This window comes from Actinomadura physcomitrii (assembly GCF_008923205.2).
Taxonomy (GTDB): Bacteria; Actinomycetota; Actinomycetes; order Streptosporangiales; family Streptosporangiaceae; genus Spirillospora; species Spirillospora physcomitrii.
Genome location: NZ_WBMS02000010.1, coordinates 56895 through 170001 on the forward strand (window position 1 = coordinate 56895; position 113107 = coordinate 170001).

The 113107-nt window shown below is 72.4% G+C and carries 100 protein-coding genes, 4 tRNA genes and 2 pseudogenes (2 of these 106 only partly in view); 45 read left to right on the forward strand and 61 right to left on the reverse strand.

Features of this window, described 5'->3' with window-relative positions; all coding sequences use genetic code 11:
* From F8568_RS14745 to F8568_RS14795, 11 genes are all read right to left on the reverse strand, one after another.
* Window positions 1-138, reverse strand: the 5' portion of a protein-coding gene (locus F8568_RS14745; RefSeq protein ID WP_151594114.1) for an SDR family NAD(P)-dependent oxidoreductase. Its footprint begins 627 nt before the window's first position; 138 of the gene's 765 nt are visible here — the first part of the coding sequence; the start codon lies at window positions 136-138; its stop codon lies off the left edge, out of view.
* Between the two features lie 13 nt (window positions 139-151).
* A complete protein-coding gene (locus F8568_RS14750; protein WP_151594115.1) occupies window positions 152-949 on the reverse strand; it encodes an MBL fold metallo-hydrolase in 798 nt (265 codons plus the stop codon).
* Window positions 946-1458 (reverse strand): (2Fe-2S)-binding protein, encoded by a 513-nt coding sequence (locus F8568_RS14755; RefSeq protein ID WP_151594116.1) that lies wholly within the window; start codon window positions 1456-1458, stop codon window positions 946-948. Before F8568_RS14755 ends, F8568_RS14750 begins: the two co-directional genes overlap by 4 nt.
* The gene (locus F8568_RS14760) at window positions 1455-2354 is read right to left on the reverse strand and encodes an FAD binding domain-containing protein (protein WP_328600880.1); all 900 of its coding nucleotides are present in this window, start codon (window positions 2352-2354) and stop codon (window positions 1455-1457) included. The genes F8568_RS14755 and F8568_RS14760 overlap by 4 nt, the downstream gene beginning before the upstream one ends.
* The gene (locus tag F8568_RS14765; RefSeq protein ID WP_328600881.1) at window positions 2291-2971 is read right to left on the reverse strand and encodes an enoyl-CoA hydratase; all 681 of its coding nucleotides are present in this window, start codon (window positions 2969-2971) and stop codon (window positions 2291-2293) included. Before F8568_RS14765 ends, F8568_RS14760 begins: the two co-directional genes overlap by 64 nt.
* A complete protein-coding gene (locus tag F8568_RS14770; protein ID WP_151594118.1) occupies window positions 2968-5322 on the reverse strand; it encodes a xanthine dehydrogenase family protein molybdopterin-binding subunit in 2355 nt (784 codons plus the stop codon). Before F8568_RS14770 ends, F8568_RS14765 begins: the two co-directional genes overlap by 4 nt.
* Complete coding sequence (locus tag F8568_RS14775) at window positions 5319-6368, reverse strand: zinc-binding dehydrogenase (protein WP_151594260.1); 1050 nt, start codon at window positions 6366-6368, stop codon at window positions 5319-5321. Before F8568_RS14775 ends, F8568_RS14770 begins: the two co-directional genes overlap by 4 nt.
* Window positions 6369-6409: 41 nt before the next feature.
* Window positions 6410-7810: an aldehyde dehydrogenase family protein gene (locus F8568_RS14780; RefSeq protein WP_151594119.1), complete on the reverse strand. Its 1401-nt coding sequence runs from the start codon at window positions 7808-7810 to the stop codon at window positions 6410-6412.
* Window positions 7810-8601 carry an SRPBCC family protein gene (locus tag F8568_RS14785; RefSeq protein ID WP_151594120.1) on the reverse strand — a complete coding sequence of 264 codons (792 nt, stop codon included), beginning with the start codon at window positions 8599-8601 and terminating at the stop codon, window positions 7810-7812. Before F8568_RS14785 ends, F8568_RS14780 begins: the two co-directional genes overlap by 1 nt.
* A gap of 77 nt (window positions 8602-8678) precedes the next feature.
* On the reverse strand, window positions 8679-10250 hold the full coding sequence (locus tag F8568_RS14790; RefSeq protein ID WP_151594121.1) for a class I adenylate-forming enzyme family protein: 1572 nt from the start codon (window positions 10248-10250) through the stop codon (window positions 8679-8681).
* A gap of 266 nt (window positions 10251-10516) precedes the next feature.
* Window positions 10517-11170: a TetR family transcriptional regulator gene (locus F8568_RS14795; protein ID WP_151594122.1), complete on the reverse strand. Its 654-nt coding sequence runs from the start codon at window positions 11168-11170 to the stop codon at window positions 10517-10519.
* Window positions 11171-11273: 103 nt separating this feature from the next.
* On the opposite strand from F8568_RS14795, the gene F8568_RS14800 reads away from it, so the two are divergent.
* Genes F8568_RS14800 through F8568_RS14810 form a run of 3 tightly spaced genes read left to right on the forward strand, consistent with a single transcriptional unit; the run spans window position 11274 to window position 14955 of the window.
* Window positions 11274-11753, forward strand: a complete 480-nt coding sequence (locus F8568_RS14800) for a (2Fe-2S)-binding protein (protein WP_151594123.1) — start codon at window positions 11274-11276, stop codon at window positions 11751-11753.
* Entirely contained in the window at window positions 11750-12757 is a 1008-nt protein-coding gene (locus F8568_RS14805) for an FAD binding domain-containing protein (protein ID WP_151594124.1), read from the forward strand. Before F8568_RS14800 ends, F8568_RS14805 begins: the two co-directional genes overlap by 4 nt.
* Complete coding sequence (locus F8568_RS14810; RefSeq protein ID WP_151594125.1) at window positions 12754-14955, forward strand: xanthine dehydrogenase family protein molybdopterin-binding subunit; 2202 nt, start codon at window positions 12754-12756, stop codon at window positions 14953-14955. Before F8568_RS14805 ends, F8568_RS14810 begins: the two co-directional genes overlap by 4 nt.
* A gap of 34 nt (window positions 14956-14989) precedes the next feature.
* Here F8568_RS14810 and F8568_RS14815 read toward each other — a convergent pair whose 3' ends face one another.
* Together F8568_RS14815 and F8568_RS14820 are read right to left on the reverse strand one after the other, a co-directional pair.
* The gene (locus tag F8568_RS14815) at window positions 14990-16687 is read right to left on the reverse strand and encodes a feruloyl-CoA synthase (RefSeq protein WP_202124962.1); all 1698 of its coding nucleotides are present in this window, start codon (window positions 16685-16687) and stop codon (window positions 14990-14992) included.
* Window positions 16688-17165: 478 nt separating this feature from the next.
* Window positions 17166-17846: a TetR/AcrR family transcriptional regulator gene (locus tag F8568_RS14820; RefSeq protein ID WP_151594127.1), complete on the reverse strand. Its 681-nt coding sequence runs from the start codon at window positions 17844-17846 to the stop codon at window positions 17166-17168.
* Window positions 17847-18199: 353 nt separating this feature from the next.
* On the opposite strand from F8568_RS14820, the gene F8568_RS14825 reads away from it, so the two are divergent.
* Complete coding sequence (locus tag F8568_RS14825; RefSeq protein WP_151594128.1) at window positions 18200-19288, forward strand: NAD(P)-dependent alcohol dehydrogenase; 1089 nt, start codon at window positions 18200-18202, stop codon at window positions 19286-19288.
* Window positions 19289-19429: 141 nt separating this feature from the next.
* Here F8568_RS14825 and F8568_RS14830 read toward each other — a convergent pair whose 3' ends face one another.
* From F8568_RS14830 to F8568_RS14870, 10 genes and pseudogenes are all read right to left on the reverse strand, one after another.
* The gene (locus tag F8568_RS14830) at window positions 19430-20068 is read right to left on the reverse strand and encodes a TetR family transcriptional regulator (RefSeq protein WP_151594129.1); all 639 of its coding nucleotides are present in this window, start codon (window positions 20066-20068) and stop codon (window positions 19430-19432) included.
* Between the two features lie 114 nt (window positions 20069-20182).
* Window positions 20183-20333 (reverse strand): annotated as a pseudogene (locus F8568_RS48110) (IS5/IS1182 family transposase); the annotation flags it as partial.
* 76 nt (window positions 20334-20409) lie between these two features.
* Window positions 20410-20988: a cysteine hydrolase family protein gene (locus tag F8568_RS14835; protein WP_151594130.1), complete on the reverse strand. Its 579-nt coding sequence runs from the start codon at window positions 20986-20988 to the stop codon at window positions 20410-20412.
* A 314-nt stretch (window positions 20989-21302) separates the two neighbouring features.
* Complete coding sequence (locus tag F8568_RS14840) at window positions 21303-22511, reverse strand: ABC transporter substrate-binding protein (RefSeq protein WP_160573623.1); 1209 nt, start codon at window positions 22509-22511, stop codon at window positions 21303-21305.
* An 89-nt stretch (window positions 22512-22600) separates the two neighbouring features.
* A complete protein-coding gene (locus F8568_RS14845) occupies window positions 22601-23314 on the reverse strand; it encodes an ABC transporter ATP-binding protein (RefSeq protein WP_151594132.1) in 714 nt (237 codons plus the stop codon).
* Window positions 23311-24066, reverse strand: coding sequence for an ABC transporter ATP-binding protein (locus tag F8568_RS14850; protein WP_160573624.1), 756 nt, complete (start codon window positions 24064-24066; stop codon window positions 23311-23313). Before F8568_RS14850 ends, F8568_RS14845 begins: the two co-directional genes overlap by 4 nt.
* A complete protein-coding gene (locus tag F8568_RS14855) occupies window positions 24063-25106 on the reverse strand; it encodes a branched-chain amino acid ABC transporter permease (RefSeq protein WP_160573625.1) in 1044 nt (347 codons plus the stop codon). The genes F8568_RS14850 and F8568_RS14855 overlap by 4 nt, the downstream gene beginning before the upstream one ends.
* Window positions 25103-25990, reverse strand: a complete 888-nt coding sequence (locus F8568_RS14860; RefSeq protein ID WP_328600897.1) for a branched-chain amino acid ABC transporter permease — start codon at window positions 25988-25990, stop codon at window positions 25103-25105. The genes F8568_RS14855 and F8568_RS14860 overlap by 4 nt, the downstream gene beginning before the upstream one ends.
* A gap of 768 nt (window positions 25991-26758) precedes the next feature.
* Window positions 26759-28261, reverse strand: a complete 1503-nt coding sequence (locus tag F8568_RS14865) for an aldehyde dehydrogenase (protein WP_151594136.1) — start codon at window positions 28259-28261, stop codon at window positions 26759-26761.
* A 35-nt stretch (window positions 28262-28296) separates the two neighbouring features.
* Complete coding sequence (locus F8568_RS14870; protein WP_151594137.1) at window positions 28297-29697, reverse strand: FAD-binding protein; 1401 nt, start codon at window positions 29695-29697, stop codon at window positions 28297-28299.
* Window positions 29698-29846: 149 nt separating this feature from the next.
* Between F8568_RS14870 and F8568_RS14875 the strand changes: the two genes are divergently transcribed.
* Genes F8568_RS14875 through acnA form a run of 4 tightly spaced genes read left to right on the forward strand, consistent with a single transcriptional unit; the run spans window position 29847 to window position 35276 of the window.
* A complete protein-coding gene (locus F8568_RS14875) occupies window positions 29847-30644 on the forward strand; it encodes an IclR family transcriptional regulator (protein ID WP_151594138.1) in 798 nt (265 codons plus the stop codon).
* Window positions 30641-31870 (forward strand): CaiB/BaiF CoA transferase family protein, encoded by a 1230-nt coding sequence (locus F8568_RS14880; RefSeq protein WP_328600882.1) that lies wholly within the window; start codon window positions 30641-30643, stop codon window positions 31868-31870. The genes F8568_RS14875 and F8568_RS14880 overlap by 4 nt, the downstream gene beginning before the upstream one ends.
* A complete protein-coding gene (locus tag F8568_RS14885; protein ID WP_151594140.1) occupies window positions 31867-32691 on the forward strand; it encodes a citryl-CoA lyase in 825 nt (274 codons plus the stop codon). The genes F8568_RS14880 and F8568_RS14885 overlap by 4 nt, the downstream gene beginning before the upstream one ends.
* Before the next feature lie 17 nt (window positions 32692-32708).
* On the forward strand, window positions 32709-35276 hold the full coding sequence (gene acnA, locus F8568_RS14890; protein WP_202124963.1) for an aconitate hydratase AcnA: 2568 nt from the start codon (window positions 32709-32711) through the stop codon (window positions 35274-35276).
* Window positions 35277-35539: 263 nt separating this feature from the next.
* On the opposite strand, the gene F8568_RS14895 is transcribed toward acnA, so the two are convergent.
* The 3 genes from F8568_RS14895 to F8568_RS14905 form a co-directional block, all read right to left on the reverse strand.
* Window positions 35540-35611, reverse strand: a tRNA-Val gene (locus F8568_RS14895).
* Window positions 35612-35675: 64 nt separating this feature from the next.
* Window positions 35676-36683, reverse strand: coding sequence for an ABC-2 transporter permease (locus F8568_RS14900; protein ID WP_151594142.1), 1008 nt, complete (start codon window positions 36681-36683; stop codon window positions 35676-35678).
* A gap of 24 nt (window positions 36684-36707) precedes the next feature.
* On the reverse strand, window positions 36708-37085 hold the full coding sequence (locus F8568_RS14905; protein WP_328600883.1) for a PGPGW domain-containing protein: 378 nt from the start codon (window positions 37083-37085) through the stop codon (window positions 36708-36710).
* A gap of 316 nt (window positions 37086-37401) precedes the next feature.
* Between F8568_RS14905 and F8568_RS14910 the strand changes: the two genes are divergently transcribed.
* Window positions 37402-37815, forward strand: a complete 414-nt coding sequence (locus tag F8568_RS14910; protein WP_151594144.1) for an SsgA family sporulation/cell division regulator — start codon at window positions 37402-37404, stop codon at window positions 37813-37815.
* Here the strand turns inward: F8568_RS14910 and sthA are convergent, their stop codons facing one another.
* Window positions 37816-39228: a Si-specific NAD(P)(+) transhydrogenase gene (gene sthA / locus F8568_RS14915; RefSeq protein WP_151594145.1), complete on the reverse strand. Its 1413-nt coding sequence runs from the start codon at window positions 39226-39228 to the stop codon at window positions 37816-37818.
* A 108-nt stretch (window positions 39229-39336) separates the two neighbouring features.
* Between sthA and ppgK the strand changes: the two genes are divergently transcribed.
* Window positions 39337-40164, forward strand: coding sequence for a polyphosphate--glucose phosphotransferase (ppgK, locus tag F8568_RS14920; protein WP_151594261.1), 828 nt, complete (start codon window positions 39337-39339; stop codon window positions 40162-40164).
* Between the two features lie 17 nt (window positions 40165-40181).
* Here ppgK and F8568_RS50360 read toward each other — a convergent pair whose 3' ends face one another.
* The 8 genes from F8568_RS50360 to F8568_RS14960 form a co-directional block, all read right to left on the reverse strand.
* The gene (locus tag F8568_RS50360; RefSeq protein WP_328600884.1) at window positions 40182-42896 is read right to left on the reverse strand and encodes a glycoside hydrolase family 38 N-terminal domain-containing protein; all 2715 of its coding nucleotides are present in this window, start codon (window positions 42894-42896) and stop codon (window positions 40182-40184) included.
* A complete protein-coding gene (locus tag F8568_RS14930; protein WP_151594146.1) occupies window positions 42887-44086 on the reverse strand; it encodes a CehA/McbA family metallohydrolase in 1200 nt (399 codons plus the stop codon). The genes F8568_RS50360 and F8568_RS14930 overlap by 10 nt, the downstream gene beginning before the upstream one ends.
* Window positions 44083-45207 carry an ABC transporter ATP-binding protein gene (locus F8568_RS14935; protein ID WP_151594147.1) on the reverse strand — a complete coding sequence of 375 codons (1125 nt, stop codon included), beginning with the start codon at window positions 45205-45207 and terminating at the stop codon, window positions 44083-44085. The genes F8568_RS14930 and F8568_RS14935 overlap by 4 nt, the downstream gene beginning before the upstream one ends.
* Complete coding sequence (locus F8568_RS14940; RefSeq protein ID WP_151594148.1) at window positions 45207-46034, reverse strand: carbohydrate ABC transporter permease; 828 nt, start codon at window positions 46032-46034, stop codon at window positions 45207-45209. Before F8568_RS14940 ends, F8568_RS14935 begins: the two co-directional genes overlap by 1 nt.
* The gene (locus F8568_RS14945) at window positions 46031-46996 is read right to left on the reverse strand and encodes a carbohydrate ABC transporter permease (RefSeq protein ID WP_151594149.1); all 966 of its coding nucleotides are present in this window, start codon (window positions 46994-46996) and stop codon (window positions 46031-46033) included. The genes F8568_RS14940 and F8568_RS14945 overlap by 4 nt, the downstream gene beginning before the upstream one ends.
* Window positions 46968-48395 carry an extracellular solute-binding protein gene (locus F8568_RS14950; RefSeq protein WP_151594150.1) on the reverse strand — a complete coding sequence of 476 codons (1428 nt, stop codon included), beginning with the start codon at window positions 48393-48395 and terminating at the stop codon, window positions 46968-46970. Before F8568_RS14950 ends, F8568_RS14945 begins: the two co-directional genes overlap by 29 nt.
* Window positions 48396-48475: 80 nt before the next feature.
* Entirely contained in the window at window positions 48476-49276 is an 801-nt protein-coding gene (locus F8568_RS14955; protein ID WP_236008779.1) for an aminotransferase class IV, read from the reverse strand.
* A 282-nt stretch (window positions 49277-49558) separates the two neighbouring features.
* Entirely contained in the window at window positions 49559-50260 is a 702-nt protein-coding gene (locus tag F8568_RS14960) for an ArsR/SmtB family transcription factor (RefSeq protein WP_151594152.1), read from the reverse strand.
* A 146-nt stretch (window positions 50261-50406) separates the two neighbouring features.
* Between F8568_RS14960 and F8568_RS14965 the strand changes: the two genes are divergently transcribed.
* The 3 genes from F8568_RS14965 (at window position 50407) to F8568_RS14975 (ending at window position 50698) form a co-directional block, all read left to right on the forward strand.
* A tRNA-Gly gene (locus F8568_RS14965) sits at window positions 50407-50478 on the forward strand.
* A 39-nt stretch (window positions 50479-50517) separates the two neighbouring features.
* A tRNA-Cys gene (locus F8568_RS14970) sits at window positions 50518-50588 on the forward strand.
* A 35-nt stretch (window positions 50589-50623) separates the two neighbouring features.
* Window positions 50624-50698 (forward strand) — tRNA-Val (locus tag F8568_RS14975).
* A gap of 85 nt (window positions 50699-50783) precedes the next feature.
* Here the strand turns inward: F8568_RS14975 and F8568_RS14980 are convergent.
* From F8568_RS14980 to F8568_RS14995, 4 genes are read right to left on the reverse strand one after another with little or no spacing between them, the layout of a single operon-like run.
* A complete protein-coding gene (locus F8568_RS14980) occupies window positions 50784-51449 on the reverse strand; it encodes a hypothetical protein (protein WP_202124965.1) in 666 nt (221 codons plus the stop codon).
* On the reverse strand, window positions 51436-53022 hold the full coding sequence (locus tag F8568_RS14985; RefSeq protein ID WP_328600885.1) for a vWA domain-containing protein: 1587 nt from the start codon (window positions 53020-53022) through the stop codon (window positions 51436-51438). Before F8568_RS14985 ends, F8568_RS14980 begins: the two co-directional genes overlap by 14 nt.
* Complete coding sequence (locus tag F8568_RS14990) at window positions 53019-54188, reverse strand: toxic anion resistance protein (protein WP_151594153.1); 1170 nt, start codon at window positions 54186-54188, stop codon at window positions 53019-53021. The genes F8568_RS14985 and F8568_RS14990 overlap by 4 nt, the downstream gene beginning before the upstream one ends.
* Before the next feature lie 22 nt (window positions 54189-54210).
* A complete protein-coding gene (locus tag F8568_RS14995; RefSeq protein ID WP_151594154.1) occupies window positions 54211-55269 on the reverse strand; it encodes a hypothetical protein in 1059 nt (352 codons plus the stop codon).
* Between the two features lie 177 nt (window positions 55270-55446).
* Between F8568_RS14995 and F8568_RS15000 the strand changes: the two genes are divergently transcribed.
* Window positions 55447-55587, forward strand: coding sequence for a hypothetical protein (locus tag F8568_RS15000; protein WP_160573626.1), 141 nt, complete (start codon window positions 55447-55449; stop codon window positions 55585-55587).
* A 304-nt stretch (window positions 55588-55891) separates the two neighbouring features.
* Here F8568_RS15000 and hpnH read toward each other — a convergent pair whose 3' ends face one another.
* From hpnH to hpnC, 7 genes are all read right to left on the reverse strand, one after another.
* Window positions 55892-56890: an adenosyl-hopene transferase HpnH gene (gene hpnH / locus F8568_RS15005; RefSeq protein ID WP_236008759.1), complete on the reverse strand. Its 999-nt coding sequence runs from the start codon at window positions 56888-56890 to the stop codon at window positions 55892-55894.
* Window positions 56891-56895: 5 nt separating this feature from the next.
* Window positions 56896-58377 carry a 4-hydroxy-3-methylbut-2-enyl diphosphate reductase gene (gene ispH / locus F8568_RS15010; protein WP_151594156.1) on the reverse strand — a complete coding sequence of 494 codons (1482 nt, stop codon included), beginning with the start codon at window positions 58375-58377 and terminating at the stop codon, window positions 56896-56898.
* Window positions 58374-60239, reverse strand: a complete 1866-nt coding sequence (shc, locus tag F8568_RS15015; protein ID WP_151594157.1) for a squalene--hopene cyclase — start codon at window positions 60237-60239, stop codon at window positions 58374-58376. The genes ispH and shc overlap by 4 nt, the downstream gene beginning before the upstream one ends.
* A gap of 85 nt (window positions 60240-60324) precedes the next feature.
* Complete coding sequence (locus tag F8568_RS15020; protein ID WP_151594158.1) at window positions 60325-61335, reverse strand: polyprenyl synthetase family protein; 1011 nt, start codon at window positions 61333-61335, stop codon at window positions 60325-60327.
* Entirely contained in the window at window positions 61332-62663 is a 1332-nt protein-coding gene (hpnE, locus tag F8568_RS15025) for a hydroxysqualene dehydroxylase HpnE (RefSeq protein WP_151594159.1), read from the reverse strand. Before hpnE ends, F8568_RS15020 begins: the two co-directional genes overlap by 4 nt.
* A complete protein-coding gene (hpnD, locus tag F8568_RS15030) occupies window positions 62660-63520 on the reverse strand; it encodes a presqualene diphosphate synthase HpnD (protein ID WP_151594160.1) in 861 nt (286 codons plus the stop codon). The genes hpnE and hpnD overlap by 4 nt, the downstream gene beginning before the upstream one ends.
* Window position 63521: 1 nt before the next feature.
* Window positions 63522-64379 (reverse strand): squalene synthase HpnC, encoded by an 858-nt coding sequence (gene hpnC / locus F8568_RS15035; RefSeq protein WP_151594161.1) that lies wholly within the window; start codon window positions 64377-64379, stop codon window positions 63522-63524.
* Window positions 64380-64519: 140 nt separating this feature from the next.
* On the opposite strand from hpnC, the gene F8568_RS15040 reads away from it, so the two are divergent.
* The 3 genes from F8568_RS15040 to F8568_RS15050 all read left to right on the forward strand — a co-directional run bounded on the left by F8568_RS15040 (window position 64520) and on the right by F8568_RS15050 (window position 67396).
* Window positions 64520-66574: a bifunctional phosphatase PAP2/O-acyltransferase family protein gene (locus tag F8568_RS15040; RefSeq protein WP_160573627.1), complete on the forward strand. Its 2055-nt coding sequence runs from the start codon at window positions 64520-64522 to the stop codon at window positions 66572-66574.
* A gap of 108 nt (window positions 66575-66682) precedes the next feature.
* Window positions 66683-67003 (forward strand): SDR family NAD(P)-dependent oxidoreductase, encoded by a 321-nt coding sequence (locus tag F8568_RS15045; RefSeq protein WP_151594163.1) that lies wholly within the window; start codon window positions 66683-66685, stop codon window positions 67001-67003.
* A gap of 33 nt (window positions 67004-67036) precedes the next feature.
* Entirely contained in the window at window positions 67037-67396 is a 360-nt protein-coding gene (locus F8568_RS15050) for an STAS domain-containing protein (protein WP_151594164.1), read from the forward strand.
* Window positions 67397-67441: 45 nt separating this feature from the next.
* On the opposite strand, the gene F8568_RS15055 is transcribed toward F8568_RS15050, so the two are convergent.
* From F8568_RS15055 to F8568_RS15065, 3 genes are read right to left on the reverse strand one after another with little or no spacing between them, the layout of a single operon-like run.
* The gene (locus F8568_RS15055) at window positions 67442-68752 is read right to left on the reverse strand and encodes a cytochrome P450 (RefSeq protein WP_236008760.1); all 1311 of its coding nucleotides are present in this window, start codon (window positions 68750-68752) and stop codon (window positions 67442-67444) included.
* Window positions 68749-68955 (reverse strand): ferredoxin, encoded by a 207-nt coding sequence (locus F8568_RS15060; protein WP_151594165.1) that lies wholly within the window; start codon window positions 68953-68955, stop codon window positions 68749-68751. The genes F8568_RS15055 and F8568_RS15060 overlap by 4 nt, the downstream gene beginning before the upstream one ends.
* Entirely contained in the window at window positions 68952-69578 is a 627-nt protein-coding gene (locus tag F8568_RS15065; RefSeq protein ID WP_151594166.1) for a TetR/AcrR family transcriptional regulator, read from the reverse strand. The genes F8568_RS15060 and F8568_RS15065 overlap by 4 nt, the downstream gene beginning before the upstream one ends.
* 136 nt (window positions 69579-69714) lie before the next feature.
* Here F8568_RS15065 and F8568_RS15070 point away from each other — a divergent pair, with 136 nt between their 5' ends.
* Window positions 69715-71184 (forward strand): MFS transporter, encoded by a 1470-nt coding sequence (locus F8568_RS15070; RefSeq protein ID WP_328600886.1) that lies wholly within the window; start codon window positions 69715-69717, stop codon window positions 71182-71184.
* On the opposite strand, the gene F8568_RS15075 is transcribed toward F8568_RS15070, so the two are convergent.
* Window positions 71181-72185, reverse strand: coding sequence for an oxygenase MpaB family protein (locus tag F8568_RS15075; protein ID WP_151594167.1), 1005 nt, complete (start codon window positions 72183-72185; stop codon window positions 71181-71183). The genes F8568_RS15070 and F8568_RS15075 overlap by 4 nt on opposite strands.
* A gap of 95 nt (window positions 72186-72280) precedes the next feature.
* Between F8568_RS15075 and F8568_RS15080 the strand changes: the two genes are divergently transcribed.
* The 6 genes from F8568_RS15080 (at window position 72281) to F8568_RS15105 (ending at window position 78566) form a co-directional block, all read left to right on the forward strand.
* Entirely contained in the window at window positions 72281-72898 is a 618-nt protein-coding gene (locus F8568_RS15080) for a TetR/AcrR family transcriptional regulator (protein WP_151594168.1), read from the forward strand.
* A gap of 339 nt (window positions 72899-73237) precedes the next feature.
* A complete protein-coding gene (locus F8568_RS15085; protein ID WP_328600887.1) occupies window positions 73238-75019 on the forward strand; it encodes an ABC transporter ATP-binding protein in 1782 nt (593 codons plus the stop codon).
* Between the two features lie 127 nt (window positions 75020-75146).
* Window positions 75147-75884 (forward strand): PIG-L deacetylase family protein, encoded by a 738-nt coding sequence (locus tag F8568_RS15090; RefSeq protein WP_151594170.1) that lies wholly within the window; start codon window positions 75147-75149, stop codon window positions 75882-75884.
* Window positions 75881-76579: a 4-carboxy-4-hydroxy-2-oxoadipate aldolase/oxaloacetate decarboxylase gene (locus F8568_RS15095; protein WP_151594171.1), complete on the forward strand. Its 699-nt coding sequence runs from the start codon at window positions 75881-75883 to the stop codon at window positions 76577-76579. Before F8568_RS15090 ends, F8568_RS15095 begins: the two co-directional genes overlap by 4 nt.
* Window positions 76576-77628, forward strand: a complete 1053-nt coding sequence (locus tag F8568_RS15100) for a 4-oxalomesaconate tautomerase (RefSeq protein WP_202124966.1) — start codon at window positions 76576-76578, stop codon at window positions 77626-77628. The genes F8568_RS15095 and F8568_RS15100 overlap by 4 nt, the downstream gene beginning before the upstream one ends.
* A complete protein-coding gene (locus tag F8568_RS15105; protein WP_151594172.1) occupies window positions 77625-78566 on the forward strand; it encodes a catechol 2,3-dioxygenase in 942 nt (313 codons plus the stop codon). The genes F8568_RS15100 and F8568_RS15105 overlap by 4 nt, the downstream gene beginning before the upstream one ends.
* A 59-nt stretch (window positions 78567-78625) precedes the next feature.
* Here the strand turns inward: F8568_RS15105 and F8568_RS15110 are convergent, their stop codons facing one another.
* Entirely contained in the window at window positions 78626-79405 is a 780-nt protein-coding gene (locus F8568_RS15110; protein WP_151594173.1) for an NAD(P)-dependent oxidoreductase, read from the reverse strand.
* A 103-nt stretch (window positions 79406-79508) separates the two neighbouring features.
* Between F8568_RS15110 and F8568_RS50365 the strand changes: the two genes are divergently transcribed.
* Entirely contained in the window at window positions 79509-80186 is a 678-nt protein-coding gene (locus F8568_RS50365; protein ID WP_328600888.1) for a GntR family transcriptional regulator, read from the forward strand.
* A 108-nt stretch (window positions 80187-80294) separates the two neighbouring features.
* Complete coding sequence (locus F8568_RS15120; protein WP_151594174.1) at window positions 80295-81431, forward strand: 5-methyltetrahydropteroyltriglutamate--homocysteine S-methyltransferase; 1137 nt, start codon at window positions 80295-80297, stop codon at window positions 81429-81431.
* Window positions 81432-81474: 43 nt separating this feature from the next.
* Here the strand turns inward: F8568_RS15120 and polA are convergent, their stop codons facing one another.
* Window positions 81475-84105 carry a DNA polymerase I gene (gene polA / locus F8568_RS15125; protein ID WP_151594175.1) on the reverse strand — a complete coding sequence of 877 codons (2631 nt, stop codon included), beginning with the start codon at window positions 84103-84105 and terminating at the stop codon, window positions 81475-81477.
* 175 nt (window positions 84106-84280) lie between these two features.
* On the opposite strand from polA, the gene F8568_RS49575 reads away from it, so the two are divergent.
* Entirely contained in the window at window positions 84281-85567 is a 1287-nt protein-coding gene (locus tag F8568_RS49575) for a PP2C family protein-serine/threonine phosphatase (protein ID WP_151594176.1), read from the forward strand.
* Between the two features lie 40 nt (window positions 85568-85607).
* Window positions 85608-86414, forward strand: coding sequence for an SAM-dependent methyltransferase (locus F8568_RS15135; RefSeq protein WP_151594177.1), 807 nt, complete (start codon window positions 85608-85610; stop codon window positions 86412-86414).
* A gap of 78 nt (window positions 86415-86492) precedes the next feature.
* Here F8568_RS15135 and F8568_RS15140 read toward each other — a convergent pair whose 3' ends face one another.
* Window positions 86493-88004: a M20/M25/M40 family metallo-hydrolase gene (locus tag F8568_RS15140; RefSeq protein ID WP_151594178.1), complete on the reverse strand. Its 1512-nt coding sequence runs from the start codon at window positions 88002-88004 to the stop codon at window positions 86493-86495.
* Between the two features lie 278 nt (window positions 88005-88282).
* Between F8568_RS15140 and F8568_RS15145 the strand changes: the two genes are divergently transcribed.
* The 4 genes from F8568_RS15145 to F8568_RS15160 are packed head-to-tail and all read left to right on the forward strand — an operon-like array spanning window position 88283 to window position 92261.
* Window positions 88283-90862 carry a sensor histidine kinase gene (locus F8568_RS15145; protein WP_151594179.1) on the forward strand — a complete coding sequence of 860 codons (2580 nt, stop codon included), beginning with the start codon at window positions 88283-88285 and terminating at the stop codon, window positions 90860-90862.
* Window positions 90859-91296, forward strand: a complete 438-nt coding sequence (locus tag F8568_RS15150; protein WP_151594180.1) for a roadblock/LC7 domain-containing protein — start codon at window positions 90859-90861, stop codon at window positions 91294-91296. Before F8568_RS15145 ends, F8568_RS15150 begins: the two co-directional genes overlap by 4 nt.
* Window positions 91297-91303: 7 nt before the next feature.
* Complete coding sequence (locus tag F8568_RS15155) at window positions 91304-91690, forward strand: DUF742 domain-containing protein (RefSeq protein WP_151594181.1); 387 nt, start codon at window positions 91304-91306, stop codon at window positions 91688-91690.
* On the forward strand, window positions 91671-92261 hold the full coding sequence (locus F8568_RS15160) for a GTP-binding protein (RefSeq protein WP_151594182.1): 591 nt from the start codon (window positions 91671-91673) through the stop codon (window positions 92259-92261). The genes F8568_RS15155 and F8568_RS15160 overlap by 20 nt, the downstream gene beginning before the upstream one ends.
* A gap of 166 nt (window positions 92262-92427) precedes the next feature.
* On the opposite strand, the gene F8568_RS15165 is transcribed toward F8568_RS15160, so the two are convergent.
* Window positions 92428-92994 carry a TetR/AcrR family transcriptional regulator gene (locus F8568_RS15165; RefSeq protein ID WP_151594183.1) on the reverse strand — a complete coding sequence of 189 codons (567 nt, stop codon included), beginning with the start codon at window positions 92992-92994 and terminating at the stop codon, window positions 92428-92430.
* A 71-nt stretch (window positions 92995-93065) separates the two neighbouring features.
* Between F8568_RS15165 and F8568_RS15170 the strand changes: the two genes are divergently transcribed.
* From F8568_RS15170 to F8568_RS15195, 6 genes are all read left to right on the forward strand, one after another.
* Window positions 93066-94208 carry an acyl-CoA dehydrogenase family protein gene (locus F8568_RS15170; RefSeq protein ID WP_151594184.1) on the forward strand — a complete coding sequence of 381 codons (1143 nt, stop codon included), beginning with the start codon at window positions 93066-93068 and terminating at the stop codon, window positions 94206-94208.
* A 97-nt stretch (window positions 94209-94305) separates the two neighbouring features.
* A complete protein-coding gene (locus tag F8568_RS15175) occupies window positions 94306-94704 on the forward strand; it encodes a hypothetical protein (protein WP_151594185.1) in 399 nt (132 codons plus the stop codon).
* Window positions 94691-96358 (forward strand): cyclic nucleotide-binding domain-containing protein, encoded by a 1668-nt coding sequence (locus tag F8568_RS15180; RefSeq protein WP_151594186.1) that lies wholly within the window; start codon window positions 94691-94693, stop codon window positions 96356-96358. The genes F8568_RS15175 and F8568_RS15180 overlap by 14 nt, the downstream gene beginning before the upstream one ends.
* 27 nt (window positions 96359-96385) lie before the next feature.
* Window positions 96386-97129 (forward strand): IclR family transcriptional regulator, encoded by a 744-nt coding sequence (locus tag F8568_RS15185; RefSeq protein WP_151594187.1) that lies wholly within the window; start codon window positions 96386-96388, stop codon window positions 97127-97129.
* A gap of 99 nt (window positions 97130-97228) precedes the next feature.
* The gene (locus F8568_RS15190) at window positions 97229-98173 is read left to right on the forward strand and encodes a PDR/VanB family oxidoreductase (RefSeq protein WP_151594188.1); all 945 of its coding nucleotides are present in this window, start codon (window positions 97229-97231) and stop codon (window positions 98171-98173) included.
* Between the two features lie 11 nt (window positions 98174-98184).
* A complete protein-coding gene (locus tag F8568_RS15195; RefSeq protein ID WP_151594189.1) occupies window positions 98185-99381 on the forward strand; it encodes a cytochrome P450 in 1197 nt (398 codons plus the stop codon).
* On the opposite strand, the gene boxB is transcribed toward F8568_RS15195, so the two are convergent.
* The 3 genes from boxB to F8568_RS15210 all read right to left on the reverse strand — a co-directional run bounded on the left by boxB (window position 99378) and on the right by F8568_RS15210 (window position 104191).
* Entirely contained in the window at window positions 99378-100796 is a 1419-nt protein-coding gene (boxB, locus tag F8568_RS15200) for a benzoyl-CoA 2,3-epoxidase subunit BoxB (RefSeq protein ID WP_151594190.1), read from the reverse strand. The two genes, F8568_RS15195 and boxB, sit on opposite strands and share 4 nt — an antisense overlap.
* A 2-nt stretch (window positions 100797-100798) precedes the next feature.
* The gene (gene boxC, locus F8568_RS15205) at window positions 100799-102457 is read right to left on the reverse strand and encodes a 2,3-epoxybenzoyl-CoA dihydrolase (RefSeq protein ID WP_151594191.1); all 1659 of its coding nucleotides are present in this window, start codon (window positions 102455-102457) and stop codon (window positions 100799-100801) included.
* Window positions 102458-102586: 129 nt separating this feature from the next.
* Window positions 102587-104191, reverse strand: a complete 1605-nt coding sequence (locus F8568_RS15210) for a benzoate-CoA ligase family protein (RefSeq protein ID WP_151594192.1) — start codon at window positions 104189-104191, stop codon at window positions 102587-102589.
* A gap of 116 nt (window positions 104192-104307) precedes the next feature.
* Between F8568_RS15210 and F8568_RS15215 the strand changes: the two genes are divergently transcribed.
* Window positions 104308-105171 (forward strand): PaaX family transcriptional regulator, encoded by an 864-nt coding sequence (locus F8568_RS15215; RefSeq protein WP_151594193.1) that lies wholly within the window; start codon window positions 104308-104310, stop codon window positions 105169-105171.
* Between the two features lie 41 nt (window positions 105172-105212).
* Here the strand turns inward: F8568_RS15215 and F8568_RS15220 are convergent, their stop codons facing one another.
* Window positions 105213-105659: a PaaI family thioesterase gene (locus F8568_RS15220; protein ID WP_151594194.1), complete on the reverse strand. Its 447-nt coding sequence runs from the start codon at window positions 105657-105659 to the stop codon at window positions 105213-105215.
* Window positions 105660-105897: 238 nt separating this feature from the next.
* On the opposite strand from F8568_RS15220, the gene F8568_RS15225 reads away from it, so the two are divergent.
* On the forward strand, window positions 105898-106677 hold the full coding sequence (locus tag F8568_RS15225) for a 4Fe-4S dicluster domain-containing protein (protein WP_236008785.1): 780 nt from the start codon (window positions 105898-105900) through the stop codon (window positions 106675-106677).
* Entirely contained in the window at window positions 106674-107708 is a 1035-nt protein-coding gene (gene nrfD / locus F8568_RS15230) for an NrfD/PsrC family molybdoenzyme membrane anchor subunit (RefSeq protein WP_151594196.1), read from the forward strand. The genes F8568_RS15225 and nrfD overlap by 4 nt, the downstream gene beginning before the upstream one ends.
* Window positions 107709-107736: 28 nt before the next feature.
* Here the strand turns inward: nrfD and F8568_RS15235 are convergent, their stop codons facing one another.
* Both F8568_RS15235 and F8568_RS15240 read right to left on the reverse strand, forming a co-directional pair.
* Window positions 107737-108567, reverse strand: coding sequence for an acyl-CoA thioesterase (locus F8568_RS15235; protein WP_328600889.1), 831 nt, complete (start codon window positions 108565-108567; stop codon window positions 107737-107739).
* 45 nt (window positions 108568-108612) lie between these two features.
* Entirely contained in the window at window positions 108613-109632 is a 1020-nt protein-coding gene (locus F8568_RS15240; RefSeq protein WP_202124968.1) for an enoyl-CoA hydratase/isomerase family protein, read from the reverse strand.
* Window positions 109633-109904: 272 nt separating this feature from the next.
* On the opposite strand from F8568_RS15240, the gene F8568_RS15245 reads away from it, so the two are divergent.
* The 4 genes and pseudogenes from F8568_RS15245 to F8568_RS15260 all read left to right on the forward strand — a co-directional run bounded on the left by F8568_RS15245 (window position 109905) and on the right by F8568_RS15260 (window position 111437).
* Complete coding sequence (locus tag F8568_RS15245; RefSeq protein ID WP_151594197.1) at window positions 109905-110537, forward strand: TetR/AcrR family transcriptional regulator; 633 nt, start codon at window positions 109905-109907, stop codon at window positions 110535-110537.
* 50 nt (window positions 110538-110587) lie between these two features.
* A complete protein-coding gene (locus F8568_RS15250) occupies window positions 110588-110863 on the forward strand; it encodes a hypothetical protein (RefSeq protein ID WP_151594198.1) in 276 nt (91 codons plus the stop codon).
* A gap of 33 nt (window positions 110864-110896) precedes the next feature.
* Window positions 110897-111013: pseudogene (locus tag F8568_RS51005) on the forward strand (MBL fold metallo-hydrolase); the annotation flags it as partial.
* 67 nt (window positions 111014-111080) lie between these two features.
* Entirely contained in the window at window positions 111081-111437 is a 357-nt protein-coding gene (locus F8568_RS15260; RefSeq protein WP_151594199.1) for an MBL fold metallo-hydrolase, read from the forward strand.
* Window positions 111438-111496: 59 nt separating this feature from the next.
* Here the strand turns inward: F8568_RS15260 and F8568_RS50370 are convergent, their stop codons facing one another.
* On the reverse strand, window positions 111497-113107 hold the 3' portion of the coding sequence (locus tag F8568_RS50370; RefSeq protein ID WP_151594200.1) for an nSTAND1 domain-containing NTPase. It continues 1302 nt past the right edge of the window; only the last 1611 of its 2913 coding nucleotides appear in the window; its start codon lies off the right edge, out of view; the stop codon is at window positions 111497-111499.

Here is a 113107-nt window from a genome sequence, read left to right on the forward strand (position 1 = left end):
CTCCGCGCCCGCGGAGGAGGAGTGGTAGTGGAACGCGACGTTGGCGCCCTCGGTCGCGAAAGCGTGCCCGATGGCGCGCCCGAGGCCCTGGCCGGCGCCGGTGACGAGGACGGTCTTGCCTGTGAGTTGAAGATCCATGGGAGGTGATTCCTTAGACGATGGTCCAGTGGCGGGTCTCGGCCACGGTGATGACCCGGCCGAACCGCATGCCGGGCAGGTGCGGGGCCGCGATCACTTGCGAGGTGTCCGCGGCGCTCTCCAGCACCGACCGTCGGACGGACTCGGCGGCGTCGGGGTCGACGTCGTGGATCCAGCGCAGATCCGGGTCGCTGATCTGCGCCGCCGAGTGCACGACATCGCCGAGGAACAGGGCGCGCTCACCTCCGCTGGAAGCCACGTAGATGCTGGAGCCGGGGGTGTGGCCGGGCGAGTGCCGGGCGTCCAGGCCCGGAAGGAGCGTGACGTCCCCCTCGAACGGCTCGAGACGGTCGCGTAGCGGCGCGAGTTTGCGCACGGCGCCGGGAACCGCATCGGGCCCGTCGACGAAGTGCTCCCAATCGGCGGCGTGTACGCGATGAGTCGCGTTGGGGAACACGATCTCACCCTTCCGCGTCGCCCAGCCGACATGGTCGAAGTGCAGATGGGTGAACAGGACGTCGGTGACGTCCTCCGGGGCCGTGCCCAGCGAGCGCAGGCTGTCGATGAAGGCGCCGCCCGTGTATCTGTCGCTTTCGATTCCACCGATCCCGACGTCGATGAGGACCGTCCGGCTCTGGCTCCGCACCAGAAAGCCGCCAAGCGGGAACTCGAGATTGCCTCGTGCATCGAGGAGGTTCTCGTGGCAGGCCCAGGCATCGGTGTCGCCACCCGTCCGGGTCAGCACTTCGCGGGCGACTTCGCGACCGGTCCCGTCGTACACGGGGAGTATCTCAATCGACCCGATCTTCATGTGGTCCCTCCCGTTACCTCTGTCGGGGCCGCGTCGTCCATGCCCGCCGCCATTTCCTCCGCGGCCGCCTGCACGGCGTCGACGATCGACGCGTAGCCGGTGCAGCGGCAGATATTGCCGGACAGTTCTTCGCGGATGCGCCGCCGTGTCGGGGAAGTCTCCCGGTGCAGCAAGTGCAGCGCCGACATGAGCATTCCCGGAGTGCAGAAACCGCATTGCAGTCCGTGCTGGTCACAGAAAGCGCGCTGGAGCGGGTGCAGCGTGCCGTCCTCTGCGGCCATGCCCTCCACGGTGGTCACCGAGCACCCGGAGGCCTGGACGGCGAACATAAGGCAGGCCCTGATCGGCCTCCCGTCGAGGAGGATCGTGCACGCCCCGCAGACTCCCTGCTCGCAGCCGAGGTGCGTTCCGGTGAGGCCGAGGCCTTCCCGGAGGGCGTCGGCCAGGGTGGTGCGGGGCTCGACCTCCATGCTCACCGCTTCGCCGTTGACCGTGAAGCCGACCTTCACGCTGGTACTCCCTCGGGTCGCTCTCGGAGCCGGAGCAGTGCCCGGCGCGTGTGCTCGGCGGTCATGGCGCGGCGGTAGGCCGCGGTGGCGTGCAGGTCGTCGGCCGGATCGATCCCCGAGGCGGTCAGCCGCGCCGCCTCGTCGAAGGCCGCGGGTGTCAGTTCCACGTCCGCGAGCCGGGCCTCGGCGTCCACCGCCCGGTACGGGACGCCGCCGACGCCGCCAACGGCGATCCGCACCCGGCCGTCGATCTCCGCCGCCGCGACGGTGACGAGACCGAAGTCGCCATGGCGACGCGACAGTTCGGCGAATCCCCACCGCCGCGGAACCGGAAAGTCCAGGGCAATGATCATCTCGTCATGGCCCAGTGTCGTCTCGAAGGGGCCGGCGAACAGGTCCGCGGCTGGGATCCGCCGGCGTCCAGCCGGGTTCGCGACCAGAGCGACGGCGTCGAGCGCCGTGGCGACGACGGGCAGCTCCGCGGACGGGTCGGCGTGAGCGATGCTGCCGCCGACGGTGCCGCGCGAACGGATCGCCTGGTGTCCGATCCAGCGTGCGGCCTCCGCAAGAAGCGGATGCGCGCGCTGCTCGGACAGGGCGGAGTGCCGTGTGAGGGCTCCGATGCGGACGACGCCGTCGGCGATCGCCATCCCGCCCAATCCGGGGATCCGGTTGACGTCGACCACCAGCGAAGGCCGGCCCATGCGCAGCGCCATCAGCGGAACGAGGCTCTGCCCGCCTGCCAGGATCTTCGCTTCGCCTTCGGCCGCCGCCAACGCGCCTACCGCCTCCGTGACGCTCGTGGCCTGCAGGTAGTCGAAACGGGCGGGCTTCACGACGTCGCTCCCGTATCGGGCCAGCAGCGCTCGAAGGCCGCGTCCAGTTCGGCGTCCCACAGGCGCGGCTCGAACATCGACTCCAGCGCCTTCTTGGAGTACGCCAGCGACTGAGACGCGAACGCGGCGACTTCCCTGGCCCATGCGAGCGCGTCGGGCAGGTCACCGAGGCGATCCACCAGCCCACGCGCGAACGCGACCTCCGCGCCGATCGTTTCGCCGCCGATCAACAACGCCCTTGCCGAGCCGCCTCCCGCCAGCAGCGCGAGCCTCCGCACGGTCCAGGGATCGACGGCGAGCCCCTTGCGCGCGGTAGGCACCGCGAACCTGGCCGTCTGTGCGGCGACGCGCAGGTCGCACGCGATGGCCAGCTGAGTGCCGGCCCCGATGGCGGGGCCGTTGACCGCGGCGATGACCGGGACCGAAGCGGCGGTGATCGTACGCAGCATCCCGTAGAGCGCCGTGCGGAACCCCTGGTCGTACACCCCCGATAGATCCGCTCCCGCGCAGAAGCATGAGCCCTGGCCCGTGACCACGATGGCGCGGGCGCCTTTGGCGAGCGCGGTCTCGAACGCCTCTCGCAGCGCGTCGCAGGCCGTGATGTCGAGGGCGTTGCGCCGCTCGTGCATGTCCAGGACCAGCATCGCGACGCCGTCGTCGAAGTCGGAGGTGATCACTGGACCGCCTCCCAGACCACGGCCGGCGTGATCGGCAGGCGGGAGATCCGGACGCCGAGGGCGTCGGCGACCGCGCCTGCGAGCACGGCGTTCGGACCGAGGGTGCCGCCTTCGCCCACGCCACGCACGCCCAGCGGGTTGTCCGCCGGCACCTCGATGTGGCCGATGTCGAGTTCGGGTATCTCGGCGCTGGTAGGCATCAGGTAGTCCATCAACGTTCCAGTGGTGAGGTTGCCCGCCTCGTCGTAGACCAGGTGCTCGTACAGCGCCCCACCGATGCCCTGGACGATGGCACCGGCCACCTGGCCGTGGACGATCTGCGGGTTGATCACCCGTCCGGTGTCCTCGACGCACGCCCATCGCAAGATCGCCATCTCGCCGGTGGCTCGGTCGACCTCCACGATGGCGGCCTGGACTCCGGCGGCGAACGCCCCGCGGATCGGGTCGTAGAAGCGGGTCGCCTCAAGACCGGGTTCGAAGCCGTCCGGCAGCCGGTTGGATTCGAGATACGCGACCCGGGCCAGTTCGGCGAGCGTGGCGAGCTCGTCCCGGACGCCTATGATGTGGACCCGCCCGGCCTCCAGCTTGAGTTTGGCCTCCTCGACCTCGAAGAGCGCCGCGGCCAGCGCGAGCACCCTGCCGCGCACCGCCTCCCCGGCACGGTGCGCGGCCCCGCCGCCGATGACCGCCTGCCGGGAGGAGAAGGCACCGAATCCCCAGAGAGACTCGGTGGTGTCCCCGATGCGGACATCGACGTCGTCATAGGCGACGCCGACCGCATCCGCGACGACCTGCGCGATCGTCGTCTCCAAGCCCTGTCCTTGGGACGTCACCCCGGACAGTACGGTGACCCTGCCGTCGGGGTTGATCCGTACGGTGCAGGCGTCGTGCCCGGTGCGGAAGGCCATACGCGGTCCCGCAGCCGCTGCCCGCCCGAGTCCGGTCAGCTCGTTGTAGCAGGCGAACCCGACGCCGATCGGGTTCTCCCCCGCTTCCCGGCGCCGCGCCTGCTCGGCGCGGAATCCGTCGTACCCGATGCTGTCGAGCACCTTGTCGAGGCACTCGCCGTAGCGGCCGGATTCGTCGATCAACCGCGTCGGCATCCGGTACGGGACGTCCCCGACGGTGATGAGGTTGCGCCGGCGGATGTCCACGGCGTCCATGCCGAGCTCGTGGGCGGCCTCATCCAGGACCGTCTCCATGGCGAAGACGCTGGCCGGTCTCGCCACGCCCCGGTACGGACCCGAGGGCGAGGTGTTGGTGGCGACGCCGCGAACCGTGCACCGGTAGTGGCCCAGCCTGTACGGCCCGGTCAGCAGTCCTCCGGCCATCAGCGGTTCGATGCCGGCCGTCCACGGATACACCGAATAGGCTCCGACGTTGCAGGTGACGTCGGCTTCGAGCGCCAGCAGCCGCCCGTCCTCGGCAAAGCCCGCACGCATCAGATAACGGTGGTCGCGGGCGTGCGTGGCCGCCAGTAGGTGCTCCGAACGATCCTCCACCCACTTCAATGGCACGCCTCGCATCGCGCGCGCCATGAGGCACAACGCGACGTCCTCCGGATACAGGACGGCCTTGGTGCCGAAGCCTCCGCCGACGTCCGGGGCTATGACTCGTACGTTCCCCTCGGGAAGCCCCACCAGTTCGGCCAGCATGTTGCGGGCAAGGTGCGGAACCTGGGTCCCGGACCAGAACGTGAGCCTGTTGTCGGCGTAGTCCCAGAGCGCGACGCCGGCGCGGCACTCCATCGGGTTGCCCGCGTGCCGGTTGGTCACCAGTTCCCGCTCCAGGACCAGATAGGCGCCGGCCATGGTCTCGGGCACGTCGCCCGCTTCGAACGTCCGCTGCAGCAGCACGTTGTCAGGCGCCTCGTCATGCACCGGCACCTCAGGCTCGGCCCACGCGCACACCGTCGCGGGCAACGGCTCGTAGTCGACATCGATCAACTCGATCGCGTCCTCAGCCTGGTATCGATCGCCTGCCACGACAGCGGCGACCGCCTCACCCGCGAACCGGACCTTTGCCCGGGCGAGCACCGGCTGCTCGGTCTCGATGTACGACGGCAGCGCCGACAGTGCCCGCAGCCCGACCGCGGCGATCTCCGCGGAGTCCCCGGTGAACACGCCGTCCACGCCATCGGCCGTCCGGGCGGCCGAGGCGTCGATCCGGCGAAGGCGCGCGTGCCCGTACGGGCTGCGCAGGAAGGCCACCTGCCGCATTCCGGGGAGCCGCAGGTCCGAGACGTAGCGGCCGTGGCCGGTGACGAGCCGGCCGTCCTCTTTGCGGCGGACGGTCGTCCCGACCGCGCCGCCCTCCTCGGGGGTATCCCCCGGCAGGGTGCTGATGGTCATGAGCGCCCCGGTTCGATGAGGGTGCGGATGCCCCGGCCCCGGGCCATGTCGGCGAACGCGTCCTCGACGTCGTCGAGGTTCCCATGGCCGGTGACGAGCTGGGCGAGGTTCAGCCGTCCGGAACGGACCAGGTCGAAGTAGCGAGGAAGATCCGCGCGGGCGTCCAGGGATCCGCTCACCGAGCCGACCAGCGTGCGGGCGAAATGGAACAGTTCGAGAGCGCTGAAGAGAACCTGGTCGTCCTTGCCTCCGATGCCGACCACACACACGGTGCCGCCACGCCGGGTCATGCTCCACGCGTCACGGATCGTGCGTCCCGACCCGACACAGTCGAACGCATAGTCCACGCCCTGCTTGCCGGTCAGCCCGCGGACCGCCTTACGCGTCTCGTCATCGGCGGGGAGGAAATGGTCGGCGCCCAGATCCAGAGCCAGCTTCGCCTTGTCCGGGTTGCGGTCGGACGCGATCACAGTCGCCGCGCCGGCGAGCTTGGCTCCCTGGATGGCCGACAGTCCCACGCCGCCCAGTCCGAGCACGAGCACCGACGAACCGGGAGCGACCTCGGCGGTCTTGTTCACGGCACCGACGCCGGTCGTGACGGCGCAGCCCAGCAGGGCGGCGTCTCGGCTGTCGATGTCGTCCGGAACCTTCACCACCGCAGCGGCCGGGACCACGGTCTGCTCGGCGAACGATCCCACGGTCAATCCTGGATACACGGGCTCTCCAGCGGCATCGACCGCATACGGCTCGAACGAACGCTCCGATCCGTTCACGCACAGATGCGCCTCACCGCGCGAGCAGTGGACGCAGCGGCCGCATGGCGTGATCCACAGGAGGATCACCCGGTCGCCTTCGGCGACCTCAGTCACGCCGGCGCCCGCCTCGACGACCGTGCCGCACGCCTCGTGGCCGAGGACGGCCGGCATCAGCTGCGCCAGTACACCGCGAGCGAGAGACAGATCCGAGTGGCACACTCCCGTCACGTCGATCCGGACCCGCACGTCACCAGGGCCGACATCGCGGAGCCGGATTCGCTCGACGCGCATCGGGGCGTCCTGAGAACGCACCACCAGGGCTGCGACCTCGGTCACAGTTGCACCGCCTTCACCTCGAGGACGTCGTCGATTCCGTAGTCGCCGATCTCCCTGCCGAGCCCGGACTGCTTGTATCCGCCGAACGGCGCCCGCGGATTGAAGGGGGCGGCGTTGACGTCGATCTGGCCGGTGCGGATGCGCGCCGCGTAGTCGAGCGCCCGGTCGGTGTCCTGGATCCACAGGGCGCCGCCGAGCCCGTAGATCGAGTTGTTGGCGATCTCGATGGCGTGGTCGTCGGAGTCGGCGGCCAGGATCGACAGCACTGGACCGAAGATCTCGTCCTGCGCCAGTGCAGAGTCCGGATCGACATCGCTGTAGACAGTGGGAGTCACGTAGTAGCCGCGCTCAGGCAGTTGCCCGCCGATTCCACCGGCCACCAACTCGGCGTCGGCGGCCAGATACCGCTGCACCTCCTTGCGCTGGCCGGCGGAGATGAGCGGGCCGAGCCGGCCGCCGGGGATGTACTTGGCGGCCTCCTGTTCCGCGAGCTCCTCGACTCTGCCGATCCTGCCGCGCGGGACGATGAGCCTTGACAGGGCGGTGCAGGTCTGCCCGCCGTTGAGGTAGCAGTTGGCCACGGTGACCTTCACGGCCTTGGCGAGCAGGTCGTCGGAGACGTTGGACAGCACCACGCTCGCCGACTTGCCGCCGAGCTCCAGGGTCACGCCCTTGACCGTCTCGGCGGCGGTCGCGGCGACCTGCCGACCGACCAGAGTGGAGCCGGTGAACGAGACGTGGTCGACGTCCCTACTGCGGGTGAGCCGGTCGCCGATCTCCCGGCCGCCACCGGGAACGAGGTTGAAGACCCCCGAGGGGAATCCGGCCGCATCGAACGCGCGGGCCAGCTCGAACGCGGCCAGCGGGGTCAGCGTCGCCGGTTTGAGCACAACGGTGCAGCCCGCCGCGATCGCCGGGACCACCTTCACCACCACCTGGTGCAGTGGCAGGTTCCAGGGGGTGATCGCGGCCACCACACCGACCGGCTCGCGCAGGATGATCGAATGGTCACGGCGAGTCTGGAACGGGAACTCGGCCAGTGCCTCTGCCGTCTTCTCGATCACGCCCAAGGGCACCTGCACGTGCAGCCCGCGCGCGAGCTTGGCCGGCGCGCCCAGCTCACGCTGGATCAGTGATGCGAAGACGTCCGCTCGCTCCGAGAGCACATGATGGAGGCGGCGCAGCAGGCGAACACGGTCGGGAACCGGCGTCGCGGCCCATGCCGGGAACGCCGCCCTCGCGGCGGCGATCGCGGCGTCGGCCTCCGCACCGTCCGCCTGGGCCACCACACCGCAGATCTCTTCGGTGGCGGGGTTCTCCACCTCGATTTCGCCTCCGGCCCCGGGTATCCAGGCGCCGTCGATGTAGAGCGCCGGTTCCCTGATCAAGTCGGTCATCAGCGATCACCCTTCCGGTGGTGTGCGATGGCGGGAGCGACCGGTGCGGCCGGCAGGTTGATCACCAGCGTGGCGGCGGGGACCGCAGGCCTCCGTCTGAAGGCCGCCACCAGCACCGTGATCAGTGCCGCCACCGCCGCTACCGCTCCGGCCGCCGGCAGGGCGCGGCGCAGCAGCACTCCGCCCAGCCCGGCCGTGAGATCCAGCGGCTCGACGTCCGAAGCCGCGGGATCGGCGACCGCCGCCACTGCGAGGTCGCCCGTCCCACGCACTCCGGCGAGCCCGTTGCCGTTCGCTACGGCAGGACCTGGCCGCTCGGGCGGGGTGCCGGCTTCCTGCGCGACGCCGGAGCGGGCAACAGCGACTTCCAGCCGCTCGACGAACTGCCCCAGCAACTTGTTGCTGATGTCGGCGATCACACCGCGTCCGAACTGCGCCGCCCTTCCCGACAGTGCGAGCTGCGTCCGCACCGAAACGAGGGTCGCCGTTCCCTGCTCGGCGAGGGTCGCGGTGACGGTGGCCGCCGCGTTGCCCTGTCCCCCGACGTCCCGTCCCTCGGCGCGGATCACCGCACGGTGCACCTTGTCGTCACGCTCGACGAACCGGGCGGTCCCGGTGTAGCTGACCGAGACGGGGCCGACTTTGACCTTGACCAGGCCGCGGTACTCGTCCCCGTCGACATCGACCACGGAGGCCCCGGGCAGGCAGGGCGCCACGCGCTCCAGATCGGTGAGGAAATGCCAAGCGTCGGCCACCGGGAGGTTCACCGTGAAGGTGTTCGTCAGTTCCACATCTCCGCCTACTAATTATCGTTAGTTAGTACGATAGGGGCAGGCTACAGCAAGGGTCAACCGTGGTCTGGTCTGGGTCAGCCCTGCTCGCCGCCGGCCGGCGGCTGGAGTCCTTCCGCCAGCCGGTGGCGCTGGATCTTGCCGGAGCCCGTGCGCGGGATGTGGTCCACCTCGACGAACCTCTCAGGCACCTTGAAGGACGACAGCCGGCGGCGGCATTCGGCGACCGCGGCGGACACGTCCAGGGCACCGGGCCTTTCCGGCACGACGAAGGCGACCGGCACCTCACCGAGCTCGGGATGGAGCCGACCGACCACCGCCGCGTCCGCGACGCCCGGAGCGTCGAGCAGAACCAGCTCGATCTCCGCCGGGTAGATGTTCTCGCCGCCGCGAATGATCAGTTCCTTGATACGGCCGCTGATGGTGATGAAGCCATTGGCGTCGCAGCGCGCCAGGTCACCGGTGCGGTACCAGCCGTGGCGCAGCGCCTCCGCGGTGGCCTCCGGCCGGCCGTGGTAACCCGCCATGACGAGCGGGCCTTTGACCCACAGCTCCCCTTCTCCGCCGGCTTCGACGTCATCGCCGGTCATCGGGTCCACCAGGCGCACCGCCACCCCGGGGAGGGGCAGCCCGCACGACCCCATCACCCTCCCGCCGGTCGGCCAGTTCATCGTGACCATGGTGGAGGTTTCGGTGATCCCGTAGCCCTCCAGCAGCCGCACGCCGAAGACCTGCTCGAACGCCTCGTTCAACGGGCCCGGCATGATCGCTCCTGCCGAGACGCAGAGCCGCAGCCGCCCGGTCCGCACCGGGCCGTCCCCGGCTGCGTTCAGGAGGTACTGGAACATGGTGGGAACCCCCGGCAGCACCGTGTACGGCCCATCGTCCAACTCCTCCAGAACCCTCGTCGGCGAAAAGCCGCCCAGTATCCGCTCGCTGGCCCCAACGGCGAAGACGCCGAGAACGCAGAGCACCAGTGCGTAGGAATGAAACAGCGGCAGCGGACACAGAACGCGATCATCAGCCGAAAGACCCACGATGGGCGCCCAGCATGCCGCCACCACCCACAGGCAGCCGCGTTGGGTCAGCAGCACTCCCTTGGGCCGACCGGTGGTGCCCGAGGTGTAGAGCATCCAGGCCACGTCGTCCAGACCGAGGTCGTCCGAAGCGGGCAGGGCCGGAGCACTGCACATGAGCCTCTCGTAGGAGACCGTTCCGGCGGGAGGCGTGTCGTCGGTGACGACCAGGATCGGGATGGCGCCCGTCGCAGTCCGCTGCGCGAGCAGGGCCCGCACCGCCTCGACGTGCTCCCCGTCGGTTATCACCGCCCGCGCACCGCTGTTGTCGAGCATGTATCCGATCTCGGGAAGCGCGGCGCCCGGGTTGACGCACACACCGACCGCGCCGCAGCGGGGGGTCGCCAGGTAGCTCTCCGCCGTCTCCACCCGGTCGTCCATGTAGATCAGCACCCGGTCACCACGTGCGACCCCGAGGCTTCGCAGATGGCCGGCCAGCCGGGCGGTGCGGCGCTCCAGATCGGCGTATCCGACGGAGCGCCGGTCATCGCGGAAAGCGACCTTGTCGCCGAACCGCTCCGCCTGTTCGGCCAGCAGGTGGGGGACGGGCTGAATCAGTTCCAGTCTGAGCACGGAACCTCCCACTAACGAACGATCGTTAGTATGGGAAGGTAGCAAGTGGTGTACCTCACTTCCACGGACAGGACGGACATTCGTGCGACAGACGCCGCCCGCTGGAAGCTCAATGCGGAAGCGTCCGCGACACTCCCGTCAGGCGCGGGCAGATGCCGATGGCGCGACTTCGCGCTCTGGGAGGCACCGGTTCCGGACCGGCCGACGGCTGTCCTTCACCGGAGTGCCGGGGGAAAGACGTCGCGACGCGCCGATCCGGCGATCGCTCAACGGAGGGTCGGGAGGCCGGCGGCGATGGCGGTGAGCATGCGCTTCATCGCGGGTTCGAACGGGACGCCGGCCGCGGCGGCCAGGGCGGGCTCGCGGTCGTAGAGTTCGGCGATCACGGGGGGCGGGTTCGCCGCGGGATAGAGCAGCGAGGCCAGCGCCGCGGCCGCCGCGACAAGTTCGCGTGCCTCGTTTCCGGTGAACTCAGGGCAGGCCTGCGCGACGGCCTTGGCGAGCGTGAACTGGACGTCCAGGGTGACGAGTTTGAACCGGCGGGCGGCTTCAATGGTGACGTTGTGCTCAAGGGTCGTCACGGTGTGGCTGAGCAGCTCGCAGAACAGCGGGCGCTCGGCCAGTGTGCCCGTGAGCGTGTCGATCAACGTGTCCGGGGCGGGCGAACCGGCCAGCCGGTCGAGGACGGCCCGCTCCCAGTCCTTCCACTCCTGCGCCGCGAGTTCCAGGTAGATCTCCTCGCGCGTTGCGAAATACCGCGCGAGGTTGGATTTGGCCATGCCGGCGGCTTCCGCGACGCCGCCGAGACTCACCTCGCGCACGCCCGATCGGATCGCGAGCTCGCGTGCGGCGTCGAGAATCGCCGCGCGGCGCTGTTGCTTGTGCTCGGGACGCCTGGCCCGCAGAAACGCCTTGGTCATGTCCTCGACATCATACGTCCCCACGGTTTAGAGGACGCCGTCCGCTTGTTAAGTGAACGGCGTCCTGTTAACTTCGAGCCCACGGGCGGGCGAAGGAGGCAGGGTGGAGATATCGCTGCGGATCAACGGGTCCGCCGAGACGCTGGAAGTCCAACCGCAGGTGAGCCTGCTCGACGCGCTGCGTGACCAACTCGGCCTGACCGGCACGAAGAAGGGCTGCGACCAGGGCGCGTGCGGCGCCTGCACAGTCCTCTCCGACGGTGCGCGGATCACCTCGTGCCTGGCGCTGGCGGTGCAGTACGAGGGGCACGAGATCACGACCATCGAAGGCGTGGACCACCCGCTGCAGGAGGCGCTCGTCCGCGCGGACGGCCTCCAGTGCGGCTACTGCACACCGGGCCAGATCTGCTCGGCGATCGGCATGCTGGCCGAGCACAAGGAAGGCATGGCAAGCGCGGTGACCGAGGACGACGAGGTCGATGAGCTGGACGAGGAGGAGATCCGCGAGCGGATGAGCGGCAACCTGTGCCGCTGCGGCGCCTACAACGGCATCGTCGAGGCGATCAAGGAGGTCGCCGGATGATGCCCTTCTCCTACCTCAGCGCACCCGATGTCGAGACGGCGCTGCGCGCGGTCGCCGACGACGAGGACACCAAACTCCTCGGCGGCGGGACGAACCTCGTCGACCTGATGCGCGAGGGGATCGAAAGGCCCGCGAAGGTCGTCGACATCACTCGCCTGCCGCTGGGCGAGATCAAGAACCTGCCGGACGGCGGAGTCCGGGTCGGCGCGCTCGTCCGCAACAGCCGGCTTGCGGCCGACCATCTCGTCAGGACCCGCTATCCGGTTCTGACGCAGGCGGTCCTGCACGGTGCGTCCGCGCAGTTGCGGAACATGGCGACCGTCGGCGGGAACCTGCTGCAGCGCACCCGCTGCCTGTACTTCTACGACGGCGCCGCCGCGTGCGGCAAGCGTGAGCCCGGCAGCGGCTGCGACGCGATCGGCGGCTTCTCCCGCAACAGCGCGATCCTCGGCACGAGCGAGCACTGCATCGCGGCGCACCCCTCGGACATGGCGGTGGCGCTGGCGATGCTGGACGCGGTCGTCGAGGTGCGCAGTGTCCGCGGTACTCGGCGCGTCCCGATCGCCGAGTTGCACCGGCTGCCCGGCGACACGCCCCATGTCGAGACCACGCTGGCCACCGACGAGCTGATCACGGCCGTCGAACTGCCGGCGGTACCGGTCGCGGCGAACTCGCGCTACCGCAAGGTGCGCGACCGCGCGTCCTACGCGTTCGCGCTCGTCTCGGTCGCCGCCGCTCTGGGAGTCGAGGACGGGACGGTCACTGCGGCCAGGCTCGCGCTGGGCGGTGTCGGGACGAAACCGTGGCGCGCCACCGAAGCCGAACGGGTGCTTCTCGGCGAACCGGCGACCGACGAGGGCTTCCTGCGGGCCGCCGACGCCGAACTGGCCGCCGCGGCGACCACACCGCACAACCATTTCAAGGTCGAACTCGCGCGGCGCACGATAGTGGCGACGCTGCGGCGGTTGGTCCCCGACGGCCGAGACGAGGAGAGCACGATATGACCACGGCCCAGAAGCCGACCGGCGCCGTCGGAAAGCCGCTCGATCGCGTCGACGGGAAGACCAAGACGACCGGCGCGGCCGAATTCGCCGCGGAGCACACCTACCCGGGCCTCGCGCACGCCGCGCTCGTCCACGCCACGATCAGCCGCGGCCGGATCACCGCCCTGCACACCGACGACGCGAGCGCGGTGCCCGGCGTGATCACCGTGCTCACCCACCGCAACGCCCCGCCCCTCGAACCGGTCCCCAAGACAAGTCCGCTGGACCTCAGCTCGATGGTCTCCGGCACCTCGGTCGACTACCTGCAGACCGACGAGGTGTACTGGGACGGGCAGCCGATCGCGGTCGTCGTCGCCGAGAACGCCGCCGCGGCGAACCAGGCCGCCGCGCTCGTCCGCGCCGAGTACGCCCCGTCCGAGGCCGCGGTCGACTTCACCGGCGCCGAAGCGAACGCCCGCCCGCAGCCGAGCAGCCCCATCATGCCCGCCGGTGCGAAGAAGGGCGACGCGGAGGAGGCGCTCGCCGCCGCACCGGTCGCCCTCGACCTGCGCTTCACCACTCCGCCGCACAACCACAACGCTCTCGAGCCCCACGCGACCGTGGCGGTCTGGGACGGCGACCGGCTCACCGTTCACGAACCGACTCAGGCCATCGACTGGTTCCGTGCGCACCTCGCGGCACGCTTCGGGCTGCCCGCGGACGACGTGCGCGTGCTCTCCCCCTTCGTCGGTGGCGGCTTCGGCGGCAAAGGGGCGGTCTGGCCCGGCACGATCCTCACCGCGCTCGCGGCCCGGGCCACGGGCCGGCCGGTCCGCCTGGCGCTCTCTCGTGAAGGCGTCTACCGCACCGTGGGCGGACGCACCCCCTCGATCCAGCGGGTGGCTGTGGGCGCATCCCACGACGGCAAGCTGACCGCGCTGGTGCACACCAGTGTCACCCGTACCGGGCGAGTGGGCGGTTTTCCCGAGCCGGTCACCACTCAGTCCCAGCACCTTTACGCCGCCGAGAACATCCTCCTGGAGCAAAAGCTCGTGCGGCTCGACCTGCTGCCGAACATCCCGATGCGGGCACCGGGCGAGGCGATCGGCACCTTCGCGCTGGAGTGCGCGATCGACGAACTCGCCTACGAACTCGACATCGATCCCATCGAACTGCGCCTGCGGAACGAACCCGAGGCGAACCCACTGGACGGCAAGGAGTTCTCGCTCCGGACCTTGGCCGAGTCCTACCGGCAGGGAGCCGCGCGGTTCGGCTGGCACGAGCGGACCCCCGAGCCTCGCTCAATGCGAGACGGCCGCTGGCTGGTCGGGATGGGTGCGGCGTCGGCGTACCACCCGGCGGGCTACTTCACCGCCGACATCACGGTCCGGCTCTCAGCGGACGGGACCGTCCTGGTGCGGTGCGGTTTCCAGGAGATCGGCACCGGCGGCGCGACGGCGCAGGCGCAGATCGCGGCGGACGCGCTCAGCGTGCCGTTCCAGGCCGTCCACGTCGAGTACGGCGACTCGGCACTGCCGAAGGGACCATTCGCCGGCGGCTCCATGCAGACCGCCACCGTCGCGGCCAGCCTGCTGGAGGCATGCAAGAAACTGAAGCGATCCCTGCGGACCATGGCGCGGCGCACAGGGGGCGACAGCCACGAGGAGGTCCTGCGCCGGGCGAACGTCCCGCATATCGAAGCCAAGGTCGGATCCAGCACGCAGCTGGGGCGCAAGTCCGACCAGGCGCGATTCATGCTGCGTCTCGCGCGCGACCGGCGGCGCTGGGTAAGGGCGTCGACGGGTGCGCATTTCTGCCAGGTCCGCGTCGACCCCGACACCGGCGAGGTCCGCGTCACCAGGTGGACCGGCGTCTTCAGCATCGGCACGGTGGTCAACCCCAAGAGCGCGGTCAGCCAGCTGCGCGGCGGCATCGTGATGGGCCTCGGCATGGCCCTGTCCGAAGAGACCCTCGTCGACCCCCGTACCGGCCGCATCATGAACCCGAGCCTGTCGGAGTACCACATCCCCGTCCACGCCGACGTCCCGCCGATCGACGTGTCCTTCCTCGGCACCCCGGACCCGACGATGCCGGGCGGTATCCTCGGCGCCGGCGAACTCGGGATCACAGGCGTTGCCGCGGCCGTCGCCAACGCCGTTCACCATGCGACCGGCAAACGCGTCCGCGACCTACCGATCAGCGTGGACAAGCTGCTCTGAGGCAGGAACGGAGCGCTCCCGACGCCGCACGGTCTCAGCGGGCGGCCCCAGGGTGATCCAGCGGCGCGGCCGGCAGGATGACCGCCTCGGCCACCGGCTCGCTGTGCAGCAGGCGGACCAGATCGGCACGACGGTCCAGGACCGCACGCTGGTTGATGTACCCCTTGTCGGTGATCTCCCCGTCGGCCAGCGAGGCAGGCTCTTCCAGGACGAGGGCCCGAGCGACCTTGCGCGAGGTTCCCGCATCGGCGGCGTTCAGGCGGGCCAGAGTGGCCGCCAGGGCGGCGCGGATCTCGGCGGATCGGGCGGAGGGTTCCCCGGAGCCGGCCAGCGCCTCCGTCCTGGCCGGGTTCAGCCAGACGAGGGCGCCGATATAGGGCCTGTCCTGCCCGGTGAGGACGGCATCGGCGAGAAGGCCCTCGGACGCGTTCAGCAGTTCCGAACGCAGCGTACCGGCGCTCACCCACGTCCCGGTGTCCAGCTTGAAGTCCTCACTGATCCGCCCGTCGAACACCAGCCCCTTCCCCGGATCGGCATCGTCGACCATGCGGACGGCGTCACCCGTCCGGTAGTAGCCGTCTTCGTCGAACGCCTCGCGGGTCCGGGCGGGGTCGTTGAAGTATCCGGGCGTGACGGACGGCCCCTTCACACGGATCTCCATCTTCGGGCCGACCGGCGCCAGTTTGATGGAGACGCCTGGGAGCGGGAGGCCGATGCAGTCGCTGCGACCCGAGGCGAAGTACGCCGACGTCGCGGCAGGAGCGGTCTCGGTGCATCCCCACGACGTCGTCATCGTGGCGTCCGCGCCGACCGATGCGGCGACCGCGGTGATGCCGTCCCAGATCTGCTGGGGCAGGGCCGCCGCCGCGAAGAAGACAAAGCGCATGCGGGAGAAGAACGCCTCGGCGAATTCACGGTCCCTTTCCAGATGCGGTAGCAGCGACGCGTACCCGGCGGGCACGTTGAAGTACACGGTCGGCCGGACCTCCGAAAGGTTGCGCACCGTCCGCTGGACGAGGTCGGGAGCCGGCCGGCCGTCGTCGACGTACAGGCTGCCGCCGTTGGCGAGGGCGAGACCGACATTGTGGTTCCCGCCGAAGGTATGGCTCCAAGGCAGCCACTCGAGCATGACCGGAGGCTCGTCGGCGACGAACGGCCAGATCTGCCGCAGCATTTGCTGGTTGGCGCACAGCATTCGATGAGTGTTGACGACTCCCTTGGGCAATCCGGTCGAGCCCGAGGTGAAGAGAATCTTCGCGACGGTGTCGGCGTCCACCGCGGCGCACCTGTTCTCCACCTCGGGAGTCGGCGTGGTGGCGGCCCATTTCCGGAACTCCTCACGTCCGGCGAGGATCTGTCCCCCGCTCACCGCGAGGGCGCCGGCGTACGCCTCGGCGTCGTCGGCGAAGACGACGGCCGGTTCGACCAGGCCGGCCATGGCCCTCAGTTTGGCGTGCGCCTGGTCGAGCAATGAGTAGGCGGTGCTGACCGGCACGACGGGCGAGCCGACGGTGAAGCACGCCAGCGTCAGCAGCAGGTGCTCGATGCCGTTGCCGGAGAGGATCATGACGGGTCGGCCGGCCGCCCCGCGGTCGAGGAGCGCCTGCGCGAGGCCATCCACCGTCCGCAGCGCCGCCCCGTAGGCGATTCGGCGCCACTCCTGCCCGGCGCGGTCGGCGACCAGCAGGCGGTCGGGGTGCTTTCGCGCCGTCTCCCGGAAGGGCGTCGCCATGTTCTGCGCGTACGGCCCGAGCGGCAAGGCCGACCTCAGGACCGTCGAGCCGTCCGTGAGACGCTCTGCAACCGTCCTCGGCATCGCGAACAGTTCCATCACTTACCTCCGGGCCGTGCCTGACGATCGAAGTGTCGTCAGAAAGCGTGACATTCGTGGGACCTGGCGTGGGACTGCATGATCGTCAGCCGGTGACTCGCACGGCCGGCGCACACGCGTCGGCACCGGCCGCCGTCAATTCCATGGCCCTAATACTAATTAACGTTAGTTAACATCGTAGGAACGAGGCGCCACCAGGTCAAGGGTCAGTGAAAGGGGCCCGAGAGCAACGATGCCGTCGGCGAGGGAGGGAGGGGTACCGGTCGTCGAGCCACAGAACGGCCGGATCGCGCCAAGCAGGGACCAGGGCACAGGTGAGGGCGGGTCCTCCGCACCGTCACACCGGCTGCCTCGCTCGGGGCGGCACCGCGATCGGCTGCTATCCCTCGCTCGCCGTTCGAGGTTCCCCCGAGCCGCTCTCCGTGCGACGCGTCGACACCGTCCCCTGCCAGCCGACCCCTCGCAGCACCAAGTCCACGACCTGAGCCACCAGGGGTTCGGGGTTAGCGGCGAGTTGCGCCCGCCGGGTGTCGGGGATGAGCAGGATCCGGTGCACCAGCGTGCCCGCCAGCGCATCCATGATCAGTGACGGCGAGACATCGGGCGGCAGTTCGCCGCTGTCGACCGCGGCGAGCACGATCTTGCGTCCGCCGATGATGGTGGACTGCCTGACATAATCCAGAGCCTCGCCCAACTCATCCGGGTAGATCTTGGCGTCGACCAGCGCCCGGATGCTCGCCATACCGTGCGGGCCGAGGAAGCGGTTGATGAGCCGGTTGGCCGTCTGAGTCAGGTCCCGGTACAGCGACCCGGTGATCTCGACCGGGCCGGAAGTGCGCAGCGAATTGATCGCCGCGGCGAACAGATCCTGCCTGGTGGGCCAGCGGCGGTAGAGGGCCGCCTTACCGACCCCGCCCCGCCGGGCCACCGCGTTCATGGTGAAACCCGCCCAACCGACCTCGCTGTAGACCTCCAGCGCCGCGCTGAGCACCCGGGAGTCGATCTCCGGGTCGACGGGGCGGCCCGGCCGCCCGCGAGGAGGGGTGCTCATGCGCGCCATCCTGCCACGACCGCGACTTCACTCGATCAGCGGCCAAATACGGACCAGTATCGTCCGATACTGGACTCGGGGGCCACCGGCGGCACCGCAACCCGCCATGACACACCACCACAGAAGCCCCTAGATCGCCCATTTCGGACCGATGTACACAAGATCCGTTGACGCCATCCGAGCCGTCCATTATCGTGTGGCGAATTACAGACACTATCTGTCTGAATCATGATGGAACCCATCATCAGCCGACCCCTCCGGGAGGTAGGGCGCATGAAGGTGACCATGGAAGAAGGACGTTGCGCGGCGTCTGCCGAGGCCGTCCCTGTCTGCCCGACCAGGGTCCTCGCCAAGGCCCTGACGTGAAGACCCGCGCAGCCGTACTACGCGACCCCGCGAAGCCCTTCTCCGTCGAAGAGATCGATCTGGCCGATCCGGGACCTGGAGAGCTGCTGGTCGAGATCGCCGGAGCCGGGGTATGCCACACCGACCTGACGGCCCGTGAGCCCGGTACCGCCAGAAACGCGCTGCCGGCCGTGTTCGGGCACGAGGGCTCCGGAGTGATCCGGGAGATCGGCCCCGGCGTGACCGGTTTCGCCCCCGGCGATCCGGTCGTGTTGAGCTATGACAGCTGCGGCAGGTGCAGGCAATGCCTTTCCGCTGCGCCCTCTTACTGTGTCGAGGCCGCGCTCCGCAATCTCACTGGGCGTCGCTCCGACGGAGGGCATGCCGGAACGGATGCGGCCGGGCTGCCCCTGGGCACCCGCTGGTTCGGTCAGTCCAGTTTCGCCGAGTACGCCGTCGCGACCGCACGGAACGCCGTCAAAGTCCGTGACGACGTGCCGCTGGAGCTCCTCGGCCCGTTGGGTTGCGGAGTGCAGACCGGCGCCGGGACGGTGCTGCTCGGGCTGGGCGTGAAGGCCGGGCAGAACGTGGTGATCTTCGGGGCGGGCGGGGTGGGGCTGTCCGCGGTGATGGCCGCCGTCCTCACCGGGGCCCGAACGGTGGTCGCCGTCGACCTGCACCCCAAGCGCCGCGAACTCGCCCTCGAACTGGGGGCCACGCACGTCGTCGACGGCGCCGACCCCGAGGTGACCGCCCTTGTCCGAGCCGCCACCGGTGGGGCCGAGGCCGCGATGGACACCACCGGGGTACCGGCCGTCGTAAAGGCCGCCGTCGAAAGCCTCGCCACGGGCGGCACCTGCGCCCTGGTGGGGGCTTCTCCCGCCCCGGTGACCCTGAGTCCGCACGAGCTCAGGGGAAAGAAACTCACCTACCTGCTGGAGGGCAACGCCGTCCCGCAGCTCTTCATACCGCAGCTGATCGGGCACTGGCAGGCCGGCCGTTTTCCCTTCGACAAGCTCATCCGGCGCTATCCGCTCGACGAGATCAACCAGGCTGAACGAGACTGCCACACCGGCGAGACCGTCAAACCCATCCTCATCCCGTGACCACGAGCGCCACCCCTGGAGCCTCCCCAGGGGACGAAGGCCCGCTGGCGGCACAGGGCTGATCCGCTGTCAGCGGCCTGCCCAGTGGGTCGATCTGCCCTTTGGCGCAGCCTCACCGATCACCGCGTTCGTCCGGTTGCGCTACTCCCCCGGCCGGTCCTCGGCCTCGACCAACCCGGAAATGCGCAAGGCGTACTCGCTGTACCTGTCGGCCACGGTCTCGGCAGACAGCACGCCGTCCTCGCTGAACCAGCGCGCGATGCTGACGCACATCTCCAGGATCCCGAAGGACGCCAACGACGGGGTGGCCTCCTTGAACCGGCCGATCGCGATCCCCTCTTCGATCAGCCCACGAACGGCCCGCTCATGGGACCGGCGCAGCTCGAACACCCGGGAGCGGGCCGGCTCCTCGACATGGCCCGCGTCCTGGTTGACGATCAGAGCCTCGCGCCGGTGCGTGGCATGCCGCAGGGCATAGGTCCGAATCGCCTGCCGAAGCCGTTCAGCGACGTCCTCCACACCGTCCACGGCCGCCTGGTAGTCGAGCCAGACCTGCTCGGTCGTCTCGAGCACGATCTCACTGAGCAGATCCTGCTTGGCGCGCATGTGGTTGTACAGGCTCGGGGTACGGATCCCGAGCTCAGCAGCGATCTGGCTGAGTGCGGTGCCGTGATACCCGCGCTCGGCGAACAAGGTCAGCGCCACATCGCGCACGGCGCCGCGACTCACCGTCGCACGCCCCCCTGTCGATCGTGCGTCCTGCGCCGCATGTGAAGCCATATCCTCATGATGGCAGGCCACCGCCGCCCTGCGCGCCCGCGGTCGGCGCGACACATCACAGCCGGCCCAGGCGAGACTCCGCAACCGCACCGGCATAGGATGAACATCGACGCCCCGTAGATCGACCAGAACCAGCAGAGCCTGCTGCCCAGGGATTGAGCAGTCGCCAGGACGTCCGAAGAGTGCTGCGGCATCGGCGGATCAGTCCGGCCAGGTAGTTCAGCGTTGAACACGACAAATCGACGGCGGCACGATAGAACAGCACGCAGAGCCCCTGGTTCGGACGCCGACATTGGTTAGCGGCGTCATCTGCCTGCTTACGCCGTCGCGATAGGACGGCGTCATAGAACGTTCTTGAGCAAAGCACGCCACTGGCCGACTTCGGCGAAGACTTCCGCCATGACTTCCAGTGCCGGCGCGTGGAACCTTTCGGGCGCCGAACAGCAGTCAGCCGCGACCAGCATGTCGAAGTCGCGCTGCTGACCAGAGCGAACGGTCGACTCTACACAGACGCTGGTGAGTATGCCGCTGACGAGCAGCCTGCGCACCTGCATCCCGCGCAGGACGGTCTCGAGTTCAGTGTAGAGAAATGCGTCGAAGCGGCTCTTGTCGATGACATGATCCGCAGGCCGGGGGGCAAGCTCGTCGATGATTTCGGCGTCCCAACTGCCGCGCACAAGCGGGCGCGCGTCCATGGGGAGGCGAGCCCGGACGCGGGGCTGCGCTTCCACATAGTCGGGTCGGAATACGTGACGTGTGTAGACGATCGGCAAGCCGACCGAACGCGCCTCTTCCAGAAGTGCGACGTTCTGTGCCACGACCTCATTGATTCGCGGCAGCACAATATGATGACTCGGCAACGAGCCTTTCGGATGGCAAAAGCCATTCTGCATGTCGATGACGAGTACCGCTGTCGTCACGGGACCTCCTTCTCGGCGACCAGGTGCTCAATTCGCGGGGAAGCGCCACACCGGACTTCCTCGTTCGTCTTCCGATGCAATGACGCCGGTTACGCGAGGATCCCACCACCGGGAAGCCGCGATCCACTTCGGCCAGGCTGCAGTTCGGAGAACGAGAAGCATTACCGATAGGCGCCGCCGGAAGGCCGCACGTAGCCTTCGAGCGTTCCGCTATTTCTGGGGGGTCGGCCCAAGCATCACCCGGCCGACCCCCCGTCTGTCACACATCCGGCCGCACACCACTGGTCATCGTCCCCCGGGAACGCCGTGGCCTCCTACGAGGCCGTGGTCCACACGCCGTTCTTGACCTGCAGGATCTCTTCGACGTTGGTCGCAGTGCGGTTTCCGGGTCCGAAAGTGAGCGGAGCACTCGCTCCGACCTTCTGGTTCTTCCAAGTCTCGAGTGCCTTGATCAGGCCCTGCCGAGTCAGGTCATCACCCGCCTGCTCGGCGGCCTTTGCGAAGGCATGCACGGAGGTCCACGCCAGCAAGCTGTAGTACGAGAACGCTGCGCCCGGCTGGTACTTCTTCATGTCGGCCTGATACTGAGCCACCGCAGGGTTGCCGGCGTCGGTGGCCACCGGCAGCTTGCCCGCGCCCAGCACGCCTTCCGAGGACTTGCCGGTCAGGTCCAGGAACTTCTGAGAGGTAGCGCCGGCGCTGACGATCATCTGGGCGCCCAGGCCCTGCCGCTGCGCCTCCCGGAGGAACGACGCCGCGTCCCCGTCGGTGAGCATCACCAAGATGCCTTTGGCCCCGCTGGACTTGAGTTTGCTGACCTCGGCGGAGACACTCGAGGCACCGGCCTGGACGCCGACGACGGCCTTGGGGGTCGTCGAGTGCTTGCTCTTAAGGTACGCGGTCGCGTTATCGAGCAGTCCTTGACCGAAGTCATTCTGGACATACACGATGCCGATCTCGGACGCCGGGACCTGGCGGTCCACCAGAGTGTCGACCATCTGGTGGGTCTCCGCGGTGTCATTGGCGACAACCGGGAAGATGTACGTCTGAGGCGGGTCGTTGACCTTCGTGCCGGTCGCCACCGGGCCGATCACGGGCACCTTCGCCCGGTCGATCTGTTGCTTCACCGCTAGCAATTGCGAGTAGCCGGCGAAGCCCACGAACGCGAAGATGCGGTCGTTGTTGATCAGCTTCTGGACCTTGCCGTTGGTGACCGCGGGGTTGTACTGGTCGTCCTCCCAGTAGCCCTTGAGCTTGCGTCCATTGATACCGCCATGAGCGTTCACCGAGGCGACGGAAGCGTCGAGCCCCTGCCGGACCGCCACGCCGACCGCCGCCGCCGGCCCCGTCAGTGGCAGCGTCGCACCGATCTTGATCTCCTTGCCCGACACTCCGGTCGACGAACTGACGCTGCCGTTTCCGCAGGCCGCCGCCATCAGGAGAGTCGTCGCGAAACCGGCCGCGAGAACGGCCCGCCGGGGTGCCCCGGGGAGCATCACCCGTGTCGCAGCAAGATGCTTCATCCACCCCATCATTTTTCCTTTTCGTTCGGTCCATTCCAGACGTGATCTGCCTGAGCATCATCGCGCCAGGCTTTCGAGCTCCTCCGCGATCAGGTTGAGGTGCCCAGCATCGTCTTCCGCAGGCTCGCGTCGTTCAGCATCTGGTCGGCGCGGCCGGAGGCGACGATCCGGCCACTGCTGAGCAGATAGGCGGAGTCGGCGGTGGCGAGGGCGGCCTGCACGCTCTGCTCGACGAGAAGCACGCTCGTGCCGCGTTCGCGAATGTCGGCGATGACGTTCCGCACCTCGACGATCACCCCGGGAGCGAGTCCGAGGAACGGCTCGTCCATGAGCAGCAGGCGCGGGTTCGCGAGCAGAGCCCTTGCGATGGCGAGCATCTGCTGCTGTCCTCCCGACAGCGAGCCGCCAGGGTGGTGACGGCGCTCACCGAGAATGGGGAAAAGTTCGTACATCTCGGCGCGGCGCGCTTCGGCGGCTGGGCCTCGCACACTCACGAAACAACCCATCCGAAGGTTTTCCTCGACCGTCAGTTTCGCGAAGATCTGACGTCCCTCCGGCACCAGTACCACTCCCGACCGGACCACGGCGGCAGGCCGGCGCGCGGTCAGCCGCCTGCCTTCCAGGGTCACCTCGCCGGAACGGGGCTTCATCAAGCCGGCGACAGTGCGCATCAGCGTTGACTTGCCCGCGCCGTTGCGACCCACGAGCGCGACGATCGAGCCACTCGGCACCTCCAGGTCGACGTCATGCAGCACGTCGACCGCGCCGTAACCGACCGAGAGCTTGTCGATGGTCAGACTCATTCGGCTTCCCCCAGGTATTCCCGGCGCACTTCCGGAAGATCCATGACGCGGGACGGATCGGTCTCGGCGATCTTCCGGCCGAAGCTCAGGACCAGGACCCGGTCGGACACAGCCAGCACCGTCTCGATGTCGTGCTCGACGAGCACGACGGACATCGGCCGTTCCTCCTGGACGCCTCGAATCACGTCGACGAACTCTCGCTTCTCCTCGGCGTTGAGTCCGGCACACGGCTCGTCGAGCAAGAGCACCGATGGTCGCTGGCACAGTGCGCGACCGAGGTCGGCCAGCTTCTGCTCCGCGTAGGCGAGACTCGAGCATCCCTCGTCGCGGAGTTCCAGCAGGCCCAGCCCGGCCAGCACCTCATCGATGAGCCGGTCGTCGGACCCGCGGCGCAGGCGATGGCGACCCCGCCGGCTGTTCTGGCCGGCGACGTAGCCGATCTGCAGGAGCTCACGCACCGACAATTCACTCAGAGCCGGCGGCGACTGGAACGTTCTTGCCAGGCCGCGAGTCGTGAGGTGATGCGGTGACAGTCGTGCGATGGACTCGCCGTGCAGTCGAATATCGCCTTTGGCGTCACGGTGGATCCTACTGATGACGTTGAGCAGAGTCGTCTTCCCGGCACCGTTGGGCCCGATAAGCCCGAGCGTGGTTCCCGCTTCGAGTTCGAAGCCGACCTCCTGGAGAGCCCATACGCCACCGAATTGCACTGAGACGCCGTCGATGCTGAGGGCCACGTCATCGGATTTCATCGGACCGCCTTCTTTTCCGTGATCGACAGCGAGGACGAAGCCTCGGCGTCCTCCTCTGGAGAAGGCGGCGCGTGACTCGCTCGCCATCGTCCTAGGGCGCCCCCTAGCTGGGCGCCGAGCCCGGCTATACCGCCCGGCATGAGGAGGATGACCACGATGATCAAAGCTCCGTATACGGCGGGTATCCACGTCTGGAAAGCGCTCAGCACACTCGGCACGATGACCACGAACATGCTTCCGATGAGCGGCCCTGCCGGCCGGGCAAGGCCACCGATCACTGCCATCGCGAGGAACTGGATGGTGAGGAGGATGTCGAAGTTCGACGGGCTTACAAAGCCGACGACGTACCCGTAGAGCACACCGCCTACCGCGCAGTAGACCGAAGCGAGGACAAAGGCTACGGCTTTCAGACGGCGCGCGTTGACTCCCGCGACCGCAGCGCCGGCCTCATCACTGCGCACCATGAACATCGCGCGCCCGGAGGCCGACGAGCGCAGGAGGAACGAGAACACCAGGCCGATCGCAAGGACGACCACGACGGTGAAGTAGAGGCTGGTGGGATTCGGCACCACCCAGCCGACGACCTTCAGGGTGCCGATGGACTTTCCGACGTTCCCCCCGGTGATGTCGTCCAGGGCGACGATGATCCGTTGGACCACGAGCGCGAAGGCGAAGGTCGCGATGGCCAGGTAGATGCCTTTGAGCCGCAGCACCGGCAGTGCCAGTACGAGTGCCAGTACCGCCGAGATCACGATCGCTGCCCCGGACACGACGATCAGGTCGTCGCCGGCATGCGGTCCCACCACTGCCGCCGAGTACGCGCCGACGGCATAGAAGCCTGCAGGAGCGAGCGACAGAATGCCGATGTAGCCGGTCGCGAGATTCACTGCGATGGCACCGAAGGCGTAGACCGCGGCAAGCGTCGCGAGATAGAGCGTGTAAGGCGAGAAGATCCAAGGTGCCGCAACGGCAAGCACCGCCACCGCCGATGTCAGAAAACCGCTGAGGCCGAAGCGCCTGCACACGGACAAGGCGCTCACAGCTCTCGCGCCCGTCGCTCGGCGACGATGCCCGTAGGTCGCAACAGCAGCATTACGAATATGATCAAGAAGGTCACGATCGTCGCTGTGTTGGCGCCCAGACCGTAGGCCGCATAACTCTGCACGACGCCGAGAAGGACTGCACCGGCGACGGCGCCGGTCAAGCTCGACAAGCCGCCGACCGTGGCCGCTGCGAGAGCCGCGATCAGCGTCGAGTCCATCATGTTGACCTGGACGAACGAAACCGGCGCGATAAGGATGCCGGCCAGAGCCGCGATGGCGGAGCCGATACCCCAGATGGCCGGATACAAGATCCGTGTTTCGACGCCCATCAGAACGGCCGCCTCGGGCTTCTCATTGGCGGCACGCATCGCAAGCCCCCAGCGGGCGCGCCGAATGAAGATCAGCGTCGGAACGAGGAGGCAGGCAGTGCAGATCATCGCTCCAACATGGCTGGATGGGACGTTCGCGTCCCCGATGTGCCACTCCGTAGAGCCGAAGAGGTCGGGGAACCGGTACACCTCCGAGCCGAAGATGTTCAACGTCCCGCTCTGGAGGATGTAGAGCAGCCCCAAGGTCACGAGCATCGCCGCCAGGTGCGCGTGGAGGGACCTCGAACCGGTGCGCCGAGCCAGCGGCCCCAGAACGAATACGTACGAGGCCGCCCCCAGCGCGCCGGACACGAGGACGCCCGCCACGCAAGCGAGAACCACGTTCCAGCCCGCTTTGGTCACCAGGTTCAGCCCGACGAAGACACCGACCACGGCCATGGCGCCATGGGCGAAGTTCAGCGTTTGAGTCGCCTGGTGGATCAAGATCAGGCCGATCGCGAAGAGCGCGTAGCCAGCGCCCGTCGCCAGGCCCTGGACAGCCAGTTGCAGCACCAACGTCTACTCCTGCGCAGGGGGCACAGCGTCCCGGTTTTTGGTCTGGCCAATGACGATAGCAGTCCATTTGCAAGGAGTAAACCAAAAAATGTGAGCGTGGTCATAGCTGCTCACGCTCGACATGACTGTTGCCACCCGTGACATCCCGACGACTCACCGGTGCCAGGAGCGACCGGGCGGCGTGGGTTGACCACGCGCCGGCCGCCCCACGATGAGCCGCTTGGTCTCCGAGGCCGACCGCGCCGTGCCAGACGGCCTTCCGGTCGGGACAGGCCGTGTGCCGGAGAAGGCGCATGCTCCGGGTTCCCACCAGGCGTCGGACAGGTAGGCGAGCACCGCGTCGGCAAGGAGGGCCTGTGAGAGGGCGTTGCGGTGGCCCATGCGACGGGCGTCTATGGCGGCGGGCGGCCAAGGACGTCTGGCACCGGTTGATCGTGCCGGCGGCTGCTGAAGGCGGTACGCGATTCGGTCGCCAGGGACCGGGCGGCGGTCCTGCTGGTGGAACAGCGCGTTCGCGTCACTCTCGATTAGGTGGACCGCGCCTACGTGCTGGGAGGGGCTCTATCCGTCGGATCGAAGAGCTGGACGGAGCCCGGACCGCATTCTCCGCGGGGCCTGCCCGCGGGCGGGCCGCGCGGAGTGCGTCCGGCATGCCCATGCGACGAAGGCTCTCAACCCGAGAGGCCTGCGTTGGCGAGTCCACCCTGTAGCGCGGCCGGTGGCGGGCTGGGGGCGCGCAGGCGGTGAGGCGCGGGCCGTCGCGGGTCAGGCGCGCGGATTGAAGGGATCCGCGATCGTGTTGCCCATGTCGATCCAGGCCGTCTTGACCTCGGTGTACTCGTTGATCGCCTCGATGCCGTTCTCGCGGCCGAGACCGCTCTCCTTGAAGCCGCCGAAGGGCGCGATGTAATTGGTCTTGCGGTAGTTGTTGACCCAGACCGTGCCGGCGCGGAGGCGACGCACCAGGCGATGTGCTCGGGCGACGTCGGTGGTCCAGACGCCGGCGGCCAGGCCGAACGGGGTGTCGTTGGCGATCTCGATCGCGTGGTCCTCGTCCCGGAACGGGATCAGCACGACGACAGGGCCGAAGACCTCCTCCCGGGCGATGCGCATGTCGTTGGTGACGCCGCCGAAGACCGTCGGCTCGACGAAGAGGCCGTCGGATAGTGCGGGATCGGCCGGCCGCTTGCCGCCGGTCAGCAGAGCCGCGCCCTCCTTCTTGGCGATGTCGATGTAGTCGAGCACCTTGCGGTGCTGGGACTCGCAGGCGACGGTGCCCATTTCGGTGTCAGGGTCGAGCGGGTCACCGATCTTGATGGTCTCGGTCCGCTCCACCAGAGCCTGGGCGAAGGCGTCGTAGACGTCTTGATGCACGAGCACGCGCGACCCTGCCATGCACGTCTGCCCGGTGGCGGCGAAGACGCCGGCCAGGACGCCGTTGACGGCATTGGGCAGGTCGGCGTCAGGGAAGATGATGTTGGGGGACTTGCCGCCGAGCTCGAGGGATACGCGCGCCAGCCGCTCCGCGGCCGTCATCGCGATCGTCTTGCCGACCGCGGTGGAGCCGGTGAAGGCGATCTTGTCCACGCCGGGATGGCGTGCCAGGGCCGCCCCGGTGCCGCCTTCACCGGTCACGATGTTGACGACGCCGTCGGGAAAGCCCGCCTCGGTGATGAGGCTTCCCAGGATGAGCGTCGACACGGGAGTGACCTCGGACGGCTTGACGACCACGGTGTTCCCGGCGGCCAGCGCCGGGGCCAGCTTCCACAGCAGCAGCGCGAGCGGGCTGTTCCAGGGCGTGATGGCGGCGACGACGCCGACCGGTTCCCGGACGGTGAACACGTGCATGTTGGGCACGCTGCTCGCCAGTGTCTGCCCGTGCACGGTCTCTGCGATCCCGGCATAGAAGTAGCAGTGCCCGGCGAGTGCCTTGGTCTGCCCGGCGACCTCGCGGATCAGCTTGCCGTTCTCCAGCACCTGGACGCGGGCGAGCTCGTCGGCACGCTCGGTGATGAGGTCACCGAGCCTCCGGAGCAGGGCGGCCCGCCCCGCCGGAGTGGTCGCGGGCCATGGCCCCCTCTCGAAGGCGGCGCGGGCGGCACGGACGGCGGCGTCCACGTCCGCCGAACCGGCCAGCGGGACGTCCGCCCAGTGCCGGCCGTCGAACGGGTTGATCGAGTCGAACCGGGCGCCGTCCGCGGCATCGGTCCAGGAGCCGCCGATCAGCATCTGGTAGTGCTCGCGGTCCGGGTTCTCGGTGGCCGTCATGTCTCTGCCTTTCAGGGTCGTGTTCGTGGACGAGGTCAGCCGGAGGTGCGCATCACGGCCCGGGCCGCGGCCTGTTCACCCGCGATTCGGCCGAAGGCGAGCGCGCGCAGGACGGATGTCGCGCCGGGGTAGCTGCGGTGGTAGATCCCGGCGACCTCTCCGACGGCGTACAGCCCTTCGATCGGGTCTCCGGCGGCCGTCAGGACGCGGGCCCCCGCGTCCGTGCGCAGACCACCGAAGGTGAAGGTGATCGCGCAGGTCACAGGCCACGCCACGTACGGCGGCTCGTCGATGGGCCGGGCCCAGTTGGACTTCGGCGGCTCCAGCCCCTGGGTGGAGACCCCATCGAGGCCGGTCACGTCCAGGTCGCCGGGTGTCGCGGCGGCGTTGTACGCCTCCAGCGTCGTGCGCAGTGTCCCCGGGTCGACGTCCAGCCGTCGGGCGAGCTCATCGAGCGTCTGCGCCGTCACCGGCGGCACGTCGGTCAGCAGGGCGCGGCCGACGTCCTGCCGCATGAGCCTCTGGTCGGCGATGAGGAAGGCGAACTGGTCGGCATCGCGCCAGATCCGGTACGCCACCGCTTCGAAGGTGTTGTCGGGCGTGTCGGCGCCCTCGTCCACGAATCGCCTTCCGCGGTGGTCGACCAGCACCCCGTAGGGATAGACCATGACCAGCGCCTCGGCGGAGCGCGACCGCGGGTCGACCGGCTCGCCGTGGAAGCGGTCGAACTGGCCGTCGAGCGCGGCGCCGACGCGGGTTCCCATGACGATGCCCTCGCCTCGGTTGGCCCGCCCGCCGGGCGTGATGGTGGGCAGGTCGGGACCGGCCTCGCCGAGGTGCTCGCGAAGCAGTTCCTTGCTGCCCTCGAAGCCCCCACAGGCCAGGACGACGGTGGGCGCACGCCATGCGCATGGCTCTCCGGCCGGCCCGGTGGTACCTGTGACTCCTGTGACGGCGCCGGACGCGCCGTCCTGAAGAAGGGCGGTGGCGGTCGCCTCGTACTCGATGTCGCCGCCGAGGTCGGTGACGCGCGCGCAGAGCCGGTCGACGATCGCGCCACCGCCACCTGCGGGCATGAGCCGCGGTCCCTTGGACGTCAGGAAGTACGTCGGTCCGGCGATCGTCTCGACCCCCTGAGCGTTCAGCCAGTCGATGGTGGGCCTGGCCTGCTCGGCGAGGACACGGATGATCTCTTTATCGGTCAATCCGCCGCTGAGGGCGTGCATCCGCTCCTCGAAGTCATCCGCGGGGTCGCCGGCCGGGTCCAGCCGGAAGAACGAACCCGTCCAAGCGGTGTTGCCACCGCGCTGGTCGCTGGGCATGCGCTCCAGAACGACGACACGGGCGCCGGGGGCGGCCTCCAGGAAACGCACGGCGGTGGCGAGTCCGCCCGCACCGCATCCGACGACGACCAGATCCGTCTGCTTCTCGAGCATCGTGTTCCTGCCTTCCCGGGGTGAGGGGCGCCCAGGTTGACCGTTGGGCGGTTGAGTCGAACCACTGTCCAGATAAGAGTGTTATCTAGATGCCTGTGTACGCCGCCGAAGTCGTCCAGATCCACCATATAGTATAGTTAATCCGCACGATGGACGAGGGATGGATGATGACCGAGATCGCGACGCACCCCGGCTCCGCCAGGTCGGAGGGTGTACGCAGCGTCGTCCGGGCGATGGAACTGCTCCAGCTCTTCGACGCCCGCCATGCGGAACGTCCGCTGCGAGAACTGGTCGAGCTCACCGGGCTTCCCAAGACGACGGTGCTGCGTTTGCTCGCGACGCTGGAGCCGCTCGGGCTGGTCGCGGCCGCCGGCGAGGGCACCTACGGCCTCGGGGCGGGTTTCCTGCGCTGGGCGCGGGCGGCTCAGCTCGTCTGGGAGGTCTCGCCGGAGGCCCGTGCGGTCATGCGCGAACTGGTCGGTGAATGCGGCGAGACGGTCAACGTCTATATCCGGCAGGGCACCGTCCGAGTCTGCATCGCGCAGGAGGAGGGCACCGCCACCGTGCGCAGCGTGGTGGACGTCGGCGTTCCGATGACCCTCGCCGCCGGGGCGCCGGCGAGAATCCTGCTCGGCGGGGCTCCGCCGCAGACGCTTGCCGCCTTGGCCGCAAAGGACCCGCGCCTCGACGCGGAGGCCCTCCACCGGCATGCGGCGGCGGCCGCGGAGACCGGCTACGCGGTGTCGCACGGCGAGCGCGAGCTCGGTGCCTCGGCGGTCGCGGCGCCCATCCGCACACGGCAAGGCCGGCTCGTCGCCGCGCTCTCGGCCAGCGGGCCGACCTCCCGGTACACGGCCGACCGTGTCGCCGGGCACGTCCTCGCGGTCATGCGCGCCGCCGCGCGGATCTCCGAGATCGGCCTGGGCAGAGTGGAGGCATTCCTGTGAACGTCCCCGTGGCCGAACCCGCAGGCTCGCCCCTGCTCGAGAACGTGCGCGTCCTCGACTTGACCAACGTCTTGTCCGGGCCGTACGCCGGGTACCAGCTCGCACTCATGGGCGCCGACGTGCTCAAGCTCGAAGTGCCCGAGTCCGGCGACCTCGCCCGCCAGCTCGGCGCCCATCCCGGTCTCAGCGGCGAGCACCTGGGGGTGTCGTTCCTGGCGCAGAACGCCGGCAAGCGGTCGGTGACGGTCAATCTCAAATCCGCCGGGGGCCGCGAGGTCTTCGCCCGGTTGGTCGCCGGGGCGGACGTCCTGCTGGAGAACTTCCGTCCCGGAGTGCTGGAGCGGCTGGGATTCGGACGGGACCGGCTGCACGAGATCAACCCCAGCCTCATCTACTGTGCGCTGTCCGGCTTCGGCGCCGACGGTCCGATGCGCGAGCGCCCCGCGTACGACCAGGTCATTCAGGGGCTGTCGGGCATCATGAGCGTCACCGGTTCGCCGCGGAGCGCACCGCTGCGCGTCGGCTACCCGGTGTGCGACAGCGTCGGAGGCCTCGCGGCGGCCTTCGCCATCGCCTCCGCGCTGGTGCGGCAGCACCGCACCGGCCAGGGCGCCTACCTGGACGTCTCCATGCTGGACGCGGCTCTGTCGGGCATGGGCTGGGTCGTCTCGGACTATCTCGTCGCCGGCCGCGAGCCGCTTCCGATGGCCAACGAGAACCGCACGGCCGCGCCGTCCGGCACCTTCGACACCGCGGACGGGAAGCTCAACATAGCCGCCAACAAGCAGCAGCAGTTCGAGGTGCTCTGCGAGGTCCTCGGTCGGCACGATCTGCCGGCCGACCCGCGCTTCGCCACCCGCGAAGACCGCAAGACCAACCGCGAGGCCTTGCGCGATGAGCTGGAGAAGACGCTGCGGACCAGGACCGCCGAGGAATGGGACGAGATCCTTCTCCCGACCGGTGTTCCCGCCGCCCCCGTGCTGACCGTCCCGCAGGCCCTTCGCTCACCGCAGGTCACGCACCGGCGGCTCACGCACCGAATGCCCTCCCCCGCCGCTTCGGGGGGCGATCTGACCCTGCTCGGTTCCCCCGTCCACGTCGACGGCGAGGCGCTCGTGCCCTCTTCTCCGCCGCCCAGGCTCGGCGAGCACACGGACGAGGTACTGCGCTCCGTGGGCTACACCGCCGACGACATCGTCGCGCTGCGCGCGGAGGGCGCCGTATGACCGACGTCCCCGAGGACCGCGTGACCGGGTGGTGGGCGACCGGGATCTCCGACATCGCGCCCGACATCATCCGGATGCGCGGCTACCCCATCGAGCAGCTCATCGGGAACGCGTCGTTCATCGACATGGTCTGGCTCCTGCTGCGCGGCGAACTGCCCTCCCGCGCCCAGTCCGCGTTGCTGGAGGCGGCATTGGTCGCCGCCGTCGACCACGGCCCCCAGGCGCCCTCCATCGCCGCCGCGCGCATGGCGGCGACCTGTGGCGTCGGCCTCAACAGCGCGGTCGCCACGGGCGTCGGGCTGCTCGGAGACGTCCATGGTGGAGCAGGACAGCAATGCATGGCGCTCCTGGCCGAGGCCCGCGAACGCACGGCGGCCGGCGCCACCACGGCGGAAGCCGTGGAGGAACTCCTCGTGGAGTTGCGCAGAGATCGGCGTTACATGCCAGGGTTCGGGCATCGCTTCCACCGGCGGGACCCGCGCCGCGACCCGCTGATGTCGGCCGTCGAAAAAGCCATCGCGGACGGCGCCGCGGACGGGGACTTCCTGCAGATCGGGCTCGAGATCGAGCGACGGCTCTCAGAGGGGCGGGACCGTCCGGTTCCCATGAACATCGACGGCGCCACCGCCATCGTTTACAGCGAACTGGGCTTCGCGCCGGAACTGGGCCGCGGCCTGTTCGTGCTCTCGCGAGCCGTCGGCATCCTCGCGCACGCCTGGGAGGAGCGGGAGAGCGGTCGGCGCATCAAGGGGCCGCTTCCTCCACCACTGCTGGCTCCATATCTGGGGCCGCCTGACCGCGACGTACCGGAAGCGCGATGACATTCGCAAGAAGCCCAATGCCCGGGGCAGAGGGGGTCGACCACTTCAGTCTGCCCACTGCCGAGGCACAAGGCGCCGGGCCGCTGTCCCGGCTCCCCCATGTACTCCGCATCCTCGTCGAGCACCTGCTGCGCCAGGGCGCCGACGATCGTGCCGTTCTCGATCACGTCAGGGCGGTGACCGCACGGGACCGCTCTGCGACCGTGCCGTTCCTGCCGCGCCGGATCATGCTGCAGGACGCATCGGGCCTCCCGGTGGCGGCGGACCTGATCGCGCTCCAGGACGCCGTCCTCGCGCGAGGCGGCGACCGCGGACGCGTCCAGCCCCGCCTGCCGATGGACCTCATCGTCGATCATGCCGTCGAAGTCGACCACTGGGGCGCTCCCGACTCCGCCGAGCGCAACCTCGCACGGGAGATGGACCGGCACGCCGACAGATACCGCTTCCTGCGCTGGGCGCAGACGCGCATGCCGGGGCTGCGGGTGTTCCCGCCCGGGTCCGGTATCTGCCACCAGCTCAATCTCGAGGTGATCGCCCAACCGGTGGCGCTGTCGAGTCCCGAGGACGGCCGGACGGTGGCCGGGTTCGACTCGGTGCTCGGCACCGACAGCCACACCACCATGATCAACGCACTCGCGGTCCTCGGCTGGGGCGTCGGAGGCATCGAGGCCACCGCCACCGCTCTCGGCGAACCGGTCATGATGCGCGTCCCCGAGGTCATCGGCGTGCGGCTCAAGGGATCATCGCGTCCCGGGGTGCTGGCGACGGACGTGGCGCTCACGCTCACCGCCCTGCTTCGCGAGCACGGCGTGGTCGGGAAGGTGATCGAGTTCTGCGGCCCCGGGCTTGCGGCGCTGCCGGTGCCGGACCGCGCAACCATCGCGAACATGGCACCCGAATACGGTGCGACGATGGCCTTCTTCCCGGCCGACGCCCAGACCCTTTCTTATCTGGAGAGCACCGGACGCGACGCGCGGCAGGTCGCGCTCGCCCGCTCCTTCCTGGTGGCGCAGGGCATGCTCCGCACAGCCGAGTCGGCCGATCCCGAGTTCGATGAGGTCATCGAGTTCGACCTGACGGAGGTGCGGCCCACCGTCGCCGGACCCCGCCGGCCCGACGAGCGGCTCACGCTCTCCCAGGTTCCCGCCACGGCGCCCGTGCCCGCGACCGACCGCAACGGCCACGAGGTCCGGGACGGTGACGTGGTGATCGCGGCCATCACCAGTTGCACCAACACCGCGAACCCCCGCGCCCTCGCCGCGGCGGGGCTGCTCGCTCGCAACGCGGCCGACCGTCGCCTGGCGGTTCCGCCCTGGGTGAAGACCTCGTTCAGCCCCGGCTCGCGCGCCGCGTCGCGGCTCTTGCGCACCACCGGCTTGCAGGACCATCTGGACCGGCTGGGATTCCACGTGGTCGGGCATGGATGCACGACCTGCATGGGCAACTCCGGTCCGCTGGACCCCGCCGTCGAGGCGGCCGTGGTCGAGGGCGATCTGCGCGTCGCCGCGGTCGTGTCGGGCAACCGCAACTTCGAGGGCCGGATCCACCCTCTGGCCCGGCTCGGATACCTGGCCTCTCCACCGCTGGTCGTGGCACTGGCGCTGGCCGGCACGGTCACCACGGACCTGGAGAACGAACCGCTCGCTCATGACGACGACGGCCGCCCCGTTCATCTTGCGGACCTGTGGCCGTCCGACGCCGAGATCGATCAGGTGATCGCGCACGCGAACACCGGACCCGACCGCTCTCTCGACGACCTCATCCGCGACTGGGAGGGAGCCGCCCCTCCAAGCTCGCCCGACTACGACTGGGACGGGGAGGCCGGTTTCATCCGGCGGCCGCCCTTCCTGGATCCCGGGTTGCGCCGGCCCCAGATCGAAGACGACCTACGTGGGGCCCGCCCGCTGCTCGTCCTGGGCGACGCGGTCACCACCGACCATATCTCCCCCGTCTCCCGCATCAGCTCGCGTTCCGAGGCCGGCGGATGGCTGATGGCACAGGGCGTCCCAGCGCGTTCACTGGCGAGCTTCAGCGCGCGGCGCCTCAACCACGACGTGATGCTCCGAGGAGCCTTCGCCAACCCCCATGTGCGCAACCTGCTCGTCCCGGGCAGCGGAGGCGGTGTCACTCGTCTCCTCCCCGATGACGAGATCATGCCGGTCCATGCCGCGGCGGCCAGGTACGCCGCGCGCGGAGTGCCGCTCGTCGTGATCGCCGGGGAGCGGTACGGCGCCGGCTCCGCACGCGACTGGGCCGCCAAAGCCACTCGCCTGCTGGGCGTCCGGGCCGTCCTCGCCCGGAGCTTCGAACGCATCCACCGCACCAACCTGGTGGCCATGGGCGTGCTTCCTCTCGAGCTTCCCGCAGGCGTGGAACTCGAACTGGACGGCGACGAGACTCTGGATCTGGCCGGCGTGCGGCAGGCTTCACGCCCGGGAGGTCTGGCCACGCTCACGGTGCTACGAAATGGCCGCACCGTGGCGGAAGTTCCTCTTCGAGGGCGTGTCGAGACGCAGGCCGAGGCCGCCTGGCTCAGCCACGGGGGCCTGCTGCCCAAGATCCTTGCCGACGCCTGCGAAGACTGATCCCACGGGATCACGACCGCTCGCGTCATCCCTGGCCGCGCGGCTCGCCCCCCGGTCAGCCGATCATAGGGTCGCTCAGGACGGGCCGTGAGGACATCGGAGGCGGGCAGACACTTGTCGGCCATCGAAGCTCAGTCTTCGGTCGGAGCGAGTCGGCGTAGGTCTGAGAGCGGTGGCTCCCCGTTTGGCTCCCGGAGCGGCCTGAAGATCGAAAAAGGCCCCGGAGTGATCTCCGAGACCCTGCCTGACCTGCTGAAACGGGGTGGGCGATACTGGGTTCGAACCAGTGGCCTCTTCGGTGTGAACGAAGCGCTCTCCCACTGAGCTAATCGCCCCGGCGGGACGCCCTGCGGGGCGTTCCGACGTCGGAAACTCTAGCGCATGTTGGAGGGTGCTCGCTCATCGAGCGCGGGCGGGGGCGGTGTCGCGGCCGCCGGGGTGGCGGTGGCGCCAGGCGACGAAGATCGCGGTGGCGGCGAGGGACCAGGCGGCCAGCACGAGGAACGGCAGGACGTGCTGGTGGGAGTGGAAGTAGATCGCGGTGTGCTGGGCGTTGACGGGCGCGCCGGGCGGGAGCCAGCGGCCGATCAGGCCGAGGGGGGACGGCAGGAGGGGCCAGGAGACGGCGCCGCCCGAGGACGGGTTGCCGATCAGGACCATCAGGCCCCAGGTGGGGATCATGGCCCAGCGGCCGACGAGGGTGTTGAACATCGTGAAGACCATGCCGCTGGTGAACATGGTGAGCGCGCAGATGCCCCAGGAGTCGCGGAAGGGCAGGTCGAGGACGCCGAGGAGGCCGTCGACGACGGCGCAGATGGACAGGCCGCCGAGGACGGCGTAGGCGGCGATGAAGCAGATGCGCTCGCCGGCGTTGAGGGCGCGGGCGTGCGCGCTGAGCTGGATGGCGCCGACGAAGCCGATGATCACCGAGGCGAGCGAGACGTAGAAGATCGCCAGGCCCTGGGGGTCGGTGGGCTGGAGCGGCTTGATGTCGCGGACGGTCAGGGGGATGCCGGTCTTCCGGCCGGCGACGGGGGCGGCCTGGGCGAGGAGGCGGGAGACGGAGGCGCCGGCGGCGGCCGCCAGGTCGAGCTGGGCGCGGTCGCCCTCCAGGACGAGGATGGCGAACTCGCGCTGCTCCTGGACGGCGGCGCGGGCGGAGGTGTAGGTGGCGTAGCGGCGGACGGAGAGGGACGTGTCGAGGCCGGCGTCGAGGGCCTGGACGAGGTGTGCGGACTCCCCGTGGCCGGTGACGGCCATCGGGATGTGGCGCGGGGCGGGGTTGGCCATCGCGTAGCAGTACGAGCCCGCGGCGGCGGCGAGGATGGACAGCAGGACGACGGCGGGAAGGAACGGGGACTCCCGGAAAGCCGTCCAGCGCTCGCGGAACGTCCGCGCGTGATCCATGTGGTCACGCTAGGTGATCGGGGATCAGTTCCAGAAGGTGAGGTCCTCGACGTTCCACGGCAGGGCGAAGCCGTAGGCGGCGAGGTAGCCGATGACGGCGGCGCCGGCGAGGACGCCTCCGGTGGCGCCGAGGACGGTGTTGCGGCGTCGCTTGCGGGGGTCGAGGGCCTTCTCCTTGGCGCGTTCGGCGGCGGCCTTGGCGCGGTGGAGGGCGGTCTGGGCCCAGGCGAACTCGGTGGCGAGGATGGCCAGGCCGAGGACGATCCCGACGATGCCGGGCCCGGGGGTGACCATCATGACGAGGCCGCCGGCGAGGACGGTCGCGCCGACGGCGAAGACGCCCGCACGCCAGGCGGTGTTGAGGACGGGATTGCGCCGGATGGACTCGCGGAAGCGCTTCACGCGGCCGAGTTCGCCCGGTGGAGCATCCTTTTCATGATTAATTGTCACAGTTTTACCCTAGGCCGGGAGATCGCCGCCTCATACTGAGAGCCTACCCGGCTCGGGCAGAAGTCGATCTACTGGCGAAGATCCGCTTTTGTGCAGGTCAGAAGCCGGTTTTGCGAGCGTGAGATGGATCACAACGGCCGGGGGCCCTGGAATGTCGGACCGCGCCGCGGCAGTTAGGCGTCATAGATCGGGGGGACATCCGTGTGAGGGAGAAGCACTCACCGGAGCACCCCGCGAGCCAGCGGGACCGACGTAAGAGGGAATGGCCATGAACAGCAGTACCACAGTCTCAGCGGAGTTGGGCCTTCGTCTCGTCGTCCCCGACCGCACGAGCGTTCCCCTGCTCGCCGGGCTGGAGTACGCGGCCGACGACCCGTACGCGATCCGGATGGCGTTCTATGTGGGCGACGACGAGCCGGTGGAGTGGATCTTCGCACGGGAGCTGCTCACCGTGGGGATCGTGCGCAAGGTCGGGGACGGGGACGTCGAGGTCTGGCCGGCCCGGGACGACGGCACCCTGAACATCGCGTTGTCGTCGCCGTTCGGCGACGCCCTGTTCGAGGTGCCGCTCCCGCCGCTCGCCGACTTCCTGCACCGCACCTACCTGGCCGTCCCGGCCGGTGAGGAGAGCGAGTTCATCGACATCGACGACGAGCTGGAGAACCTGCTCTGGCCGTCGTGATCACTCGCTCAGCCGGGCCATGTGGCGCATCTTGTTCATCGCGTCCAGGGCGGCGACCTTGTAGGACTCGGCCAGCGTGGGGTAGTTGAACACCGCGTTGACCAGGTAGTCGACGGTGCCGCCCAGGCCCATGACCGTCTGCCCGATGTGCACCAGTTCGGTGGCCCCGGTGCCGAACACGTGCACACCCAGGAGGCGGCGGTCGTCCGGCGATACCAGGAGCTTGAGCATCCCGTAGGAATCGCCGATGATCTGGCCGCGGGCCAGCTCCCGGTAGCGCGACACCCCCACCTCGAAGGGCACCTTGGCCGCGGTCAGGTCGTCCTCGGTGCGGCCGACGAAGCTGATCTCCGGGATGGTGTAGATCCCGATCGGCTGCAGGTCGATGATGTCGGACACCGGCTCGCCGCACGCGTGGTGCGCGGCGAGGCGCCCCTGCTCCATCGACGTGGCGGCCAGGGACGGGAAGCCGATCACGTCGCCGACCGCGTAGATGTGCGGGACCGCGGTGCGGTAGTGCTCGTCCACCTTGATCCGGCCGCGGTGGTCGGCGGCGAGCCCGGCGGCCTCCAGCTGCAGGTCGTCGGTCATGCCCTGGCGCCCGGCGGAGTACATCACGGTGTCGGCGGGGATCCGCTTGCCGCTCTCCAGGACGGTGATCGCGCCGCGCGCCATCCGCTCGACGGACGCGACGGTCTCGCCGAACCGGAAGGTGACCGCGAGGTCGCGCAGGTGGTACTTGAGGGCCTCGACGATCTCCAGGTCGCAGAACTCGAGCATCCGGTCGCGCCGCTCGACCACGGTGACCTTGGTGCCGAGCGCGGCGAACATGGACGCGTACTCGATGCCGATCACCCCGGCGCCGACCACGACCATCGTCTCGGGGACGTGGTCGAGATGGATGATGCCGTCCGAGTCGATGATCGTCTTCTCGTCGAACGCGACGCTGTCCGGGCGCGCCGGGCGGGTCCCGGTCGCGATCACGATCTTGTCGGCGGTGACCTTCTGCTCCCGGCCGCCCGGCTCGCGGCCACCGGAGACGGCGACCGCGTTCGGCTCGACGAACCGGCCGACGCCCGGCAGCACGGTGACGTGGTTGCGGGCGAGCTGGCTGCGGATCACGTCGGTCTCGCGGCCGATGACGTGCTGGGTCCGCATGCCGAGGTCGGCGACCGTGATGTCGTCCTTGACCCGGTAGCTCTGCCCGTACAGCTCGCGCTGGTTGAGGCCGGTGAGGTAGAGGACGGCCTCGCGGAGGGTCTTGGACGGGATCGTCCCGGTGTTGATGCAGACCCCGCCGATCATCTCGCGGCGATCGACGACGGCGACCTTGCGGCCGAGTTTCGCGGCGGCGATGGCCGCGCGCTGCCCGCCGGGCCCCGAGCCGAGGACGAGGAGATCGAAGTCGTTCACGTCCCCAGTCTGACCGCGGCGCGCGCCCGGCATAAGGGTTTCCCGCGGACGAATCACGATCTTCACGGCCTACCCTGGCCGCCGGACGGGCACAGAAAGGTCATGAGCATGCGGATGCTGGGGATCGATATCGGCGGGTCGGGGATCAAGGGGGCGCCGGTCGACGTGGCCACCGGCGCGTTCACCGAGGACCGGCACCGGATCGCGACGCCGCGGCCGGCCAAGCCGGACGCGGTGGCGAAGGTGCTCGCCGAGGTGGTGGAGCACTTCGGCTGGGACGGCCCGGTCGGCGTCACCTATCCGGGCGTGGTGATCGACGGGGTGACGCTGTCGGCGGCGAACGTGTCCGGGGACTGGGTGGGGCTGGACGCGGCCGCGCTGATCGCGGACGCCACCGGGCGGGAGATCACCCTGCTCAACGACGCGGACGCGGCCGGGGTGGCGGAGATGCGGCTCGGCGCGGGACGCGGCCGCAAGGGCACGGTGGTGGTGCTGACGCTCGGGACCGGCATCGGCAGCGCGCTGTTCACCGACGGTGTGCTGGTGCCGAACACCGAGTTCGGGCACATCGAGATCCGCGGGAAGGACGCCGAGGTGCGGGCGTCGGCGAAGGCGCGCGAGGAGCACGACCTCGGCTGGGAGCACTGGGCGAGGCGGCTGAGCGAGTACATGGCGCGGCTGGAGGTGCTCATCTCGCCGTCGCTGATCATCGTGGGCGGCGGGGTGAGCAAGAAGGCCGACCGGTTCGTCCCGCTGATCGAGGGCGTGCGGGCGCCGATCGTCCCGGCGCGGCTGGTGAACAACGCCGGGATCGTGGGCGCGGCGATGGCGGCGGCCGCGGCGCGTCCGGACGGGTTCGCCGAGCCGGCGCCGCACGAGGCACGCGAGGCGGGCGGGCGGCAGCGCGAGGGCGGGACGGCCGAGGCCGCCCGCTGATTCGCCGCCGCCCGGCCTCAGCGCATCCGCAGGCGGACGGTGGCGATCTCCCAGGGGCGCAGCGCGAGCGTGGTGGTGCCTTCGTGCACATCGAGCGGCAGGCCGGGGCGTCCGCGCAGGTCGGCGCGGGCGGCCTCGGTGAACGCCCCGCGCAGCACCGCCGTGGTGGGCTCGGGCGTCTCGGCGGCCATCCGGGCCTCGATCCATCCGCCGCCGCGCGGGCGCAGCGAGGTCATGGCGACGCCGGGGCCGGTGATCGACAGGCCGTCCCGGGACGGCGGGGCGGGCGCGTCGGCGGGGCCGTAGCCGGCGGCGGCGAGCAGGTCGTGCCGGTACCGCTCGGCGGCGGCCACCACGGCGTCGCCGGGCCGGTCCCCGTCGTACGGCATGACCGCCATCGCGACCGTTCGCTCGCCGCGGGACTGGGCCCCCGGGGTCGGCAGCTGCGGGCCGGCGGGCTGGTCGCGGTAGGCGTTGCGGTCGCGGGACAGGTAGCCGACCGAGCGCATCAGGGTGAGGGCCATCTCCCGGCCGCCGCCGGTGACCTCGTACTCGGTGGCGTGCTCCAGCAGGACGGCGAGGCCGCCCGCGGCGGCGAAGCCGTTCGCGGGGTAGGTCGGCAGCGGCCGCTCCCCGAACCCGCCCTCGGCCGTCAGCCCGCGCTCGACGATCGCGAACTGCCCCTCGGCGAACGACGACTCCGCCCGCCGGGGCAGCGGCATGTGCAGCCGGACGCGGTGGTCGGCGCACCGGTTGTCGAAGGTGACGCGCAGCCGCAGGAACGGCTCGCCAGCGCGGAGCTCGGCGCGGGTGACGACGGTGACGTCCTCCTCCGCCTCGGCGCGGGCATCACGCGCGACGTCGCCGGACGCGGGCCAGCGGTACGTCCGGACGATGTCGACCGCGGCGGTGAGCGGCCCGTCCCAGATCGGCTCCACCCGGACCGACACCGGGTCGCCGACGAGCCGGTCGGCGGCGGGCGGGGCGTAGTTGTAGGAGTCGCCGAGGTCGCCGCCGTCCACGATCCGGCCGATGCCCTCGGCCACGACGCCGCCGGGCGTGCGCAGCCCGACCGTGCCGTCGTCGCGGACCTCGGCGCGCAGCAGCCCGTTGTCCAGGACGTTCCCGCCGGCGGTGACCGGAATGTCCGGAGACGCGGAGGGACCGCCGGGCCGGACGGTCACGAGCCCGAGCGGCGGCGCCTCGACGAGCGCCGCGACCGTCCGGCGCGGGTCGGCGAGGATCCGGACGCGCCACTCCCCTTCGGCGCCGTCCAGCGCCGCCCGGACGTCGCCGATGTCGAACGGGGTGGCGGCACGGGCCGTGACGTGGAAGGTGAGCGTGCGGTCGTCCCGCGACACCGACCAGTCGCGGATCTCCTGCCCGAACAGCACCCGCCCGTACACCCGCTCCAGCAGGACGGGCAGCGCGGACGCGGGGTGGACGGCGTCGTCCAGCACGGTCGGCGCGGTCTCCAGGACCTGGACCGGCACCGGGCGCCCGTCGCCCGTCTGCAGGCCCGGCTCGCCGCCGCCGGGGACGTCGAGGATCACCAGGCCGGTCCGGGCGTCCGGCGCCGGGTTGAAGACCAGGTGCGCGCCGAGCGGGACGGCCGCGGCGCGCTCGGCGGTGACCAGGTCGCAGACGGCGCGGCCGAGCTGCTCGGCCTCGGCCATCCGGGCGGCGACCTGCTCGGCGGTCTCGTCGCTGCCGCAGCCGGTGACCGAGTCGTGGCAGCTCACCTCGATGAGCCGCCGCCAGGCCAGGTCGAGGAACCGCTGCGCGTCGCCCGCGTACCAGAGCGCGGCGAGGGGTTCGGCGTACCGTTCGACGAGCCGCTCGGCGCGGCCCATCAGCTGCTTCAGCCGGGGGCGCACCGAGATCACGCCGGGCAGGATGTTGGCGCGGGCGTGCGAGCGCAGCTCCCCGCGCACCCGGGTCAGGCCGTCCGTGGACGGGTCCTGGCCGGCGAAGTACCCGGCGAGGGTGTCCAGCCGCATCGGGGCGGCGGCGCCGCCGACGCGGTCGGCGAGGTCGGCGGCGGGCGCGGTGTGGTCGGCGCCGTACATCGCCAGCAGCGGGCCGCCGCCGGGGTACCAGGGGCCCATCGCCTCGGCGAACCCGGCGGCGCGGCCGGGCAGCAGCGACGCGCCGTCCGCGAAGTCCTCGAACATCGACGCGGCGTTGCCGTAGCCGCCCTCGGGCAGGTACTGGGTGCGGACGGCGGTGCCGTCCGGCGCCTCCCACGCGAACGAGCGGGTCCGGACGCGGTCGGGGACGCCGCGCCACACGCACGCGTGCTCGATCCCGGCCAGCTTCAGGATCTGCGGCGTCTGCGCGCAGTGCCCGAACTGGTCGGGCAGGTAGCCGACCATCATCGCCGCGCCCAGCTCCTCGGCGCGGCGCATCCCGAGTTCGAGGTTGCGGACGATGTTCTCCCCCGAGCAGAGGAACTCGTCGTGCAGGATCTGCCAGGGCCCGACGGCGAGGCGCCCGTCCCGGACGAGCGCGGCGACGCGTTCGCGCCGCTCGGGGCGGATCTCCAGGTAGTCGTCGACGGCGGCCATCTGGCCGTCGAGGGTGAAGCGCCAGCGCGGGTCGGCCTCCATGCGGTCGACGACGCCGTCCATCAGCGACACCAGCCGCAGCCGGAACCGCTGGAACGGCAGGTACCACTCGCGGTCCCAGTGGGTGTGGGGGACGACGACGATCTCGGGGGCCACTACCCGCACAGTGCGATCACCTCGTTCTCGTGGGACTCCAGGCGGTGCATCCCCGGCCCCTCCGCCGGGACCCGGACCTTGTCGCCGCGGACCGCGAGGCGCCGCCCGTCCGGCCGGACGAGGACGGTGCCGTCGGCGTCCAGCGCGATCAGGTCGTCCTCGACGCGCAGCAGGACGGGGGCGTCCGGGCCCGCGCCGATCGCCACCCGCCCGGCGGCGAGCGCGTCGAGGACCCGGTCGTCCTCGGTGAGCGCCCAGGTGACGGGCTCGCCGAGGTTCTTGAACTGCGCGGGGTCGTGGAAGTCGCTGCCGCCGAGCGGGACGACCCCGGTGGGCCGCCACACGTCCGCCCAGGCGAGCGGGGCGCCCCAGCGCCGGTCCCACCAGGACGGGTGCCAGATCTCGGCGAACCGCGGCCGGGACTCGGGCGGCAGCGGGCGGCGCCACGCGCAGTCGCCGCTGAGCGGATGGTTGATCGACATCAGCCCGCCGCGCGCGTCCGCGAACGCGGCCCAGTCGGCGCTCGGGCGGCGGAAGTCGACCCAGCCGGTGTCGCCGAACACGTTGGCGTGCCCGAGGTCGGTGGTGACCTCCTGGCCGGGCAGGAGCAGGACGCCCGCGTGCGCGCCGGCGGCGGGCAGCTCGGGGTGGTGGCTGACGGTGTTGTGGTCGGTGACCGCGAGGTAGTCCAGGCCGCGCGACGCGGCGAGGCAGGCCAGCTCGTGGACGGTGAGCGTGCCGTCGCTGTGCACGGTGTGCGAGTGCAGGTCCCCGGCGAGCCACCGCATCCCGGACGGGGCGGGCAGGTCGCGGCGCGGCGGCCGTTCGGGGCGGGGCGGCGGCGCCGGGACGTCCGGACGCGGCTGCGGCGACGCCGACGTGGTCACCGTGACCTCGTAGGGGACGCCGCCGGGCGGGATCCGGTGCAGGCCGAGCCAGACGTGCCAGGTGCCCGGTTCGAGCTCGCCGGGCAGGTAGCCGGGCGTCGCCCAGTCCGCGGCGACCGTGTACCGGCGGCGGGCGCCGCCGGACCACCCGCGGAACCCGCCGGGCCCGCCGCAGCCGAGGTCGATGACGCCGCCGTCGAACGACAGCTCCACGGTGACCGCGGCCGTCCCGGCCGGGACGTCGAACGGCAGTTCCCGCAGCCCCTGCTCGAGGCGGTCTTCCAGGGTCCATGTCCCCCGATGAACGGTCATGCGTTCTCCTTCCCGGTCGGGGCCATCCTCGGTTCGGGCACTTCGGACGCGCCGGGCGCGGTCACCAGCTCGCCGTCGCGGTACAGCAGGACGCGGCCGGGCCGGGGCAGCGCCCAGCCCTCGTCGCCGGGCGCGGGCTCGCGCCCCTCCCCCACGACGACGTGCACCGGCTCGCCCTCCACGTCCAGCGTCACCAGGGCGCTGCCGCCCAGGTGCTCGACCACCGACACCCGCCCGGCGAACGCGCCGTCGACCGGGCGGTCGCCGTAGTCGAGGTACTCGGGTCGTACCCCGCACACGATCTCCTCCCCCGCCGCGAGCGCGCGCGCCTCGTCGGGCAGGGGCAGGGAAGCGCCGGCCGCGACGACGTGATCGCCCTCCACGCGTCCGGGGAGCAGGTTCATGGGCGTGGAGCCGATGAACGACGCGACGAACAGGTTCGCGGGGCGCCGGAACACCTCGGTGGGCGTGCCGAGCTGCCGGATCCGGCCCTTGTCCATGACGGCGATCCGGTCGGCGAGCGCGAGCGCCTCCGCCTGGTCGTGGGTGACGAACACGGTCGTCACGGCCAGTTCCTTCTGCAGCCGCTTGAGGAACGTGCGGGCCTCCAGGCGCAGCCGCGCGTCCAGGTTGGACAGCGGCTCGTCCAGCAGGAAGATCCGCGGTTCGGCGACCAGGGCGCGGGCCAGCGCGACCCGCTGCTGCTGGCCGCCCGACAGCTCGCCGGGACGCCGCTTCCCGAGCCCTTCCAGGCCGAGGTAGTCGGCGGCCTCGGCGGCGCGCGCGTGCCGGTCCGCCTTGGAGCGCTTCTTGATCTTCAGCGGGTAGGCGATGTTGTCCAGGACGCTCATGTGCGGGAAGAGCGCGTAGTCCTGGAACACCATGCCGACGTCGCGGCGGCCCGGCGGCAGCCGCGTCACGTCGGCGCCGCCGAGCGCGACCGTCCCGGACGTCGCGGCCTCCAGCCCCGCGACGGTCCGCAGCAGCGTGGTCTTGCCGCAGCCGGACGGGCCGAGCAGCGCGAAGAACTCGCCGTCCGCCACGTCGAGGTCGAGCGCGTCCAGGGCCCGCACGCCGCCCGGATAGACCTTCGTCAGCTCCGAAATGGTGATGGCCGCCATCAGCGCTTGATCCCTCCGTGGAAGCGGAACCCGTACCGGCGGCTCACGAACAGGTACATGACCACGACCGGCAGGGAGTACAGCAGCGAGAACGTGGAGATCAGGGGCAGGTCGGGCTGGCCGCCCTCGGTGTAGAAGGTGTACATGATCACGGACGCGGGGGCCTTGTCCGGGTTGCGCAGCAGCAGGAACGGCATCAGGAAGTCGCCCCACACCTGCGCGACCGTCCACACCCCGACCGTCGCGAGGCCGGGACGGATCACCGGGACGACCACGTGCCGCAGGATCTGCAGCGGCGACGCGCCGAACACCCGGGCGGCCTCCTCGTAGGACGTCGGCGTCGCGTCCGTGAAGTCCTTCAGCAGGAAGATCGCGGCCGGGAGCAGCCCGCCGGTCAGCACCAGGACCACGCCGAGCCGCGAGTCGATCAGGTGCAGGTTGAAGGCCAGCAGGAAGATCGGCACCATCGCCGCGGTCCCGGTGATGATGGACGACAGCAGGAGCAGGACGTACAGCAGCGCGTCCCGGCCCGGCACCCGGACGCGGCTCAGCGCGTACGCCGCGAGCGCCGCGCAGACGACGACGAGCAGCGCCGTCCCGGCGGCGAGCAGCACCGAGTTGCGCATCGACTCCAGCGCGTACGGGTTGTCCATCAGGATCTTGAAGTTGTGCAGGGTGAAGTCGGGCAGGGACGCGGCGATGCCGGGGTTGGCGTCGAACGGGGTGAACGCGAGCCACAGCAGCGGCAGCGCGAAGAACCCGAGGACGGCCGACACGAACGTGGCCAGGCCGATCCTGCGCAGCGCCTCGCGGACGACCGGGTTCACGCCGTCACCGCCTCTCGCGGCTCGCGGCGGCCCCGCTCGCGCAGCGCGCGCAGGTAGACCAGCGCGATCACCAGGTTGATCAGGATCATGACCAGCGAGATCGCGGCGCCGAAGCCGAGGCGGCCGTCGCCGAGCGCGGTCCGGTACACGTACACCGACATGATCTCCGACCGGTGGTCCGGGCCGCCCGCGGTGATCAGGAACGGGGTGAAGTCGTTGAACGTCCACAGGCTGATCAGCAGCAGGCTGGTCAGCACGTGCCCGCGGATGCGCGGCAGCACCGCGTCCCGCAGCGTCTGCAGGGTGGACGCGCCGGCCAGCCGGGCGGTCTCCAGATGCGAGGGTGGAACGTTCCCGAGCGCGGCGCCGTACAGCATCATCGAGAACGCGGTGCCGTGCCAGACGTTGAACACGATCACGCACGCCATCGGATGGTCGATCAGCCAGGCCGTGCCGGGCGTGCCGAGCAGCGCGTTCAGCGTGCCGCCGTCGCGGTCCAGCAGCGCGATCCACAGGAAGGCGATCACCGAGCCGGGCAGGATCCACGCCAGCAGCACCAGCGCCTCGACGACCCGCCGGACGAGGCCCTTGCGGTCGCGCATCACCCACGCGATCGCGAACCCGAGCAGGGTCTGCCCGATCACCGCCGAGCCGAGCACGAACTGCAGCGTCAGCCACAGCGAGTGGTGGAAGTCGCCGTCGCCGAGCACGTCGCCGTAGTTGTGCGCGCCGACGAACTTCGGCTCGCTCGCGGCGATCCCGGTCAGCCGGTAGTCGGTCGTGCCGAGGTAGAGCGTCCAGAGCGCCGGGAAGACGAGGAACACGGCGATGAGGACCAGCGCGGGCGCGACGAACGCCGCCGCGCGCCCGCGTCCGAGCCCCGCCGCGTCCCCGCCGGCGGACGCCGCGGCGGTGCCGCCGCGGCGCGCCGCCTCACTGGGCGGAGACGTGAGAGGGGCCACCGACGATCCCTTCCAGCTTCTTGGTGTACTGCGCGGCGGCCTGGTCGGGGCTCTTGCCCGACACGACCGCCGCCGTCGCCTCCTGCAGCGCCGTCGACACCTGCGGGTAGACCGCGAGGCCCGGACGGTAGGACGTGACCGGCAGGACCTTCTCCGAGACGAACGTCAGCAGCGGGTCGCCCGCGAGGATCTGCTTGTTCACGTCCGTGCGGGAGGTGATCTCTGGGGTGCCCGCGGTGCGCGCCTTGACCATCTCCGCGGAGTTCATGAACTCCATGAACTCGAACGCCTGCTGCGGATACTCGGTGTTCGGGTTCAGCACGGTCAGCGGCCCGCCCGACATGCTCACGAACGACTGCCCGCGCACCCCCTTGCCCGGCGAGACCGCCGGGATGAGCGCGAACCCGACATCGGTGTCGCGGGTCTTCATCTTCGCGACGCCGTCCTTGGGGTTCAGGACGTCGCGCCAGAGGTAGTCGCCCTCCGCCAGGATGCCGATCTTGCCGGCGGCGAACTCCTCGAACGACTTGTCGCGGCCCTTCGCCTCCTGCTGGAGCTCGGGGTCGCCGAGCTTCTCGGACCCGTAGATCTGCGCGTACAGGCCGAGGACGCTCTTCAGCGCCTGCCCGCCGCCGGTCCACTTGCCGTTCTGGTAGATCTGCGCGCCCGCCCCGGCCAGCAGCGGCAGCGCGCCCTGCATACTCGTCGCCTCGCCCATCGCGGTGCCCGCGTCCAGCTGGATCGGGGTCACGCCGGGCAGCCGCTTGAGCGCGCGCCCGGCCGCGATGATCTCCTGCCAGCTCTTCGGCTGCCAGTCCGCCGGCAGGCCCGCCCGCGCGAACAGCTTCTTGTTGAAGTACAGGAGGCGCCCGTCGGTGCCGGACGGGATGCCGTACTTCTTCCCGTCGAACAGCGCCAGCTGCTGGACCGATCCAGGGATCTGCGACCAGCCGTCCCAGGCGTCCGCCGGGGCGCCCACCGCCTCGCTCAGCGGCCTGATGTACCCGGCCTGGGCGAACTCCCCCACCCAGATGCCGTCGATGTCCATGATGTCGGCCCCGGACCGCGACTTCAGGTCCAGCGCGAGCTTGGTCTTGTAGGCCTCGTCGTCCACGCCCTGGCCGCGGAAGGTCACCTTCGCGGTGATCCCCTTGGCCTTCTCGGCGGCCACGAACTTCGGGATGACGGTGCCGGTGAGCCACTCGGCCTCGCCGGCGTTCTTGCCGCCCGCGATCGCGTTCCGGGTGACGGTGAGGGTGAAGCTCTTGGCGTCCTTGCCGCGATTCGGATCGGTCGAGGATCCGCCGCCGCCGCAGCCGGCGAGCGCCGCGCCCGCCAGCACGAGCGCGGCCGCCGCGCCGATCCGCCTTCTGGAGAAGTCCCTGCGGGAGCCGACCATGGGTGACCTCCTGGAAGCGTCACCACTTAACGTCACCGAAGACGGCGATCACGTAAAGACCCAGGAGATCGTTTTCTTGATCAGGGGTCCATCAGCTCGGCGGACCGCGCCGCGAACGCCTCCATCGCCTTCGCGGTGATCGGGCCCGGGGCCTCCGGCAGGACCGTACCGTCCACCGCCCGGATCGGCTGCACGTCCCGGGTCGTCGACGTCAGGAACGCCTCCTCGGCCCGGTACAGCTCCTCCAGCGGGACGTCCTCCTCCTCGCCGCCGCACCACTGCAGCACCAGCGCGCGCGTCACCCCCGCCAGGCAGCCCGACGACAGCGGCGGCGTCACCAGCCGCCCGCCGATCACGACGAAGATGTTGCTGCCCGTCCCCTCGCACAGGTTCCCGGCGAGGTTGCCGAAGATCGCCTCACCGCCGCCGCGCTCCTTGGCGTAGGCGAGCGCCAGCGCGTTGTCGGCGTACGACGTCGTCTTCAGGCCGGCCAGCGCGCCCCGCTCGTTGCGCGGCCACGGCACCACCGTCACGTCGCCCGTGGCCGGGAACGGCGCCTGCTCGTCCACGATGATCGACACCGTCGGGCCCGCGTCGCCGCGGGCCGAGCCCAGCGGCCCCGGACCGCTCGTGTAGGTGATCCGGATCCGGGCCAGCGGCCACTTCGGCGCCGCCGCGAGCACCTCCAGCACCCCCTGCGCCAGCGCGTCGCCGTCCGGCTCCGGCAGCCCGAGGCCCGCCGCCGACGCCGCCAGCCGCCGCAGGTGCCGCGTCAGCGCGAACGGCTCCCCGTGCGCGGCCTTCACCGTCTCGAAGACCCCGTCGCCCACCAGCATGCCGTGGTCGAACACCGACACCACGGCCCGCTCCGGATCGACCATCTCGCCGTTCAGCCAGATCCTGGCCCGCCCGTCGCGGGCCTGCCCCGTCACCCGAAGCCACCTCCCCATGGCCGGGCGCTCTCAGCCCGGCCTCGCACCGTTCCGCGTCACCCCAGCCGACGTGCCCCACAGTACGACCCCCAGGGCACGGGTTTCGAGTTCATCGGCCGAACCACCGCCCCTGGCCTCACCACGACATTCGCCGAAGCGGGACGAACCCGCATGGCGAACACCTCCAGACGCGGGCCGCGTCCCCGCCGCCCGGCGGCCGGCGGCCGGTCCTCAGGCCAGCACGCAGCCGAACGAATCCGCCAGGCCCTTCAGGCCGCCGTCCGTCACCCGCAGCGCCCGCCGCGTCGGCCCCCGCTCGAACCAGCCGAGCTCGATCATCCGGTCCGTCAGCGCCGCGCCCAGCGCCCCGTTCAGATGCGGCCGCCGCTCCGTCCAGTCCAGGCAGTGCCACGCGAACCGGCGGCGCGCCCGGCGCAGCGCCGGCACGTCCAGCCCCAGCGCCCCCAGCCGGTCCTCGCCCTTCTCGGTGACCTCGTACGACTCCGCGCCGTCCGGCTCGATCAGACCACCGTCCAGCAGCGCCGCGAACAGCGCCACCCCGGCCTCGCCCGCCAGATGGTCGTAGCACGTCCGCGCCTCGTGCAGCCGCCGCGCGTCCCGCGACTGCCGCAGGCTCCGCACCCGCACCGGCGGGCTGATCCGCGACAGCGCCTCGATCACCTGCGCCACCTCGGCGTTCTGCAACCGGTAGTACCGGTGCCGGCCCTGCTTCACCGCCGTGACGAAGCCCGCCTCCAGCAATCGCGCCAGATGCGCGCTCGCCGTCTGGGCGCTCACCCCCGCCGTCCGCGCCAGCTCCCCCGCCGCCAGCGGACGCCCGTCCAGCAGAGCCGTCAGCATCGCCGCCCGCGCCCGATCCGCGAGCAGCGCCGCCACCGGGGCGATGTCCGAAGAAACAGCAAGTTCCGCCATACCTCGACCCTAGGCGCCGCATCCTTCGACCGGCACCGAAGCGTCCGCGACGCGCCTCGCCGGGAAACCCGGTTTGGGGAACGGCCCCGGACGCGCTAATGTTTTCCCCGTCGCCGCGAGGGGCCGCAGGGCACCGAGCAGCACAGGCGGAAGTGGCTCAGGGGTAGAGCATCACCTTGCCAAGGTGAGGGTCGCGGGTTCAAATCCCGTCTTCCGCTCTGAGGGGCCTTTCAGGCTGTGACCCAGAGGTCTCTTCTGGTGGAGTGGCCGAGAGGCGAGGCAACGGCCTGCAAAGCCGTGTACACGGGTTCAAATCCCGTCTCCACCTCAACCGCCGTGACTCCCCCCGGAGACCACGAGCACGGGCGATTAGCTCAGTGGGAGAGCGCTACCTTGACACGGTAGAGGTCACTGGTTCAATCCCAGTATCGCCCACCACGGAAGACGCAGGTCGAAGACCCTGCCTCCCGCTGCGGAGGCCGGGTCTTCCGTTTTTTGCGCACCCACTCGGCGGCGGTCCTGTTCAGTCCGGCAGAGTCAGATCATCGCCGCTCTGCTCCGCGAGCGTCCCGTCGTCGCGCACCCGTTCGCGGTCCCGGAGATAGGCCGTGTGGTCGCGCATCCGCCGGGCCTCGGTCTCGTACACCTCCTCCGCGGTCCTCGACACCGAACCCGCGATCAGGTCCAGCTGGCCCAGCAGCTCCGTCGCCGCCTCCCCGCCGTGCCGCAACGCGTACCAGCGGGGCAGGTTCAGGTACGTCTCGAAGCTCGTCGGCAGGTCCGTGCGGATCGTGCGGGAGACCTCGTACAGCGCGTCCGGCGACGTGCTCAGCAGATCCGCGCGGGCGAGCACGTCCCGCAGCATCGACGCGGTCTCCTCCAGTTTCGCCATCGCCTCCGCCGGCGGGTCGAGCGAGCGGACCCGCGCCACCAGGCCGTCCAGGTCGGCGCGGAGCCGGCCGGTCTCGACGGCGGTGTCGTCGACGACCAGGCTCACCTTCGGCTCCGGCGGGCCGAGGAGCGCGCCCGCGCCGTACAGGCCGGCCACCACCAGCGGCCAGTACGGCCCGGAGACCCCGGTGAAGGTGAGCGCGAGGCCGATGATGCCGCCCACGCAGCCCGCGAGGTTCTTCGTCGAGCCGAGATACCGTACGGCGCGGCCGCCGCCCGGTCCGCTACTGGTAGCCACGGATCTCACCGAACACCGCCGACAGCGACTGCAGCCGGGCGTCGAAGACCTTCCCGTGGGTGAGCGCCGCCACCTCGTTCATCTCGCTCACCCGCGACTCGCCGAACAGCACCGTGAACACCGGGATCCGCCGCGCCTCGGCCGGCTGCCGGGCGTACCAGGCACGGAACGCCTCGAGCGTCGCGCCCCCGTTGACCTCCCCGTCCGACATCAGCACGATCGAGGTGATCCGGTCCGCCGATCCGGTGCCGGCCAGCGCGTACGCCTGCTCCAGGGCGTCGTAGATCGCGGTGCCGCCGGCCGCCGCCAGCCCCTGCGCCGCGGCACGGATCCTCGCCAGCTCCGGCTCCGGCGACGCCGGCGGGAGCACGAACGACGACGGCGCCTGCGGGGTACTGCTGAACGGCAGCAGCGTGATCTCCTCGCGGTCGTGGAACCGCTGGAAGCGCCCGGCCAGTGACGCGTCCGCGCCGGTCAGCGCGGTCAGTGCGGTCTTCAGCGCGGCCAGCCGGGGCCCCCGCATCGACTCCGACACGTCCAGCGCGTAGACCGTGCGCGCCGGGCGGCGCAGGCGGTTGACGTAGGCGTCGATCAGCGCGTCGGCCGCGTCCGCGCGGTTCGGGAAGGGAAGCTCCGGCGGCGGCGCGCCGAACTCCGCGGACGGGCGGACCGAGGGAAGCGACGGCCGCCGGTGCGTCAGCGTCATGATGCGGCGCTGGACGTCGGGTCGCCGCAGATAGCCGGTCAGGGCGCGGAACGCGTCGCCGGCCACGTGCGACGCGGGCGCCAGCCGGGTCAGCGGGTAGTGCGCCGTCACCGCACCGTCGGCGGGGTAAACGAGCGTCAGCGGCTCCGGCAGCCGGCGCGAGGCGTTCAGCGAGAGCAGCACCGACTCGTAGTTGATCAGCCCGTCGGCGCGGCCCGGGTCGGCGGCGTAGGCGTCCGACAGCCAGCCCGACGACCCCGAGGTGAGGTGCTGGGCGGAGAAGAACCCGCGCAGCCGCGGGGCCACCCGGTCGATCGTCGGCCGGTCGAGCGCCGCGCCGGTGCCCGACAGCGCCGCGGCCACGCCGACCAGGGCGGAGAAGCCCGAGTTCGACGACACCGGACTGGTCATCCCGTAGCTGAGCTTCCCGGCGGCCGCCGCCGCGGCGATCGCCGACCAGGTCGGCCGGGTGCGGTCCCAGCCCAGGCGGTGCGCCACCGGCGCGCGCACGCCGAGCAGCACCGGCGACGACATGATGTCGACCGACGGGCCCAGCCGGGCCTGCGCGCCCTGGTGCAGGGCCAGGTAGCTGTTCGAGGAGAACCAGATCGCGTCGTGGTCGCGGGCCGCCGAGCCGTCCAGCACGCGCTGCACGCCCGTGAGCGTCCCGGCGTAGTCGAGTTTCACCGTGACGCCGATGTCCTTCTCGGCCCGGTCGAGGACCGGCCGCAGGTCGGCCAGCTCGCTGCCCGCGAGGATCCGCAGCGTGCCGCCGCTCTTCGTGCCGGACCCCGACCCGTTGCACGCGGCGGCGAGCAGCAGGACGCAGAGGGCGGCGGCGGACCGCCTCAGCCGAGCGCCGTTCACCCGAGCTCGTTCCGCTCATGGGCGCGGGCCAGGTACGCGCGGGCGTTCTCCATCTCCGCGCTCAGCGACTCGACCGTGGACTGCATGTTCGCCACGGCCTGCACCTTGTAGGAGTCGACCGCGTCGATGGTCCGGTAGATCTGCTCGAACGACTTGCGCAGCGTCTCCGCGCCCACGGCCGGATCCGCGGCGATGCGCTGGATCTCGCCGCTCTGCCCGGCGAGCATCTCGGCGTTCGCGCGGATGATGTCCTCGGTCGTCCCGCGCAGCGCGTTCACCTGCTCGATGACGAGCTTCTGGTTGGACAGCGCCGCCGCCGTCGTGACCGCGATGCGCAGTGCCGAGACGGTCGTCGTCGCCGCCCGGTCGACGCCCTTGACCAGCTCCTCGTTGTTGCGGCGCACGGTGTCCAGCGCGAGGTAGCCCTGGGCGCAGACGGCGAGCTGGGTCAGGATGTCCTGGTGCTTCTGGCGGACCGGGAACAGCACGTCCGCGCGCAGGGCGTCGGCCTGCTCGGGCGCGGCCGTCTCCACCGCGGCGATCCTCTCCTCGACCGCCGCGTCCAGGGCGGAGGCGAGCACCGCGTACTCCTGCAGCTTGCCCATGGTCGCCCACAGCGCCGTGCGCTCGTTCTGGATGGCCGCGTTGTCGCGGCGCAGCGCGTCCTGGCCCGACCGCAGCGCGGCGACGATCCTGTTGATGTTGACGTTCGCCGACTGGTAGCGGGACACGAAGTCGCGCAGCGACCTGCCGAACGGCAGCTTGTTCAGCAGCTTGCGGCCGGTGAGCTTGCCCACGTCCTTCGGGTCGAGGTCCTCGACCGTGCGCCGCAGCTCGACGAGGCCGCCCGCGACCCGCTGCTGCGCGTCGGCCCCCTCGCCCTTAGCGCCGGCGAGCGCGGCGACCGAACGGTTCAGCATGCGGTTGGCGGCCTGCGCCGACGCGCGCATCTCCCCGTCGCCGAGTCCCGACACCTGCCCGATCTTGCTGAGGAACTCCGGGCTGCGCGGATCCAGCTCCGCGAGCTCCTCGACGTAGGTGCGGGCGCGTTCGGCCAGTGCGTCGCGCGTCGCGTCGTCGAGGGGAATGAGCGTCTCCGCCCGTTCGGCCGGGACGGCCGCGACCGGTTCGGGCGGGCTGAGGAACAGGTCCCCCGGTTGTGTCATGTGTCCTCTCCTTGGCCGGCCCTCACCCGTACGCCTTGGCCACGCCGTCGAGCAGGTGCTCGAGGGTGTCGTACGAGGGGGTGTCGGCGACATCGAGCAGGTCGGCCCGGACGGGCACCCGATGCTCGGCGGCGACCTCGGCGAACCGCGCGGGGTCGGTGGTCCGGAACCCGTGCACGGCCGCGAGCCGCTGCAACGCGCGGTCGGTCGTCAGCAGGTGCCCGACCTTGTCGCCCTTGTCGTCGAAGGGGATGAGGGTGTGCTTGGACTGCACCGTCGGAGACGGGTACAGCAGCACCATGCCCGGCTTGAGCCGGCCCCGTACGGCCGCGTCGACGAACTGCGCCTCGTAGGCGCAGACGAGCGGTGTGTTCCCCATTCCGAGGGCGAGATAGTCCCCGAAGGGCCCTTCGGAGGTGTTGTCGGTGTAGCCCTGGTCGACGAACAGGCCCGTCAGTGTGGGCAGCACTTTCCGCTCCTGCGCGGCGTCCGTCACGACCCTGTCGCCGTTGGCGACGTACGAGGCGATCGCGAGGTACATCGCGGCCGAGTTGGAGCTGCGCGGATCGGTCGTGGAGACCAGGATGTTCTTGCGGACCGGATACGCCGTGTTGTTCGCCAGCTGGTCCCACCGCCGATGCCGCGCGACCAGGCGTAGGTATGCGGCGAAATCGAACACCGAGCCGTTCCGCACGACCCCCTCGCGGGCCAGCAGGTCCGCGATCGGCTGGAACGTCGCGATGACCATGGGCGAGGCGAACGGGGAGTAGCGCGCGGTCGTCCCGCGGGCCCGCAGGATCCGGTCGGCGGCGGGCGCGCTGGACGGGAACACGAAGTCGTAGCCGTCCAGGTCGACGGAGGTGGCGATCTGCCGGGAACCCGCGGGGTCGACCTCGACCTTCAGCCCGTGGCGCGCGAACTCCTTCCGCACCGCCGGGTCGGCGAAGAACGCCTCCTTCTCCGAACCGATCACACCGCGGACCGTCGTGCTCCCCGAATCCGATCCGTGTCCCCGGACGATCGTCACAGCCACGCCGGCGAGGAGGGCCACCGCCAGCAGGATCGAGAGTTTCCGCCTCATGTGCGACCGATGGTGCGAGCTCCGCCTGTCCGCCGCTCGACGGCCGGATGTCCGTCGGGTTACCGGTGGACGGCGGTTGCCCCGGCCCGCGGGCCTGGACGCGGGAGTGTCCGCCGGCGACCGCGGGGAGCCGCCGGAGACGCCGGCCGCCAGGTCGGCTCGTCGGCGGGCGTCGCGGTGTTCGGCGCTCTGCTGGCGGGCACCGCGTTCACCGAGGGCTTGCGGATCGCGCTGGGTCTCGCCGTCGCCGCGATCGCCGTCACCGTGCCCATCACGCTCACACTCCGGCACGACACCGCCTCCACCCGAACGCGATGACCTGCGCCTTGAGATGACCTGCGCCTTGAGATGACCCTCCGACTTGAGCCGCCCGCCCGCCGACCCGCCCGCCGCCCGCAGAGCGACACTCGGTTCCGCCGGTTCGCCGCAGCCCGGCCGCTGTCGCGGGCATACCCGGCGGCTGACAGGCTGTTTCGCCGCAGGGCATTGGCGTCGTCGAGGTGGTCGCGGCCGCCGGGGCCTCAGCGGGTGGGAAACAGCCTGTCAGTCGTGGGGGCCAGGGGCTGTCCCCCTGGGCCGGCACCGTGGCGGGGGTTCAGGGGCGCTTCCCTTGGGGCTCTGCTCAGTTCTCGCGGAGGGCTCGTAGTGACTGTTTGAGGGAGCCGAGCGTCTTGAAGACCGCGGTCGGTTCGTAGCCGCAGTGGGCCATGCAGTTGGCGCAGCGCGGGTCGCGGCCCCGGCCGTAGGACTCCCAGTCGGTCTCGTCGAGGAGTTCCCGGTAGGTCTGCGTGTAGCCGTCCGACATCAGGTAGCACGGGCGCTGCCAGCCGAACAGCGAGTAGGACGGGATCGCCCAGGCGGTGCAGCCGAAGTCGGCCTTGCCTTCGAGGAAGTCGAGGAACAGCGGCGAGTGGTTCAGCCGCCACCGCTTGCGGTTGCCGTCCGCGAAGGCCTTGCGGAACAGCTCGCGGGTCTCCTGGACGCCGAGGAAGTGCTCCTGGTCGGGCGCCTTGTCGTAGGCGTACCCGGGCGAGAGCATCATCTCGTCCACCTGCAGGTCGTCGTTGAGGTAGTTCAGGACGTCGATGACGGTCTGCGGGGTGTCGGTGTTGAAGAACGTGGTGTTGGTGGTGACCCGGAAACCGCGCTCCTTGATCAGCTTGACCGCGGCGACGGCCTCCTCGAACACGCCCTCCTTGCAGACGGACTCGTCGTGCCGTTCCTGAAGGCCGTCGATGTGCACGGTGAAGGCGAAGTAGGGCGACGGCGTGAACTTGTCGAGCTTCTTCGGGATCAGCAGCGCATTCGTGCACAGGAACACGAACTTCTTCATCTTCACCAGCTCGGCGACCAGCTCGCCGATCTGCGGGTGCATGAGGGGCTCGCCGCCGGCGATCGAGACCATCGGCGCGCCGCACTCCTTCACGGCGGCGACGGCCTGCTCGACCGGCATGCGCCGCTTCAGCACGTCGGCGGGATGCTGGATCTTGCCGCAGCCCGCGCACTTGAGGTTGCAGGCGAACAGCGGCTCCAGCTCCATGATGAGCGGGAACTTGTCCCTGCCGCGCACCTTGTTGGTCATGATGTGCGACGCGACGCGGACGCTCTGGCGCACTGGCATCGGCATTAGGGTCGGACCTCCTTCGGCAGGGTGAACTCGGTGGTCTCCACCGTGACCGCGCGTTCGGCGAGGTCGGCGGGGCCGAGGCCGCGCAGCGCGGCGACGACCGCGTCGAGCACGGCGGGCGGCGCGGACGCGCCGGCGGTGACGCCGACGGCGCGGGCGCCGCGGAGCCGGTCGAGCGGGATGTCGGCCGGGCCGTCGATCAGCACGGCGGGCGCGCCCGCCTGCTCGGCGACCTCGACGAGCCGGCGGGAGTTGGAGGAGTTGGCGGACCCGACGACGAGCACGAGGTCGGCGTCGCGCGCGACGCGGGTCACGGCCCGCTGCCGGTTGGTCGTGGCGTAGCAGATGTCGTCGGTGTGCGGGCCGCGCGCGTCCGGGAACCGGCGGGTGATCTCCGCGGCCAGCGCGTCCGCCTCGTCGGCGGACAGGGTGGTCTGGGTGAGGTAGGCGACGGGGCGGTCCGCCGGCAGCGCCGCGACGTCGGCGGGGGTCTGCACGAGCACCGTGGACGCCGGCGCCTCGCCGAGCGTGCCCTCGACCTCCTCGTGCCCGGCGTGCCCGATGAGCGCGACGAGGTCGCCGCGCGCGGCGTGCCGGCGGGCCTCGGCGTGTACCTTGGCGACCAGCGGGCACGTCGCGTCGATGACGCGCAGGCCGAGCCGTCCGGCCTCGGCGCGGACGGCGGGCGCGACGCCGTGCGCGGAGAAGACCGTCACGGCGCCGGGCGGCACCTCGTCCAGCTCGTCGACGAACACGGCGCCGCGGCGGGCGAGGCCGTTCACGACGTGGGTGTTGTGGACGATCTGCTTGCGCACGTACACCGGCGGGCCGTGCATCTCCAGGGCCCGTTCGACGATCTCGATGGCGCGCTCGACGCCGGCGCAGAAGGAGCGCGGCGACGCCAGCAGGATCCGGCGCGGGCCGATCGCGTCCGCCCATGCGCGCAGGGCGGGCGCGATCGTCCGCAGCCGGCGCAGGGCGGCCGTCCCGCCGGTGAGGGTGGCGGGGCTGAGCAGCGGGCGGTCCGGGGTGTCGACGATCGCGCGGACCACCGCGACCGGGCGGTCGCCGGCCGCGGCGGCGAGCGGCGCCGACTCCATGTCGACGGCCATCGCCCCGGTCGCGGCCAGCGCGGCGCGCTCGCGGCCGGTGACGATGTGGTCGGTGGTGACGAGCGGGCCGCGGTGCACGGTCGCGCCGGTCGTCCGCTCCAGGAGCCCGGCGAGGGGCTCCGCCGCGGGGCACGGGACGGTCGCGCCGGCGCCCCGGATCTCGGTCGCGACGAACAGGTCGCCGGGCCGCAGCCGCTCGTCGAGCGCACCGCCGAAGCCCGCGACGGCCAGCGCGTCGGCGACGGCCAGCCGCGCGGCGGCCTTCCGCGCCCGGGCCGGGCCGGCGCCGGTCCGCACGACCGGCAGGCCGCCGCGCGCGAGCGCCCGGGCCTCGATCCCGAGCGCCGCGCACACCGCGAGCTCCGTCACCTGTCCCGTCCCAGGTAGCGGCCGAGGGCGCTGATCGGGAACACCAGCCGGTACAGGTGGTAGTTGATGTAGAAGTCGCCGGGGAAGCCGGTGCCGGTGAACTGGTCCTCGTCCCAGGTGCCGTCCGGGCGCTGGTGCTCGACGAGCCAGCGCACCCCGGCCTCGACGGCGGGCGACCGCTCGCCCGCGGCGAGCAGCGCCAGCAGCGCCCAGGCGGTCTGCGACGGGGTGGACGTGCCGCGCCCGATCCAGGACGGGTCGTCGTAGGAGCGCAGGTCCTCGCCCCAGCCGCCGTCGGGGTTCTGGTGCTGCTCCAGCCACGCGACGGCGCGGCGGATCGGCGGCTTGTCCGGGCGGACGCCCGCGGCGATCAGCGCGGGCACCACGCCGCCGGTGCCGTAGACGTGGTTGGCGCCCCACCGGCCGAACCACGACCCGTCCGTCTCCTGCGCCTTCAGCAGCCACACGACGGCGCGCTTGGTGACGGGCGACTCCGCGTGGCCCTCCTTGGCGAGGGCCTCGACCACGTGCGCGGTGACGTCGGCGGACGGCGGGTCGATGACGGCGCCGAAGTCGCAGAACGGCAGCTTGGTGCACAGCTCCTGGGTGTTGTCGGCGTCGAAGGCGGCGAACCCGCCGTCCTTGGAGGCCATCCCCGCCATCCACCGGACGGCCCGGTCGATCGGCCCGCGGGCGTCGGGCAGCCCGGAGCGGCGCAGCGCGAGGATCGCCTCGGCGGTGTCGTCGGTGTCGGGGTACAGGTCGTTGTCGAACTCGAACGCCCACCCTCCGGGCGGCAGGTCGGGCCGCCGCACCGACCAGTCCCCCGGCCCGCGGATCTCCTCGTTCACGACCCAGCGGGCCGCGCGCAGCAGCGCGGGGTCCCCCTCGGGCGCGCCCGCGTCCGACAGCGCGTTCATCGCGAGGACGGTGTCCCAGACCGGCGACTGGCACGCCTCGAGGCGGCGGCCCTTCTCGTCCTCGATCGTGAACCGGTCGAGGCCGGCGAGGCCGCGCTTCATCACCGGGTGGTCGAGGTCGTAGCCGAGCAGGCTCAGCGCCATCAGCGAGTACACCCACGGCGGCTGGATGCCGCCCCAGCAGCCGTCCGCCTCCTGCCGGGCGACGATCCACTCGGCGGCGCGGCGCAGCGCGGCCCGCCGCAGCGGCCGCACCGGGCGCTTCTCGTAGACGTGCAGCGCCCGGTCGAGGGCGTTGAACGCCGCTCCCCACCCGGTCGCCTTCCGGGCGGGGCGCCGGCCCGCGCGCAGCTCGGCCAGGTCGAACGGCAGCGCCCGGACGGGCCGCAGCGACCCGAGGACGGTCAGCGGCACGATCGTCTGCCGCGCCCAGCACGCCCAGCTGTAGACGTTCAGCGGGACGCGGCTCGGCAGGAACATCAGCTCCGGCGGCATCACCGGCAGGTCGTCCCAGGACCACTGGCCGAACAGCGCGAGCCAGATGCGGGTGAACACGCGGCTGCCCTCGATGCCGCCGGCCTCGCGCGCGTAGGCGGCGGCCTTGCGCATGTGCTCGGCGTCCGGGGCGTCGCCGGCCAGCCGCAGCGCGACGTACGCCTCGATGGTGGTGGACGGGTCCGGCGGCCCCTCGTAGAAGTTCGCCCACGTCCCGTCGGCGCGCTGCTGCGAGCGGATCCAGCGCGCCGCCGCGGCGGTCTCGGCCTCGGTGCGGATGCCGAGGAACTGGCGCAGCAGCAGGTCCTCGGCGTCCATGGTGACGTTGGTCTCCAGCTCGGCCTTCCACCAGCCCTCGGCCGACTGCAGGCCGAGCAGGTGGTCGCGGGCCGCCTCGACGGCGGCCGCGGCCGCTTCGGTGAGTCCGGGGGCTTCCGTCGTGGTCATTCGGCATCCTGCTTTCTGACGGGTCTCCGCTTCCCGGCGCGGGCCCGCCGCTCAGTGCTTCCAGGCGCTCAGCCGTCCCGGGCGCTCAGTGGTCCCGGGCGGTGACGAAGAGCGCGATGTCGCGGAACTCCGCGCGGACCGCCTCGTCCATCTCCACGTCGCCCACGTGCTTGGCGGCCAGCGCGACGCGGCGGTCGGCCTCGGCCTCGGCCCAGGCGCGCCCGCCCGCGGCCTCGACCAGGTCCGCCATCTCCCGCAGGTCGGCCTCGTCGGGCTCGCCGGGCGCCGCGTACAGCTCGGCGAGCCGCGCGGACTCGGCGGTCCCGGCGGTCAGCGCGGCGACGACCGGCAGCGACTTCTTGCGGGCGCGCAGGTCCGACAGGACCGGTTTGCCGGTCGTCTCCGGGCTCCCCCAGATGCCGAGCAGGTCGTCGACGAGCTGGAACGCCAGGCCCATCTCCGACCCGTACCCGGTGAGGGCGGTGACCAGCTCGGCGGGCGCCTCGCCGAGCATCGCGCCGATGGAGCTGGCGCAGGCCAGCAGCGCGCCGGTCTTGTCGGACGCCATCGTCAGGCACTCGTCGAGCGTGACGTCGGCGCGGGTCTCGAACCCCATGTCGAGGGCCTGGCCGGAGATGAGCCGCTGGGTGGCGGCGGTCAGCGCCTCGGCGGCCCAGTGCGCGCCGCGGGTGTGCTGCTCCAGCAGCAGTTCCTCCGACAGCGCCAGCAGCGCGTCGCCGGCGAGGATCGCGGCGGCCGCGCCGAACACCGTCCAGGCGGCGGGGCGGTGCCGGCGGGTGCGGTCGCCGTCCATGATGTCGTCGTGCAGCAGCGAGAACGCGTGCACGAACTCCACCGCGACCGCGCCCGGCAGCGCGTTCTGCGGCGGGGCGCCGGCGGCCCGCCCCGACAGCATCGCCAGTGCGGGGCGCAGCGCCTTGCCGCCGGCCGCGGCGGGGTTGCCGTCGGCGTCGGTCCAGCCGAGGTGGTAGGCGATGACGCGGCGGTTGGCCGGGTCGAGGCGGTCCACGCAGACGCGCATCGCCTCATCGACGAGGGCGCGCCCGTCGGTGATCGAGCCGGGGACGGCGGTCATCGGCCGCTCACCCCGTCCAGGTGCCGCCGGACCAGCCGGGCGGCGGTCAGTCCACTGCGCACTGCCCCCTCCATGGTGTCGGGCCAGCCCGTGTCCGTCCACGCGCCGGCGAGGAACAGCCCCGGCACGCGGGTCGCGGACGCGGGACGCAGCGCGCCGCTGCCGGGGCTCTGGCGGAACGTCGCGTGACGTTCGCGGGTGACGAAGAAGTCGGTGACGCGGGCCCGCCGGGCGGCCGGGAACAGCCGTTCCAGCTCGGGCAGGAACGCGGCGCGGACGTCGGCGGCGGGCGTGTCGATCCAGCCGTCGGCGGCCGACACCGACACCGCGAGGTACTGGCCCCGGACGAGGCCGCTGACCTCCGTGCGGTCGAACGCCCACTGCACCGGCGAGCCGACCGCGGCGGCGAACGGCACGTCCATGACCGGCCGGTCGTAGACGACGTGCACGTTGATGATCGGGCTGGCGCCGAGGCCGGCCCAGCGGTCCCGGTCCGGGCACGCCTGCGCCGGGACGAGCGGGGCCGCCGCGCGGTGCGGCACCGCGACGACGACGGCGTCCGCGGCGACCGGCTCGCCGTCCACCACGAGCTTCGGCCCGGCGTCGACCGCCGACACCTTCGCCTTCAGATGGATCCGGCCGCCGAGCCGCTCGATCCGCTTCGCCGCGATCGTGCCGTGCAGCTCGCCGAGCGGGACGGTGGGGACGCCGATGTCGGCGGCGTCGGAGCGGCCGAGCAGGCCCTGCTTGCACACCATCGCCGCGGGGCCCATCGCCGCGTCGTCCACCCCGATGTTCAGCGCCGAGATCAGGAACAGCTCCCACAGCGCGGCGCGGGCCCGCTCGCGCTGGCCGTGGGCGGCGAGCCAGGCGCCCATCGCCCGCCCGTCCAGCGCCGGGTCCTGCGGGTCGAGGCCCCGCAGGGCCAGCGACGCGCGCACGGCCCGCAGCCGGTCGCCCGGCGACAGCAGCCGGTACCCGGCGAGCGCGGGCAGCAGGTGCAGCGGCCCCGGCGCCTTCGCCCGGCGCAGCCGCCCGGCCGGGCCGTCCGGGGTGAGGACGCGGATGTCGAGGCGGTCCTGGACGCGGACGAGGTCGCGCGCGTCCAGCCGGTCGAGCAGCCCCCGGTAGGCGGTGCAGCACTTGAGGAAGACGTGCTGGCCGTTGTCGACGGTCAGGCCGTCCCGGTCGAACGAATGGGTCGCGCCCCCGAGCCGGGGACGCGCCTCGTAGAGGGTGGTCGGCACGCCCGCCTCCAGGAGCGCGAGCGCGGTGCTGATCCCGGCGAGCCCGCCGCCGACGACGGCGACGTTCCCCCGGGGGCTCACCGCCGGATCCCGGTGAGCGCCGTCGCGGCGACGGCCGCCTTCTCCCACGCGGGCAGCGACATGCGGCGTTCCAGCGCGCCCGCCGGGTCGGCGGTGATGCGCCGCAGCAGGCGCCGGTAGATGCCGGCCATCGTCCCCGTGCACGCGGCGCTGCGCCGGTCGAGCATCGGCAGCAGCCGCAGCCCCGTCGCGTACCGTTCCGCGGCGCGCTCCGCCTGGAACCGGACCAGCGCCGCGAGCTGCTCGGGCGGGTCGGTGAACCGGCCGGACGCGTCCTGGGCGAGGGTGCAGCCGAACCGCGCGAGGTCCTTGGCGGGCAGGTAGACCCGGCCGTCGAGGCGGTCCTCGCGGACGTCGCGCAGGATGTTCGTGAGCTGCAGCGCGACGCCGAGCGCGTCGGCGCGGGTCCGCGCGACCCGCGGGTCGTCGGTGCCGAACACGCCGAGCGACAGCCGGCCGATCGAGCCGGCGACGCACCGGCAGTACCAGAGCAGGTCGTCGAAGGTGTCGTAGGCCGCGCCGCGCACGTCGGCCTCGCAGCCGTCGATCAGCTCGCCGAACGCCTCCAGCGGGATCGGCATCCGGTGCGCCGCGTCCGCCAGGGCGACCATCACCGGGTCGTCGGGGTGGGCGCCCGGGTCGGCGAGGCGGTCCCGCTCGGCGGCCAGCGCGGCCAGCCTCGCATCGGGAGGCGCGTCGTTGTCGTCGCCGATGTCGTCGATCCGCCGCGCGAAGGCGTAGACGGCGCTCAGCGCCCGGCGCTTCGGCGGGGGCAGGAGGCGGATCCCGTACGAGAAGTTGCGTGCCTGCGACCGGACGACGTCTTCGCAGTGCCGGTAAGCGCCGGCTGCGTCCATCTCATCTCCTTCCCAACATCCGCGACCACTCGGCGAGCAGCCGCGTCTTCCCCGGGCGGGGCGGTCCGGCCAGGACGTCGTAGGCGCGGCGGTCCAGGGCGGCGAGGGCGGCGAACCCGCCCGCCGCATACCCGGCCACGGCGACGCGCGCGAAACCCGGCAGGCTCCGGACGAGAGGCGCGCCTTCGGCGAGCAGTCGTCCTGCCCTTCCCGCCTGGACGGCGATGACACCGCGCAGCCGGGTGGGGGTCACCGCGGCCCGAAGGTCGTCCTCGGTGCAGCCGAACCGGCGCAGGTCGTCCGCCGGCAGGTAGACCCGGCCGTTGCGGTGGTCCTCGCCGACGTCCTGGCAGTGCTCGATGACCTGCAGCGCGGAGCAGATCCGGTCGGACAGCCGGAGCCGCGCCGGGGTGGCGGCGCCGAACACGTGCAGCACGATGTGCCCGACTGGGTCGGCGGACAGCGTGCAGTAGTCCAGCAGCTGGTCGAACGTCTCGTAGCGGGTGACGACCTGGTCCTGGCGGTTCGCCCGCACTAGCCGCCGGAACGGCTCGGCGGGGATGCTCCGCTCGTGGATCGTGCGGGCCAGCGCCCGCATGACGGGGATCTCCGGGACGGCGCCGGCGTAGATCCGGTCGAGGTCGCGGTCCACGAGGTCGAGCAGGGCGGCGCGCTCATCGGGCGGCGCCTCGTCGCCGATGTCGTCGACGAGCCGGGCGTAGCCGTACACGTCGAGCAGGTGCGCCCGGTGCCGGGCGGGCAGGAGCCGGGCGGCCACCGGGAAGTTCTCCCTGGCCTGCAGTCGGTTCCTGATGTGGCGTTCGTAGCTCTCGTTCCATAAGCGCTCGCTGACGGACATCGTTTCCTTCGGGGGCGGCGCGCGGGGCGGGGCGGCGCTCTGCCGGTCGCAGAGGTCCCATAACCCCGATGATCGCCGGGTAAACGCGAAACCGATCATATATATGTGTATAAACCAAGTTTTTGGGTTAGGAGTGGTTGGTGACCCCAGAAGCCGTCCCCTCCGCGCTCCCCAGCGGGCGGCCGAACCGCCGGCCGCCGCTCGCCCGCGAACTAGCGTTCGGGCTGTCGCTCTTCGCGCTGTACGCCGTCGCCGCGGCCGTCCCGGTCGCCGGCGACCGGCACGCGGCCGCCGCCGACCACGGCCGGCGGATCCACGACCTCGAGCGGACGCTGCACATCGCCGCCGAGAAGCCGCTCAACGACTGGCTCGCCGCGCACCGGTCCGTCGCCGTCGTCGCGAACTACGAGTACGCCACCGTCTACCTGATCAGCACCCTGTGGGTGCTCGCCTGGCTGTACCGCAGGCGCCCGGAGCGCTACCGCGTCGCCCGCAACTCCTTCGCGCTGATCAACGTGGTCGGCGCGGTCTGCTTCGCGCTGTGGCCGGTGGCGCCGCCGCGGCTGGTGCCCGACCTCGGGTTCGTCGACACCGTCATCGAGCACGGCACGTGGGGGTCGTGGGGCAGCCCGGTCGTCGACCACGCCGACCGGCTCGCGGCGATGCCGTCGCTGCACGTCGCGTGGGCGCTGTGGGTCAGTGTCGAGCTGGCCCGGCTGTCGGTGCGGCGGTGGCTGCAGGCGGTGAGCCTGCTGCACGTCTTCGTGACGCTCTACGTCATCATGGCGACCGGCAACCACTACCTGCTGGACGCGGCGGGCGCGCTGGTCGTGGTCCTGTTCGCCTACGTCGTGACCGACCGGGATGCCGGCCGCCCGCGCGCCCCGGTCGTCCCGCCCGAGGACGCGTTCTTCCTGGCCGTCGAGTCGGACCGGACGCCGCAGCACGTCGGCGGGCTGATCTTCCTCGACGCGCCGGACGGGTCGCCGAGCCGCGCGGACGTGATCGCGATGCTGCGCGGCAAGCTGGACGAGCTGCCCCGGCTGGGCCAGCGGATGACCCCCGCGTCGCGGCTGCGGCGGCGGCGCTGGGTCGGCCACCCGGTCATCGACTGGGACTGGCACGTGCACGAGGAGGTCCTGGCGGAGGGCGGCGACGCCGCGCTCAACGCGCTCGTCGGCGCGCTGCAGAGCGAGCCGCTGCCGCGCGACCGGCCGATGTGGCGGATGATCCTGGTGCGCGGGTACGCCCCCGACCGGTCGGCGGTGGTCTTCCTGATGCACCATGTCGTCGCGGACGGGATGGGCGTGATCACGCACGTGCTGCGGATGCTGACGCCCCCGGACGCGCTGCCCGCCGCGGGCGCCGGGCCGTCGGCGGCGCGCCGCGCGCTGGGCACGGCCGCCGGGATCGCGCAGCTGGCGACGGAGCCGCGGCAGCGGACGCGGCTGCGGTCGAGCGGCACCGCCGAGCGGGCGTTCGGGACCTTCCGGCTGCCGATGGCGGACGTCCGCGACCTCGCCCGCAAGCACCGCGTGCGGGTGACGGACGTGGTGCTGTGCGCGCTGGCCGGCGGGCTGCGGCGGGTCGGCCCGCCCGTGGACGGGCCGGAGGGCGGGCCCGCCCTGCGGGTCGCGGTGCCGCTGATGACCGGCGGGCCGGTGGTGCCGCCCGAGGGCAACCACACCTCGGCCGTCATGGTGGACCTGCCGTACGGGCCGATGGCCGAGGTCGAGCGGCTGCGCGCGCTGGCCGCGGCGACGCGCCGGCTGCGGTCCGGCACCCGGGCGCTGGCCTCGGCGTTCGTGATGCAGCGGGCGTCGCGGGCGCTGCCGCCGGTGCTGCACGACGCGTTCGCGCGGGCGGTGTACGGCGGCCGGACGTTCCAGGCGATCGCCACGAACCTCCCCGGCTCGAACACCCCGACGCGGCTGGCCGGCGCCCGGCTGATCGTGGCGCACCCGATCGTGCCGACCGGGCCGGGCGCGCCGCTCGCGGTCGGCGCCCTCGGCTGGACCGGGATGCTGAACATGGGGATCAGCGCGGAGGCGACGCTGGTGGCCGACATGGACGCGCTGTGCGACGCCATGCGCGACGTGATCGAGGAGCTCGGCGCCGCGGAGGCGCCGCAGGCGCCGGGGACGGCCCCCGCGCAGGCGGCGCGGCGCGGCCGCGGGCCGTCCGTGCCCGGCTGAGATCGGGGTAGTGCGGCCGGGATGCCCGGGGCTCACCCGCGCCGCGTTACGGACGCGTCTGTGCGGGCAGTGCTGCCGTGTGCCGACGGATCCGGTTGGAGGGCCGCGATGAACTACGGGATCGACGGACACAGCGTCGTGGTGATCACCGGCGCCGGCGGCGGCATCGGCCGTGCCGCCGCGCGCGTGTTCGGCGGGCGCGGCGCCGGGGTCGCGCTGCCGGCGCGCGGCGAGGAGGGCCTGGACGGCGCCGCCGCGGACGTCGCCAAGGCGGGCGGGCGCGCCAAGCATCGACGAGGAGGCCCATCCGCGCAGCCCGCAGCTGTGGGCGGCCAAGCACAAGTACCTGGTCGGCGCGGCGACCGCGGGAGCGGCCGCCACCGGGGCGGCGGTGGGCGCCGCCAGGCTGCTGCGGCGATGATCCCGTAGGGTGCCCGGGGGGAACGATCGGAGGGTGAGCGCATGGGGGCCGCTGATGGGGCGCCGGACGACGGCGCGAGTTTCAGCGTCGCCGAGCACGCCGGCTGGACGGTGGTGACGGTCTCGGGAGAGCTGGACATCGCCACGGCCGGGACGCTGGACGAGCATCTGTCGGCGGCGATCGGCGCGGACGGGCCGCCGCGGGTCGTCGTCGACGTCACCCGCATGACGTTCTGCGACTCGTCGGGGCTGAACGTGCTGATCCGGGCGAGCAAGCGGATCGCCGCGATGCGCGGCCGGTTCGTGCTGGTGCGCCCGACCGACCGCGTCCGCAACGTGCTGCGGGTCACCGGGCTGGAACGCGTCTTCGACATCCGCGACGAGCTGCCCGAGCCCGGCTGAGCGGGTCCGGGCGCGGCGGCGCGCCGCTGCGCCCGGACGGGCGGGTCAGCCGACGCGGAGGGGCAGCGTGCGCGGGCCGCGGACCTGCCCGGCGGCCCACGTCACCGCCGACGGGTCGTCGAGGGTGAAGCGCGGGAACCGTTCGAGCCAGACCTCCAGGGCGACGCGCAGCTCCATGCGGGCCAGGTGCGAGCCGACGCAGCGGTGGATGCCGAGCCCGAACGCGGCGTGCCGGTTGACCTCCCGGTCGATGACGACCTCGCCGGCGCGGTCGAACTGCTCGGGGTCGCGGTTGGCGGCCGGGAACGACAGCAGGACCCAGTCCTCGGCCTTCATGTCGGCCCCGCGCCAGTGCATGTCCTGCTTCACCAGCCGCGCCATCGTCACCGGCGCGTACGCGCGCAGGAACTCCTCCATCGCGGTCGGCAGCAGCGCCGGCTCGGCGACCAGCCGCTCCAGGTCCGCCGGCGTCTTCGCGAGGTGCCACAGCGACGCGCCGATCGCGCTCCACGTCGTGTCGATGCCCGCGATCAGCAGCAGCGCCATCGTCCCGGACACGTGCGACGGGTCGAGCTTGCGGCCGTGCAGCTCGGCCTCGATCAGGTAGGTCGTGAGGTCCTCGCGGGGCCGGGCGACATGGTCGCGGATCTGGTCGAGGAGGTAGTCGAACAGCTTCTCCATCCGCGCGATGCGCTCGTCGGGCGGCCGGTTGACGCCCTCCAGCGCGTTCTCCACGAACTCGCGGAACTTCGGGCCGTCCTCCGGCGGGAACCCGAGCATGTCCGCGATGACCCGCATCGGGATGTGCTGGGCGTAGTCGCGGGCGGCGTCGACGACCCCGTCGCCCTGCAGTCCGTCGATGAGGGAGTGGCAGAACGCGCGGGTCGCCGGCTCCAGCCGGGACACGGCCGTCTTGGTGAAGGCCGGCAGCAGCAGCTTGCGCGCGTCGTGGTGGAAGGGCGGGTCGGACGAGATCGGCGGCACCCCGCCGACCGGCGCGACCTCCGGCGGCGGCCGGAAGTTGCTCATCACGATCGAGCGGGACGAGAAGCGCTCGGTGTCGTAGGCGATCGCGCTGACGTCCTCGTAGCGGGTCGGCAGCCAGCCGCCGCCGAACCGGCCGGTGTGCGCGATCGGGCAGCGCCGCCGCAGGTCGTCCTGGATCGGGTAGGGGTCGGCGGCCCATTCGGGTTCCAAATGGGAGAAGTCGGTCGCCCAGTCCGCCACGGGGCCGGTGACGACCTCGTTGCGGGTGCCGAGCGGCCGGCTCTCGCGCATCTCCTCGAAGCCCTGGGTGAAGCGGTCGGCGCCCGCCTCGCCCGCGGGCCCGGTGGCCGTCTCGCCGTCGGTGGTCATGCCTCCGCCTCCTTCACGACGGTGATCGCGCGCTCGGGGCAGTTGGCCGCCGCGCGGCGCGCGTCCTGCTCCGCGTCCGCCGGGACGGTCCCGTCGCCGAGGACGGTGCCGTAGCCCTCGCCGTCCTCGCCGAACAGCTCGGGGGCCAGGTCGTAGCAGCGGCCGTGGCCCTGGCAGCGCCCGGGATCGATCCGCACCTTCATCGCGTTCCTCCTGTCTCCGCTTCGGGACCCGCCGCCTCCGCCGGGGCGAAGGCGGCCACGACGCGGGCCAGCAGCGCCGCCCACTCCTCGTCGCCGACCCCGTGCATCTCCGGGGGGACCAGCACGCTGCCCATCGCCAGCAGCAGGCAGAAGTGCGCGATCGCGTTCGGCGACAGCGCCCCGTCCATCTCCCCGCCGGCCTGCGCCGCGCGCACCAGGTCCTCGAGCACGGCGGCGCGCTCGCCCATGTAGTCGTGCATCGGCCGGGCCACGTCGGCGTCCCGGCGGGCCGCCACGAGCGCCTCCACCACGAGGTGGCCGCGCGCGTCGCGGCGCTTCGGCAGCCACCGCCCGATGATCAGCAGCGAGTCGGTGATCGGGCGTTCCGGGTCGGCGGCGACGAGCTCGGCGAGCAGCCGCCGGCCGTGCGTGCGCAGCGCCGCCACCAGCAGCTCGCCCTTCGAGCCGAAGTGCGCGTACAGCGCGCCGTTGCTCACCCCGGCGGCGGCGGCGATGTCGGCGACGCGCGTGCCGTCGTAGCCGCGCTCGGCGAAGACGTCGGCCGCCGCGCGCAGCAGCCGCTCCCGCGTCTCGGCCGCCGTGACGCCCGCGATCCGGCCCATGGACGGAATTAAAAGACCGTTCATTCAGTACCGTCAAGGACTGGATTCTCGAATCGAGTTCTAGTATCAAGATCTAGAAAGAGGTTCGTACCTTCGTCGGCGGGAGGCCCCGCATGGGCGATGCCGGCGCACCCGCGTGACCGGGACGACGCCCGCCGTCCGCTGCCCAAAGCCCGCCGCCGGACGGCCCGGCGACCCGTGGCGGACGCTGTCCGCGGTGAGCATGGCGAGCGTGCTGACCGGCCTCGGCGGCAACACCCTCAACGTCGCGCTGCCCTCGGTGGTGCGGCACCTGCACGCCGGACCGCTCGCCGCGAACTGGATGCTGCTGTCGTTCATGCTGGCCAGCACCGTCCTCATCGTGGTGTTCGGCCGGTTCGCCGACATGTTCGGCCGCCGCGCGATGTACCTGTCCGGTCTCGGCGCCTACACCCTCGCGAGCCTGCTGCTCGGCTTCGCGCCGACCGCCTGGACGGTCGTCGGCCTGCGCGTGCTGCAGGCCGCGGGCGGCGCGATGCTGCTGGCCAACAGCGCCGCCATCGTCACCGACGCGTTCCCGCGCGAGCGGCTCGGCCGCGCCATGGGCATCTACACCGCCTCGTTCTCCATCGCGCAGCTCGCCGGGCCGACCCTCGGCGGCTACCTCACCGACGCCTTCGGCTGGCGCTGGGTGTTCTGGTACAATGTCCCGTTCGGCGTTCTGTGCCTGGTCTGGGGCGCCGTCGCGCTGCGGCCGGTGGAGGCCGCGTCGCGCGAGCGCGGCGTGGACCTGCCCGGCAACGCGCTCGTCCTCGCCGGGCTCGGCGGCCTGCTGTTCGGGCTGTCGCAGGTCAACGAGCGGGGATGGGGCAGCCCCGTCGTCCTCGGCGGCGCCGCGGTGTTCGCGGTGCTGCTGCCGGTCTTCCTCGCCGTCGAGCGCCGCTCCCCGCGCCCGGTCGTCGACGTCGCGCTGTTCCGGGACGGCCCGTTCGCGCTCGGGCTGCTCGCCACCTTCCTCAACGCGACCGCGCGGATGGGCGCGGTCGTGCTGCTCGCGCTGTTCTTCCAGGCCGTGCAGGGCGACGACCCCGTCACGGCCGGGCTCAAGGTGCTGCCGATGTCGGCGGTCGCGGTGCTGGCCTCGACCGGCGCGGGCTTCCTCGACGACCGCGTCGGCGCCCGGGCCATGACCGTGGCCGCCAGCGCGCTGACCACGCTCGGGCTGCTCGAACTGCTGGCCGTGGTCGGACGGGACGTCCCGTACCCGGCGGTCGCGGCGGGCCTGATGCTGCTGGGCGCCGGATCGGGGACGTTCTTGCCCTCCAACGCGACGGCGCTGCTGAGCGGCCTGCCGTCGCACCGGCTCGGCGTCGTCAACGCGGTGCGGCTGATGGTGCAGAACACCGGCATCATGGTGAGCACCGCCCTGGCCTTCTCGATCATCGCGGGGCCGGTGCCGGCGGCGCTGCGCGCGCACGTCTTCGCCGGGGACCTGTCGCGGGTGTCGGGGCAGGGCGTCCAGCAGCTCGTCATCGGCTACCGGTACGCGCTGGCCTGCATGGCGGCGCTGTCCGCGCTCGCCGTGCTGGCCTGCCTCGGCACCCGCCGCGCGGAGCGCGCCCGCTAAGCGAGGGCCTCCACTTCCGCGCGGGTCAGCTCCGGGTCGGGCGCGGACGGCGCGGTCACCTCGACGGGGGTGCGGGCCCCGCCGGCGACCCGGGCCTCGGCCTGCCGGAACTCCGGCAGCGGGCCGGTCGCGTCGTACAGCCCGTTGAGCGCGAGCCAGAGGGCGCCGCGGCGCATCCGCAGCACCAGCGGGTTGGGCCGCTGGTACAGGGCCAGCTTCTGCGCCCATTCGGGGAGCATGTCGCGGGCCGCCCAGTCCATGAACGGGCTGCCGGGCTCCCACGGCCTGGTGCCGTTGCCGCGCAGGTTCGGGCCCGTCCCGAACGCCTTGATCGGCGTGACGGCCAGGCGCGGCAGGTAGGACTCCAGGCACTCGGCGACCTCCGCCTTCGTCGCGGGCAGGCCGGTGCCGCCCAGCGCCTCCCCCACCCGGACGAACTCGCCGTAGTAGCGCTCCAGGTCGGCGCCGCGCAGCGGCTTGCGGTGGTAGCGCTCGTGCGCCGTCGCGAGCCCCCACACCACGGTGGCGTAGTTCCAGCGCAGCCATTCGGGGTCGTCGGCGTCGTAGGGCAGGCCGTCCGGGCGGGTGCCCTTCACGGTGTGGTGCATGGCGCGGACGGTCCGGGCGAGCCGCTCGGCGGTCGCGGTGGAGCCGTAGGCGGTGCCGATGAAGAACGACAGCGAGTGGCCGAGCCGGACGGCGGCGCCCTCCGGGTCGATGCCGCCGGTCGGGACGCCGTCCACCCGCTCGGGGATGCGGGAGTGGTCGTAGGCCATCCAGCTGATGCTGGGGTCGAGGCCCTCGATGTAGGCGGCCCCGACCAGGCCGAGGACCAGGGTCGGCAGGTGCGAGTGGACGTACCAGACCGCGCTGTCCGGGCCGAACCAGCCCGGGTCCCCCTCGGGTCCGGCGAACTCCAGGCCCCGGAAGAACCGGGACCGGATCTCGGCGTCGAAGGCCCGCTCGAAGCGTGCCGCGAGGATGTTCGTCCTGGGTGCCATCCGGGCGCTCCCATCAGAGTCTGGCTACAACTGTGTCCAGACCGCAGCGTAAGTGTTTGGGTACATGCGTGTCCAGACTTGGTATCGTGACCGCCATGGCGAACACCCGGACGGCCGCGAACACCCGGTGGGCCGGGATCCCCGCCGCCCGGCGGCGGGACGAGCGGCGCGACATGCTCGTCCGGGCCGCCTACCGGCTGTTCGCCGCGGGCGGCGAGGCGGCGCTGGCCGTCCGCGCGGTGTGCCGGGAGGCCGAGCTGCACACGCGCTACTTCTACGAGAACTTCGCCGACACCGCCGAGCTGCTCGCCGCCGTCTACGACCAGCAGGCCACCGCGCTCGCCGACGTCCTCGCCCGCGCGGTCGACGGCGCCGGCCCGCGCCCGGACGCGCGCACGCGCGCCGGCATCCGCGCCGTGCTGCGGTTCATCAGCGACGACCCGGGCCGCGGCCGCGTGCTGTTCGCCGAGGCGCGCGGCAACGAGATCCTCGCCGCCCGCCGCCGCGCCGCGCAGACCGCGCTGCTGGAGGGCGTCCTCGCGACGGCCCGCGACCAGGACCCGCCGCTCCCCGTCGTCATCGCCGCGACCATGTTCACCGGCGCCATGACCGAGCTGGCCCAGCAGTGGGCCGACGGCCGCCTCGGCACCGACCTCGACGCCGTCGTCGACAGCGCCGTGCACCTCTCCCTCTCCCTGCACCGCGCCGTCTAGCGCGCCGCGCAGGGCTCTGGCCGCGCAGTCCGCCGGCCACATTCGGATGTGCGGCCGACGGTTTAACGTCGTCCCGTTTCCGGGTGCGCTCGTCCGCCGCCGGCGCCGCGCGGAAGGGCGGCACCGCGCCCTTCTCCCCGCTTTCGACGTGCACCGGGACGCGCTCCTCCCCGTTTTCGGAACGCGCCTCCTCGCGGCCCGCGCCGCGCCCAGGAAATGCGATGGCCCGTCGATGAGGGTTCGGGGCAGCATGAAGTCCGCGGAGGCGTGGGAGGGCGCGTGGTTCTGGCTGGTGCACGGGATGGTCTTCAGGACGGACGGGCGCCCCGCAGGCGGGCGGTGCTGCTGGCGTTGCGGTACTACACCGCCGCGCTGCGCCGCAATTGGCGGGTCTCGGTTCCGGCGATGGTCCTGCCCGCCCTCGGCAACACCTGCCTGTACTACCTGACGCCGCTGGTGGTGGCGGCCCTGGTCGGGCACCTGTCCGGGGGCGGGGACGGCGGCGCCGGCGCGCTGCTGCCCTTCCTGCTCGGCTTCGCCGGGCTGATGCTGGCGGGCGAGGCGTTCTGGCGGGCGGGCCTGCACTGCCTCAACCGGACCGACGGCCGCGGCATCGAATGGCTCGGCGTCGTCGGCATGGACGAGCTGCTCGCCAAGGAGACCGCCTTCTTCCAGGACAACTTCGCCGGGGCGCTCACCAAGCGGATCCTGAACTTCTCCAGCGGGTTCGAGGACTTCGCCGACACCCTCGCCTTCTCGATCATGGCCAACGTGATCCCGCTGTCGTTCGCGTCGGTGGTGCTGTGGCGCTACCACCCGCTGCTGGTCCTGGTGCTCGTCGGGATGATCGTCCTGACCGGCCTGCTCGTCGCCCCGCTCATCCGCCGCCGGCAGGCGCTGGTGGACGCGCGCGAGGCCGCGAAGGTGCGGGTGTCGGGCCACGTCGCCGACGTGGTGACCAACATGGAGACGGTCCGCGCGTTCGCCGCCGAGGACCGCGAGGCCGCCGAGTACCGGAGCCGGGTGGTCGAGCAGCGCCGGTTGTCGCTGCGCTCGTGGGACTACGCCAACCTGCGGGTCGACATGATCGTCGCGCCGATGTCCGTGCTGACCAGCGTCCTCGGCCTGCTGGCCGCGGTGGCGCTGCGCGGCGGCCTCGGGGTGGAGGCCGTCGTCGTGACGTTCACCTACTACACCAACGCCACCCGGATCATGTTCGAGTTCAACCAGGTCTACCGGCGGATCGAGAGCACGCTGACCGAGGCCGCGCAGTTCACCGAGCTGCTCCTGGCGCCCCCGGCCGTCGTCGACCCGCCCGATCCCGAGCCGGCGGCCCCGGCCGACGCCTCGGTCCGCTTCGAGCGGGTGCGCTTCGCGCACGGCGGCGCGGCGCCCCTGTTCGACGAGCTGGACCTGGACATCCCGGGCGGCGCCCGGATCGGGCTGGTCGGCCGGTCCGGCGGCGGCAAGACCACCCTCACCCGGCTGCTGCTGCGGCTGATGGACGTCGACGGCGGACGCATCCTGGTCGGCGGCCAGGACATCGCGCGGCTGCGCCAGACCGACCTGCGCGCCCTGATCGCGTACGTGCCGCAGGAGCCCGCGATGTTCCACCGGTCGGTGCGCGACAACATCGCCTTCGCCCGGCCGGGCGCCACCGACGAGGAGGTGCTGCGCGCCGCGCGGGCGGCGCACGTCACCGAGTTCACCGACGGGCTGCCGGACGGGCTCGGCACCCTGGTCGGCGAGCGGGGCGTCAAGCTCTCCGGCGGCCAGCGGCAGCGGGTGGCGCTCGCCCGCGCGATCCTGCGCGACGCGCCGATCCTGCTGCTGGACGAGGCGACCAGCGCCCTCGACTCCGAGAGCGAGATCCTCGTCCAGGAGGCGCTGTGGCGGCTGATGCGCGGCCGCACCGCGCTGGTCGTCGCGCACCGGCTGAGCACGGTCGTCCGGATGGACCGGCTGGTCGTGCTCGACCGCGGCCGGGTCGTCGAGCAGGGCTCGCACCGGGAGCTGCTCCAGGCGGACGGCGCGTACGCGCGGCTGTGGCACCACCAGTCCGGCGGCTTCCTCACCGACGACGACGCCGACCCGGAGGCGCTCGACCCCCGTCCGGCCTGAGCCGGCGCCGGCGGGCCCGAGGCCACGATCAGCGCCAGAATTGTTGACAATTTGGGCGACAGGTTCCAGGATCGTGGTGGTCGACCCTGCTTCGGGGGTGGTTCCGCATGTCGATGGAGGAAGCCGAATGAGCACCGATGCCGTCGGTCCGCTGCTCGTGGTGAGCGCGCACGCCGGTGATTTCGTATGGCGGGCGGCAGGGGCGATCGCGCTGGCCGCCGAGCGCGGGGACCGGGCGAAGGTGGTGTGCCTGAGCTACGGCGAGCGCGGGGAGTCCGCGCGGGCCTGGCGCGAGGGCAAGGGCCTCGAGGAGATCAAGGCCCTGCGCCGGGGCGAGGCGGAGGCCGCGGCGGCCGAGCTGGGCGCCGAGATCGAGTTCCTGGACGCCGGCGACTACCCGCTCCGGGAGACGCCCGAGCTGGTGGACCGCCTCGTCGGGATCTACCGGGAGGTCGCGCCGGCCGTGGTGCTGACGCACACGCTCACCGACCCCTACAACGGCGACCACCCGGCGGCCGCCCGCATGGCGATGCAGGCGCGGGTGCTGGCGCAGGCCATCGGGTACGACGCGCCGGGCGAGCCGCTCGGGGCGCCGCCGGTGTTCCTCTTCGAGCCGCACCAGCCGGAGATGTGCGACTTCACGCCCGACGTGCTGCTCGACATCACGCCGGTCTTCGAGCGCAAGCGCAAGGCGATGGAGTGCCTGCCCGCGCAGGTGCACATGTGGGAGTACTACACCGAGCTGGCGAAGCGGCGGGGCGTCCAGCTGAAGCGGAACGCGGGCCCGAACCTGGGCCTCCCCCACGAGACGATGGCCGAGGCGTACGTCCGTGTCTACCCGCAGACGACGGGGGTGCTGGCATGAGGACGGTCGTGGTGACCGACCCGCCCCGCGCGGACGCCGCGCTGGTCGGTGAGCTGGGCGGCTTCGGGGTCGCGACCGTCCACGAGGCGATGGGGCGGACCGGCTACCTCGGCCCCGGCATCCGGCCCGTCCACCTGGGCGCGCGGGTCGCGGGGACGGCGGTGACGGTGCTGTCGTGGCCGGGCGACAACCTGATGATCCATGTCGCGGTCGAGCAGTGCCGTCCGGGCGACGTGCTGGTGGTGGCGACGACGTCGCCGTCCACCGACGGGATGTTCGGCGAGCTGTTCGCGACGGCGCTGCAGTACCGGGGGGTGCGCGGGCTGGTGATCGACGCCGGGGTCCGCGACGTCGCCGACCTGCACTCGATGGGGTTCCCGGTGTGGTCGGCGGCCGTCAGCGCGCAGGGCACGGTGAAGGCGACGCCGGGCGCGGTCAACGTGCCGGTGACGATCGGCGGCCAGGTCGTCCGGGCGGGCGACGCGATTCTCGCCGACGACGACGGCGTGGTCCGCGTCCCGCGCGAGCAGGTCGCCGACGCGGTGCACGCGGCGCGCGCGCGGGAGGAGAAGGAGAACGCGACCCGCGCGGCATTCCAGAAGGGCGAACTCGGGCTCGACCGCTACGGCCTGCGCGACCGGCTGCCCGGCATGGGCATCGAGTACGTCCCCTACAGCGAGTACGGCGAGTCATGAGCGCCGGGATCCGCTGCATGATGATGCGGGGCGGGACGTCCAAGGGCGCCTACTTCCTCGCCGACGACCTGCCCGCCGACCCGGCCGAGCGCGATGATCTGCTGCTGCGGGTCATGGGCACTCCCGACGCCCGGCAGATCGACGGGATCGGCGGCGCGCACCCGCTGACCAGCAAGGTCGCGGTCGTCTCCCCCTCCGATCGGCCCGGCGTCGACGTCGAGTACCTGTTCCTGCAGCTCGGCGTCGAGGAGCCGACCGTCTCCGACAGGCAGAACTGCGGGAACCTGCTCGCCGGAATCGGCCCGTTCGCGGTCGAGCGCGGCCTCGTCGCGCCCGAGCAGGGCCGGACCAGCGTCCGCATCCGGATGGTCAACTCCGACAGCGTCGCGACCGCCGTGTTCGCGACGCCGGGCGGCGCCGTCGAGTACGAGGGCGGCACCGCGATCTCCGGAGTGCCCGGCACCGCCGCCCCCATCTCCCTCGACTTCGAGGACACCGAGGGGTCGGCGTGCGGCGCGCTGCTGCCGACCGGGAACGTCCGGGACGTCGTCGACGGCGTCGAGGTGACGTGCGTCGACAACGGGATGCCGGTCGTGGTCGCCGCCGCGTCCGACCTCGGCGTCACCGGCTACGAGCACCCCGCCGACCTGGCCGGTCTGCGCGACCGGATCCAGTCGCTGCGCCTCGCGGCCGGGAAGCTGATGGGCCTCGGCGACGTGACGGAGGCGTCCGTGCCGAAGACGACGCTGGTGGCGCCGCCGCGCGCCGGCGGCGCCGTCTGCACCCGCACCTTCATCCCGCTGCGCGTGCACGCCTCGATCGGCGTGCTCGGCGCCGTCACCGTCGCGACCGCGCTGCTGATGGACGGCGCGGTCGGCCACGACCTCGCTGACCTGCCGGCGCCGGGCGCGCCGATGGGCATCGAGCACCCCACCGGCCGGCTGGACGTCGCGGTCGAGCTGGACGGCGCGTCCGTGCGGCGGTCCAGCATCGTCCGGACCGCCCGCAAGCTCTTCGACGGAACCGTCTTCCCCCGGAGGTCCCTTTGATCACGCACGAGATCGCGCACGTCGGGAGCGTCGAGCTGCTGACGCCCGTCCCGGACGAGAGCCTGCGGTTCTTCACCCGCGTCATGGGCCTCACCGAGGTGGGCGCCGAGGGCGACTCGGTGTACCTGCGGACGTGGGACGACTACGAGCACCACACGCTCAAGCTGACCGCGCACAGCACGTCCGGCATCCGCCGGACGGCGCTGCGGACCTGGTCGCAGGACGCCCTCGAACGGCGCGTCAAGGCGATCGAGGAGGCGGGCCTCGGCGTCGGCTGGCGCGACGGCGACCCCGGCGTCGGCCCGACGTACGTGTTCCGCGACCCGGACGGCCACGAGCTGGAGCTGTACTGGGAGAGCGAGTGGTTCGACGCGCCGCCGGAGCTGCGGCCGGCGCTGAAGAACCAGGCCCAGGCGTACCCGGCGCGGGGCGTGTGCGTCCGGCGCCTCGACCACGTCAACTTCCTGTCCGCCGAGGTCGAGCCGAGCACCGACTTCCTGATCAACGTCCTCGGCGGGCGCACCACCGAGCAGATCCGGCTGGACAGCGGCGACATCTCCGGCCGCTGGCTGCACTTCACCAACAAGTCCTACGACATCGTCTACACGCGCGACTGGACGGGCGCGAACGGGCGGCTGCACCACGTCGCGTTCGCGACCGACACCCGCGAGGACATCCTCCGCGCCGCCGACATCTTCCTCGACCACGGCGTCTTCATCGAGACGGGGCCGCACAAGCACGCCATCCAGCAGACGTTCTTCCTGTACGTCTACGAGCCGGGCGGCAACCGGATCGAGCTGTGCAACCCGTGCGCGCGGCTGGTGCTGGCGCCCGACTGGAAGCCGATCACCTGGACCGAGGCCGAGCGCGCCAAGGGCCAGGCGTGGGGCCTGAAGACGATCGAGTCCTTCCACACCCACGGCACCCCGCCCCTCTGACCGTTGACTTGTGGCGTGTCGTGGTTATAAGGCGCCTCTTAACCACGACACGCCACAAGTCAACGGGAGAGGCGGCGGAGGAGGTCGCGGGACGCGGCGGCCATGGTCGGGGGGACGTCGAGCTCTTTGAGCATGTCGGCAGCGGCGGCCATCTCGGCGGCGCGGCGGACGGCGTGCCGGTGCGTCCCGGCGACGAGGCGGTCCACGGTCGGCTCGCCCGCCGCGGCGAGCTCCTCGACGATGTTGCCGCGCAGCCAGTCCTCGCAGCCGGCGGCGCGCGCGGCTTCCAGCGCCTCGACGACCGACGCGGCCAGGCCCTTGAAGAAGACGCTGCGCAGCAGCTTGCGGGTCGCGGCGGCGCCGGCCTCGGCGTCCATCACCTCGACGGACGCGCCGAACCCGGTGAGGATCGCCGCGGCGTCCGCCGCCGCGTCGCCGCTGGCCAGCATGGGGGTCGACAGGCCGCGTCCGGGCACCGGCGCCATGATCGCGACGTCCGCGAACCGCACGCCGGCCGCCTTCGCGGTCGCCGCCAGCTCCCGCTTCAGCCCGGGCGAGGCGGTGTTCAGCTCGGCCCAGACGGCGCCGCCCGCGCCCGGGACCCCGGCGCGCAGCGCGTACGCGGCGTCGTGCGCGCTGTTCACGCTCAGCACGAGGTCGGCGCCGGCGGCGGCGTCGGCCTCGCCGGTGGCGGCGACGGCCCCGTCCGGTGCCGGGACGGCGGGGTCGTAGGCGCGGACGGCGGCGCCGGCGGCGACCAGGTCGCGCGCGATCGCCCCGCCGGCCTCGCCCAGCCCGAGCACGGCGACGACCGGTGTCCGCCCGGTACCCTGCGACATTCGAGCCTCCTCGCCCGCGGTGGCGCGGCCCGCCGCTAGACTTGGGGGGCCGCAACAAAATTGGCGACAATATCTTCGCACGGGGGTTCCGCGGGAGGGAACAGTGCCGACAGCCGACGACCGGGAGACCGGCCGCCCGGTGGCGACCGGGATCCGGGAGGCGATCCTCTCCGGGGAGTTCGTGCCCAACCAGCGGCTGGTCGAGGCCGACCTCGCCGAGCGGTTCGGCGCGAGCCGCGCCGCGGTCCGCGCCGCGCTGCTGGAACTGGCCAACGAGGGGCTCATCGAGCGCGTCCAGAACCGCGGCGCCCGGGTCCGCGCGATCTCGCTGCAGGAGGCCATCGAGATCAGCGAGTTGCGGATGGTGATCGAGGGGCTGTGCGCCGCCAAGGCCGCCGAGCGGGTCACCGAGGACGGCGTCCGGCTGCTCACCGAGATCGCCGACGACATGCGCGCCGCCGTCGCGGCCGGCGACGTGTTCGGCTACTCCCGGCTGAACGAGCGGCTGCACCGCCAGATCCGCGAGATCAGCGGCCAGCGCACCGCCGCCGGGGTGCTGGAGCGGCTGCGCGCGCAGAGCGTCCGGCACCAGTTCAAGCTGGCGATGCACCCCGGCCGGCCGGCGGTGTCGCTGCCCGAGCACCTGGCGATCATCGAGGCGATCCGCGACCGCGACCCCGAGGCCGCCGAGCGGGCCGCCCGCGAGCACCTGCGCAGCGTCATCCGCACCCTGCCCGAGGCGGACCGCACCCGGCCGCACGGCAACGGCCTGGCCCCCTGATCCGCCGGTCGGCGGCGATCCTGGGCACCCGATTGATCGCCGTTGCGGGAGTGCCTAGATTGGCGGTGGAGCCCGTTCCGGCAGCACCGTCTCGGTCAGGGAGCCGCCATGTCCCCGTCTGCGCAGTCCCCGCGAACCCGCCCGCCCTTCCGCGCCGACCACGTCGGGAGCCTGCTCCGCCCGCCCGACCTGCTGGCCGCGCGCGACGACCACGCCCGGGGCCGCATCGACGCCCGGCGCCTCGCCGAGGTGGAGGACGCCGCGATCCGCGACATCGTCGCGATGCAGCGCCAGGCCGGGCTGCGGACCGCCACCGACGGCGAGTTCCGCCGCACGTCCTGGCACATGGACTTCATCTACCGGCTCGGCGGGATCAGCCCGGCTGACGAGCAGATCAAGGTCAGGTTCCGCAACGAGTCCGGCGACCTGGAGTTCAGCACGGCGGCGCTGCGCGTGCACGACCGGGTCCGCCTCGATGAGACGATCTTCGCCGACCACTTCCGCTTCCTGCGGGACGCGGCGGGCGAGGGCGTCACGCCGAAGCTGACGATCCCGTCGCCGAACATGGTCCACTACCGCGGCGGGCCGGCGGCGATCGATCCGAAGGTGTACCCGGACATCGAGGAGTTCTGGTCCGACCTGGCCGCCGCGTACGCCGAGCAGGTGCGGCGGATCGCCGGCCTCGGCTGCCGGTACCTGCAGCTGGACGACACCAGCCTGGCCTACCTCAACGACCCGAAGCAGCGCGCGATGATCGCCGAGCGCGGCGACGACCCCGACCGCCTGCACCTGCGCTACATCCGGCAGATCAACGCGGCGCTGGCGGGCCGTCCCGCCGAGCTGGCCGTCACCACGCACATGTGCCGGGGCAACTTCCGCTCGTCGTGGACGGCCGAGGGCGGCTACGACTTCGTCGCCGAGGCGCTGTTCTCCGAACTGGACGTCGACGGGTTCTTCCTGGAGTACGACGACCCGCGCTCGGGCGGCTTCGAGCCGCTGCGGTTCGTCCCGCCCGGGAAGACGGTCGTACTCGGGCTGGTCACGACCAAGCGCGGCGGGCTGGAGTCGAAGGACGAGCTGAAGCGGCGCATCGACGAGGCCGCCCGGTTCGTCCCGCTGGAGCAGATCTGCCTGTCGCCGCAGTGCGGCTTCTCCTCCACCGTCGAGGGGAACGTGCTCACGGCGGACCAGCAGTTCGCCAAGCTGCGGCTGATCGCGGAGACCGCCGAAGAGGTCTGGGGCTGAGCCGGCGCCTCCGCCCTCCGGTGAAGCCGGCGGCGGACGGGCCTCAGTGGGCGGCGGCCGCCCAGTCGGGACCGGTGCCGATCGCCACGTCCAGGCCGACCGTGAGCGGGTACGCCGCGGTCATCTGAGCGCGCACGAGGTCGCGGACGGCCTCGTGCTCGCCCGGCGCGACCTCCAGGACGATCTCGTCGTGCACCTGCAGCAGCAGGCGGCTGCGCGCCCCGGCGGCGGCGAGCGCCGCGTCCACCCGCAGCATCGCGATCTTGACGATGTCGGCGGCCGAGCCCTGCACCGGCGCGTTCAGCGCCATCCGCTCGGCGGTCTCCCGGCGCTGCCTGTTGTCGCTGGTCAGCTGGGGCAGGTAGCGGCGGCGGCCGAGCAGCGTGCGGGTGTAGCCGGTGACGCGGGCCTCGGCGACGACCTCGTCCAGGTAGTCGCGGACGCCGCCGAGCCGCGCGAAGTAGGCGTCCATCAGCGGGCGCGCCTCCGCCATCGCGATGCCGAGCTGCTTGGCCAGGCCGAACGCCGACAGCCCGTAGGCGAGCCCGTACGACATCGCCTTGATCTTGCGGCGCTGGTCCGGGGTCACCGCGTCCGGAGCGACCTGGAAGACCCGCGCCGCCATCGTGCTGTGCAGGTCCTCGCCGGACGCGAACGCGGTGAGCAGCGTGGGATCCTGCGACAGGTGCGCCATGACGCGCAGTTCGAGCTGCCCGTAGTCGGCGGTCAGCAGGGCGTCGAACCCGTCGCCGGGCCGGAACGCGCGGCGGATCCGCCGCCCCTCCTCGGTGCGCACGGGGATGACCTGCAGGTTCGGCTCGGCGGAGGTGAGCCGCCCGGTCGCCGCGACGGTCTGCTGGAAGGTGGTGTGGACGCGCCCGTCCGCGCCGACCTCCCGGACGAGCCCGGCGACCGTCGCGCGCAGCCGGGCCTGGTCGCGGTGGTGCAGCAGGATCTGCGGCAGCCCGCTGTCGGTCTGGGTCGCCAGCCAGGTCAGCGCGTCCAGGTCGGTGGAGTACCCCGACTTGATCTTCTTGGTCTTCGGCAGCCCCAGCTCGCCGAACAGCACCTCCTGGAGCTGCTTGGTGGAGCCGGGGTTGAAGCGGCGCCCGGCGATCCCGGCCGCGTCGTCGGCGGCGCGCTCCATGCCGGCGGCGAAGTGCCGCTCCAGCTCGTGCAGGGCCTCGGCGTCCACGGCGACGCCGGCGCGCTCGGCGCGGGCCAGCAGGCCGGACAGCGGCAGCTCGACGTCCTTGAGCAGCTCGTCCATCCCGGTGGAGGCGAGGTCGGGGGCGAGCCGTCCGGCCAGGTCGAGGACGGCGCCGGCCTGCAGCATCAGCCCGTCCGGGCCGTCCTCGGGCGGGCGGCGGCCGAGGTAGCGGGCCGCGACGTCCGCGACCCCGTACGCGGCGAGCCCGGGCAGCAGCAGGTATGCGGCCATGGCCGTGTCGATGGTGACGCCGCCGAGCCGCCACCCGCACTCGGGCAGCACGCGCAGCAGCGCCTTGGCGTCGTGCACCGCCTTCGGACGGTCCGGGTCGGCGAGCCATTCCGCGAACGCCGTCTCGTCGCCGGAGGTCAGTGCGGACGGCTCGAACGCGGCGGCGAACCCGTCGGCGGTGGCCAGCGCGACCCGGTGCACGTCGCCGGCGCCGCGCGCCCACGTGCAGTCGGCGGCGAGCCCGACCAGCCCGGTCGCCTTCCCGGCGAGCCACGGCGCCAGCTCGCCCGGGCCGAGCTCGTGGCCGCGCAGCACGGGCCCGGCGGGCTCCTCCGGCCAGCCGCCGCCGGGGTCGGCGGCGAACAGGCGCTGCCGCAGGCTCGCGTTGCGGAACTCCAGGTCGTCCAGGAGCGAGGTGAACGCGGCGATGTCGTAGGGGCGGCGCCGCAGGCCGGCGATGTCCACGGGCAGGTCGACGTCGCGGACCAGCTCGGTGAGCCGCCGGTTCAGCCGCACCGTGTCCAGCGCGGCGCGCAGCCGCTCCCCCGCCCTGCCCTTCACCTCGTCGGCCCGGTCCAGCAGCGCGGCGAGCGACCCGTACTCGCGGATCCACTTCGCGGCGGTCTTCTCGCCGATGCCGGGGATGCCCGGCAGGTTGTCGGACGGGTCGCCGCGCAGCGCCGCGAAGTCGGGGTACTGCGCGGGCGTCAGCCCGTACTTCGCCTCGACCGCCTCCGGCGTGTACCGGACCATCTCCGACGCCGTCCGGTAGAAGTACAGGACGGTCACGTCGTCGCCGACGAGCTGGAGCGCGTCGCGGTCGCCGGTGACCACCAGGACCTCGAGGCCCTCCGCCACGGCCCGCGTCGCGAGCGTCGCGATGACGTCGTCGGCCTCGTAGCCGGGCGCCCGCAGCACGGGGACGTTCATCGCGCCGAGCAGGTCGTCGAGGACGGCGAGCTGGCCGCCGAACCCCTCGGGCGAGCGCGACCGCGTCGCCTTGTAATCGGGGAACGCCTCGGTGCGGAACGTGCGGCGCGAGACGTCGAACGCGACCGCGAGATGGGTCGGGCGCTCGTCGCGCAGCGCGTTGGCCAGCATGTTCGCGAACCCGTAGACGGCGTTGGTGGACTGCCCCGCCGTCGTGCTGAAGTTCTCGACCGGCAGGGCGTAGAACGCCCGGTAGGCCAGCGAGTGGCCGTCGAGGAGCAGCAGGCGGGGCCGGTCGGTCATGGACCCATCCTCGCAGCCGCGCCGGTTGTACCGCCGCGGCCCGCCCCGGCCGGAGGGAAGCGGAGGCTCCTTCCGCGAATCGCTTGCGGTGGACGCCGGGGCGCGGAATGATCATGTCAGCACGATTCAGCGCCCCTCGTCACTATTCACCGAGCGCCCGCAGGAGGCGTAGGACGTGAACGCCGAATCCGAGCCCGCCGGGCGGCGGCTGCTGAGCGCCGCGAGCATCCGGATGGCCGGCGTGCTGGACATGGAGCGGGTCGCGCGGCACCTGGTCGCGGTCGCGCTCGACGGGTTCGCCGACACGGTCGGGGTGTACGTCGCCGAGCAGCTGATCGTCGGCGACGAGCCGCCGCACCTGCCCGGCACCGGGGCCGTGGAGGCGCGCCGGATCGCGGTCGGCGCGTCCGGCGCCGACCTGGAGCCGCTGTTCCCGGCCGGGGAGATGGTGGTGTTCGCGCCCGGCAGCGCCTACGCCGCCTGCCTCGCCGACGGGACGCCGCAGCGCTTCGCCGAGCTGGACCGGCACTTCGCGGTCAGGCCGCGGGTGCCGCCGCCGCGCCCGGCCCGCGAGCGGCTCGCCGGCCTGTCGGACTTCCTGCTCGTCCCGCTGCGGACCGGGGAGGCCGTGCTCGGCCTCGTGGCGTTCGCGCGCGGGCCGGCGGCCGGCCGGTTCACCGCCGCCGACACCGCGCTGGCCGGCGAGCTGGCCGCGCTCACCGCCCGCTGCCTGGACGGCGCGCGCCGCTACCAGCGCGAGCACGCGGCGGCGCGGGCGCTGCAGGCGGGGCTGCTGCCGCTGCCGCCGGGCGCCGTCCCGGGCGTGCAGGTGGCGCACCGGTCCGTGCCCGCCGGGCGGGCCAACCTCGTCGGCGGCGACTGGTGCGACATCGTCCCGCTGCCCGCCGGGCGGATCGCGCTCGTCATCGGCGACGCCATGGGGCACGGCTCGGCCGCCGCCGCGGCCATGGTGCAGCTGCGCGCCGCCGCGCGCACACTGGCGCTGCTCGGCAAGGACCCGGCTGAGATCCTCACCTGGCTGGACCGCATCGCCCCGGACATCGGGCCCGTCCAGTTCGCGACCTGCGTGTGCGCCGTCCTGGACCCCGCGGCCGGCACCGCCGAGATCTGCCGCGCCGGGCATCCCCCGCCGATCCTGGTGCATCCGGACGGCGGCTGCGACGTCCTCGACCTGCCCCCGGGGCTGCCGCTCGGCCTGGACGGCGCCGACTATGAGAGCGTCCGGGTGACCGTCCCGGACGGGTCCACCCTCGCGCTGTACACCGACGGGCTGATCGAGAGCCGCGCCCGCGACCTGGAGGCCGGGATCGCGGCGCTGCGGTCCGCGCTCGGGGGCGGCGCGGCCCGGCTGGAGGACGCGTGCGCCGACGTCGTGGCGAAGCTCGCCCTCCCACCGAACGACGACGACGTGACCGTGATGCTCGTCCGCACCGGCACCTGACCGGCGCGGGCGCGCCGACCGCACAACGAGAGGGGACCCGTTGAACGACCCGGACTGGGCGAGCGGCATCGACCCGAACCAGGCGAGCGTCGCGCGCGTCTACGACTACCTGCTCGGCGGCGTGCACAACTTCTCCGCCGACCGCGACATCGCCCGCACGCTGGAGGTGATCGAGCCGCGGGCCCGCGCGATCACGGCGGCGAACCGGGCGTTCCTGGTGCGGGCGGTCCGGTACCTCGCCGAAGAGGCGGGGATCCGGCAGTTCGTCGACATCGGCTCCGGCATCCCCACGCAGGGCAACGTGCACGAGATCGTCCACCGGGTGGACCCGGCGGCGCGGGTCGTCTACGTCGACCGCGACCCGGTGGCCATCGCGCACAGCACCGCGCTGCTCGCCGGCGAGCCGAACGCCGCCGTGATCCAGGCGGACCTGACGCGCCCGGCGGACATCCTCGGGCACCCGGCCGTCCGCAAGATGATCGACTTCGACGAGCCGGTCGCGCTGCTGCTGGTCGCCGTCCTGCACTTCATCACCGACGAGCAGGACCCGTCCGGCATCCTGGCCGAGCTGACCGCGCCGCTGGTGTCCGGCAGCCAGCTGGCGGTCAGCCACGGCACGCACAGGCAGGAGACCGGCGAGGCGGTCACGAAGGTGTACCGGCGGGCCGTCGCGCAGGGCGAGCCGACGCTGCGCACCGCCGAGGAGATCGGCGCGTTCTTCACCGGCTTCGACCTGGTCGACCCCGGTCTGGTGCACGGCCCGCTGTGGCGTCCCGACGCGCCGGACGACGTGCCGGACGACCCGTCGAGCTTCTGGTTCCTCGCCGGCGTCGGCCGCAAACCCTGACCATCGTCCCCGCCGGCCGGCGGCGGGACGCCGTCATGCGGTGTCACATGACGGCGCCCCGCCGCGACGGACGCCGGGTCAGCGGGTGAGGTAGGAGCCGACGCGGGCCGGCTCGGCCGGCTTCGCGAGGGCGTGCTTGCGCGCCAGGGCGTTGCCGTTCACGGTGAGCGTGCTGTGCGCGAACAGCTCGGTGACCGCCGCGGTGGCGTCGATCATCTGGTCGAAGCCGCGCAGGTTCACGTTGTCGTAGCGGTCGCAGGCGGAGTGGTAGCAGGGGTCGTAGGCGACGCCGGCGGTGCCGCCGTACACCTTCGCCTGCTCCTCGGTCTTGATCTTCTCGGCGCCGGTGAAGATGCCGCCGGCCGGGATGCCCGCGGTGATGAAGGCGTTGTAGTCCGAGCGGCCGTCGAACGCGGTCGGGTCGGTGGCGAGCCGGCGTCCGGCGAAGTGGTCGTTGAAGGCCTTCTCGATCGCGCCGGTGCCGGGCGGGGTCTCGACGTTGTTGCCGCCCTCGCTGTTGTCCCCGTCGTAGACGAACCGGACGTAGTTCGGCGAGGCGAGCATGTCGAAGTCGAGCATCAGCGCGATCTTGTCGCGCTCGGCCTGCGGCAGGTTGTCGACGTAGTACTGGGAGCCGAGCAGGCCCTCCTCCTCGGCGCCCCAGAACGCGAACCGCACCTGGTTGCGGACCTTCTTGCCGAGCTTGTGGATCTGCTTGGCCATCTCCAGCAGCGTCGCGGTGCCGGAGCCGTCGTCGTTGATGCCGGGCCCGGCGACGACGCTGTCGTTGTGCGCGCCGACCACCACGACGTTGTCGGGCCGGCCGCGTCCGGTGTCGGCGATCACGTTGGCCGCCTCGCGCTTCTGGTTGGTGGTGTCGGTCTTGACGCGCAGCGTCACGCCGCCGTTGCGCGCCTGCTCGACGAGGTCGGTGCCGACCGCGTTCGTCGGGCCGACGACGGGGATCGAGAACGGCGTGGTGAGCGTGCCCGCCACCGGTCCGGGCTGGTCGGGCAGCTGGTAGATGACGACGGCGCTCGCGCCCGCGGCGACGGCGTTGCCGGCCTTGACGGAGAAGAAGCAGCCGCCGCGCTGGATCAGCGCGATGTTCCCTTTCGGGAAGCCGGTGAAGTCGCCGGCCTCGCAGCCGCTGCCGGTTCCGGACGCGCCCGGGTCCACGGGCGTCGCGGCGGCGGTGACGTCGCCGGACCCGGAGTACTGGAGCGTCGCGAAGTCGGTCTCGGGGGTGTAGGTCTTCGGCGTGGGGGCGGTCTCGGCGAACGTCGCGGGGGCGTTCTCCTGCCAGAAGTCGAAGGTGAAGTTCTGGACCGTCGGCTTGTAGCCGTACCGCTTCAGCTGGTCGGCGACGTACTTGATCGTGATCTTGTTGCCGTCGAGGCCGGCGGCGCGGTTGCCGCCGTTGGCGTCCGCGATCTTCTGCAGGTCGAGCTGGTGCCCGCGGACGGCCTTGAGCGTGACGAGCGAGGCGAGCCGGGACCGGTCGGGTCCGGCGGCCTGGGCGTCGGCCGCCGCCACCGCGGTGGCGGCGAGCGACAGCCCGAGGAGGGAGGCGAGCGCGGCTCTGCGCATGACCGTGTCTCCGTTGCGTGGGGGACAAATTGCACGAAGCGTGACATGTGGGCTTACTCGCAACAAGATCCAGAGTTGCCAATCCGCGGCCGTAGCCGGAAGCGGCCAGCGCCGTCCAGACGTCCCCGTTTCGGCCCTGATGTCGAGGTCGCCGCGCGTACACGTCTGACAAATGAGAGTTGATACCCCTGGTCAGCTATAAATCAGACTCAGTATGCTGCGGGCCCTTGCAGCTCGGCGACGGAGCCGGCTCCGCAACGCGAACAAGGAGTGAACCGGTGACGCGACCCGACCAGGCGCCCGCGCCGCCGCGGCGTCCGCGCATCCGGACCGGCCGGGCGCCCGTCTCGACCGGCCGGGCGCGCACCCGCAGCATCCGGCGCCGGATCGCGCTGCTGCTGGCCGTCCCGCTGGGCTCGCTGCTGGTCCTGTGGCTCGTCCCGACCGGCGTCACGCTGTCGAACGCGCTCGAGCGCTACGACTTCGCGAAGGTCTACGACAAGGTCGGGGTGCCCGCGACGACCGCCATCGAGGCGATGCAGCAGGAGCGCTCGGCGGCCGTCGCGTCGCTGGCCCAGCCGAAGGCCGCGAACGAGACGCGGTTCAGGACGCAGGAGGCCAGGACGGACGCGATGGTGGCCGCGTTCCGCAAGGAGGCCTTCTCCTCCGACGCCACCGACGCGATGGCCGACGGTGTCGAGCAGCGCCTCCGCGTGCTCAGCGGCGCGTTCGACGAGCTGCAGTCGCTGCGCGCGCAGATCCGCATCGACGGCACCACGCCGCTCGGCGCGATCGGCGGCTACAGCAAGATCATCGACGGTACGATCCGCGTGCTCACCACGATGGCCAGCGTCAACACCGTCCCGGTGTACCAGCAGACCAACGCGCTGCTGGACAACTACTGGGCGCGCGAGTTCATGCTGCGCGAGGCCGACCTCGTGTCCGGGCTGCAGCGCGGCAAGCTGGGCTCCGACGAGCGGACCACGTTCGCCGGCTGGGCGAGCACCCGCGCCCAGTTCTTCGAGCTCGGCCGCGCCGCCGGGAACGGCCCGGTCTCCAAGATCATGGAAGACCTGGCGAACTCGTCGCAGTACACCGCCTTCACGGCCCTGGAGAACTCGGTGGTGAACAACGGGTTCGCCCCGTCCCAACGCGAGTGGCGCGCCGCGATCGCGGCGCTGTCGCCGGTCTGGCTGCAGGCCGCGAAGAAGGCCGGCGACGCGGTGAGCAGCAGGGACGTCGAGCCCGCCGGCCGCCGCATCATGCTCAGCTTCTACCTGATCGGCGGGCTCGGCCTGCTGGCCGTCGCGGCCTCGGTGGTCCTGTCGCTGCTGTTCGCCCGGCGCATCACCGAGGAGCTGCGGCACCTGCAGCGGACCGCGCAGGAGCTGGCGCACGAGCGGCTGCCGCGGGTCGTGGCGCGGCTGCGGCGCGGCGACACCGTCGACGTCGAGGCCGAGGTGCCGCCCCCGGTCATCGGCGGCACCCGGGAGATCGCGCTCGTCGGCGAGGCGTTCGGCGCCGTCCAGCGGACCGCGGTGAGCACCGCGGTCGGCGAGGCAGACCTGCGCGAGAGCATCAACCGGGTGTTCGTGAACCTGTCCTGGCGGAGCCAGTCGCTGCTGCACCGCCAGCTGCGGCTGCTGGACCAGATGGAGCGCCGCGCCGCCAGCCCCGAGGAACTGGACGACCTGTTCCGCCTCGACCACCTCACCACCCGCATGCGCCGGCACGCCGAGGGCCTGGTCATCCTGTCCGGGTCGCCGACCGTCCGCGCCTGGGACCACCCCGTGTCCGCCGAGGACGTCATCCGCGCGGCGATCGCCGAGGTCGAGGACTACACCCGGGTCGAGGTGACCGGCGCGTCGTCGGCCGCGGTGACCGGCGCCGTCGTCGCCGACGTCATCCACCTGCTCGCCGAGCTGATCGAGAACGCCGCGTCGTTCTCGCCGCCGACCACCGAGGTCACCGTCAAGCTCGACACGGTCGCCAACGGGCTGGCCGTCGAGATCGTCGACCGCGGCGTCGGGCTCGACCCCGACGAGCGCGACGAGCTGAACCGGCGGCTGTCCAGCACCGTGGAGTTCGACCTGGTCGACACCGAGCGGCTCGGGCTGTTCGTCGTCGCGCGGCTCGCCGACCGGCACGGCATCAGCGTGTCGCTGCAGCCGTCCCCGTACGGCGGGACGAGCGCCGTCGTGCTGGTCCCGCACTCGCTGGTGGTGCTGGACGAGCCGCGCGAGCTGCTGAGCGGAGCCGAGCCGCCGCTGGTCGCGCACCCGGTCGGCTCCGCGACGAGCGCGCCGCGCGGGCTGGCCCGCCCAGGGCGTCCCGCGCTGCCGGGCCCGGCGTACGCGGCGCCGGGCGGGCCGCCTGCCGAGCCGCCCGCCGAGACGTTCGGCCAGGCCGAGACGTTCGGGCAGGCCGAGACGTTCGGGCAGGCCGGGGCGTTCGGCCGGGCCCAGCAGCTCGACCAGGCGGGAACGTTCGAACAGGGACCGCCCGACGCCGCGCCGGAGGCGCCGGCGGGCGGGCGGCCAGGGCCGTCCGCCGTGGATCCGGGCGGGTCTCCCGCCGAGTCGAGCGAGGTGACGGGCCGGCTCCCCCGCCGGGTGCGGCAGCGCAACATGGCGCCGCAGCTGCGCGCGCGGCCCGCACCGGGCCCCGTGCCGGGCCCTGTGCTGGGGCACGCGGGCCCCAGCGGGGCGTGGGGCCCCGCGCCGGCCGAGGAGTACGAGGAGCCGAGCCCGGAGGTCAGCCGGGACCTGATGTCATCGCTACAGTCGGGATGGCTTCGGGGCAGGGACGACGACGATCCGGACGACCGCGATCCGCGCGATGAATGGGGGCAGGGATGACGCAGCAGGGCCACGCCACGGGAGAGCTGGACTGGCTTCTGGACGATCTGGTGAACCGGGTCGGGGAGGTGCACCAGGCCGTGCTGCTGTCGCGGGACGGCCTGGTGATGGGCGCCTCCGGCGGGGTGACCCGCAAGGACGCCGAGTTCCTCGCCGCGCTGTCGTCCGGCTTCCACAGCCTGGCCAACGGCGCCCGCGAGCACTTCCAGGCCAAGCAGGTCCGGCAGACGGTCGTCGAGCTGGACGGGCTGCTGTTCTTCGTGATGCCGGCCGGCAACGGCAGCTGCCTCGCGGTGCTGAGCGACGCGGGCGGCAACGCGGGGCTGGTCGCCTACGAGACCACCATGCTGATCAAACGGGTGCGGCGGCAGCTCGGCACGGCGCCGCGGGCGCAGGACGCGCCCGACCCCTCGCAGGCCGGCGCCCCGGGCTGAGCCGGCCGTGGAGACACCGAGAGAGCGCTGGGTCGGCGCGGACGCCGGCCCGATCGTGCGGCCGTACGCGGTGACCCGCGGGCGCACCCGGCCCCGCGGGCTCGACGTCGACCTGGTCACGCTGCTCGTCGCGACGGGCCGCACGCCCGGCGAGCGGGTGTGGCTGTCGCGCGAGCAGCGGCGGCTGCTGGAGCTGTGCCGCCGCCCTTCCACCCCCGCCGACCTGGCCTCCGACACCGACCTGCCGCTGCGGGTCGTGCAGATCCTGCTGGCGGACCTGCACCAGTACGGCCTCGTCGAAGAAGTCCACCAGGCCGAGCCGGCCGGGCGGAGCACCGGACGTCCCGACCCGAAGATCCTGATGAGAGTGCTCGATGAACTCCGCCGCTTATGACCCCACCGCGCCCGCCGAGGACCTCCCCGCGCACACGCTGAAGATCCTCGTGGCCGGGGGATTCGGCGTCGGCAAGACGACCCTGGTCGGCGCGGTCAGCGAGATCCGCCCGCTGCGCACCGAGGAGGTCCTCACCGACGCGTCCGTCGGCGTGGACGACCTCGGCGGCGTCGAGCGCAAGACCACCACGACCGTCGCCATGGACTTCGGCCGGCTCACCTTCTCCGGCGGCGTCCGGCTGTACCTGTTCGGCACGCCCGGGCAGGAGCGGTTCTGGTTCATGTGGGACCAGATCGCCTACGGCGCGGTCGGCGCGATCGTGCTGGTCGACACGCGCCGGCTGCCGACGAGCTTCGCGTCCATCGACTTCTTCGAGAACCGGGGGATCCCGTTCGTCGTCGCGGCGAACGTGTTCGACGGCGCGCGCCGCTACACCACCGAGGACATCGCCGACGCCCTCGACCTCGACCCGGACGTCCCGGTCGTGCTGTGCGACGTCCGGCACTACGACTCGGCCAAGAACGTGCTGATCCGGCTGGTCGAGCACGCCCTGCAGTCGGCGACGGCGTGATCGGACGGCGTGATCGGACGGCGTGATCGGACGGTGCGGTCGGACGGTGCGGTCGGACGGTGCGGTCGGACGGTGCGGTCGGACGGTGCGGTCGGACGGTGCGGTCGGACGGTGCGGTCGGACGGTGCGGTCGGACGGTGCGGTCGGACGGTGCGGCCGGGTGTGATCAGGCGGTCGTGCGGGCGACGATGAGGGAGGCGAGCGCGGCGTAGGCGGCCGAGTCGTCCAGGCCCGTCTGCGCCTTGATCTCGCCGCGGTGGATCGACTCCATCACCTGGCCGGCGACGGCGCCGGCGAACGCGGCGTCGGCGCCGGGCGCGCCGGGCACGGCCTCGCGGACGAGCTCCTGCACGCGCCGCGCGGCGATCTGGGTGTTGCGCTTGTAGATCTCGCGGGCGGGCGGGAACGCGTCCAGGTCGGCGAAGAAGGCGGGCGAGGCGGGCGCCAGCTCGGCGGAGATGGCGCGCAGGTAGGCGCCGACCCGCTCGCGCGGCCCGGCGCCCGCGTCCACGACCGCCTCGACGCGCTCGGTCGCGCGGCGGAAGAACGCGCGGACCACCGTCACGATGATCTGCTCGCGGCTGGCCGCGACGGCGTACAGGGTGCTCTTGGAGCAGCGCAGGAGGGCCGCCAGCTCGGCGACGCTCAGCTCGGCGAACCCGCGGTCGAGGAACACCTCGATGAGCCGCTCGATCAGTTCCGCGCGGCGCCGCCCGGCCCGGGTCTCCGTCATCTCGCGACAGTACCAAAAAGGGTTCTCTGGTACTGGTTCTGGTACCGTGCAGGTGGCGAAAGGAGTCGCGCATGCCCGCCACCAGGCACCTGCCCACATCCGAGTCCGAGGACCTGCTCGCGCTCGCCCGCGAGATCGCCGCCAAGGAGCTGGCGCCCCGCGTCGCGGACGCCGAGCGCACCGGCACCTTCCCGCGCGAGGTCTTCACCACGCTCGGCCGGGCGGGCCTGCTGACGCTCCCCTACCCCGAGGAGTTCGGCGGCGGCGACCAGCCGTACGAGATCTACCTGCAGGTCCTGGAGGAGATCGGCGCGGTGTGGGCGAGCGTCGGGGTCGGCGTCAGCGTGCACGCGCTGTCCTGCTTCCCGCTGTTCGCGTTCGGCAGCGACGAGCAGCGCGCGCGCTGGCTGCCCGGCATGCTGTCGGGCGAGCGTCTCGGCGCGTACTGCCTGTCGGAGGCGCACGCCGGCTCCGACCCCGCCGCGATGCGCGCGAGGGCCGTCCGGGACGGCGGCTCCTACGTCCTCAACGGCGCCAAGGCGTGGACGACCCACGGCGGCAAGGCCGACTTCTACACCGTCATGGCCCGCACGTCCGACGAGGGCTCGCGCGGCATCTCCTGCTTCCACGTCCCGGCGGACACGCCCGGCCTGGAGTTCGACCAGCCCGAGGACAAGATGGGCCTGATGGGCTCCACCACCGCGACCGTCCGGCTGGTGGACGCGCGGATCCCGGCGGAGAACCTGATCGGCGCCGAGGGCCAGGGGCTGTCCATCGCGCTCGCCGGGCTGGACGCGGGCCGCCTCGGCATCGCCGCCGTCGCCACCGGCCTCGCCCAGGGCGCCCTCGACCACGCCGTCGGCTACGCCAAGCAGCGCGAGGCGTTCGGCAAGCCGATCATCGACCACCAGGGGCTGGCATTCGTCCTCGCCGACATGGCCGCCGCCGTCGAGTCGGCCCGCGCCACCTACCTGTCGGCCGCCCGGCTGAAGGACGCCGGCCGCCCCTACGGCCGCGAGGCGTCCATCGCCAAGCTGGTCGCCACCGACAACGCGATGAGGACGACCACCGACGCCGTCCAGGTCCTCGGCGGGGCCGGCTACACCCGCGACTTCCCGGTGGAGCGCTTCATGCGCGAGGCGAAGGTCATGCAGATCTTCGAGGGCACCAACCAGATCCAGCGGCTCGTCATCTCCCGCCACCTCGCACGCTGAGCCCCCGCCCCGCACGCCGAGCCCCGCCTCCGGACGGAGTCCGCGGTTCGTACGACGCGTCACAGACCGTCCGCGCGCGGACGCCTAGCGTCGGGGCATGTGGCAGTTCGTCCTGTGGGGACTCATGGGAGCCGTGGCGAACCGCACGCTGGCCTTCCTGGAGGCGAACCGGCGCGTCGCCCGGCCGCCGTGGAAGTACCCGCGCGGGCCGGGCGGCGGGTACTACCTGTTCGCCTGCGCGCTGCACTGCATGCTCGCCGCGATGGTGACCTCCGCCGCGGCCGCCAGCGACATGATCGACGCGCCGTGGGCGGCGTTCGCGCTCGGCGCGGGCGCCCCGGCGGTCCTCGCCAAGCTCGGCAGGTACGCGCTGCTGGCCTTCCCGCCCGAGCGCGCCGGCGAGGAAGACGGCCACGAGGACGAGCACGAGGACGAGCACGAGGACGACGGGCCTGACCGGGCCGGACTGACTGGGGGACGCAATGCCGAGTCCTGACCGCGCCTGGTGGCGGCTGCTGGAGGCCTTCTCCGACGCGCCCCCGCCCGCCGCCCGCACCGCCGGGGCGTCCGCCGCCGAGCGCGGGCCCGCCCGCCGGCTGCTGGAGGCGTTCGCCGACGCCTCGCCGGCCCTCGCCGCGGCGGGACCGCGGCCCGCGCCCGCCGACGCGGGCGGACCGGCCGCCGGCCGCGCGCTCGGGTGGGGTCTGGTGGTGGTCGGCGTCCTCGGCGCGGTCTGCACCGCGTGGGCCGCCGCGGCGACCGGCACGCTCGCCGCCGGGGTGGTCGCCGTGCTCACGTTCGCGGTGCTGGCCCTGTTCGCCGCGCCGCTGCTGGAGTTCGCGCGGGCGCGCGCCGCGGCGGCCGCCCGGACGCGGGACCGCGACGCCGGGGCCGCCGAGCGGCGGGAGAGCTTCTGGCACGCTCTCGCCCCCGACGACCGGCGCGCCGTCCGCGCCGCGGCCCGGCCGCGCACCTACGGCCCGGGCACGCCGATCCTGCGGCAGGGGCACACGGCCGACTACGTCGTCGTCATCCGCTCCGGCTGGACGAAAATCCGCGTCGACCGGGCGGGCGAGGAGCGGATCGTCGCCGTCCGCGGCCCCGGCGACCTCGTCGGCGAGCGGGCACTGTTCGCCGACGACACCTGGTCCGCCACGGTCATCGCGCTGGACACGGTGCACGCGCTCGTCGTCGCCGCGGAGGACTTCCGGCCGCTCGTGGAGAGCCGCCCGGGCGTGCAGTCCGTCCTGGAGAAGCAGGCGCACGACCGCGCCGTCGAGGAGACCGGCCGCTCGACGAGCGCGGAGCTGGCCGACACCCAGCGGCGGCTGGCCGCGCTGTTCACCACGCTGTCGCGGGCGCGGGGCCGCACGCTCCCCGTGACGGGCGGCGAACTGGCCGGCTGGACGTCGTCGTCCCCGGCGGCCGTCGACAGCGTGCTCGCCCGCTGGGACGGCGAGGGCCTCGTCCGCGCCGGGTCCGCGACGATCGACGTCCTCGCCCCGGACCGGCTGGAACGCCTCACGGCCGCCGCCGCTCCCCCGCGCTCCCCGTCCGGCGCCCCCTTCCTGACCGGCCAGGACTGCACCGTGATGTTCGCCGACGTGGTCGGGTTCGGCTCGCCGGAGCGGACGGAGTCGGACCGCGCGGCCATCCGCCGGGTGCTGTTCCGGGCGCTGGAGGACGCGTTCGCCGCCGCCGGGATCCCGTGGGCGGCGTGCCATCACGAGGACCGCGGGGACGGCGTGCTGCTCGTCATCCCGCCGGGCGTCCCCGCCGCCGCGCCCGCGGGCCCGCTGGCCAGGACGCTCGCCGACCGCATCGCCCGGCACGACGGCGGGGCGCGCGAGCCCCTGCGGTTCCAGGTGCGGGTCGCGGTGGACACCGGCCCGGTGCACGCCGGCCCCGGCGGGATCACCGGGGCGGTGCTGGGCCGCGCGGCCCGGCTGCTGGACGCGGACGTGCTGCGGCGGCGGCTGGCGCCGGGCGCGGCCGTGCTCGGGCTGATCGTCTCGCCGCTCGTGCACCGCGCCGCGGGCGGGACCGCGCCGGGCTTCGAGCCCGTCGAGGTGCGCGGGGCCAGGGACGGCGGCGCCGGCACCGCGTGGCTGCGGCTCTTCCCGGCGGCCTCCGCGCCGACCGCGACCTGACCGTCCGCGTGCGGGCAGAATGGCAGGATGGCGCGTGATTCCGTCCTGACCAGGGCGGTCCGGATCTTCGAGGCGTTCGATCCCGACCATCCGGCGCTGTCGGTGTCGGACATCGCGCGGCGCACCGGGCTGCACGTGGCGACGGCGTCGCGGCTGGTCGACGAGCTGGTGCGGCACGGCCTGCTGGCCCGCGACGAGCGGCGCCGCGTCCGGGTCGGGCTGCGGATGTGGGAGCTGGCGTCGCGGGCCGCGCCGACGCTCGGGCTCCGCGAGGCCGCGATGCCGTTCATGGAAGACCTGCACGCGGTGATCGGCCACCACACCCAGCTCGGCGTCCTCGACGGCCGGGAGGTGCTGTTCGTGGAGCGGCTGTCGATGCCGAACGCGGTGATCAACCTGACCCGGATCGCGGGACGGCTGCCGCTGCACGCCTCGTCCAGCGGCCTGGTGCTGCTCGCGCACGCCCCGGCCGATCTCCAGGAGGACGTGCTGGCCGGCGAGCTCGCCGCCTTCACGCCGAACACCGTGGTGGACCCGCGCCGGCTGCGCGCGCTGCTCGCCGACGTGCGCCGCGGCGGCGCGGCGCTGTGCCCCGGCTACATCGACGAGCGCGCGACCGGCATCGCGGTGCCCGTCCGCGGCCCCGGCGGCGGGGTGATCGCGGCGCTGTCGGTCGTCGTGCCCAACGACGCGGGCGCGCGGGCGCAGGTCCCCGCGCTGAAGGCGGCGGCGCGGGGCATCTCGCGGGCCATGGGCGCCGGCGTGCCGTGAGCGGCGCCGCATTCGTCTCTCATCAGATGAGAAGGCCGTGGCCGGGGCGCCGCGCCGGAGGCGATTCTCGAGGCCGTACCCGGACCTTGAGGAGGCCCCATGGCGGACACGGCCATCGAACTCCGCGTCGCCGCCAAGGACCGGGCGGCCGACGGCGTCGTGACGCTGACGCTCGCCCGTCCGGGCGGCGGCCGGCTGCCGGACTGGGCGCCCGGCGCGCACGTCGACCTCGTCCTACCGAACGGACTGACCAGGCAGTACTCGCTCTGCGGCGACCGCTGGGACGCGCGGACGTACCGGGTCGGGGTGCTCCGGGAGCCCGGCGGGCGCGGCGGGTCGGCGTTCGTCCACGACGAGCTCGGCGTCGGCGACCCGGTCGGGATCGGCGGGCCGCGCAACAACTTCCGGCTCGTCCCGTCGGACCGGTACCTGTTCATCGCGGGCGGGATCGGGATCACGCCGCTGCTGCCGATGGTGCGGCAGGCGGAGATGCTCGGCGCGGACTGGCGGCTGCTCTACGGCGGCCGGTCGCGGGCGTCGATGGCGTTCCTGGACGAGCTGGAACCCTACGGCGACCGGGTGACCGTCGTCCCGCAGGACGAGCAGGGCCTCCTCGACCTGGCCGCGTGGCTGCCCGGTGAGGACCCGTCCACCAAGGTCTACTGCTGCGGCCCGGCGCCGCTCCTGGAGGCCGTGGAGGAGCGCTGCGCGGGCTGGCGGCGCGGGCTGCTGCGCACCGAGCGGTTCGTCGCGCGCGAGAGCGGCGCCGTCCGCGACGAGCCGTTCGAGCTGGAGCTGCGGCGCAGCGGGGTGACGGTCGCGGTTCCGCCGGGCCTGTCGGTGCTGGACGCCGCCTGCGCCGCCGGGGCGAGCGTGCTGTCGTCCTGCCGGCAGGGGCTGTGCGGGACGTGCGAGACCGCCGTCCTCGGCGGCGTGCCCGACCACCGCGACTCGATCCTCGACGACGACGAGCGGGAGGCCGGCGACTGCATGTTCGTGTGCGTGTCCCGGTCGCGCACCGAACGCCTCGTCCTGGACCTGTGAAAGGAAACGCCATGAGCACCGTGCAGGCTCCGCCCGCGATCGACGCCGACCCGTTCGGGCACGAGCACCTCGAAGACCCGCTGCCGCTGCACGAGCGGCTCCGGGAGGCCGCTCCCGTCACCTATCTGACCAGGTACGACGTGTTCGCGCTGGCCCGCTACGAGCACGTGCGCGCCGCACTGACGGACTGGCAGGGCCTCCAGTCCGCCGCCGGCGTCGGGCTCAGCAACTTCCGGCACGAGAAGCCGTGGCGGCCGCCGAGCCTGCTGCTGGAGGCCGACCCGCCGCGTCACGACGCGCCGCGCGCCGTCCTCGCCAAGGTCCTCGGCCCGCGCGCGCTTCGGCGCCTGCGCGAAAGCTGGTTCGCCGACGCCGAACGGCTCCTCGACGAGGTCCTGTCCGGCAGCGAGTTCGACGCCGTGCCGCGCCTGGCGGAGGCGTTCCCGCTCCGCGTCTTCCCCGACGCCGTCGGCCTCGGCCGCGACGGGCGCGAGAACCTCCTCCCCTACGGCGACCACCTGTTCAACGCGTTCGGCCCGGAGAACGACCTCGTCCGGAAGGGTCAACCGCGTATGCCCGAGGTGTCGGGCTGGGTGAACGCCCAGTGCGCGCGCGACCGGCTGTCACCCGACGGGTTCGGCGCGCAGATCTGGGCGGCGGCCGACCGGGGCGACATCACGCCCGAGCAGGCCCCGCTGGTCGTGCGGTCGCTGCTGTCGGCGGGCGTCGACACGACCGTCCACGGCCTCGCCGCCGTCCTCTACGCCTTCGCGATGAACCCCGGCCAGTGGCGGCGCCTCCGCGACGAACCGCACCTGGCCCGCACCGCGTTCGACGAGGCCGTCCGGTGGCAGTCGCCCGTCCAGACGTTCTTCCGGACGGCCGTGGGCGACCAGGAGATCGGCGGCACGGTGATCCCGGACGGCCGCAAGGTCCTCATGTTCCTCGGCGCCGCCAACCGCGACCCGCGCCGCTGGGACGACCCGGACGCGTTCGACCTGTCGCGCGACCCGTCCGGGCACGTCGGCTTCGGCATGGGCCTGCACCAGTGCGTCGGCCAGCACGTGGCCCGCCTGGAGTCCGAGGCCCTCCTGACGGCACTGGCCCGCCGCGCGGACCGCATCGAGCTCGCCGCGACACCCGTCCGCCACCACAACAACACACTCCGCGCCTGGAAGTCCCTCCCGATCCGCGTCCACCTCCGCTAGGCGAGGTGGACGTAGTCGTAGTCGAAGGGCTTGCCGTTGATGCCGTTGCGGGGCGGGGCGATCCAGGAGGCGATCTTGCCGCGCTCGTGGACGGGCCGCATCAGGGAGCGGACGTGGGTCTTGTCGACCTCGGTCGGCAGCCAGGCGTCCTTGCGGGCCTCCCACTCCTCGGCGGTGAGCCGCTCGCCCTGCGGGGTGGCCTCGATGCCGGCGAACGCGCCGACCTTGCGGTTGAACGCGACGCTCGGCAGGTAGAGGCGCTGCGGGAGGCCCGCGTCGGCGAGGATGCGGTTCCAGCGGTTGACGCCGCTCTGGCAGTCGGAGACGTACTCGCGGCGCAGGTCGGTGTTGAGGCCGACGAGGGCCGCGACCTCGGTCTGACCGATCGCGCCGTCGACCAGCGCGTCCACCATGATGGAGTCGTCGGTGAGCCGGTGGTCGTCCTTGCGGCGGCCCTCCATCCAGCGTCCCTTGAGCCCGGCGGTGTAGTAGTTGGCGACGTTGCTGGACGTCTCGGAGCCGAACAGGTCGAGCGACACCGAGTAGTGGAAGTTCAGGTACTTCTGGACGACGTCCAGCGGGATCGCGCCGTACGCGGCGATGTCGTCGGTGTCGTGCTCGACCATGAGCTGCGCGGTGCGCTCGACGACGCGGTCGACGCCGGTGGTGCCCACCATCATGTGGTGGGCCTCTTCCTTGAGCATGAACTCGCAGGTGCGCGACAGCGGGTCGAAGCCCGACTCCTTCAGCGTGCCGAGCTGGTACTTGCCGTCCCGGTCGGTGAAGTAGGTGAACATGTAGAAGGAGAGCCAGTCGGGCGTCTCCTCGTTGAAGGCGCCGAGGATGCGCGGCGACTCGTCGCTGCCGGAGTTGCGGTGCAGCAGTTCCTCGGCCTCCTCGCGGCCCTCGCGTCCGAAGAAGGCGTGCAGGAGGTAGACCATCGCCCACAGGTGGCGGCCTTCCTCGACGTTCACCTGGAACAGGTTCCGCAGGTCGTACAGGCTCGGCGCGGTGGCGCCGAGGTTGCGCTGCTGCTCGACGGACGCGGGTTCGGTGTCGCCCTGGATGACGATGAGCCGCTGCAGCTCGGCGCGGTATTCGCCGGGGACCTTCTGCCAGGCGGGCTCGCCCTTGTGGGCGCCGAAGCCGATGCGGCGGTCGCCGTCGCGTTCGGCGAGGAAGATGCCCCAGCGATAGTCCTTCATCGCGACGTGCCCGAAGTGCGCCCAGCCCTCGCGGCCGACGTTGACGGCGGTGCGCAGGTAGACGTCCTGGGTGGGCAGGGTCGGGCCCATCGACTCCCACCAGGACAGGAAGTTCGGCTGCCACGACTCCAGGGCCCGCTGCAGGCGCCGGTCCTCGTGCAGGTCGACGTTGTTCGGGATCTTCTCGGAGTAGTCCGCGGAGACGGGCATGCTCAGACTCGCTTTCGGTCGAAGTCGGCGCGCCGTCCGGTGCCGTAGCGGCGCAGCGCGCCGTCCGGGCCGGACGCGTTCGGCCGGTTGAAGATCCAGTTCTGCCAGGCGGTGAGCCGGCCGAAGATCTTGGTCTCCAGGGTCTCGGGGCCGGGGAAGCGGTAGTTGGCCTCCAGGCCGGTGAGGGCGTCGGGGGAGAATCCGGCGCGCTCCTCGACGGCGATGCGGACCTCCTCGTCCCAGTCGATGTCGTCGGGCGCGAAGGTCACCAGGCCGAGGCGCTCGGCGTCGCCGGCGTCGAGGGGTTTCGCGGCGGCGTCGCGGACGGCGGCGAGGCCCTCGTCGTCGCCGAGGAAGCGGGTCTGCAGGCGGGTGAGGCCGTTGCCCATCGGGAGGGGCCCGAGGTTCATCGCGTCGACGGCGATCGTGGCGGGCTCGGCGTCGGCGTCGACGTCCTCGAACACGCCCTCCAGCTGGTAGGAGCGGTCGGCGGCGAGCGCGAGCTCCAGCAGCGAGCCGGCGAAGCAGCTGCCGGGCTCGATGAGCGCGATGAGGCTGCGGCTGGTGACGTCGAGGCGCTTCAGCGTCCGCTTGAGGTAGAGGACGATCTCGTTGGCGAGCCAGTCGGAGGCGTTGTCGAGCAGCAGCCGGTCGTGGCCCAGGACCTTCAGCGGGTCGCCGGCGGTGCGGAGGATCCAGGTGCCGAGGGACGGCTCGTTGGTGCGCAGGTCGAGGATCAGGTCGTCCAGCTCGCGGGTCATCGCGAGGGTCCAGAAGTCCGCGCCCTGGGCGTGCACGCCCGCGATGCCCTCGGGCGCGTCGGCGGCCGGGCCGTCGACGGTGATCTCGACGGCGCCGGCGTCGCGGTCCAGCTTCGCCGTCACGTGCCGGTAGGCGATCTCGTCGCCGGTGCGGGTCTTGTCCAGCGGGGTCAGCGCGACGCCCGCGGCGTCCGCCGGGCGGTCCGAGCGGGCGGCCAGCTCGGCGGCGCGTTCCGCGACGGTCGCGTCCCACACGGTGCGGGAGACGGCCTCGTCGACCAGCCGCCACGCGACGGCCTTCCTGCCGCCGAGCCCTTCGGCCTTGGTGGCGAAGTAGTCGGCGCGGTCGCGGCGGACGTGCCGCTTGTCGGTGACGCGGGTCAGCCCGCCGGTGCCGGGCAGCACGCCGAGCAGCGGCAGCTCGGGCAGCGAGACGGTGGACGACCGGTCGTCCACGAGCATGATGTGCTCGCAGGCGAGCGCCAGCTCGTAGCCGCCGCCGGACGCGGTGCCGTTGCAGGCGGCGAGGTAGGTCTGGCCCGAGTTCGCGGTCGCGTCCTCAATGCCGTTGCGGGTCTCGTTGGTGAACTTGCAGAAGTTCACCTTCCACGCGTGCTCGGACGCGGCCAGCATCCGGATGTTGGCGCCCGCGCAGAAGATCTTCTCCTTGCCGCTGGTCACCACGACCGCGCGGACGCCGGGGTGCTCGAACCGCAGCCGCTGGACGGCGTCGTACAGCTCGATGTCCACGCCGAGGTCGTAGGAGTTGAGCTTCAGCTCGTAGCCGGGGACCAGGCCACCCTGTTCGTCGACGTCCATCGTCAGCGTGGCGACCGGACCGTCGACCTCGACCCTCCAGTGCCGGTAGCGGGCCGGATCCGTCCGGAACTCGACGTGCATGGGGTGCTCCTCCACTCTGTCCGCGCTCCATGCTCCACAAGATGCGGTCATCACGTCAAGACTTTGTAGCATATTGGGCCGGCACGAACCGCCGCCGGGCACGGCGGGCACGGGGGCGGCGGTGTGGGGTCAGTCGCGGCCGAGCAGCGCGGCGGCCAGGTCGCGGACGGCGAAGCGGCGCAGCTTGCCGCTGGCGGTCGTCGGCAGCACGTCCACGATCAGCACCTCGCGGGGGCGCTTGAACGCGGCCAGGCCCGCCCGGCAGAAGTCGATCAGCTCCTCCGGCTCGGCCTTCGCGCCCTCGGCCAGGACGACGCAGGCGATCGGCTTGTCCAGGCCGTCGCCGTCCGGGAGGCCGACGACCGCGACCATCGCGACCGCCGGATGCTCCAGCAGCCGGGCCTCCACCTCCGCGGGCGACACCCAGATGCCGCCCGCCTTCAGCATGTCGCCGGTGCGGCCGAGACAGGTGTAGTAGCCGTCCTCGTCCACGACGTAGGTGTCGCCGGTGCGCAGCCACTCGCCCTGGAACACCTGCCGGGTCGTCTCCGTCCGGCACCAGTAGCCGGTGGCGATCGACTCGCCCTTCACCAGCAGCGATCCGGGCGTGCCGGGTTCGACGTCCGCGCCGGCGGAGTCGACGACGCGCAGCTCGTAGCCCGGCACGGCGACGCCCGTGGTGCCGGGGCGCACCTCCCCCGGCCGGTTCGACAGGAAGATGTGCAGGCACTCGGTCGAGCCGATCCCGTCGATGATCTCCACGCCGTACCGCTCGGTGAAGCGCCGGCACAGCTCGGCGGGCAGCGGCTCGCCCGCCGACACCGCGAGCCGCACCGACGCGAACGCCTCGGCCGGGACGTCCGCGTTCAGCAGCGCGGCGTAGAAGGTGGGGACGGCGAAGAACAGCGTCGGCCGGTACTCGCGCAGCCGCTCGGCGACGGACGCGGGGGTCGGCCGGTCCGGGTCGAGGATCGTCGTGGCGCCGGCGGCGAGCGGGAAGAACAGCGAGTTGCCGATCCCGTAGGCGAAGAACAGCTTGGCGACCGAGTAGCAGCGGTCGTCCGGCCTGATGCCGAGGACCTGCCGGCCGTAGGTCTCCACGACGTGCCGGATGTTGGCGTGCCGGTGCATCGCGCCCTTGGGCTTGCCGGTCGTCCCGGAGGTGTAGAGCCACAGCGCGCTGGAGTCGCCGGAGGTCGCGTACGGTTCGCGGACCCGCCCGCCCCGCGCCGCGCCCTCCGCGACCAGGTCGGCGAAGGGGTTCAGCCGTACGCCGTCCGGGACGCTCGGCGCCGCGTCGCCCTCGAAGGCGACGCGGCGGACGCCCGTGGCCAGCGCGAGGGCCTCGCCGGCGGGCCCGGCGAACCGGTCGCTGACGATCAGGACGCGGGCCCGCGCGTCGTCCAGCAGGGCGGCGAGCTCGCCGCCGGTCAGCATCGTGGACACCGGGACGGGGACGGCGCCGAGCCGCATCGCGCCGAGGACCGCGCCGGCCATGGCCGGGCCGTCGGCCATGAACAGCACGACCCGCTCCTCGGGCCGCAGCCCCCAAGCCTCCAGCCCGGCGGCGACGTTCCCGGCGAGGGCGTCGAGGTCGGCGTAGCTCAGGTCGCCGCCGGGGCCGGTGAGCGCCGTCCGTCCGGCGGTCCCGGGATCCCGGGCGGACCGCAGCAGATAATCGGAGGCGTTGAACGTGTCCGGCCGCGCCTGGCCGGTCGCCGCGTCTGCGGTCATCGGGGCTCCCCTTCGCCGTGAACCGTGCCAAATATGTTCTACACTCACAAAACGCTAGTCAATAGTTATGTGGAATGATGAGAGGCCGGATGCAGTCGCCCGCGGAGGAAGAGCCGATGGACCGGACCGACGGCGACGGCGACGGCGCGGCGGGCCCGCGGTTCCGGCGCCGCCGCGAGCTCGGCGCGGCGAGCGCCCGCTCGCTGCTGCTGACGGTGCTCGGCGAGTTCGTCCTGCCCGCCGGCGAGCCGGTGTGGACTGCCGCGTTCCTGGAGGCGCTCGGGCTGCTCGGGGTGGAGGAGAAGGCCGTCCGGCAGGCCCTCGCCCGCAGCGCGAGCGAGGGCTGGCTGTCCGGCGAGCGGCACGGCCGGCGCACCGCCTGGCACCTCACCCCGGCCGGGAGGCGGCTGCTCACCGACGGCACCGGGCGCATCTACGGCTTCGGCCGCCCCGGCGGCGAGTGGGACGGGCGGTGGCTGCTGGTCCTCGCCACCATCCCGGAGACGAACCGGAAGCTGCGGCACCTGCTGCGGACCCGGCTGGCCTGGAACGGCCTCGGCAATCTGTCCCCCGGCGTGTGGGTCAGCCCGCACCCCGAGCGCGAGCCCGAGGTGCGCGAGGTGCTCGCGGAGATCGGCGTCGCCGACACCTCGACGCTGTTCACCGGGAGCCTCGGCGACCTCGGCGAGGCGCGGCGGGTGGCGCGGCAGGCGTGGAACCTGGACGAGATCGAGCTGGCCTACGAGGACTTCCTCGACGCGGTCCGCGCGCTGCGTCCCGCCGACGACCCGGGGACGTTCGCCGCGCACGCCCGGCTCGTCCAGGAATGGCGGCGGTTCCCGTTCCTCGATCCGGCGCTGCCCGCCCGGCTGCTGCCGGACGACTGGAGCGGCTCGCAGGCGTTCGCGCTGTTCCACGAGCGGCACGGCGCGTGGCGGCCGGCCGCCGACCGCCACTGGAAGGCGATGGCCTCCGACTGACCCGGCCCAGACCGACCCGGCGCAGGTCGGCCGGACCCCGGCTAACCGGCCGCCGATGACTCCGCCGCCCCTCCGCTCGCGGGCGCCGGTGCGCCCTGCGGGGTGAGCCGGAGCAGGTTGACGGTGCCCTCGGCGGCCACCCGGCCCTCGCCGTCGGTGATCGTCGCCTGCCAGGTGACGAGGTCGCCGACCCGGTCGACGGGGCGGGCGCGGGCGGTCAGCCGCCCCTCTCGGACGGCCCGGATGAAGCGCGTGTGGTTGCTGACCCCGACGACCCGGTGCTCCAGCCCGACGGTGAGCGCCGCGCCCATGCTGCAGACGGTCTCGTTGATCGCGCAGTACACGCCGCCGTGCACGATCCCGTACGCCTGCATGAGCTTGGCGGTCACCTCGATCTCGGCGACGACCTCGCGGTCGGACGCCTCGGTCACCACCAGGCCGAGCGTGCGGTCCAGCGGCCCGGCGTAGCCGAGCGGTTCCACCGCCATCGCAGCCTCCTCGACGATCACCCGACGCTATCCAGCCGCCCGAAAGGTCGTCAACGTACCTGTACGTCCCACCCGACCCGCGCCGCGCAGGTGTAGCGAGCCGCCCCGAGGGAAGGGACGCATCGCCTTGTCCACGCGCCGGAGGTGACCCATGAGCGGGCTGGTCGGACGGAACCTGCTGGCGGGGGCCGAGCCCGATGTCGCCGAGGACGCCGGCTATCCCGACGCCCCGCCCCGCATGGGGTTCTTCACCGACACGTCGGTCTGCATCGGCTGCAAGGCCTGCGAGGTCGCCTGCAAGGAGTGGAACGCCGTCCCCGAGGACGGCCTGGAGTTCACCGGGATGTCCTACGACAACACCCAGGGGCTCGGGGCGGACACCTGGCGGCACGTCGCGTTCATCGAGCAGGACAAGCCGGTCGGCGACGCCGACTCCGGCGTCCGGTGGCTGATGGCGTCGGACGTGTGCAAGCACTGCACGCACGCCGCCTGCCTGGACGTGTGCCCGACCGGCTCGCTGTTCCGCACCGAGTTCGGGACGGTCGTCGTCCAGGAGGACGTCTGCAACGGCTGCGGGTACTGCGTGCCCGCCTGCCCGTACGGGGTCATCGACCAGCGCGAGGAGGACGGCCGCGTCTGGAAGTGCACCCTGTGCTACGACCGGATCGGCGACGGCCTCGAACCGGCCTGCGCCAAGGCCTGCCCCACCGACTCCATCCAGTACGGACCGCTGGACGAGCTGCGCGAACGCGCCGCCGAACGCGTCGGCCGGCTGCACGACATGGGCGTCGAGGACGCGCGGCTGTACGGGCACGACCCGCGGGACGGCGTCGGCGGCGACGGCGCGTTCTTCCTGCTGCTCGACGAGCCGGAGGTCTACGGGCTGCCACCGGACCCGGTCGTCACCACGCGGGACCTGCCGTCCATGTGGAGGCGCGCCGGCGTCGCCGCCGCGGCGCTCGCCGCGGGCGCCGCCGCGCTGTTCGCCGTCCACGGCCGGCCGGGAGGCGGGCGATGAGCACGTCCGACGTCACCAAGGACGGTGTCCGGGGGCAGCGGGAGGGCCGGGACGCCCTCATCGGGCAGGGCTCCGGCAAGGGCGGGCGCAGGAGGCGCCGCGGCGAGCGGGCGATGGTGCCCGAGGCGACGTTCACCTCCTACTACGGCAAGCCCGTCCTGAACGCGCCGGTCTGGGAGGCCGCCGACGTGGCCGCCTACCTGTTCCTCGGCGGGCTGGCGGGGGCGGGGTCGGTGCTGGCGGCGGGCGCGGAACTGACCGGCCGCCCGGTCGCCGCGCGGGCCCTGAAGATCTCCTCGCTGGCCGCCATCGCGGGCTCGGCGGCGGCGCTGATCCACGACCTCGGACGTCCCGCGCGGTTCTTCAACATGCTGCGGGTGATGAAGCCGACCTCGCCGATGAGCATCGGCTCGTGGGTGCTGGTGGCCTACGGCCCGGCGGCCGGCGCCGCCGCCGTGCTGGACGTCGCGGGGCTGTTCAAGCCGCTCGGCAGGGCCGCGACGGTGGGCGCCGCGGCGCTGGGGCCGGCGGTCGCCACCTACACCGCCGTCCTGATCGCCGACACGGCGGTGCCGGCCTGGCACGAGGGCTACCGGGAGATGCCGCTGGTGTTCGTCGGCTCGGCCACGGCCGCCGCGTCCGGGGCGGCGCTGCTCGCCGCGCCGGTCGCCGAGACGGCGCCGATGCGCAGCGCCGCGGTGCTCGGCGCCGGGCTCGAGCTGGCCGCGTCGAAGCTGATGGAGCGCCGGCTCGGGATGCTCGCGGAGCCCTACCGGCAGGGCAGAAGCGGCAGGCTCATGCGGGCGGCGGAGATCCTGTCGGTCGCGGGCGCGGCGGGCGGCGCGCTGCTCGGCGGGCGCAGCCGTGTCGCGGCGGCGCTCAGCGGCGCCGCGCTGCTGGCCGGCTCGGCGTGCACCCGGTTCGGGATCTTCCATGCCGGGATGCGGTCGGCGCAGGACCCGAAGTACACCGTGGTGCCGCAGCGCGAGCGCGCGAACGCCCGGGACACGGCGAAGACCGAAGGCGCCTGACGGTCACGGTTCCCGCGGGGCGGCCCGGTCACGAGGCGGGGTGATCGCGCGGGGTGCGGAACAGGCACTCCTGGGTGAGGCTCGCGACGAGGACGCCGCCGCGGTCGTGGATCGTTCCCGAGTACAGGCCCCGTCCCGCCGCGGCGGTCATCGGGACGAGGTCCATCAGCACCCAGTCGTCCATCCGGACGGGCCGGTGGAACCAGACCGAGTGGTCGAGGCTCGACCCGGACCGGGCCGTCCCGTCGTGCAGCGCCGTCAGCCCGGAGGAGATGTCGGACAGGTACGTCAGCACGCACGCGTGCAGCAGGTCGTCGTCCGGCAGCGGCTCGACGCAGCGCGACCACATCCGGGTCGGGAAGTCCGACGCCGGGTACGGCTGCGGCGGGACGCGGCCTTCCATCGAGAACAGCCGCGGCACCTCCGCGTCGCGCAGCGTCTCGGGGGCGGGCGCGTCCGGGGCCGGGTGGACCTGGCGGTCCTCGTCCTCGGCGGGCCGCTGGAACGACACCGACATGTTGAAGATGACCTCGCCGCCCTGCACCGCGACCACGCGCCGCGCGGAGAACGAGCGGCCGTCCCGGTCGCGGTCGACCCGGAAGATCGTGGGCCGGGCGGCGTCGCCGCCGCGCAGGAAGTAGCCGTGCAGCGAGTGCGGCAGCCGCCCCTCCGGGACGGTGCCGCCCGCCGCGCGCAGCGCCTGCGCCGCGACCTGCCCGCCGTAGAGCGGGTACGGGTCGTCGAACACGAGGGCGCCGCGGTACAGGTCCCGGTCGAGTTCCTCCAGATCCAGCAGTTCCAGGACGGAGTGCCGCTCTTCCAGGCGCGGTTCGGGTTCCTCGGAGATGGTGGGTCGCACGGTCGAGACGTTATCCGACGCGTCCCGGCGCGGTTCCGGCCGCCCTCACGGCAGGACGGCGTCGACCAGGCCCCAGCCGAGCGCGGTGCGCGCGTCGACCGGCTCGCCGGCGAGCGCGAGGTACAGGGTGCGCCACCGGCCGATCCGGCGCGGCAGCGACACCGTCCCGCCCGCGCCGGGGATCAGGCCCATCGCCACCTCGGGGAGCCGGAACGTCGCGTCCGCCGCGGCGGCGACGCGGCCGGCGAACGCGGGCAGCTCGACGCCGGCGCCGACGCAGGAGCCCTGCACGCGGACCTCGACGCGCGGCCCGAGGCGGTGGATCAGCCGGCCCGCGCCGCCGCGGGTCCGCACGAAGTGCGCCGTCGCCAGGTCGGGCGCGGTGCCGAACTCGTCCAGGTCGCCGCCGGAGCAGAACACCGGGCCCGCGCCGTCCAGGACGACGCGGGCGATCCCGTCGTCGAGCAGCGCCAGGCGGAGGCCGTCGACGAGCGCGTCGCGCAGCTGGCGCCCGTAGGCGTTGCGGCGCTGCGGCCGGTTCAGCGTGATCGACAGCACGTCGCCGTCCCGGGCGAGCAGCACCGGGTCCTTGACGTCGGAGGGCAGCAGCCGCGGCCCGCGCGAGGCCAGCCACCGCGCGAACTCCGCCCCGCCGAGCAGCGTCGAGTACGCGTAGGACTCCACGTCCAGCGCGGCCGGGACGTCCAAGCCCTCGGTGGTGCGCAGCACGTCCCGCAGCACCAGCGCCGCCTGCGGGCTGCGCTCCGCCGCGTCCCGCAGCGCCGCGGCGCGCTCGGCCGGATCGTCGACGGCGACGCTCTCCCGCCCGGCGTCCGCCGCCGTGGTGAGGGTGACGTCGAGGGCCCGGACCAGCGCCGGGTCGCCCGAGCCCACCCCGACGAGGAGGCGGTCGCAGTCACGGGCGCGGCGCGCGGCGCGCCCGGCGACCGCGGCGTCGGCGGGCGCGAGCTCCACGACGGCCAGGGGGTCGCGGACCGCGCCGTCCCCGTCGAGCGGCGGCGCGTCCGCCGCGCCGTCCGCGAGGTCCGCTATCGAGATGTGCACGCCGGTCCCTCTCGCCCGGGGACCCTCCGGCGGGACGGCGGATCCGCGCGATGATCTCTACCGGGAGGCGAGTGTAGCGCCGGGCCGCGGCCCCGCGCGGCCCCGCCCCCCATCGAATCCGCGCAGGTGAGCGAGGTGAACGGGGCCGTCCGGCCACCCCAGCGTGGCCTTGGTGGGGACGGACGGGCGAGCGGGCGCCGGGTTAGGCTGGAGGCTCCCGGGGCTCGGCGCGGCGCCCGGGACGTCCGGACGATGGCGTGCGGGGAGGGGCCGTGACGGCACCGGGTGAGGCCGCCGAGAGGGACCGCATCATCGATGCCGCGTACCGCTGCCTGGCGGCGGCGAACGGCGTGCCGGTGACCGTCGGCGCCGTGGTCGCGGCGGCGGGGCTGCCGGGCGAGGCGTTCGCCCGGCACTTCGCGTCCAAGGACGCGCTGCTGCTGGCGATGTTCCGCCGCGACGGCGCGCTGCTGACGGCGGAGATGCGCTCGTGGGCGGCGTCCGCCGCGGGCCCGCCCGAGGCGCTGCGCGCGGTCGTCGACGGCATGCTCCGGATCACCGCCGACGACCGGCGCCGCCGCCGCGCGCTGGCGCTCGCCTCGGGCGAGGCGGCGCGCGCCCGCGGCTGCACCGAGGAGCGCGCCCGCGCGGTGGCCGAGCAGGAGGCGCTGATCGCCGCGATCCTCGCGGCCGGCGCCGCGGACGGGTCGCTGCCGTGGGCGGACCCGGAGCCGGACGCGCGGTCGATCCGGGCCGCGCTCGGCCGGGCGTTCGAGCACCAGCTCGCCGGGACCGCGCGGGAGAGCGCGTCCGCGGCCGCCGCCCAGCTCACCGCGTTCCTGTTCCGGGCGCTCGGCGTCCCGACCGTGAACGGCCGGCCCATGACGAATGTCATGGGCGGCTGATGGGCGATCTCACTGCCGGTGACCGGGCCCTCGCGCGGACCATGTCCGGTATGAACGAGAACGCGAACGGCGCCGCACAGGATCTCCACCACCCGCGGAATCTGCGGGCTTTCCGCGAGATGAAGCTGCTCACCGGCGGCTACCTCGCGCTCAGCTGGCTCACGATGGGCGCCATCTACCTGCTCCGCGACCACCCCTCGATGGTGAACGACAACGCCTGGGTGCGCGGCGGCATCGTCGCCCTCGCCTCCGTGCTGTCGGTCGCGCTCGCCCGCCGCGCCGCCCGCGGCTCCCGGGGCGCGTTCCGGCGGCTGCGGGCCGGCTGACCACCCCGGTGCCCGACGCGCTGGACCGGGTGGGTGGATCCGGCCGATGTGTCGCATGTCGTGCTCACCCACTTCCACTACGACCACATCGGCAACCTGGACCTGTTCCCCCGCTCCCGGATCGTGACCGGTGCGGCCGAGTACGCGTTCTGGACCGGCCCGATCGGTGCCCGCCCGCTAGTTCGCCCCCGCGGTCGAGGCCGAGGAAGTGGCCCTCGTGCAGCAGGCCCACCGCGAGGGCCGCCTGCTGCGGGTGCCCGCGGAAGACCCGCGCCCGCCCGGCATCTCCTTCCACCAGGTGCCAGGGCACACCCCCGGCCAGATCGTGGTCGAAATAGAGGGCGCCGGCGGACGGCGCGTCATCCTGGCCTCCGACGCCTCGCACACCTACGAGGAATTCGAACGGGAACGGCCCTTCCACATCGCCTCCAGCCTCCCCGAGATGTACGAAGGGCTGTCCTGGCTGAAACAAGCCGCCCGCGAAGCGGATGTGGTTCCGGGCCACGACGACCTCGTCCTGACCCGGTATCCGGCGGCCGAGGCCGCCCCGGAGATCGCGGTCCAGATCGCCTGACCTGCGCGACGTCGTGGGCACCGAGGCGGTGGGGAACGGCCACAGACGAGGGGGACTCGTCAGCGGTCGCAGGGCGGGGCGTAGTCGAGGCGGGGGAAGTGGTGGTTCCACTGAGCGCGGCTGATGGTGCCGTGGATGCGGTCGCAGGCGTCGGCGAGCACCCGGCCGAGGTCGGTGTACCAGATCTGGACGCTGTAGTGGGCGGTGACGGTGAGGAACGTGCCGTCCGTCTTGAGGTAGCGCACTTCCTTGACCGTCCCACGGGGGTTGGTGAGGTGGGCCGCAGGGGTGGGGTGCGCGCGATCGGTCATGTCCCAGGCGTTCACCACGCCGTCCACGCCGACGGTCACCGCCGTGCGTCCATGGGAGGCGAAGGCCACGCCGGTGACGATGTCGGCGTGTCCGGCCAACTCGCCCAGCCCGCGGTACCGGGGAAGGCCGCTGATGTCCCACAGCCTGGCCGTATGGTCGTCGCTCCCGCTCAGCAGCGTCCGGCCGTCGGGGCTGTAGGCGAGGGCGTCCACGAAGTTCTCGTGTCCTTTGAGGACGGCGATGGGGGCACCGTGGCGCGGGTCGGTCACGTCCCAGATGCGGACGTCGTGGTCGTCGGAGCCCGAGGCGAGGGTTTTGCCGTCGGGGCTGAAGACCACGGGTTTGACGTTGTCGGTGTGACCGGTGAGCGTGCCGAGCATGCGGGGGGCTGTCGGGTCGGCGAGGTCCCAGAGGCGGATGGTGTCGTCGTAGCTGCCGGTGGCGGCGACGAGCCCGTCGGGGCGTACGGCGACGGAGTAGACGGCGTCGGTGTGCCCCGTGGCCCTCTTGGACAGCAGCGTGGGCTTGCGCGGGTCGGTGACGTCCCACGACCAGAGTGCGCGGCGGCCGTCCACACCGAGGAGCGTGTCGCCGTCCGGGGTGAACTCGATCGAGCCCAGGCCCGCTCCGTCGGCGTTGGTGGCGCCGAGTCGGCGGGGCCGTCGCGGATCGCTCATGTCCCACAGGACGACCTGCGAGCCGTCGGCCATGGCCAGGGTGCGGCCGTCGCCGGTCACGGCCGGTACCAGCCCGGCCGGCGTGCGGCCGGTCGTCGCGGGGCCGAGCGACGCGACGGACACGGTGCCGAGCAGGGCGTCCCGCGTGCGTTTCTGTGGAGTTCGGCGGTAGGCGGCCAGCGCGATCTGGACGGCCAGTGACGGGTCGTACGGGCCGAGGAGCACGGCAGTGTCGGCGGCCTGCAGGGCCACGGCCTCGTTGCGCTGCCGGGTGACGGTGTTTCGTGCCCGTACGGCGAAGCCCGTGGCGGCCACGACGCACACGAGCAGGGCGACCAGGGCTGAGACCAGGCGGCGCAGGCGGCGCAGGCGGCGGCCCTCGCGCTCGCGTGCCCGCTGCGCCGCCGACTCGCTGGCGTCGAGGAAGGCGTGTTCCCGGGCGGTCAGCGCCTGTGGCGGGAGGTCTTTGGCGGCGGCGAGGCGTACCCCGCGGTACAGGGTGTCGGGGTCATGGTCCAGCGATTCCCAGAGCATGGTGGCCTCGGTGAGCGCGCGGTGCAGACGTTCCTGGCTCCGGTCCTTCTCCAGCCAGTCGCCGAGCCGGGGCCAGCAGCGGATCAACGCCTCGTGAGCGATCTCCACGTGGTCGCCGTCGACGGTCAGCAGCCTGGCCCGGGTCGC

Bases quoted from the DNA above. Each gene is read 5' to 3' on its own strand.
- F8568_RS15170 (WP_151594184.1), top strand. From the start codon at position 93,066: ATGCCCGCCACCAGGCACCTGCCCACATCCGAGTCCGAGGACCTGCTC.
- F8568_RS15080 (WP_151594168.1), top strand. From the start codon at position 72,281: ATGGCGAACACCCGGACGGCCGCGAACACCCGGTGGGCCGGGATCCCC.
- F8568_RS14865 (WP_151594136.1), bottom strand. From the start codon at position 28,261: ATGACGGCCACCGAGAACCCGGACCGCGAGCACTACCAGATGCTGATC.
- F8568_RS14875 (WP_151594138.1), top strand. From the start codon at position 29,847: ATGGACGAGGGATGGATGATGACCGAGATCGCGACGCACCCCGGCTCC.
- F8568_RS14870 (WP_151594137.1), bottom strand. From the start codon at position 29,697: ATGCTCGAGAAGCAGACGGATCTGGTCGTCGTCGGATGCGGTGCGGGC.
- F8568_RS15165 (WP_151594183.1), bottom strand. From the start codon at position 92,994: ATGACGGAGACCCGGGCCGGGCGGCGCCGCGCGGAACTGATCGAGCGG.
- F8568_RS15160 (WP_151594182.1), top strand. From the start codon at position 91,671: ATGAACTCCGCCGCTTATGACCCCACCGCGCCCGCCGAGGACCTCCCC.
- F8568_RS14950 (WP_151594150.1), bottom strand. From the start codon at position 48,395: ATGGTCGGCTCCCGCAGGGACTTCTCCAGAAGGCGGATCGGCGCGGCG.
- F8568_RS14840 (WP_160573623.1), bottom strand. From the start codon at position 22,511: ATGAAGCATCTTGCTGCGACACGGGTGATGCTCCCCGGGGCACCCCGG.
- nrfD (WP_151594196.1), top strand. From the start codon at position 106,674: ATGAGCACGTCCGACGTCACCAAGGACGGTGTCCGGGGGCAGCGGGAG.
- F8568_RS15150 (WP_151594180.1), top strand. From the start codon at position 90,859: ATGACGCAGCAGGGCCACGCCACGGGAGAGCTGGACTGGCTTCTGGAC.
- F8568_RS15140 (WP_151594178.1), bottom strand. From the start codon at position 88,004: ATGCGCAGAGCCGCGCTCGCCTCCCTCCTCGGGCTGTCGCTCGCCGCC.
- F8568_RS14910 (WP_151594144.1), top strand. From the start codon at position 37,402: ATGAACAGCAGTACCACAGTCTCAGCGGAGTTGGGCCTTCGTCTCGTC.
- hpnC (WP_151594161.1), bottom strand. From the start codon at position 64,379: ATGTCCGTCAGCGAGCGCTTATGGAACGAGAGCTACGAACGCCACATC.
- F8568_RS14930 (WP_151594146.1), bottom strand. From the start codon at position 44,086: ATGACCGTTCATCGGGGGACATGGACCCTGGAAGACCGCCTCGAGCAG.
- F8568_RS14885 (WP_151594140.1), top strand. From the start codon at position 31,867: ATGACCGACGTCCCCGAGGACCGCGTGACCGGGTGGTGGGCGACCGGG.
- F8568_RS15020 (WP_151594158.1), bottom strand. From the start codon at position 61,335: ATGACCGCCGTCCCCGGCTCGATCACCGACGGGCGCGCCCTCGTCGAT.
- F8568_RS15180 (WP_151594186.1), top strand. From the start codon at position 94,691: ATGCCGAGTCCTGACCGCGCCTGGTGGCGGCTGCTGGAGGCCTTCTCC.
- F8568_RS14805 (WP_151594124.1), top strand. From the start codon at position 11,750: ATGATGCCCTTCTCCTACCTCAGCGCACCCGATGTCGAGACGGCGCTG.
- F8568_RS15110 (WP_151594173.1), bottom strand. From the start codon at position 79,405: ATGTCGCAGGGTACCGGGCGGACACCGGTCGTCGCCGTGCTCGGGCTG.
- F8568_RS15050 (WP_151594164.1), top strand. From the start codon at position 67,037: ATGGGGGCCGCTGATGGGGCGCCGGACGACGGCGCGAGTTTCAGCGTC.
- F8568_RS14955 (WP_236008779.1), bottom strand. From the start codon at position 49,276: ATGGTCGATCCGGAGCGGGCCGTGGTGTCGGTGTTCGACCACGGCATG.
- F8568_RS15190 (WP_151594188.1), top strand. From the start codon at position 97,229: ATGGCGGACACGGCCATCGAACTCCGCGTCGCCGCCAAGGACCGGGCG.
- F8568_RS14810 (WP_151594125.1), top strand. From the start codon at position 12,754: ATGACCACGGCCCAGAAGCCGACCGGCGCCGTCGGAAAGCCGCTCGAT.
- boxB (WP_151594190.1), bottom strand. From the start codon at position 100,796: ATGCCCGTCTCCGCGGACTACTCCGAGAAGATCCCGAACAACGTCGAC.
- F8568_RS14775 (WP_151594260.1), bottom strand. From the start codon at position 6,368: ATGCGCGTCGAGCGAATCCGGCTCCGCGATGTCGGCCCTGGTGACGTG.
- acnA (WP_202124963.1), top strand. From the start codon at position 32,709: ATGCCCGGGGCAGAGGGGGTCGACCACTTCAGTCTGCCCACTGCCGAG.
- polA (WP_151594175.1), bottom strand. From the start codon at position 84,105: ATGACCGACCGGCCCCGCCTGCTGCTCCTCGACGGCCACTCGCTGGCC.
- F8568_RS14795 (WP_151594122.1), bottom strand. From the start codon at position 11,170: ATGACCAAGGCGTTTCTGCGGGCCAGGCGTCCCGAGCACAAGCAACAG.
- F8568_RS14900 (WP_151594142.1), bottom strand. From the start codon at position 36,683: ATGGATCACGCGCGGACGTTCCGCGAGCGCTGGACGGCTTTCCGGGAG.
- F8568_RS14780 (WP_151594119.1), bottom strand. From the start codon at position 7,810: ATGACCGACTTGATCAGGGAACCGGCGCTCTACATCGACGGCGCCTGG.
- F8568_RS15250 (WP_151594198.1), top strand. From the start codon at position 110,588: ATGAACGAGAACGCGAACGGCGCCGCACAGGATCTCCACCACCCGCGG.
- F8568_RS14820 (WP_151594127.1), bottom strand. From the start codon at position 17,846: ATGGCGCGCATGAGCACCCCTCCTCGCGGGCGGCCGGGCCGCCCCGTC.
- F8568_RS15220 (WP_151594194.1), bottom strand. From the start codon at position 105,659: ATGGCGGTGGAACCGCTCGGCTACGCCGGGCCGCTGGACCGCACGCTC.
- F8568_RS15185 (WP_151594187.1), top strand. From the start codon at position 96,386: ATGGCGCGTGATTCCGTCCTGACCAGGGCGGTCCGGATCTTCGAGGCG.
- F8568_RS15095 (WP_151594171.1), top strand. From the start codon at position 75,881: ATGAGGACGGTCGTGGTGACCGACCCGCCCCGCGCGGACGCCGCGCTG.
- F8568_RS15065 (WP_151594166.1), bottom strand. From the start codon at position 69,578: ATGGGCCGGATCGCGGGCGTCACGGCGGCCGAGACGCGGGAGCGGCTG.
- F8568_RS14990 (WP_151594153.1), bottom strand. From the start codon at position 54,188: ATGACACAACCGGGGGACCTGTTCCTCAGCCCGCCCGAACCGGTCGCG.
- shc (WP_151594157.1), bottom strand. From the start codon at position 60,239: ATGACCACGACGGAAGCCCCCGGACTCACCGAAGCGGCCGCGGCCGCC.
- F8568_RS15100 (WP_202124966.1), top strand. From the start codon at position 76,576: ATGAGCGCCGGGATCCGCTGCATGATGATGCGGGGCGGGACGTCCAAG.
- F8568_RS15225 (WP_236008785.1), top strand. From the start codon at position 105,898: ATGGGGTTCTTCACCGACACGTCGGTCTGCATCGGCTGCAAGGCCTGC.
- F8568_RS14815 (WP_202124962.1), bottom strand. From the start codon at position 16,687: ATGGCGACGCCCTTCCGGGAGACGGCGCGAAAGCACCCCGACCGCCTG.
- hpnD (WP_151594160.1), bottom strand. From the start codon at position 63,520: ATGGACGCAGCCGGCGCTTACCGGCACTGCGAAGACGTCGTCCGGTCG.
- F8568_RS15215 (WP_151594193.1), top strand. From the start codon at position 104,308: ATGGACCGGACCGACGGCGACGGCGACGGCGCGGCGGGCCCGCGGTTC.
- F8568_RS15075 (WP_151594167.1), bottom strand. From the start codon at position 72,185: ATGGCACCCAGGACGAACATCCTCGCGGCACGCTTCGAGCGGGCCTTC.
- F8568_RS15060 (WP_151594165.1), bottom strand. From the start codon at position 68,955: ATGAAGGTGCGGATCGATCCCGGGCGCTGCCAGGGCCACGGCCGCTGC.
- F8568_RS14960 (WP_151594152.1), bottom strand. From the start codon at position 50,260: ATGGCGGAACTTGCTGTTTCTTCGGACATCGCCCCGGTGGCGGCGCTG.
- ppgK (WP_151594261.1), top strand. From the start codon at position 39,337: ATGCGGATGCTGGGGATCGATATCGGCGGGTCGGGGATCAAGGGGGCG.
- F8568_RS14750 (WP_151594115.1), bottom strand. From the start codon at position 949: ATGAAGATCGGGTCGATTGAGATACTCCCCGTGTACGACGGGACCGGT.
- F8568_RS15055 (WP_236008760.1), bottom strand. From the start codon at position 68,752: ATGACCACCGACGGCGAGACGGCCACCGGGCCCGCGGGCGAGGCGGGC.
- F8568_RS15090 (WP_151594170.1), top strand. From the start codon at position 75,147: ATGAGCACCGATGCCGTCGGTCCGCTGCTCGTGGTGAGCGCGCACGCC.
- F8568_RS14770 (WP_151594118.1), bottom strand. From the start codon at position 5,322: ATGACCATCAGCACCCTGCCGGGGGATACCCCCGAGGAGGGCGGCGCG.
- F8568_RS14830 (WP_151594129.1), bottom strand. From the start codon at position 20,068: ATGGCTTCACATGCGGCGCAGGACGCACGATCGACAGGGGGGCGTGCG.
- hpnH (WP_236008759.1), bottom strand. From the start codon at position 56,890: ATGCCAGTGCGCCAGAGCGTCCGCGTCGCGTCGCACATCATGACCAAC.
- F8568_RS14935 (WP_151594147.1), bottom strand. From the start codon at position 45,207: ATGGCGGCCATCACCATTTCGGAGCTGACGAAGGTCTATCCGGGCGGC.
- F8568_RS14995 (WP_151594154.1), bottom strand. From the start codon at position 55,269: ATGAGGCGGAAACTCTCGATCCTGCTGGCGGTGGCCCTCCTCGCCGGC.
- F8568_RS15210 (WP_151594192.1), bottom strand. From the start codon at position 104,191: ATGACCGCAGACGCGGCGACCGGCCAGGCGCGGCCGGACACGTTCAAC.
- F8568_RS14845 (WP_151594132.1), bottom strand. From the start codon at position 23,314: ATGAGTCTGACCATCGACAAGCTCTCGGTCGGTTACGGCGCGGTCGAC.
- boxC (WP_151594191.1), bottom strand. From the start codon at position 102,457: ATGCACGTCGAGTTCCGGACGGATCCGGCCCGCTACCGGCACTGGAGG.
- F8568_RS15120 (WP_151594174.1), top strand. From the start codon at position 80,295: ATGTCCCCGTCTGCGCAGTCCCCGCGAACCCGCCCGCCCTTCCGCGCC.
- F8568_RS14850 (WP_160573624.1), bottom strand. From the start codon at position 24,066: ATGAAATCCGATGACGTGGCCCTCAGCATCGACGGCGTCTCAGTGCAA.
- F8568_RS15045 (WP_151594163.1), top strand. From the start codon at position 66,683: ATGAACTACGGGATCGACGGACACAGCGTCGTGGTGATCACCGGCGCC.
- F8568_RS15195 (WP_151594189.1), top strand. From the start codon at position 98,185: ATGAGCACCGTGCAGGCTCCGCCCGCGATCGACGCCGACCCGTTCGGG.
- F8568_RS15175 (WP_151594185.1), top strand. From the start codon at position 94,306: ATGTGGCAGTTCGTCCTGTGGGGACTCATGGGAGCCGTGGCGAACCGC.